Source organism: Leptospira fluminis (assembly GCF_004771275.1).
GTDB classification, from domain to species: Bacteria; Spirochaetota; Leptospiria; order Leptospirales; family Leptospiraceae; genus Leptospira_B; species Leptospira_B fluminis.
Genome location: NZ_RQEV01000015.1, coordinates 57,672 through 171,390, shown reverse-complemented (window position 1 = coordinate 171,390; position 113,719 = coordinate 57,672). Strand labels below are relative to the sequence as shown.

Annotated in this window: 111 protein-coding genes, 2 tRNA genes and 1 riboswitch (1 of these 114 running past the window's edge); of the genes, 49 read left to right on the top strand and 64 right to left on the bottom strand. The window is 48.8% G+C overall.

What is annotated here, in order from left to right:
* From EHO61_RS15150 to EHO61_RS15050, 21 genes are all read right to left on the bottom strand, one after another.
* Nucleotides 1–834, bottom strand: the 5' portion of a protein-coding gene (locus tag EHO61_RS15150; RefSeq protein ID WP_167884887.1) for an ATP-grasp domain-containing protein. 306 nt of this gene lie to the left of the window's left edge; 834 of the gene's 1,140 nt are visible here — the first part of the coding sequence; it begins with the start codon at nt 832–834; its stop codon lies beyond the left edge, outside the window.
* 28 nt (nt 835–862) lie between these two features.
* Nucleotides 863–1,819 carry a threonine ammonia-lyase gene (locus EHO61_RS15145; protein ID WP_135814404.1) on the bottom strand — a complete coding sequence of 319 codons (957 nt, stop codon included), beginning with the start codon at nt 1,817–1,819 and terminating at the stop codon, nt 863–865.
* On the bottom strand, nt 1,819–2,742 hold the full coding sequence (locus EHO61_RS15140) for an alpha/beta hydrolase family protein (RefSeq protein WP_135814403.1): 924 nt from the start codon (nt 2,740–2,742) through the stop codon (nt 1,819–1,821). Before EHO61_RS15140 ends, EHO61_RS15145 begins: the two co-directional genes overlap by 1 nt.
* Before the next feature lie 21 nt (nt 2,743–2,763).
* On the bottom strand, nt 2,764–3,954 hold the full coding sequence (locus EHO61_RS15135; protein WP_135814402.1) for a LuxE/PaaK family acyltransferase: 1,191 nt from the start codon (nt 3,952–3,954) through the stop codon (nt 2,764–2,766).
* A gap of 8 nt (nt 3,955–3,962) precedes the next feature.
* Nucleotides 3,963–5,021: an LLM class flavin-dependent oxidoreductase gene (locus tag EHO61_RS15130; RefSeq protein ID WP_135814401.1), complete on the bottom strand. Its 1,059-nt coding sequence runs from the start codon at nt 5,019–5,021 to the stop codon at nt 3,963–3,965.
* A gap of 29 nt (nt 5,022–5,050) precedes the next feature.
* The gene (locus tag EHO61_RS15125) at nt 5,051–6,529 is read right to left on the bottom strand and encodes an acyl-CoA reductase (RefSeq protein WP_135814400.1); all 1,479 of its coding nucleotides are present in this window, start codon (nt 6,527–6,529) and stop codon (nt 5,051–5,053) included.
* Entirely contained in the window at nt 6,526–8,616 is a 2,091-nt protein-coding gene (gene gntD, locus EHO61_RS15120; RefSeq protein ID WP_246032161.1) for a guanitoxin biosynthesis L-enduracididine beta-hydroxylase GntD, read from the bottom strand. Before gntD ends, EHO61_RS15125 begins: the two co-directional genes overlap by 4 nt.
* Before the next feature lie 106 nt (nt 8,617–8,722).
* Complete coding sequence (locus EHO61_RS15115; RefSeq protein ID WP_135814398.1) at nt 8,723–9,031, bottom strand: phosphopantetheine-binding protein; 309 nt, start codon at nt 9,029–9,031, stop codon at nt 8,723–8,725.
* On the bottom strand, nt 9,028–10,524 hold the full coding sequence (locus EHO61_RS15110; RefSeq protein ID WP_135814397.1) for a class I adenylate-forming enzyme family protein: 1,497 nt from the start codon (nt 10,522–10,524) through the stop codon (nt 9,028–9,030). The genes EHO61_RS15115 and EHO61_RS15110 overlap by 4 nt, the downstream gene beginning before the upstream one ends.
* Nucleotides 10,524–11,858, bottom strand: a complete 1,335-nt coding sequence (locus tag EHO61_RS15105) for a type III PLP-dependent enzyme domain-containing protein (protein WP_135814396.1) — start codon at nt 11,856–11,858, stop codon at nt 10,524–10,526. Before EHO61_RS15105 ends, EHO61_RS15110 begins: the two co-directional genes overlap by 1 nt.
* 4 nt (nt 11,859–11,862) lie before the next feature.
* The gene (gene speB, locus EHO61_RS15100) at nt 11,863–12,891 is read right to left on the bottom strand and encodes an agmatinase (protein ID WP_135814395.1); all 1,029 of its coding nucleotides are present in this window, start codon (nt 12,889–12,891) and stop codon (nt 11,863–11,865) included.
* A 28-nt stretch (nt 12,892–12,919) separates the two neighbouring features.
* Nucleotides 12,920–14,374 carry a 4-hydroxyphenylacetate 3-hydroxylase family protein gene (locus EHO61_RS15095; protein WP_135814394.1) on the bottom strand — a complete coding sequence of 485 codons (1,455 nt, stop codon included), beginning with the start codon at nt 14,372–14,374 and terminating at the stop codon, nt 12,920–12,922.
* Nucleotides 14,358–15,272 carry an alpha/beta fold hydrolase gene (locus tag EHO61_RS15090; RefSeq protein ID WP_167884886.1) on the bottom strand — a complete coding sequence of 305 codons (915 nt, stop codon included), beginning with the start codon at nt 15,270–15,272 and terminating at the stop codon, nt 14,358–14,360. Before EHO61_RS15090 ends, EHO61_RS15095 begins: the two co-directional genes overlap by 17 nt.
* A gap of 7 nt (nt 15,273–15,279) precedes the next feature.
* Nucleotides 15,280–16,632, bottom strand: coding sequence for a protoporphyrinogen/coproporphyrinogen oxidase (locus tag EHO61_RS15085; protein WP_135814392.1), 1,353 nt, complete (start codon nt 16,630–16,632; stop codon nt 15,280–15,282).
* A gap of 5 nt (nt 16,633–16,637) precedes the next feature.
* Nucleotides 16,638–17,435 (bottom strand): fatty acid desaturase family protein, encoded by a 798-nt coding sequence (locus EHO61_RS15080; RefSeq protein WP_135814391.1) that lies wholly within the window; start codon nt 17,433–17,435, stop codon nt 16,638–16,640.
* Nucleotides 17,436–17,465: 30 nt separating this feature from the next.
* Nucleotides 17,466–18,023, bottom strand: coding sequence for an AfsA-related hotdog domain-containing protein (locus EHO61_RS15075; RefSeq protein ID WP_135814390.1), 558 nt, complete (start codon nt 18,021–18,023; stop codon nt 17,466–17,468).
* A 686-nt stretch (nt 18,024–18,709) separates the two neighbouring features.
* Entirely contained in the window at nt 18,710–19,048 is a 339-nt protein-coding gene (locus EHO61_RS15070; RefSeq protein ID WP_135814389.1) for a hypothetical protein, read from the bottom strand.
* Complete coding sequence (locus EHO61_RS15065; RefSeq protein WP_135814388.1) at nt 19,045–19,389, bottom strand: hypothetical protein; 345 nt, start codon at nt 19,387–19,389, stop codon at nt 19,045–19,047. The genes EHO61_RS15070 and EHO61_RS15065 overlap by 4 nt, the downstream gene beginning before the upstream one ends.
* Nucleotides 19,390–19,478: 89 nt before the next feature.
* Entirely contained in the window at nt 19,479–20,651 is a 1,173-nt protein-coding gene (locus EHO61_RS15060; protein WP_135814387.1) for a CaiB/BaiF CoA transferase family protein, read from the bottom strand.
* Between the two features lie 78 nt (nt 20,652–20,729).
* Nucleotides 20,730–21,608 (bottom strand): polysaccharide deacetylase family protein, encoded by an 879-nt coding sequence (locus tag EHO61_RS15055; protein ID WP_135814386.1) that lies wholly within the window; start codon nt 21,606–21,608, stop codon nt 20,730–20,732.
* A 27-nt stretch (nt 21,609–21,635) separates the two neighbouring features.
* A complete protein-coding gene (locus tag EHO61_RS15050) occupies nt 21,636–22,013 on the bottom strand; it encodes a DMT family transporter (protein ID WP_135814385.1) in 378 nt (125 codons plus the stop codon).
* Nucleotides 22,014–22,160: 147 nt separating this feature from the next.
* Between EHO61_RS15050 and EHO61_RS15045 the strand changes: the two genes are divergently transcribed.
* Both EHO61_RS15045 and EHO61_RS15040 read left to right on the top strand, forming a co-directional pair.
* Nucleotides 22,161–23,000, top strand: coding sequence for an alpha/beta fold hydrolase (locus EHO61_RS15045; protein ID WP_135814384.1), 840 nt, complete (start codon nt 22,161–22,163; stop codon nt 22,998–23,000).
* Nucleotides 22,997–23,779, top strand: a complete 783-nt coding sequence (locus tag EHO61_RS15040; RefSeq protein ID WP_135814383.1) for a helix-turn-helix transcriptional regulator — start codon at nt 22,997–22,999, stop codon at nt 23,777–23,779. The genes EHO61_RS15045 and EHO61_RS15040 overlap by 4 nt, the downstream gene beginning before the upstream one ends.
* Nucleotides 23,780–23,815: 36 nt before the next feature.
* Here the strand turns inward: EHO61_RS15040 and EHO61_RS15035 are convergent, their stop codons facing one another.
* Nucleotides 23,816–24,352: an Mpo1 family 2-hydroxy fatty acid dioxygenase gene (locus EHO61_RS15035; protein ID WP_135814382.1), complete on the bottom strand. Its 537-nt coding sequence runs from the start codon at nt 24,350–24,352 to the stop codon at nt 23,816–23,818.
* Between the two features lie 127 nt (nt 24,353–24,479).
* Between EHO61_RS15035 and EHO61_RS15030 the strand changes: the two genes are divergently transcribed.
* The 5 genes from EHO61_RS15030 to EHO61_RS15010 are packed head-to-tail and all read left to right on the top strand — an operon-like array spanning nt 24,480 to nt 28,875.
* The gene (locus EHO61_RS15030) at nt 24,480–25,298 is read left to right on the top strand and encodes a YdcF family protein (RefSeq protein ID WP_135814381.1); all 819 of its coding nucleotides are present in this window, start codon (nt 24,480–24,482) and stop codon (nt 25,296–25,298) included.
* A 12-nt stretch (nt 25,299–25,310) separates the two neighbouring features.
* The gene (locus EHO61_RS15025) at nt 25,311–25,739 is read left to right on the top strand and encodes a cytochrome c maturation protein CcmE domain-containing protein (RefSeq protein ID WP_135769107.1); all 429 of its coding nucleotides are present in this window, start codon (nt 25,311–25,313) and stop codon (nt 25,737–25,739) included.
* On the top strand, nt 25,736–27,919 hold the full coding sequence (locus tag EHO61_RS15020; RefSeq protein WP_135814380.1) for a heme lyase CcmF/NrfE family subunit: 2,184 nt from the start codon (nt 25,736–25,738) through the stop codon (nt 27,917–27,919). The genes EHO61_RS15025 and EHO61_RS15020 overlap by 4 nt, the downstream gene beginning before the upstream one ends.
* On the top strand, nt 27,916–28,467 hold the full coding sequence (locus EHO61_RS15015) for a cytochrome c-type biogenesis protein CcmH (protein ID WP_135814379.1): 552 nt from the start codon (nt 27,916–27,918) through the stop codon (nt 28,465–28,467). Before EHO61_RS15020 ends, EHO61_RS15015 begins: the two co-directional genes overlap by 4 nt.
* Entirely contained in the window at nt 28,468–28,875 is a 408-nt protein-coding gene (locus tag EHO61_RS15010) for a zinc ribbon domain-containing protein (RefSeq protein WP_135814378.1), read from the top strand.
* A gap of 2 nt (nt 28,876–28,877) precedes the next feature.
* Here the strand turns inward: EHO61_RS15010 and EHO61_RS15005 are convergent, their stop codons facing one another.
* From EHO61_RS15005 to EHO61_RS14990, 4 genes are all read right to left on the bottom strand, one after another.
* Nucleotides 28,878–29,546 carry an LIC11874 family lipoprotein gene (locus EHO61_RS15005; RefSeq protein ID WP_135814377.1) on the bottom strand — a complete coding sequence of 223 codons (669 nt, stop codon included), beginning with the start codon at nt 29,544–29,546 and terminating at the stop codon, nt 28,878–28,880.
* Nucleotides 29,547–29,633: 87 nt separating this feature from the next.
* The gene (locus EHO61_RS15000; protein ID WP_135814376.1) at nt 29,634–31,001 is read right to left on the bottom strand and encodes an ammonium transporter; all 1,368 of its coding nucleotides are present in this window, start codon (nt 30,999–31,001) and stop codon (nt 29,634–29,636) included.
* A 53-nt stretch (nt 31,002–31,054) separates the two neighbouring features.
* On the bottom strand, nt 31,055–32,902 hold the full coding sequence (locus EHO61_RS14995; protein ID WP_135814375.1) for a SpoIIE family protein phosphatase: 1,848 nt from the start codon (nt 32,900–32,902) through the stop codon (nt 31,055–31,057).
* A gap of 215 nt (nt 32,903–33,117) precedes the next feature.
* Nucleotides 33,118–34,353: an alpha/beta fold hydrolase gene (locus tag EHO61_RS14990; RefSeq protein WP_135814374.1), complete on the bottom strand. Its 1,236-nt coding sequence runs from the start codon at nt 34,351–34,353 to the stop codon at nt 33,118–33,120.
* A 106-nt stretch (nt 34,354–34,459) separates the two neighbouring features.
* On the opposite strand from EHO61_RS14990, the gene EHO61_RS14985 reads away from it, so the two are divergent.
* Nucleotides 34,460–34,891 carry a hypothetical protein gene (locus EHO61_RS14985; RefSeq protein ID WP_135814373.1) on the top strand — a complete coding sequence of 144 codons (432 nt, stop codon included), beginning with the start codon at nt 34,460–34,462 and terminating at the stop codon, nt 34,889–34,891.
* Here EHO61_RS14985 and EHO61_RS14980 read toward each other — a convergent pair whose 3' ends face one another.
* The 5 genes from EHO61_RS14980 to EHO61_RS14960 form a co-directional block, all read right to left on the bottom strand.
* Nucleotides 34,892–36,442, bottom strand: coding sequence for a glycerol kinase 5 (locus EHO61_RS14980; protein WP_135814372.1), 1,551 nt, complete (start codon nt 36,440–36,442; stop codon nt 34,892–34,894).
* 184 nt (nt 36,443–36,626) lie between these two features.
* The gene (locus tag EHO61_RS14975; RefSeq protein WP_135814371.1) at nt 36,627–37,052 is read right to left on the bottom strand and encodes a host attachment protein; all 426 of its coding nucleotides are present in this window, start codon (nt 37,050–37,052) and stop codon (nt 36,627–36,629) included.
* 166 nt (nt 37,053–37,218) lie between these two features.
* Nucleotides 37,219–37,647, bottom strand: a complete 429-nt coding sequence (locus tag EHO61_RS14970) for a DoxX family protein (RefSeq protein WP_135814370.1) — start codon at nt 37,645–37,647, stop codon at nt 37,219–37,221.
* A gap of 126 nt (nt 37,648–37,773) precedes the next feature.
* Nucleotides 37,774–38,418 carry an MORN repeat-containing protein gene (locus EHO61_RS14965; protein ID WP_135814369.1) on the bottom strand — a complete coding sequence of 215 codons (645 nt, stop codon included), beginning with the start codon at nt 38,416–38,418 and terminating at the stop codon, nt 37,774–37,776.
* A gap of 64 nt (nt 38,419–38,482) precedes the next feature.
* Nucleotides 38,483–39,697: a metallophosphoesterase gene (locus tag EHO61_RS14960; RefSeq protein ID WP_135814368.1), complete on the bottom strand. Its 1,215-nt coding sequence runs from the start codon at nt 39,695–39,697 to the stop codon at nt 38,483–38,485.
* Between the two features lie 148 nt (nt 39,698–39,845).
* Here EHO61_RS14960 and EHO61_RS14955 point away from each other — a divergent pair, with 148 nt between their 5' ends.
* On the top strand, nt 39,846–41,609 hold the full coding sequence (locus EHO61_RS14955; protein WP_135814434.1) for a GAF domain-containing SpoIIE family protein phosphatase: 1,764 nt from the start codon (nt 39,846–39,848) through the stop codon (nt 41,607–41,609).
* Here the strand turns inward: EHO61_RS14955 and EHO61_RS14950 are convergent.
* A complete protein-coding gene (locus EHO61_RS14950) occupies nt 41,606–42,751 on the bottom strand; it encodes a M14 family metallopeptidase (protein ID WP_135814367.1) in 1,146 nt (381 codons plus the stop codon). The genes EHO61_RS14955 and EHO61_RS14950 overlap by 4 nt on opposite strands.
* Nucleotides 42,752–43,122: 371 nt before the next feature.
* Between EHO61_RS14950 and EHO61_RS14945 the strand changes: the two genes are divergently transcribed.
* Together EHO61_RS14945 and EHO61_RS14940 are read left to right on the top strand one after the other, a co-directional pair.
* Entirely contained in the window at nt 43,123–43,407 is a 285-nt protein-coding gene (locus tag EHO61_RS14945; RefSeq protein ID WP_010414189.1) for an LIC10816 family protein, read from the top strand.
* A gap of 136 nt (nt 43,408–43,543) precedes the next feature.
* Nucleotides 43,544–44,206, top strand: a complete 663-nt coding sequence (locus EHO61_RS14940; RefSeq protein WP_135814366.1) for a DsbA family protein — start codon at nt 43,544–43,546, stop codon at nt 44,204–44,206.
* Between the two features lie 13 nt (nt 44,207–44,219).
* Here EHO61_RS14940 and EHO61_RS14935 read toward each other — a convergent pair whose 3' ends face one another.
* From EHO61_RS14935 to EHO61_RS14925, 3 genes are all read right to left on the bottom strand, one after another.
* Nucleotides 44,220–45,086, bottom strand: coding sequence for a hypothetical protein (locus tag EHO61_RS14935; RefSeq protein ID WP_135814365.1), 867 nt, complete (start codon nt 45,084–45,086; stop codon nt 44,220–44,222).
* Nucleotides 45,087–45,104: 18 nt separating this feature from the next.
* Nucleotides 45,105–45,479 (bottom strand): hypothetical protein, encoded by a 375-nt coding sequence (locus EHO61_RS14930; RefSeq protein ID WP_135814364.1) that lies wholly within the window; start codon nt 45,477–45,479, stop codon nt 45,105–45,107.
* 70 nt (nt 45,480–45,549) lie between these two features.
* A complete protein-coding gene (locus EHO61_RS14925) occupies nt 45,550–46,572 on the bottom strand; it encodes a zinc-dependent alcohol dehydrogenase (protein ID WP_135814363.1) in 1,023 nt (340 codons plus the stop codon).
* Nucleotides 46,573–46,659: 87 nt separating this feature from the next.
* On the opposite strand from EHO61_RS14925, the gene EHO61_RS14920 reads away from it, so the two are divergent.
* Entirely contained in the window at nt 46,660–47,244 is a 585-nt protein-coding gene (locus tag EHO61_RS14920) for a TetR/AcrR family transcriptional regulator (protein ID WP_135814362.1), read from the top strand.
* A gap of 7 nt (nt 47,245–47,251) precedes the next feature.
* Here EHO61_RS14920 and EHO61_RS14915 read toward each other — a convergent pair whose 3' ends face one another.
* From EHO61_RS14915 to EHO61_RS14905, 3 genes are read right to left on the bottom strand one after another with little or no spacing between them, the layout of a single operon-like run.
* On the bottom strand, nt 47,252–47,638 hold the full coding sequence (locus EHO61_RS14915) for a phage holin family protein (RefSeq protein WP_135814361.1): 387 nt from the start codon (nt 47,636–47,638) through the stop codon (nt 47,252–47,254).
* An 8-nt stretch (nt 47,639–47,646) separates the two neighbouring features.
* On the bottom strand, nt 47,647–47,835 hold the full coding sequence (locus tag EHO61_RS14910; protein ID WP_135814360.1) for a hypothetical protein: 189 nt from the start codon (nt 47,833–47,835) through the stop codon (nt 47,647–47,649).
* Between the two features lie 7 nt (nt 47,836–47,842).
* Nucleotides 47,843–48,442, bottom strand: a complete 600-nt coding sequence (locus EHO61_RS14905; protein WP_135814359.1) for a hypothetical protein — start codon at nt 48,440–48,442, stop codon at nt 47,843–47,845.
* A gap of 163 nt (nt 48,443–48,605) precedes the next feature.
* On the opposite strand from EHO61_RS14905, the gene EHO61_RS14900 reads away from it, so the two are divergent.
* The 4 genes from EHO61_RS14900 (at nt 48,606) to leuA2 (ending at nt 52,436) form a co-directional block, all read left to right on the top strand.
* Nucleotides 48,606–49,400 (top strand): crotonase/enoyl-CoA hydratase family protein, encoded by a 795-nt coding sequence (locus EHO61_RS14900; protein WP_135814358.1) that lies wholly within the window; start codon nt 48,606–48,608, stop codon nt 49,398–49,400.
* 80 nt (nt 49,401–49,480) lie between these two features.
* The gene (locus tag EHO61_RS14895) at nt 49,481–50,272 is read left to right on the top strand and encodes a hypothetical protein (protein WP_246032160.1); all 792 of its coding nucleotides are present in this window, start codon (nt 49,481–49,483) and stop codon (nt 50,270–50,272) included.
* Between the two features lie 47 nt (nt 50,273–50,319).
* A complete protein-coding gene (locus tag EHO61_RS14890; RefSeq protein ID WP_210415351.1) occupies nt 50,320–50,931 on the top strand; it encodes a tetratricopeptide repeat protein in 612 nt (203 codons plus the stop codon).
* A gap of 230 nt (nt 50,932–51,161) precedes the next feature.
* Nucleotides 51,162–52,436 carry a 2-isopropylmalate synthase LeuA2 gene (gene leuA2, locus EHO61_RS14885; protein WP_135814357.1) on the top strand — a complete coding sequence of 425 codons (1,275 nt, stop codon included), beginning with the start codon at nt 51,162–51,164 and terminating at the stop codon, nt 52,434–52,436.
* A 67-nt stretch (nt 52,437–52,503) separates the two neighbouring features.
* Here leuA2 and EHO61_RS14880 read toward each other — a convergent pair whose 3' ends face one another.
* The 3 genes from EHO61_RS14880 to EHO61_RS17255 form a co-directional block, all read right to left on the bottom strand.
* The gene (locus tag EHO61_RS14880; RefSeq protein ID WP_135814356.1) at nt 52,504–53,118 is read right to left on the bottom strand and encodes a TetR/AcrR family transcriptional regulator; all 615 of its coding nucleotides are present in this window, start codon (nt 53,116–53,118) and stop codon (nt 52,504–52,506) included.
* A 77-nt stretch (nt 53,119–53,195) separates the two neighbouring features.
* Nucleotides 53,196–56,462 (bottom strand): efflux RND transporter permease subunit, encoded by a 3,267-nt coding sequence (locus EHO61_RS14875; protein WP_135814355.1) that lies wholly within the window; start codon nt 56,460–56,462, stop codon nt 53,196–53,198.
* Between the two features lie 4 nt (nt 56,463–56,466).
* Nucleotides 56,467–56,640 (bottom strand): hypothetical protein, encoded by a 174-nt coding sequence (locus tag EHO61_RS17255; RefSeq protein WP_167884885.1) that lies wholly within the window; start codon nt 56,638–56,640, stop codon nt 56,467–56,469.
* Between the two features lie 393 nt (nt 56,641–57,033).
* Between EHO61_RS17255 and EHO61_RS14870 the strand changes: the two genes are divergently transcribed.
* The 6 genes from EHO61_RS14870 to EHO61_RS14845 all read left to right on the top strand — a co-directional run bounded on the left by EHO61_RS14870 (nt 57,034) and on the right by EHO61_RS14845 (nt 65,430).
* The gene (locus tag EHO61_RS14870) at nt 57,034–58,005 is read left to right on the top strand and encodes a YheT family hydrolase (protein WP_135814354.1); all 972 of its coding nucleotides are present in this window, start codon (nt 57,034–57,036) and stop codon (nt 58,003–58,005) included.
* 152 nt (nt 58,006–58,157) lie between these two features.
* Nucleotides 58,158–59,369, top strand: a complete 1,212-nt coding sequence (locus tag EHO61_RS14865) for an acetyl-CoA C-acetyltransferase (protein ID WP_135814353.1) — start codon at nt 58,158–58,160, stop codon at nt 59,367–59,369.
* 82 nt (nt 59,370–59,451) lie between these two features.
* Nucleotides 59,452–59,823 carry a hypothetical protein gene (locus tag EHO61_RS14860; RefSeq protein ID WP_135814352.1) on the top strand — a complete coding sequence of 124 codons (372 nt, stop codon included), beginning with the start codon at nt 59,452–59,454 and terminating at the stop codon, nt 59,821–59,823.
* 63 nt (nt 59,824–59,886) lie between these two features.
* Entirely contained in the window at nt 59,887–61,245 is a 1,359-nt protein-coding gene (locus EHO61_RS14855; RefSeq protein ID WP_246032159.1) for a TolC family protein, read from the top strand.
* A complete protein-coding gene (locus tag EHO61_RS14850; RefSeq protein ID WP_135814351.1) occupies nt 61,242–62,264 on the top strand; it encodes an efflux RND transporter periplasmic adaptor subunit in 1,023 nt (340 codons plus the stop codon). Before EHO61_RS14855 ends, EHO61_RS14850 begins: the two co-directional genes overlap by 4 nt.
* Before the next feature lies 1 nt (nt 62,265).
* A complete protein-coding gene (locus tag EHO61_RS14845) occupies nt 62,266–65,430 on the top strand; it encodes an efflux RND transporter permease subunit (protein WP_135814350.1) in 3,165 nt (1,054 codons plus the stop codon).
* On the opposite strand, the gene EHO61_RS14840 is transcribed toward EHO61_RS14845, so the two are convergent.
* Nucleotides 65,427–66,548, bottom strand: a complete 1,122-nt coding sequence (locus EHO61_RS14840) for an acyltransferase family protein (RefSeq protein ID WP_135814349.1) — start codon at nt 66,546–66,548, stop codon at nt 65,427–65,429. The two genes, EHO61_RS14845 and EHO61_RS14840, sit on opposite strands and share 4 nt — an antisense overlap.
* A 41-nt stretch (nt 66,549–66,589) precedes the next feature.
* Nucleotides 66,590–67,612, bottom strand: a complete 1,023-nt coding sequence (locus tag EHO61_RS14835; RefSeq protein WP_135814348.1) for a DUF2804 domain-containing protein — start codon at nt 67,610–67,612, stop codon at nt 66,590–66,592.
* A 133-nt stretch (nt 67,613–67,745) separates the two neighbouring features.
* On the opposite strand from EHO61_RS14835, the gene EHO61_RS14830 reads away from it, so the two are divergent.
* Complete coding sequence (locus EHO61_RS14830) at nt 67,746–68,633, top strand: LIC_13029 family protein (protein WP_135814347.1); 888 nt, start codon at nt 67,746–67,748, stop codon at nt 68,631–68,633.
* 10 nt (nt 68,634–68,643) lie between these two features.
* Here EHO61_RS14830 and EHO61_RS14825 read toward each other — a convergent pair whose 3' ends face one another.
* Nucleotides 68,644–69,225 (bottom strand): DUF6962 family protein, encoded by a 582-nt coding sequence (locus EHO61_RS14825; protein WP_135814346.1) that lies wholly within the window; start codon nt 69,223–69,225, stop codon nt 68,644–68,646.
* A gap of 69 nt (nt 69,226–69,294) precedes the next feature.
* On the opposite strand from EHO61_RS14825, the gene EHO61_RS14820 reads away from it, so the two are divergent.
* The 5 genes from EHO61_RS14820 (at nt 69,295) to EHO61_RS14800 (ending at nt 72,924) form a co-directional block, all read left to right on the top strand.
* Nucleotides 69,295–70,116: an aldo/keto reductase gene (locus EHO61_RS14820; RefSeq protein ID WP_135814345.1), complete on the top strand. Its 822-nt coding sequence runs from the start codon at nt 69,295–69,297 to the stop codon at nt 70,114–70,116.
* Nucleotides 70,117–70,208: 92 nt separating this feature from the next.
* The gene (locus tag EHO61_RS14815; RefSeq protein WP_135814344.1) at nt 70,209–70,658 is read left to right on the top strand and encodes a MarR family winged helix-turn-helix transcriptional regulator; all 450 of its coding nucleotides are present in this window, start codon (nt 70,209–70,211) and stop codon (nt 70,656–70,658) included.
* Between the two features lie 164 nt (nt 70,659–70,822).
* Nucleotides 70,823–72,208: a sensor histidine kinase gene (locus tag EHO61_RS14810; RefSeq protein ID WP_246032158.1), complete on the top strand. Its 1,386-nt coding sequence runs from the start codon at nt 70,823–70,825 to the stop codon at nt 72,206–72,208.
* Between the two features lie 69 nt (nt 72,209–72,277).
* Nucleotides 72,278–72,562, top strand: coding sequence for a GNAT family N-acetyltransferase (locus tag EHO61_RS14805; RefSeq protein WP_135814343.1), 285 nt, complete (start codon nt 72,278–72,280; stop codon nt 72,560–72,562).
* On the top strand, nt 72,559–72,924 hold the full coding sequence (locus EHO61_RS14800; RefSeq protein WP_135814342.1) for a VOC family protein: 366 nt from the start codon (nt 72,559–72,561) through the stop codon (nt 72,922–72,924). The genes EHO61_RS14805 and EHO61_RS14800 overlap by 4 nt, the downstream gene beginning before the upstream one ends.
* On the opposite strand, the gene EHO61_RS14795 is transcribed toward EHO61_RS14800, so the two are convergent.
* Together EHO61_RS14795 and EHO61_RS14790 are read right to left on the bottom strand one after the other, a co-directional pair.
* Nucleotides 72,921–74,171, bottom strand: a complete 1,251-nt coding sequence (locus EHO61_RS14795; protein WP_135814341.1) for a BaiN/RdsA family NAD(P)/FAD-dependent oxidoreductase — start codon at nt 74,169–74,171, stop codon at nt 72,921–72,923. The two genes, EHO61_RS14800 and EHO61_RS14795, sit on opposite strands and share 4 nt — an antisense overlap.
* Nucleotides 74,172–74,191: 20 nt before the next feature.
* Nucleotides 74,192–75,061, bottom strand: a complete 870-nt coding sequence (locus EHO61_RS14790; protein WP_135814340.1) for a pirin family protein — start codon at nt 75,059–75,061, stop codon at nt 74,192–74,194.
* Nucleotides 75,062–75,198: 137 nt separating this feature from the next.
* Between EHO61_RS14790 and EHO61_RS14785 the strand changes: the two genes are divergently transcribed.
* Nucleotides 75,199–76,908 (top strand): response regulator, encoded by a 1,710-nt coding sequence (locus EHO61_RS14785; RefSeq protein WP_135814339.1) that lies wholly within the window; start codon nt 75,199–75,201, stop codon nt 76,906–76,908.
* A gap of 27 nt (nt 76,909–76,935) precedes the next feature.
* Here the strand turns inward: EHO61_RS14785 and EHO61_RS14780 are convergent, their stop codons facing one another.
* The 3 genes from EHO61_RS14780 to ilvB form a co-directional block, all read right to left on the bottom strand.
* Nucleotides 76,936–77,532 (bottom strand): anthranilate synthase component II, encoded by a 597-nt coding sequence (locus EHO61_RS14780; RefSeq protein ID WP_135814338.1) that lies wholly within the window; start codon nt 77,530–77,532, stop codon nt 76,936–76,938.
* Entirely contained in the window at nt 77,529–78,956 is a 1,428-nt protein-coding gene (locus EHO61_RS14775; RefSeq protein ID WP_135814337.1) for an anthranilate synthase component I family protein, read from the bottom strand. The genes EHO61_RS14780 and EHO61_RS14775 overlap by 4 nt, the downstream gene beginning before the upstream one ends.
* Nucleotides 78,957–79,123: 167 nt before the next feature.
* Entirely contained in the window at nt 79,124–80,857 is a 1,734-nt protein-coding gene (ilvB, locus tag EHO61_RS14770; protein ID WP_135814336.1) for a biosynthetic-type acetolactate synthase large subunit, read from the bottom strand.
* A gap of 351 nt (nt 80,858–81,208) precedes the next feature.
* Between ilvB and tpx the strand changes: the two genes are divergently transcribed.
* On the top strand, nt 81,209–81,724 hold the full coding sequence (tpx, locus tag EHO61_RS14765) for a thiol peroxidase (RefSeq protein ID WP_135814335.1): 516 nt from the start codon (nt 81,209–81,211) through the stop codon (nt 81,722–81,724).
* Between the two features lie 92 nt (nt 81,725–81,816).
* Here the strand turns inward: tpx and EHO61_RS14760 are convergent, their stop codons facing one another.
* Nucleotides 81,817–83,298, bottom strand: a complete 1,482-nt coding sequence (locus EHO61_RS14760; protein WP_135814334.1) for an aldehyde dehydrogenase family protein — start codon at nt 83,296–83,298, stop codon at nt 81,817–81,819.
* A 387-nt stretch (nt 83,299–83,685) separates the two neighbouring features.
* Between EHO61_RS14760 and EHO61_RS14755 the strand changes: the two genes are divergently transcribed.
* The 4 genes from EHO61_RS14755 (at nt 83,686) to EHO61_RS14740 (ending at nt 88,533) form a co-directional block, all read left to right on the top strand.
* On the top strand, nt 83,686–85,209 hold the full coding sequence (locus EHO61_RS14755) for an HDOD domain-containing protein (RefSeq protein WP_135814333.1): 1,524 nt from the start codon (nt 83,686–83,688) through the stop codon (nt 85,207–85,209).
* 190 nt (nt 85,210–85,399) lie between these two features.
* Nucleotides 85,400–86,701 carry an LruC domain-containing protein gene (locus EHO61_RS14750; protein ID WP_135814332.1) on the top strand — a complete coding sequence of 434 codons (1,302 nt, stop codon included), beginning with the start codon at nt 85,400–85,402 and terminating at the stop codon, nt 86,699–86,701.
* Between the two features lie 111 nt (nt 86,702–86,812).
* Nucleotides 86,813–87,862 carry a sensor histidine kinase gene (locus tag EHO61_RS14745; protein WP_342776072.1) on the top strand — a complete coding sequence of 350 codons (1,050 nt, stop codon included), beginning with the start codon at nt 86,813–86,815 and terminating at the stop codon, nt 87,860–87,862.
* Nucleotides 87,859–88,533 carry a response regulator gene (locus EHO61_RS14740; RefSeq protein ID WP_135769159.1) on the top strand — a complete coding sequence of 225 codons (675 nt, stop codon included), beginning with the start codon at nt 87,859–87,861 and terminating at the stop codon, nt 88,531–88,533. Before EHO61_RS14745 ends, EHO61_RS14740 begins: the two co-directional genes overlap by 4 nt.
* On the opposite strand, the gene EHO61_RS14735 is transcribed toward EHO61_RS14740, so the two are convergent.
* The 4 genes from EHO61_RS14735 to EHO61_RS14720 are packed head-to-tail and all read right to left on the bottom strand — an operon-like array spanning nt 88,530 to nt 93,858.
* Nucleotides 88,530–89,165, bottom strand: coding sequence for a DUF1554 domain-containing protein (locus EHO61_RS14735; protein ID WP_135814330.1), 636 nt, complete (start codon nt 89,163–89,165; stop codon nt 88,530–88,532). The two genes, EHO61_RS14740 and EHO61_RS14735, sit on opposite strands and share 4 nt — an antisense overlap.
* 9 nt (nt 89,166–89,174) lie before the next feature.
* A complete protein-coding gene (locus tag EHO61_RS14730) occupies nt 89,175–90,008 on the bottom strand; it encodes a fibronectin type III domain-containing protein (protein ID WP_135814329.1) in 834 nt (277 codons plus the stop codon).
* A gap of 9 nt (nt 90,009–90,017) precedes the next feature.
* Nucleotides 90,018–91,532 carry a FecR domain-containing protein gene (locus EHO61_RS14725; protein ID WP_135814328.1) on the bottom strand — a complete coding sequence of 505 codons (1,515 nt, stop codon included), beginning with the start codon at nt 91,530–91,532 and terminating at the stop codon, nt 90,018–90,020.
* Nucleotides 91,533–91,536: 4 nt separating this feature from the next.
* Nucleotides 91,537–93,858 carry an adenylate/guanylate cyclase domain-containing protein gene (locus EHO61_RS14720; RefSeq protein ID WP_135814327.1) on the bottom strand — a complete coding sequence of 774 codons (2,322 nt, stop codon included), beginning with the start codon at nt 93,856–93,858 and terminating at the stop codon, nt 91,537–91,539.
* Nucleotides 93,859–94,070: 212 nt separating this feature from the next.
* Between EHO61_RS14720 and EHO61_RS14715 the strand changes: the two genes are divergently transcribed.
* Both EHO61_RS14715 and EHO61_RS14710 read left to right on the top strand, forming a co-directional pair.
* Nucleotides 94,071–95,105, top strand: coding sequence for a mechanosensitive ion channel family protein (locus EHO61_RS14715; RefSeq protein ID WP_135814326.1), 1,035 nt, complete (start codon nt 94,071–94,073; stop codon nt 95,103–95,105).
* A gap of 36 nt (nt 95,106–95,141) precedes the next feature.
* Nucleotides 95,142–95,996 (top strand): LA_0991 family prenyltransferase-like protein, encoded by an 855-nt coding sequence (locus EHO61_RS14710; protein ID WP_135814325.1) that lies wholly within the window; start codon nt 95,142–95,144, stop codon nt 95,994–95,996.
* A 34-nt stretch (nt 95,997–96,030) separates the two neighbouring features.
* On the opposite strand, the gene thiC is transcribed toward EHO61_RS14710, so the two are convergent.
* On the bottom strand, nt 96,031–97,611 hold the full coding sequence (gene thiC, locus EHO61_RS14705) for a phosphomethylpyrimidine synthase ThiC (protein ID WP_135814429.1): 1,581 nt from the start codon (nt 97,609–97,611) through the stop codon (nt 96,031–96,033).
* Between the two features lie 123 nt (nt 97,612–97,734).
* Nucleotides 97,735–97,831: riboswitch (TPP riboswitch) on the bottom strand.
* A 321-nt stretch (nt 97,832–98,152) separates the two neighbouring features.
* Between thiC and EHO61_RS14700 the strand changes: the two genes are divergently transcribed.
* A complete protein-coding gene (locus tag EHO61_RS14700) occupies nt 98,153–99,100 on the top strand; it encodes a porin OmpL1 (protein ID WP_425460359.1) in 948 nt (315 codons plus the stop codon).
* Nucleotides 99,101–99,147: 47 nt separating this feature from the next.
* Here EHO61_RS14700 and EHO61_RS14695 read toward each other — a convergent pair whose 3' ends face one another.
* Nucleotides 99,148–99,861, bottom strand: a complete 714-nt coding sequence (locus EHO61_RS14695; RefSeq protein WP_135814324.1) for a protein-L-isoaspartate O-methyltransferase family protein — start codon at nt 99,859–99,861, stop codon at nt 99,148–99,150.
* 39 nt (nt 99,862–99,900) lie between these two features.
* On the opposite strand from EHO61_RS14695, the gene EHO61_RS14690 reads away from it, so the two are divergent.
* Nucleotides 99,901–99,973 (top strand) — tRNA-Phe (locus EHO61_RS14690).
* 4 nt (nt 99,974–99,977) lie between these two features.
* Here EHO61_RS14690 and EHO61_RS14685 read toward each other — a convergent pair.
* A complete protein-coding gene (locus EHO61_RS14685; protein ID WP_135769167.1) occupies nt 99,978–100,223 on the bottom strand; it encodes a hypothetical protein in 246 nt (81 codons plus the stop codon).
* A 216-nt stretch (nt 100,224–100,439) separates the two neighbouring features.
* On the opposite strand from EHO61_RS14685, the gene coaE reads away from it, so the two are divergent.
* From coaE to EHO61_RS14650, 7 genes are all read left to right on the top strand, one after another.
* Nucleotides 100,440–101,066 carry a dephospho-CoA kinase gene (gene coaE, locus EHO61_RS14680; RefSeq protein WP_135814323.1) on the top strand — a complete coding sequence of 209 codons (627 nt, stop codon included), beginning with the start codon at nt 100,440–100,442 and terminating at the stop codon, nt 101,064–101,066.
* Nucleotides 101,063–101,731 carry an SPOR domain-containing protein gene (locus EHO61_RS14675; RefSeq protein WP_135814322.1) on the top strand — a complete coding sequence of 223 codons (669 nt, stop codon included), beginning with the start codon at nt 101,063–101,065 and terminating at the stop codon, nt 101,729–101,731. The genes coaE and EHO61_RS14675 overlap by 4 nt, the downstream gene beginning before the upstream one ends.
* Nucleotides 101,732–101,813: 82 nt before the next feature.
* Nucleotides 101,814–102,467: an FFLEELY motif protein gene (locus tag EHO61_RS14670; protein WP_135814428.1), complete on the top strand. Its 654-nt coding sequence runs from the start codon at nt 101,814–101,816 to the stop codon at nt 102,465–102,467.
* Nucleotides 102,468–102,590: 123 nt separating this feature from the next.
* The gene (locus tag EHO61_RS14665) at nt 102,591–103,283 is read left to right on the top strand and encodes a hypothetical protein (protein ID WP_135814321.1); all 693 of its coding nucleotides are present in this window, start codon (nt 102,591–102,593) and stop codon (nt 103,281–103,283) included.
* Nucleotides 103,284–103,296: 13 nt separating this feature from the next.
* Nucleotides 103,297–103,725, top strand: coding sequence for a VOC family protein (locus EHO61_RS14660; protein ID WP_135814320.1), 429 nt, complete (start codon nt 103,297–103,299; stop codon nt 103,723–103,725).
* A gap of 38 nt (nt 103,726–103,763) precedes the next feature.
* Nucleotides 103,764–104,606: a CPBP family intramembrane glutamic endopeptidase gene (locus tag EHO61_RS14655; RefSeq protein WP_135814319.1), complete on the top strand. Its 843-nt coding sequence runs from the start codon at nt 103,764–103,766 to the stop codon at nt 104,604–104,606.
* A gap of 52 nt (nt 104,607–104,658) precedes the next feature.
* Nucleotides 104,659–105,075, top strand: a complete 417-nt coding sequence (locus EHO61_RS14650; RefSeq protein WP_135814318.1) for an SRPBCC family protein — start codon at nt 104,659–104,661, stop codon at nt 105,073–105,075.
* A gap of 25 nt (nt 105,076–105,100) precedes the next feature.
* On the opposite strand, the gene EHO61_RS14645 is transcribed toward EHO61_RS14650, so the two are convergent.
* The 7 genes from EHO61_RS14645 to EHO61_RS14620 all read right to left on the bottom strand — a co-directional run bounded on the left by EHO61_RS14645 (nt 105,101) and on the right by EHO61_RS14620 (nt 108,310).
* Complete coding sequence (locus tag EHO61_RS14645) at nt 105,101–105,499, bottom strand: type II toxin-antitoxin system VapC family toxin (protein WP_135814317.1); 399 nt, start codon at nt 105,497–105,499, stop codon at nt 105,101–105,103.
* Entirely contained in the window at nt 105,499–105,741 is a 243-nt protein-coding gene (locus EHO61_RS14640) for a hypothetical protein (protein WP_246032157.1), read from the bottom strand. Before EHO61_RS14640 ends, EHO61_RS14645 begins: the two co-directional genes overlap by 1 nt.
* Nucleotides 105,680–105,961 (bottom strand): BrnT family toxin, encoded by a 282-nt coding sequence (locus EHO61_RS14635; RefSeq protein WP_135814315.1) that lies wholly within the window; start codon nt 105,959–105,961, stop codon nt 105,680–105,682. The genes EHO61_RS14640 and EHO61_RS14635 overlap by 62 nt, the downstream gene beginning before the upstream one ends.
* Before the next feature lie 54 nt (nt 105,962–106,015).
* Nucleotides 106,016–106,186 carry a hypothetical protein gene (locus tag EHO61_RS17250; protein ID WP_167884883.1) on the bottom strand — a complete coding sequence of 57 codons (171 nt, stop codon included), beginning with the start codon at nt 106,184–106,186 and terminating at the stop codon, nt 106,016–106,018.
* Nucleotides 106,187–106,207: 21 nt separating this feature from the next.
* Nucleotides 106,208–106,289, bottom strand: a tRNA-Leu gene (locus tag EHO61_RS14630).
* Nucleotides 106,290–106,359: 70 nt separating this feature from the next.
* The gene (locus tag EHO61_RS14625) at nt 106,360–107,064 is read right to left on the bottom strand and encodes an IspD/TarI family cytidylyltransferase (protein WP_135814314.1); all 705 of its coding nucleotides are present in this window, start codon (nt 107,062–107,064) and stop codon (nt 106,360–106,362) included.
* A complete protein-coding gene (locus tag EHO61_RS14620; RefSeq protein ID WP_135814313.1) occupies nt 107,042–108,310 on the bottom strand; it encodes a diaminopimelate decarboxylase in 1,269 nt (422 codons plus the stop codon). Before EHO61_RS14620 ends, EHO61_RS14625 begins: the two co-directional genes overlap by 23 nt.
* Before the next feature lie 78 nt (nt 108,311–108,388).
* Here EHO61_RS14620 and EHO61_RS14615 point away from each other — a divergent pair, with 78 nt between their 5' ends.
* The 4 genes from EHO61_RS14615 (at nt 108,389) to EHO61_RS14600 (ending at nt 113,670) form a co-directional block, all read left to right on the top strand.
* Entirely contained in the window at nt 108,389–109,459 is a 1,071-nt protein-coding gene (locus EHO61_RS14615; RefSeq protein WP_135814312.1) for a zinc dependent phospholipase C family protein, read from the top strand.
* A 19-nt stretch (nt 109,460–109,478) separates the two neighbouring features.
* Nucleotides 109,479–111,944 carry a penicillin-binding protein 1A gene (locus EHO61_RS14610; RefSeq protein ID WP_135814311.1) on the top strand — a complete coding sequence of 822 codons (2,466 nt, stop codon included), beginning with the start codon at nt 109,479–109,481 and terminating at the stop codon, nt 111,942–111,944.
* A 103-nt stretch (nt 111,945–112,047) separates the two neighbouring features.
* Nucleotides 112,048–112,458, top strand: a complete 411-nt coding sequence (locus tag EHO61_RS14605; RefSeq protein WP_135769178.1) for a bactofilin family protein — start codon at nt 112,048–112,050, stop codon at nt 112,456–112,458.
* 90 nt (nt 112,459–112,548) lie between these two features.
* Nucleotides 112,549–113,670, top strand: a complete 1,122-nt coding sequence (locus tag EHO61_RS14600) for a peptidoglycan DD-metalloendopeptidase family protein (protein WP_135814310.1) — start codon at nt 112,549–112,551, stop codon at nt 113,668–113,670.
* Nucleotides 113,671–113,719 lie beyond the last annotated feature (49 nt).

The following is a 113,719-nucleotide window of genomic DNA, read 5'->3' as shown; positions in this document are numbered from 1 at the left end:
CGCGTTTTGATCTCGATCCACAAAGAATTCGGTATGAAGAATGAAGCGGCCTTCCTTTCCTAGAACTTCCGCGATCTTCGCGTTCAGTTCCGTACCGATCGCATGAATTCTATGTTCTTTCGGAAGCGTAACACTTCCGAATCCGCGTCCGAAGTTGGCCCCTAGAGGCGGACTCGTATATGCCCCCACTTGGACGGGAAAGGTCTTTCCGTCCAGAATGATGGAGTTCGCATGAAATAGACTTCCGGAAACGAACGCTTCCAATTGCCATCCCGGCTCTCCGAAATGCAATTCCGCCCAATGACTTAATTCATGCTTATCTTTGAATATCTCTACTCCCTCGTTATAGCCTCCTTCCTCCGGTTTTACCACGAGCGGAAAGGAAAACTCCTTTGCCACCTCCAGGGGAAGCGTACGGGAGTCATAAAGATCCCAATCGATTCGTTTGAAAGTCGGTACTGAAATCCCGGCTTTCGAAAGGTAGGATTTCATAACGATCTTGTTGGAATAAGCGATCTGGTTGGAAGGGGATCTTACCGGTAATCCGAAAAACCGCCTGAGACGGGAGCAAGCGAATAGGCAAGCTTCGTCGTTCGTAACGATTTCCGTTTCCCTTTCCCGGAACAGATCCTCTTCCGGAACGAAATCCTTTCCCCAATCCGTCTTGATCTTGCGGACTCTGGCCGCGTCGGACGGCAAATCCGAACGGAATACTCCTGCGGGAGATCCGGAAGTCAGGACGGAAACTTCGTATTGATCTTTCGGGAACGCCGAAATCATCCCCTTTCCGATCTTTTGGTAATCGTGTAGAATTAAAATTTTCTTATAGGACATTTACGTTAACGATTTAGAATATTCGAATTTATGATTCAAGGAATCCCTTCCAGGTATCCAGATCTATATTCCTCCCCGACACGAGAGCGATCAACGGTTGTCCTTTCGGAAAGGGAAATTCTCCCGCCAAAATCGCGGCCATCGCGACCGAGCCGGCGCCTTCCGTCACGATCCCGTGATGCAAGGCCAAATATTTCATTCCGTCCCTGATCTGGGACTCGGTAACGGCGAGTGTGGATTCCGAGTACTTGGATAATAAGCCCACAGTGATGCTTCCTCTTTCCAGATTCCCCGCTAGGCCCTCGGCGATGGTCGGGAATATGTCGATCGGAACGGTCTCTCCCCTATCCAAGGCCAACTTCATCGGCGCGGAGTTGGCGGCCTCCACTCCGATCAATCTGCTTCCCGGTCTGAAAGAAAGAGCCATGCCGATTCCGGCGGCGAGTCCTCCTCCTCCGATCGGACACACGACGGTGATCGGCCCGGAAAAGGAGGAAAGTAATTCCACTCCCACGCTCGCCTGCCCGAGGATCACATCGGGATCGTTGTAGGGAGAAAGGTATCTGACATTCCTGCTTTCCGCGAGTTCCCGGGCAAAGTCCTCCGCTTCGTCGTAGTCTATGCCGTGAACGATCAGATCCTCCGTCTCTTTGCGTAGTAACTCTATCTTTTTGGGGGAAGCCTTTTGGGAGACTACGATCGTAGCCTTGATTCCCAACTCTTTCGCGACTACGGCAACGGCTAGACCGTGATTCCCGGCGGAACAAGTCACGATGTTCTCCCCTTGCGGAATCTTTGTCAAAGCGGCGGTCGCGCCCCTGATTTTAAAGGAACCTGTACGTTGTAAGGATTCCAGCTTCAACCAACAATCCTTTCCCGCAAAAGGAGACGCTAAGAGAGGAGAGGAAGGAACGAATTTCTCCACGCGCAAAAACGTGTCCGCAATGTCGGCCGCGTCCGGAAGATCTAAAGTGCGTCTTCCCATCAACTTTTACCGAAGGCCAAGGATTCCTTTTCGTTCCGACTCAGATCGTAAAAGCGGAGTTCCTTTCCGCGGGAACGATTCCTATCCGCTACCCGAAAGTCGGCGATCTCCTCGAAACTAGGATCCGAAACGCGACTCGTATCCCCGTCGTAAAAAAATCCGGCGATGATATGTTTCATTGCTAAGCGAAGCGCCAGGGGATTTCTGGCCAATTCATGTCCGCCGTACGGAAGCTCCACGATTTTCCGTTCTCCTCCTCCGGGAACGGAGAAGGCCTCGTTCACTTCCTCCAACGTTAGCCATTGGTCTTCGGAAGCCACCAGATTCATTACCGGAATGGACAACTTAGATAACGCGTCTTTCATGGCGGGAAAATCCGCCACTCCGGTTCTTAGATTTTCCTGCCAGAGTCCGCGAGGATTTAATTTGTGCCCTTCGAAGACGATCGTATCCGGCAATGTATCGTGTTCCCAGGAATAATAGTCGGTTCCGAAAACCCGTTCGAACGTACTTCTCGCATGAACGACTCCGACAAGACAACCTAACGCCGCGATATTGGGATTTTTGACCGCCTGAAAAACGGCAGGTACGGCGCCTAGGCTGATCGCTAAGAGATTGATTTTCGTTTCCCCTTCCAACGAGGAGACCCAAGGGAGAACGCTTTCCAAACTTTTTTCCATGCTCGCAATGGTAAAGTCCAGAATTTCCCCTTCGCTCAGACCCACATGATCTAGATAATCGAACCTGTATACGTTCGCACCGTTTTTCAGGAGATAGCAGGCCAATGCGCTAAGGGTACTCATCCTTCTGGAAAACCCTCCGCAAATGAGGACCGGAGGATTTGTCGGCTCGGATAGGGAATCCTGCCAGGCGATTAGATTCCGGCCTTCCCGGTTTTTGATCAAAAAATCCATCGAATTCATTCTTTTCAGATTCCTTTAAAGCTAAAGATTCACCGACGCAAATTGCTTTTCCAATTGGAGTGCGCATCCTTGGTGTTCGGAAACCTTCAGTCTCCGATCTACGCGTATGCTAGAAGAATGGCGGCCGCAGGGGCAGGGACCTTCCTCTTTGATTCCTAAATCCTCTCCGATAATGAATGCGGGATAGCTTCGTGCCGTAGGATCCAGATAAGTCAATATTCCCGGCGCTCCGGAAGCCGACGGTTCCAGTGTAAAGGGATCTCTTACGATGACTTCCACCCAAGGAGGAGCGTGCAATCTTCCTTCGCAGCATTGAATGAAAGCGCTGTTCAACTCGACCTGATTGAATACGTCCCGAACCTGTTTAGGGGAATCCAAGCCCAGCGTGGAACGAGCGAACTCTGCCAATTCGATCTGAGAAATCGCCTTTCCCCCTTGCTTTTTCCATCCGCCGCCCGTAATCAAATACAGATTCGAACCGAAGCGTACGGACCGATCCGAAGCTTGCGCGCAGAACTCCCGTACCAAAAAGGGGGCACCTACGACGAGAATCCTCTTCCCTTCCGTCAACGCGTTAGTCGCCATTTCTATCGCTTCACGGATATTCACGTTCCCGTCCTTCATCAGATGTTTCGTATCCGCTTCGAGTTCGATCAGACTCATTACGTATCCGAACCATACGGATCCCGCCTCTCTCCTGGACGGTCCGAGATGGATCACAAAGACATCCTCCTCGATGTCCACGTCTCCGACCAGATCGGACCAGACATTGGCGGAACTCCGCAGAGAACCTGACAATCTGGCTAGAGTGATTTCGTCGCGAAAAATCCTACTTTTCATTCCCATAGTTCCGCTGCTCTCGAAGCACCGTACGATTTCGTCTTTCGGTACGCTCATCAGTTCCCGAGCCTTAAAGACGGACGTGGGAATTTGCGGAACCGAGGAAAGATTTTCCTTGGTCAAAGGAACTTCTGGATCGAAGTTCCTCCTTTCGCAATAAGCTTCGTATTCCCGGCAGTTTTTGGAATGGAAACGGACCGCTTCTCCGATCGCCTCCATCCTCAGTTCGGAAGCCTCTTCGGCATCCATCCTGTCCCAATCTTCCCGATTGAATATCACGGAATCCAAAGCCGTTAACCCTTCGGCTCTCGAAATCCCAACGGATCGGAGGCTCGGTTTTTCCATAATGATATCTGAATATGTAGAACCCATGCTCTCTCCTAAAATTTAGGCATCACTTCTTCCGCGAAACGTCGCATACTCGATAGAATTTTCTTACGATCGAGAGTTCCTTCGAATCCGCAGATAAAATGGCTGACTCCCGTTTTTTCTTTCAGGTAATGGAACGCCTCCGCACAGTCTTCCGGAGTGCCGACCGGGCTGATCTCCAGAGCTTTTCTTACCACGACGCTCGCGTCGGATTCCCCTTTCAGAATCGCGTCCTGCAATTGCGACCAATGGAATCTGTAGTTCGGCAGATTTCTCAATTGGTCGCTCGAAAAAGCCACTCTCATCGCGTCTTCGTGCCATTCCTCGATGTTATGAACGATATCGTTGTACGCCTCCTCACGACTATCGGCCACATGAACGACTGCGGATATCACGTGATCGATTTTACTAGGATCGTGATCGTTCGTTTCCGCGATCTCGCCGTACAGATCCAACTTCGCTCTTACCTGTTCGGTGGATTGGGGAACGTTCATGATCAGCGGGATGCCCAAAGTCGCCGCCCATTCTATCGTGGAAGGGGATTCTCCTACCACATAGACCGGAGGATGCGGAACGGTGGAACAGCTAGGATAAACCGCAATCTCCGGGAATCGGATTAGGTCGGTATCCCAGGAGATCTTCCCTTTATTCTTCCATGCAGAAAACATGATATCAATCCATTCCTGCAGCATCTTATGGTTTTGGGAAGGGTTGATGCCGAATACCTCGAAATCCGCCGGAAAAAAACCTCTTCCGAAACCCGCGATGAATCTCCCGTCGCTCAATTGGTCCAACAGAGAAACCTGTTCCAAAAGGCGTACGGGATGATTCAACGGAGCCACTATAATTGCGGTCCCGACTTTTATTCTCTGCGTCATACCTAAAAGAAATCCTGCCATCATCATCGCGTCCGGACATAGACCGTACTCGGTAAAATGATGTTCTAGCACCCAAAGATCGTCGAAGCCTAGTTCTTCCGCTTCCGTGGCAAAATCCCGGGAATTCTTGAAAACCGTCGACTGGTCCCAGTGCGGCGGTTTATATGTCGTTAAAGCGACTCCCCATTTCATTTTATAATCTCCTAATAAATCTACGATTTCTAAACGAACAAATCCCTGAACTGACGGTGCTCAATGATCTTTGACATGTCCAAAGGGATCGTCATCCCTTTCGGATGAAAGGAAGACGGAAACTCCGTGCTTACGAACCTTACGAATCTCGTCATGGGATACATCCCGTCGTGCGTGGCTCCTAACCGATAAATTCCGCTCGAACCCGCTTCCACGATCCTCGATATTCCGGATCTTCCGATCTCGTCCCTTTCGTTATCCAAAATTCCCGACGGATAAACGGCGATCGTCTGTATGGAAGAATCGATCATCGGAAGCAATTGGTCCGGAGATGCGATCTTAAAGACGAAGGCGGTTCTACAGCCGGGATGACGGAGGTTATTCCGAGGCTCGGAAACGATCACCTGCCAAGAGTCGGAATTTCCGAAAGAAACGGTCGCCCCTAAAAATTCATGGTGAACTCTTGAGAGAACGACCCCCGCTCTCTGATCCATACTTCTTTCCGGAGGGGAAAGAACCCGGTCGTAGCGTTCCAACTCCGTCGACAACGCCTTAGCGAACGAAAGATGGTCTCCGAGTACGAAAACGTTCTGTGTGGAAAAGCAGGCCTGCTGGTCGTACATCGATATATCGTGAGCGACCAAGCGGGCAGCGGTTCCCAAATCGATGCCGTCCGTTTTCACAACGCAAAAACTCTGTTTGGGCCCGAAAGAAACGATCTCTATACCTGGCGGGGTATTTCTGTGCGTCCAAGCCAGCGCCTCATTTCCGCCCCAAACGCAGACGGTATCCGCTTTTTGCAGGATCGAAGCGCCGAAAGTAGAATCGGAAGGCCAATAGACGGTTTGGAAGGACCGACTCACAGGATGGTTCGGGTCCAGATCCAGAAAGCTCAATCCGAGTTGCGTGGCGGTAATCGGATCTCCGGAAGCGGTCTTTGCGAGAGTTCGGTTTTTCGTAAGGATCGATCTCAAAATCGAAAGGACTCCCGCGATGGGAGCGTTGCCCGCAAGAATATGAACGACCAATCCTTTCGGAAAAGCCCTCACTTCACAGTCTTCCTTTCGAATCCAGGAATCGAGTACGAACCTATCCCCTAACTCGATCTGAAGAGTATCCCACAAGCGGGTGCTGCCGCGCAAAGTCGCGGCGATCAGATCCGCCTCCGCCACCGCCATCTGCTCCGAATAACCCGCAAACTCACGGATTTGGCGGATGAAGATCCTTCTACGGACGTACTCGTCGTTTTCCCACATCCGGCCTACCCGGTGCAGAAAGCCGATGATCTCCTGGGTCGGAGTTCTTTCCAGTTCCCCTTTGGAAGAGTCGAAATTCGTTTCGAACTGCGTTCGACTCGGAAACACGACAGTTCCTCCCGGCACTTCGACGCGAAGCTCGGAATCTTCCTCCGGCTTGATCGCCTTCCCGTTCAGGATAAAGGGAAGGGAAAGTTTCTTCCCTTTGGCCGCCTTTTCCGAAGAGATTTCTTCTAAAACTTGGGAGCTCATGCTTTCCGTTTTAAGAGCCATCCGATCTCTATATTCGTGGAGTCTATGGATTGATCCGTGGTCCGTTTCGCTTCGATTTCGAATCCGCATTTCTCGAAGAGGCGATCCCAATATGTTTCACTTTCCAGTTTCTGACTGGTAAAGGGATGAACCAGAAAATACGCGTTGTAGTATCCTTCGGCCAGTTTGTGGTTCATGGTGGAAGGTTCGTCGATTCGATAATCGATATCGATGATGATCAACCGTTGGTCCGGTCCTCCATTCATCGCGGATTGGAGCATCTCCATCACACGCTCCTCTCCCGATTGTCCAAGAACCTCGTGGATCACGAAGCAGAGAAGGATCACGTCCGGAGGAGTTTCCATTTTCTTGATATACTCGATCGCGTCTGCCTGCACGATCCGGATCTTTTCGGTCATCCCGGATTCGGAGACGTGCTTTTCCGCGGCTATGCACCCGCCCAGGTCCGGCTCTATCCCTATCGCTTTTGTATCCGGATACTTCTTACAGATTTCCGTAAGGTAGGAACCGCTTCCGCATCCCAGATCGATGACGAGCTCGGGTTTCTTTTTCAAAGTCGCCAAAAGACGCATCACGATGGGAATGGAATCGTGCATACTGATTCCGCAACTCCCGATCCCCACCAATTCGGCGTTACGCGGAGCGGGAGGACTTCCTTTCGGTAGCGCATCGTCGATAGAAAGGAAAGTCTGCGCGTATCCCCCGACCATCATCTCGTACCAGGAACGAAACATGGACCACTTATGGGCCTTGGGAGTAAGTCTGATTTTCGCTTCTAATCCCTCGATAAAACCTTCGTTCCTCAGGAATCGGAGTAAACCCTCCAGCCTATCCCTCTCGAAACCGAGTTCGGAAGCGAGTTCGTCCAGATCGAATTTCTTTTCGGGAGAATTTGCCAGTAGGTCGAAAATCCCGCAAAAAAAGAAATGCTGCAAACAAGCCGCCAAAGCCAATCCGCGTATCGGCTGGACGGCCTCGATCAGGTCGATTTCTCTCGCGACGGCCTTTTTCTTTTCTAACTTTTGCGGAAGGGTCTGCATCAATCGCAAACCTTCGTCAAAGGATTCCGCGGATTGTCTGAGGTCCCGCTTTACGTTGACCCTCTTTAGCCATCTGTCCTGACCGTCGAATCTCGGGACAAAGGACCTTCTCCCGTGAACGACCTGAAGGTTATCGATGATGCAAAGATCTCCTTCGTGTAGCACCAAATCGGCGATATGCGAATTGATGTTTTCGATGACGGTAGCCAACGCATGCGCCGCCTCCTCGTCCCCGGGCATCGCTTCCATATAATCCGGATCGATCCGAAGATACGGCTTCTTAGGATTTCCGAAAAGAAGCGAGACCGGTTTCGGATTCCTGGACATTTCTTCGATTTTTTTGAAAGCCCCGGCTCCCAGAGAATTATGCTTGGCGGTATGGGATTGGTCGGGTCGGATCACGAACCTTTCCTGCCACAAAATCGTTTCGATCTCCGGCGGCAGATCCAGATCGGTCACGGAACAAAGCATGGTAGCGACTTTGTCCACGTTCCTAAGACAAAGCAATGCGAGATAATCCGCTCTTTCTTCGTGAAACGCGTCTTCCGTATGCCAGCTCAATTGGGTCAGACTGCTCCAACCTACCTGCTCGTTTTCCAGACCTTTCATCGGGAGAACGTCGTGGACGAATCTACCGTCTTGCTGAGTCGTCCAACCGAAGACGTCTCCCAGCAAGGACGCGACTAAGGCCAAGAATATCTCCGCCTTGTGAGTCGAGGAAGGATGAGTAACGTCTTTCCAGTCTCTCGGAGTCGGGACGGACGTTTTTCCGATGACTTTGAGAGCTCGGATCACGAAAGCGGCCGGCTTCTCCTTCAATCGGACTTCGTGAATATAATTACGAAGCGAATGCGGCAATTCCTGTGCGAGCAAAGGAGCCGCCTTCAGAAATTCCAAGGACTGGGCGTTCGGATATTTTTTCGCCACCTTTTCGATCAAAGCCACGGTCTGTTCCACTTCCGAGTCCTCCAAATCGGGGACGTAGGAAATCGAATTAGGCCGGGGGGTTATTTCGATTAAATTCATCGATGTCTTTTCTAACGTATTGTCCATAAATCATCCTCAAACTCATTTCAAGGACCGCATCTTTTCGAAGCCGGTCCGGATTTTAAAATCTTTAAAAAAACTTCCCTTAGTTCTCTCCGAACCGGTCTTTGCCTGTCGGGTCTTCCTGCGATCTTTTGGACATAAGGACGAAATTCGAAATTTCCGATACGGACCCGAAATTATCCTCCTGCAAATCGGATATATCTATAGATATATTATACTTCTCTTGTATAATTAAAATTAAATTCACAAAAGATATGGAATCCAAATATCCCTGCTGGACCAGACGGACATCCTGAGGCACTAAAACCTCTCGCCCGTTTCCCTCGCGGATCACCCGGCTTACGAGTTCTCCTATCTCCTGCCTTAAATCCATTAAGCTCGTTTCGTTCATCCGTTCACCTCTAGATAGATTCTTTCTCGATCCGGTTTTCCAGCGCTCGTTCTCGGAAGATTTTCGTACATTACGAATCTCTTCGGGATTTTGTAAGAGGACATTTCCGACCTGCACAAACGATCGAACTCGGCCGAATCGGGCAGCAAGCTGCCCGGAATCGGTTCTATACAGGCCACGATAGATTGGCCGCTTTGATCATCCGCGACTCCGACTACTACCGCTTCCTGAACTCCGGGAATGGATTTCAGGATCAATTCGATCTCCAAAGAGCTGACCCGATAGCCGTTGACTTTTAAAAAGGAATTCTTTCTGCCGAGGATCCGTAGATTTCCGTTCGCATCTAGAAATCCCGTATCTCCCGTATGCAAAAACCCTAGGTCATCGGTGATGGCGAAACACTCTCCCGAGTCCGATAGCTGTCCCATTGCGACACAACCGGACCGAACGATAATCTCCGTCTCTTTTTGCCCGGCCAGATCGGAAGAGAATTCCACTCCTGAAACGGGGACTCCAACCGAGCCCGGAACGTACGTGTCCCCAAAATTCAATTCCAGACGGGTCAATGCACCGACGGATTCGCTTAACCCGTATCTGCAATAGATCTTGGATTCCGGATAAACTTCCAGGATCCGCCTCATCAATTTTCCGTCTAGGGCGGCCGTTCCTATCGTAAACGATTCCAGAGGAAGGAATCCCTCCCGATTTAACCCGCCTATATCCAATAAAAGTTTCATATAGTTGGGGGTGGTAGAAATGGAAGCGCAGCCGAATTTCCTTATCCTGGCCAGATGTTCTCCCGGCATGAATCGATTGGAGAAATGAACCCCGCACCCGACCCACAAAAGTTCCTGTAGAACGGCGGACCCCATTGCGTGGTATTGAGGCACGGAACAAAAGGCGTCCTTTCCGGCGAATTGCGATAAATGATCTCGGTTTGCATCCAGATTGGAGATCAAGTTCCGCTCGGAAAGAAGGATGGCCTTAGGGCGGCCGGTGGATCCCGATGAAAATTGGACCAACATTACTCCCTCGGGAATGAAAACGGAAAGTTTATGTAAAGTTTTAGAATATTCTAATTTGCATACCGATAACACATTACGATCGGAACAATCCTCTTCTTTGGTTCGAAAAGATAGGATGGGGATCTCGGATTCGATCCCTTTTAGAATTTCCTTTTGCTCGGACAAGGAATGAACCGCGACGAGATCCGGTCTGATTTGCTCCGAGAAGATTTTCGCTTCCCGTTCCGTACATTTTTCCGGAATCGGAGCGAGAACTCCGCCCGCTTTCCACACGGCAAGCTGGAGAAGGGTCAACTCCGGACCACCCGGCAAAGCGGGCATGACCACAGGACGATTTACTGCGGAAAGGAGGGGAACCAAACGGTCCGCCTCTTCGTTTAATCTCGAAAACGTCATGGCTCCGAACTCGTTGCTGACCGCGATTTTGTCCGGATATCGTTCGAGGATCTGCTCGAATCTGGAAAGCATCAAGAAATGCCCTCCTGTCCTAAAACCGAAAATACCTGTCCTGATAATGCGTCCTCGATTTTGCCGCGCTCTCGGATCAATCTTGCATCCTCTCCGTCCACCAGAACTTCCGCCGGAGAAGGGTGGCTCAGAAATAGTATATTACTAAAAGTTAATCCATACGCGCCTGATCCCAAAATTCCGATAACATCCCCTTCTTCGCATTCCGGAAGGGACAGACCGGAAGCGAATTCGTCGGCAGGCGTACACAATACCCCGCCTAACGTCACTTCCTCGGATACGAGGGAACTGCATGCCTTGGCGGAGACGATCGGAAACGGTCTTCTGAGGATCGCCCCGATTCCTGCGGCGGCGGAATGATGATGCATTCCTCCGTCCAAAATGAGATGGTTCCGATCAAAGGACTTTTTTTTGTACAGAATTCGGGAGAGATACACTCCCGAATTCGCGACCAGATATCGTCCGAGTTCGATGAAATATTTTCTCTCCGGCTTACCGTCCTCCGCAATCATCGCCTGGAGACCTTTTCCGGCGGAATCCAAATCGAACTCGGGATCACCGTCGAACAAAGCCACGCCGAATCCTCCGCCGAAATTCAAGGTTCGGATCGGAACGAATCTCTCCAGTTCGTTCGCGAGACCCAGGAGGTCTCTTGCGTTTTTCAACCAAGCGAAATGATCGAAACATTGGGTGCCCGCATAGATATGCAGCCCTTCCAACTCGCAGACATTCTCGGTCGAAATTCTTCGGGCCAACTCTAGAATTCGATCCTGATCGATTCCGAATTTCTTGGACTTCCCCGCCATGGACATTCTGGACCCGGAAGATCCGCCTTTAGGATTTACCCGAAGCGTAAGAACGGGCTTATAATCCGAAAAACGGGCCAGCTCGCAAATTTTTTCGTATTCCCGTTCCGATTCTATATTGATCGCTCCGATCCGATTCTCCAGAGCGAATATTAAATCTTCGTTTCTTTTTCCCGGACCGCTGAAGCGGATCGAAGACCTGGAAAAGCCCGCTTTTAGCGCGATTAAAATCTCTCCTGCCGAAGCCACTTCCGCTCCGACATTTAAAGAACGGAATATTCTTCCGATCGATACGTTCGGATTCGCCTTTAGAGCGTATAAAATCCCCACATTGTCCCCGAACGATTTTGAGACTCTAACCAGGTTGGTACGGGCGGACTCCGCGTTAAACGCGTACAAAGGAGTTCCGAATCGATTTGCGAGATCGTCCGCGGAATGCCTTCCTAACGTTAGCCCTTCCCCCCAAACGGAACCTATTTGGCGTATTAAGTTTTTATGAATCTCTATTTTCGAATTTTCTAAAATCATGATATCACCGAAAATGCGGATATTTTAATTCCGAGATCCCGTCGCTTTCTTCGGTCGATCGGAATTTCCGAGCCTCCGAGTCGGCTCGCCTTAATGCTAAAAGGGAAAGCAGTTCGAAACATACCGCCGAGGCGTTGATTGCAGTGATTCCGGTAGGATCATAAGGAGGAGACACTTCCACGCAGTCGAAACTACAGTAATTCAGAGGCCCGAGGGCTCGCAAAAATTGGAATGCTTGGTATGTACTGGGTCCACCAGGTTCCGGAGTTCCGGTCCCGGGTGCGAATGCAGGATCCAGGAAATCTATATCGAAGGAAAGAGCCACCGGATGATCCCCCACCCTCTCCTTGACTATATTTCCCAACTCGGCAGGAGACAAAAGGTTCAACTCCTCCCAGGAAATCACTCGATAACCCAAGCCTTCGCCCGAGCCCAGATCGTTGGGATGCAAGGTTCCCCTCATTCCGATCTGTACCGATCTGGACGGATCCACGAGTCCTTCTTCTACCGCTCTCCTGAAAACGGTCCCGTGAAAATGTCGGACTCCATAATAATTATCTAAAACGTCTCCGTGAGCGTCGATATGAACGACGGAGACGGGCCCTCGAACGGCCGCCAAAGCCCGTAATTCCGCCATCGTAAGAGAATGGTCTCCGCCGAGAATCAAGGGAACCACTCCTGCCTCGTAAATCGGTTCCAAGAAATTCTGTACCCTGTACAGGCTTTCTTCGTGATAACCGGGAACTACCGGCGCGTCGCCGTAGTCCACCATGGAGAGAACTTCCGGAACGTTTACTTTCAAGACCGGATTGTAATCCCGAAGAAGAACGGACGCGCTCCGTATCGCCTCCGGTCCGAATCTAGCCCCGGAACGAAAAGAGACGGCGGAATCCATAGGAACTCCCACCACCGCGACGTCCACATCTTCCAAAACGGCAAGATTCGGAAGCCGCATAAAAGTGCGAACCCCGGTAAAGCGAGGCGCTTTCATCGAGTTTAAGGGCAGATAGTGTTTTTTTTCTTTTTCGCTCATTCATTTTCACCTAATTATAAAAGCCTTCCTAAAAACTTGGGACTCGGGGTGGAACGAAGATCCTTTCCACCAACAGCTCCGCATCCTTCAACCTTGGATAACTGTGGAAAAAGCGGGTCTGAACCGCCTGAGGAGCTCCGAGGTAGAATTGTTCGTACAGAAGCTGCCTTCCGCCGAAGGAACTGACGACCAGATCGCTGGCGATCTTCAATATCTTGATATGCGTAAAGGCGTCTTCGCCGGACATCCCGAAGTATTTTAGAATTTCCTGATCCATTTTCTCCGAAAGATCCGACTCCGTAGGATGCATGATAAGTCCGCTCGCACCTATGGATCTTAGGATCTCGACGGAACGGGAGTAAAATTGCGAGGCGACCGCATTTGAGGCGCCTAAAGCGGTCTGACCAGGAATGAAATTACCGAAGCGATCCGCTTCTCCCTCGGATTCTGCGGCAACCAGAAGGCATCTCAAGATTTCCGCGTTAGCCGCCATTTCTCCCAAGATCTGCTGGATCGCGCTCTGCTGACCTCTGCCGCTGAAGCGTGCCAAAAGACTGGCGAGACCCAACATGAATTCCCCTTTGATCGCAGTCCTGGAACAGGTTTGGTGGGAAACGTATGAGACCATTCCCGTCTCCGAACGCAATTCGTTGGCGAATGGAACGTCGCCGTCGATAAAGACTCTCTCATGCGGAACCAGGACGTCCTCGAATATGCAAAGAGAGTCCATTTCGTCGAATCTTTCGGAAAGAGGACGATCGAATGCCTTGTCTCCCGTAGCGATGCCGCTTCTGCAAAGCAATTTCAAGCCCTCAGTTCCGATCGGAATCGCGAATGCAAGGGCTTCGCTTATATCCGAGGCTTTCAGCGGTCGGAACGGATAGATGATGAGTTCGTCGGAAATGGGCGCCAATGTGGCGAGCATCTTGATACCACTGACTATGATTCCGTCTTTCGTTTCTCCCACTTTTCTTAAGGTCAGTTTCTTATCGCCCGATAGGTCGAAAAACCGATCCATAGGAGGATCACTGATGGCATGGGAGTGCACTAGGTTCCTTTCCAGGGAAAGAGAATAATATCGCTTTATATTTTCCGCATATTCTCCGTTTTTACGCCCGAACACTGCGCTCGCGGCGTTCCAACTCGCCAATAGAGTCGCAAGAAAATCCGGGGTCCGAGCCATCATACCTCCGGTCACTTTTGCGATTTCGCGAAAGCAGCTCCCCTTTTTCCGTAATTCCTCCAAACTTTTAGGGATCAGATAGGAAGATGAAAATTCCCGTCCATCATCTTCGCAATAGGAAAGCATCCGATCTTCCAAATCTTCCCGATGGTGCAGATCGATCAGAGAGGCGATGGTGCCAGCCCCCCCTCGAAACGCGGGATGCTCCGCCACGTTTTCCACACGTACTCCTTCGAACAAAACGTTGCGACCGTCGCGTAGGTCTTCCAGATAATCCGAACCTTTACGAAATCGTTTCATATTTCCTCTTCCCTTGATTCTCTTCTCCGGAAAGGAATCTGGTTATATGATTCGAGACCCAACTCGGATCTTCCATGGGAAAGAAATGGGACCCATCGGAATGGCGAAAATATGCGGATTCCAGATTGTTCCTCGTGAGTTTCCTACAGGCGGAAGGCGGAGTGACGTCGGAACGCGTAGCGGATAAAACGAGGATTTGCTGTCGTAGTATTCTATAATTCTTCCAATGGCCCGGTCTCAGTCCTCTGAAGATCTGGGCTTCGATTTTCGGCGGCAAACAAAGTTCGAACTGCCCGTCCGAACGGATACGAAACGCGCTTTTTAAGTATGCTTGAAAACTTTTAGGCTGCCAACGTTTGTACATAGGCATCATCCTATAACTTCTTTCCACTACTTGCAGATTTTTGAATACTGCTCTCCGTTTATCCGCGAGTTTCGCCAGCGGATTCGGGACGAAGTATAAAAGATTAGAAGTCAGAGGAGTCAGTACGGTCGGATCCAGAACCGCAAGTTTACGAAAACGTTGTTTTATATCGTTGGAAGCCGCTAAAAGAACCGACGCACCTCCGAGCGAATGACCGACCCCGAAAACGGACTCCAGACCCAGATGATCCAAAAAGGCAAGTACCTGGTCGCGAAAAAAATACCAATCGCGGAATTCGTCCGTAGCTTCGGACAATCCGTGTCCCATAAAATCCAGGGCATACACGGGATATCCTGCCTTACTCAGATCCTCGTATATGGGAGAATAGGTTAATGCCGAAAACCCGTTCGCATGGAAGAACAGGATCGGCTCCTTCTCGGCCTTCAAGGCGGAAGGAACCGAATAATAGGCTAGTTTAATTTTCCGAAATCGAAAGAATTCGGGAGAAAGAATTTCGCTTTGTCTTTTTCGCATAGGATTTCTAATAACTCGCCGCCAAGGCTTTTTCTTCCTCTTTGCCGTTTTGAATCCGCGCATCCGAAATCTGTAGTCCGTCCACGCATTCTTTTGCGGCTCTAAAACAGGCTTCGATGGAAGCGCCTCGAAGATAATCTCCGGTCAGTTCCAGCCCTTGGATTGCGGAAGATTGAAAGTCGAAGTCCCTTCTGAATCTCTCGTAATCGAACGCATAAGCGCACAACCCGAGTTTCATGACTTTTCCGGTAAAGGAAACCCGAGGGTTCTCCCGAAACGGGATGAATTCCGACAAAGTTCTTTCTCCGAGTGCGACCAGATCCTCCAAGGAAGGTTGACCCGAAAGAATATCCCTAGCCGACTTTCCGCTGAACGTATATCGTACGATATGTCTGTCGTTCACACCGTAAACGCCCGCGTTACTCAAAGGTTTGTCCGAAGGGAAAACTAAAGCCCGAACTTTCTCGTTAAACACCGGTTTGGCGTATTCCGCTACGACGACCGCAACCGGAAAATACCTGACCTGCTCGAGAGTTCCGCTCAATTCCGGAAAATGGTTCCGCAAGAGAGAGGCCGAGACGGAAGCGGGAGTCGTCAATACGACATGATCGAAATAAAGGTCCTCCAATCTCTTTTCCTGGAGCACCTTGATTCCCACGACTCTTCCCTCGCGGACGATCAGAGATTCCAAGCTCGTGTTAAGTCTCACAGGAACCAGAGAGGAGAAACGCTCGAATAAAGGATCCAATCCGTTCGATAACTGTTCGTAGGTATCGAACGCTACGCTCAGATTGCTCCCGAAATTCCCTACGCTGGCCTCTGCCGGCTCGGCTCCGTTCATCCGAACCGTCATCGGGCGGATGAACTGCTCTACAAGATTCTTGCGGAACACTGAGGCAAGCTTTGCATCCTTGGTTTTTCTTTGCCAACTTTGAAAGAAAGGACTTCCCAGATAACCGTCCTTGATCCGATCGGCCTTGACGGCACGGATCATAGGAATCATCCGAACTAGGTCGCGGAGAGAAAAGGACTTGGCGAATTCCAACATTCCTCTCCATCTCTTCTTTTCATCGAACGTGACGATTTTTCCATTCCGGATCCGAGAGGAGTTCAAGCCGAAGTATTCGAAAGGGTGATCTCCCATGGACTTCGTAAATTCCCGAAAAAGGGAATATTTCACTCCGATGTTTTTTCCTCCCAAGGCAATACCTCGACCGCGAAGAGACGCGGTTGCCATCCTTCCTCCGAGTCTGTCCTCGGCCTCAATGATCTGAACGCGAATCCCTTTTTCCCTTAGGTAATGGGCGACTGCGATCCCGGAGATCCCGCCGCCTATGACTGCTACCGATTTCTGCTTCATATCGATCACCTTACGATCACGGGACGCAAATGTTCCGGAATCCTGTGTTCGATGGATTTGTGAAATTCGGGAAGCTCCGACCAATGGAGACCCTGCTTGATATGGTGAGCCAAGTGGTATCCGTTATTGAATATCATAAAATTAATAAGCGGATTCGTATTGGTCATCGAGGCCTCGTAATCGTCCTTAGAATGTAGGTCGATATGGTTGTCGTACGTGAAATTGATGAACACCAACCAGGAGAGAAGCATCGGAACCAGATATAGGATCAACGCGTTCAGCGGATTCAGGTAAACCAGAATACCGATCGCAGCGGTCGCGAAGAATTGCTGCCAGTAGAATTGGCGCAAAAGAGCCGGATGCGATTTTCCCACCTGAACGGTTCTATACGTATAGGTCGCGAAATACATAAAGATGTATTCCAGACGATTCATGGAAGACCCGTTCGAACGGACCCAAGTGGAAGTGTCCTTTTTGGGATCCGTATAATGCAGGTGGTGGCCGAAGTTGTGATGGAGACGGAACTTACTCGCCATCTGACCGGACTCCAAATACATAAGCACTTCCAAAACCTTGTTCATCCATTTCGGCTTCAACATGGAATAGTGGGCGTGGTTATGGCTGATCGGGCCGACCAACGCCTGCGGGATGAATAGAGCTAGTGCGGAATAAATCGCGGATTCGACCGAATCGCAAAAATAAAACGCACAAAACTGCAGAGAGCCGACCCCTAACACCCAAAAAAAGGGGCGTAGATCGGCTCTATGCCTGATAATACCCAATTGTTTTTTCTTAGTTTCCATTTCTGTATTTTCCCTTTTCGTCTTTCGCCTTTAGGCTTTCGACTCCGGTTCCAATTTGGAAAACGATCGCTCGAGCTTTTCCATAATGTTCTTACCCATTACGGTTAAAATTCCGCAGATCGCCGCGATCTCCTTCGAATTTTGCAGGAAGGTTCCCTTTAAATTGTAACTGACGAGCTGTCCTTTTCTCCAAGTCACGTCCTTCGCCTCGATCAAGATCTGTAAAGGTTGCCAGATATTCGCGAAGCTAAAGAACTCGGCGGTCAATTGATTCAGTATGAACTCGCTTTCGAAGGAAACTGAATAAAACTTGTGGGCGATCGCGAGCCCCGCCTGACGTCCGGCTTCGATGATGTACATTCCCGGCACGTGATTCCTCGGGTGTTCGAAGAAGAAAGAATGATCCATCTTTACCCTTACGGTAATCAGATACTTTTCATGCTCTCCATCGCTTTTCAATTTATCGAGGCCGGACAAAAGAACATTCTCTTCGTTGTATTTGTGAACGAGCTTCCTATCGAAACTTTCCACCAATTCCATTCCGGAATGTTCCTTAACGATTTGCGGTTTTTCTTCTATCAGAGACATTTTTTACATCCTTTTTCATTTGTTAGGCGAAATGCCTTTTCTTACTGAGACACTTTTCGTCTTTATTTTTTGCCAACTTTTCTCGATCGGCTTCCACTTTGTAAATAAATTTTTGTACGGAGCCAAAAACAAAATGAAATCGTAACTTTAAGATTTTATAATGAATGTTACTTTGATTATTACATCCCATCGTACAGATAATAAGCAAAATGGCCCTCTAATTTTATATAACAACGAATGTAATATAAAATTCAGAATCCGAATAACGACGATTATCCGTTGTACATTCGATAGAATCGCCAAAGTGAGCATAACCTTAATATGAAAAGAGAATTAAAAACGAAAAAGATGCGGGAGAAAAATAAAGACACAAAGGAGCAAACAACTCGAAAAGGAGACAAATCTACATTCCAATTCGAATTTTCCTTTTTAGAATAACGAAAATAAAAACATCCTTGTAGTTAAACGAATTACATCTTTATTTTTTATTAATATACTAATTCGAATTCCAAAAAGGGGAACTAGAGAATACAAACCAACTCGAATTTATTTCACCAAAAAATGGAAAAAATGCCTCAATGTGGCGTAGAGTTGATTACAATTGAAGAAAAAAAGAGGGAGGAGAATTCTATCGAAGGAGGAAATAACCCTGCCGGAAATGATCCGGCAGAATTTCTTTTTACTTTTTAATTTGCTCTAGATAACAACGCGGAGAAACGGGTGCAATATCCGGTCCCTACAAGTCCGTAGTACCAGGATTCCTCCATCTTGAGATCGGAAATCCTTCCTCCGATAGATTGGGAAATCAATTTGCTATAAGCTTCCACTTGTCTGGAATTGACTCCGATCGGAATAAACAGAAGCAATTGGAATCCGCAAGACTCGGCCGAAATCGGATAAGAAGTTATGGATTGTCCTTTTTCCGTTTTCAACGGAGCGTTAGCGGGCATGTTCAACGGAACGGAATTACATCCGACCGTGAGTACGGTCGCCGCAGTGAGGAAAAGTGATAGGATGGTTCTCATTGCACCGCATCTCCCGAAATTTTCAAACAACGTAAGGTCCCGAGCACTACCCAGGTCCAACTCTCTTCTATTGTCATATTCGTCAATGCGACAGCGCCGGGAGCTTGCATCAGTGCGTTCGCATACGCCCTTTCCACCCTGGAGTTTTGCTGGATCGGAACAAAATAGTAACCCGGCAGCGCCAGCCCCATAAAACCGCAGGCCTCACCACTTACTCTACGAATGATCTTCTCGTTTCCTGTCAATTTCGGCTGGATCAGCACTTCTCCGGAAGAGCAAGACGCGAACCCAGAAATCGAAGAAAAGAGAATTAGACCGAACATCAAAATTTTCTTTGCCATTAATTCAGTAAATAATTATATAAACTGATTTATGAAAAGAAAATTTCTTATTGAAAGAGAATTATTTAATCATTTTACATTTGAACGACTCAAACGACCTTCTCTTTCCGAAACTCCTCGATATCGGCATCGCTGTATCCCAAGGATTTCAGGATTTCCGTCGTATGTTCCCCGTGTTCCGGAGGATCGGACCGATAAGATACCTTTGTCTCGGAGAAGGGAAACGGGGAACCGAACTGGATATAATCCCCGAATTTGGGATGCTTCCGGTCTAGAATCATTCCTTTTTCCCGCAAAACCGGATCGATGGCTACCTCGTCCATGGTTTTAACGGGGGTCAGGCAGGAATCCGGGTTTTCGAAGATCGGCTGCAATTCCGCTAAGGTCTTCGAGGAAAAATATTCCGTCAGGATCTTTTTCCAGGAGTCAAAGTGCCCCTCGTCCAAAGGAGTCGTTTCCAAATGGGTGTCCAAACCGGCTTGGCGCAGAAAGGTTTTGAAGAACATTTCCTCCAAGGCTCCTAGCGCAACCCATCTACCTTCCTTTGTCTTGTAGGTATTGTAATTCGGGAGCTTTCCGGATAGAAGTTCGTTTCCCCCTTCCGGGTTTGTTCCCGTCGCGGAGTAGATTCCCGCATATAGAGAGACGAATTGAAGAGAAGCTTCCATCATGGAAACCGCGATCTTTTGCCCTTTACCGGTTTTTTCCCGAAAATACAGCGCCGCTAAAATCGAGGAGAGGGCAGTCAAGGTTCCTCCGCCTATGTCGGCCAACTGAAAACCTGGTGCCTGCGGATTCTTCCCGGTTTGGGCCAGCACTCCGGACAAGGACAAATAATTCAGGTCGTGTCCGGCAAAATCCCGATACGCACCCGAATCTCCGTAACCATAAATCCCGCAGTAAATCAAGCGAGGAAATCGGTCTTTCAAGTCCTGGTATCCGAGCCCCATTTTTGCCAAACCGTCTGGTCGGAATCCTTCTAATAGGATGTCCGCGTCCTCCAACAATTTAAACAGGATTTCTTTGGAAGCTTCCCGTTTTAAATTCAGAGTGATGGCTTTCTTGTTCCGATTCAGCATCAGAAACAGTGAAGGAGCTCCTTTTTCGTTTTTGAACATCACTCTCGTGGCGTCCATTGCCCTTGGATTCTCGATTTTAATCACCTCCGCTCCCATGTCCCCGAGGTACATGGAGCAAAGAGGTCCGGGCAACAAAAGACTGAGATCGATGACTTTTACGCCGGAAAGTGGACCTTTGTTCATTTTCTTGCGGCTCCCTGATTGGATTCAGGCAGGTATTGCGCTAAGCAGAGATGTGAAAAGACTTTTTCGAAGAAGAACTTATTCCGAATTCCGTTCGGTAACCAAAAGCTCCGAGCTGGACTTCCCCCAACGCCAGAGGGAGTATTCCTCCATCGTCGCGAATCGGTATCCTTCGGCGTGTAACTTTCGGATCACGGAGGTCAGGATTTCCTTGGTTGTCGGATGGGTGTCGTGAAAGAGAACCACGATCCCCTTTCCGTTAGCACCACTCACGAGTCTGGAATAGATCCTCTCCATCTTCGCTTTGAATCTTTCGTCGTCCAGATTGACTCGGGGGCCTTTTTCGTACCATTCTCCACGGACCCAATCCTTGGAATCCGAGGAGTCGAAATGTTTGGACCACATTGCCACGATTCCCTCGCGTCTCAATGCCAGCCCCACTCTTCTCTTGGATTCTTCGGAAACGGAACGATTGAACGGGGAACCGAAAGGAGGACGCAAAAGAGTCATCGGCGCGGATTCTTTTCCGAGTTCGCGATCGTACATTTCCTGGTTTTCCCGGAATTGGTTGCGGATTTTTTCCTCGGACAAGGGCATGAGATTCCTATGACCGATCGTATGATTTCCCACGGCATGACCTTCTCTTCTCATCCGAACCAGTACGTCCCGGAATTTTCGAAAGCTATTGTTCGTGCGATTCACGTTCGGAGCCCAAATCCCGCAGATGAAAAACGTCGCAGGAATTTTCTCGGATCTCAAAACGTCCAGAATTTCGGAGGTCCAGTCCGAAGGTCCGTCGTCGAAGGTCAAATAGGCCACCTTGTCCGGGACCGGATCTCCGTCGTAAAATCCGACGGCCCCGTACCTCGCGGAACTACCCGTAGGATCCCTGCGGTCCGGAGATGTAGCGCAAGAGAAGACGAGGGTATAGAATAAAATGAGCGCGGAAAAACGCATGAAACGGTTCGAAAAAAGGAAGAGAACTCAGTCGAACATTTCGCCGGCCGTCAGCCAAACTCCGGCCACGATCAGAAGGATTCCGGCCCACTGGGACCAATTTAATTTTTCTTTAAATAGAAAGGTAGAGGCGAGCAGAACGATAATGAAACCGGCCGAGGTAAAAACGGGATACGCTAAGGAAAGCTTCAACCCTTTTCCCAACACCCATCTGTATCCGAGCAGGGCGATCCCGAACGAAGCGATTCCCGCAAAGAATACGGGGTGAAGGAAACTCCGGACCAGACCTTCGATTCCCGGCACTGTATCCGTTTTATCTCCTAAGGAACTTGCTTTGATCAGAATGTTCGCTAAAGCGTTGAAGAATAATGCCACTACGAATACTGCCACGACAGTTGCTTTCATTCTAATCGGCCCCCCGGGTCCAATTTTTCTTTCCTTAGAACTCCACCGAGAGAAAGTTTGAAGAATTTTCCCGGAAGAGAAGCCGGACTTCCGACTTTTTTAATCCATCGAAAGAAAATTACGGGAAAGATCAAGGGCAAATCTCCGATGCAGAGAAAAACATTCCAGTTCCGAGGGCTTAGTCTTTCCTATATCGACGCCGGACGAAAAAAAGCTCCTCCCGTTTTGATCGCGCATGCCAACGGTTATAGCGCCGGTTGCTATCGTTATTATACGGAAAAACTTTCCAAGAAGTTTCGCGTTCTTGCCTTGGACTTCTGCGGTCATGGGGAATCGCAGCCCAGTTTGGAATGGAAAAATTGGTCTTTCTTTCGGGATCAAATTTTAGCTCTCGTTGAATCGGAAAATCTGGAAAATTGCATCGGAATCGGCCACTCCATGGGAGGAGCAAGCCTTCTCCTTTCCTCCTATGTACGTCCGGAAAAATTCCGAAAAATCATAGCGCTGGATCCGGTCGTTCTCGACATCAAGTCCGTCCTGTATGCGTATTTCTTTCGAACCGCTATGGCAAAGGGAGCGCTATCCCGTCGTCGCGAGTTCTCCGATCTGAACTTGATCCGGAGGGCTTACCGCAAACGCAGCGCTTTCGCAAACTGGGACGACGGAATCTTCGAAGATTATCTTAAAAGCTGTTTCCGAAAAGAAAAAGACAAAGTAGTACTCCGTTGCCCTCCGGAACTAGAGGCGAAAATATTCAATTCCGCGAATCTACTCAGCCTATTCCAGTACCCTAAAATCAAGGTCGAAGCGCATATCACCATTCCGGAAAAATACGAAGTTTGTTCCCCCAAGGCCGCGGGAGAAATCGTGAAAGGAAATCGAAACTCCACTCTGGAAATCTGGCCGAATGCCACTCATTTTTTCCCTTTCGAGGAACCGGAACGCACTTGGAATCGGATCCGGAACGTCTTAGGAATAGAGAAATGAAGGAATCCAAAACGGGAGCCCTTTTTTATTTCGAAGGAAGGATCCTATTCGCAAATCGTGGATTAGTAACCGAAGCGCATTCCCATTATGCGGCTTCGATTCTCATTTCGATTTCTTCTCCCTTTCAAATCGAGACGGAAGAAGGCATTCGGACCTCGTACCAAGCCGTAATCCTTTCTCCGAATTTCCATCACTCTTTATTGGCGGAAGAATCCGAAATCGTCGTACTCCAATTCGATCCGCATAGCGGCGATTACTCCTCGATCGCGGCCAAGTACGGTCGTAAGGGAATCCACGAAATTCCGGCCAACGACTTGGAACCGATCCGCAAGGATTGCAAGGATCTTTTGGAAGGAAGGTTGGAATGCGACTCCGCAAAACTCTTATTCGAAGACATACTCTCCGCGATCGGTGCGGAAACGCCCGCTAAAGGGATTCTGGATCCGAGAATCCGGGCGGCCACGGAAAGAATGAAACGTTCTCTTCCGAATTCCGTTTCCGTTCCGGAACTGGCGGAGGAATCCGGTTTTTCCGAAACGAGGTTCATGCATTTGTTCAAGGAACAACTCGGACTGCCCGTTCGCCAGTACCAACTTTGGCTACGATTACAGGAAGCCGCCACCTTGTTAAAAGACGGAGGAAATCTTACGGACGCAGCCTATGCCGCCGGGTTCGCGGACCAGGCACATCTCAGCAGGACGTTCAAGAAAATGTTCGGCGTACAGCCCTCCCGTTTTTTAGGCCCGAACAGTTCCGTCCGGGTCGTATTCTGCACATAGGGCTCAGAAGGGAAATCGACGGGGCCCTTCCTTCTCTCAGTGCGCCGGTCGAAAGTCTTTCAATTTCCCTTGGGCGGCGAGTTCCTTCCGGACCGCTTCCTGAACGTCTTTTCTGAGACCCAATTCGAAAAATACGTCCGCCACCACGAAGATAGGCGCGGATACGATCGCTTGAAACAGGTTATCGAACAAGGCCGGTCTACTTTTTTCGAAGATGAAGTGTCCGTAAAACTGTGCTCCCCAGCCTACCAACTGTGCCACTCCGAAGACCGTCCAAGCAGTGGATGCTTCCAGAGAAGCCGTTAGATAATGGGCAAGAGACAAAAGGGAACCGAAGACGAGAGCCGTGGTAAAGGCGAAAATAAAGTCTAGGGTGAAATAATAAGCCAACACTACCGCAGCAAAGATCGTCGCCGCAGTGATTTCGAAACCTGCCACCGAAAACAAAGTAAACCGGCTCAATACGAGGAACAAAGTAAACGTGATGGTGGGAACCCCCAAAACGTGGATCCAGATGTTCCTTTTTTCCTGGTGATACGCCGAGTAAAAGACCATCTCTTTTGCAAATCTCATGGTTGCACTCCCTAACGAAGATGTCTCCAGTATAAATCCATTCGGTTCGATTTCGCTTGAACGAATCTGCCTTTTTCCCAAAAAAATCCATTGCAGAATACTTGTTCGAAATAAAAGAGAGTAACGAATGGAAACTGTTTTTTTCGTACTTTCCAAGATTGCGGGGATCTTCCTATTTCCTTTGCCGATTTGTTTGATTTTGGCTTTCTGGGCCGGACTCAAGCTTCCGCAAAAGAAGCAAAGAATCGCAGTTTGCCTCCCTTTGCTACTTCTCTGGATCTGTTCTACGGATTCGTTTTCCCAATGGCTGGTTCAGGGATTAGAAGAGAAATATCCGCCGGTTTCCTCCAAAGAGCTCCCCAAAGCGGACGCGATCGTCGTACTGGGAGGAGCCGTGGACAATATGAACCTTTATTCGGACAGGCCTCAGTTGGGTCCTTCCGCGGAACGGATGACGGATGCGATTTTGTTATACAAAGAAGGAAAGGCGCCCCGCATCGTTTTTACCGGCGGCTCCGGAAATCTGCTCTTCCAAACCAAAAAAGAAGCGGAGTTCGCGGAGATTTTTTTCCTATCTTTCGGAATCCCTAAAACCGCGATTCTTTTGGAAAGCCAAAGCCGGAATACCAAGGAAAACGCGGAATATACCGCCGAGATCTTCCGCAAAAAGGGGTGGAAATCCCTGATTTTAATCACTTCCGCTTTTCACATGGAAAGGTCTTTGAGAGTGTTTCGTAAGACCGGGCTGAAAATTCATCCTTGGCCTACGGATTACAATTCCCAGATCAAAGTCCTAACTTTGGATTCCTTCATTCCCTCGGCCCACACCCTCGCGCTCACCAGCACTGTTTGGAAGGAGAGGATCGGACTCCTGGTTTACGACGCCCGCGAACGTATTTCCACTTTTCTTCCCCTTAGGCTCCGGTTTCCTTGGTCTAAGGACTAGCCAGTAAAAACGATGAACGTTAAATTCGCAATCCTCGCCGGTACAATCGCTCTCTCCTTGGGAGCCATCGCCTTTTTTTCCTCCAAAGAAACCTCTTATATCCTTTTGGATGCTTCGGAACTCGCCGCTCACCCCGCAAAGTACGACGGGGATGAATTGCTCCGAGTGCGAGGATTCGTAAAACTAGGGACCGTTGTCCGCGAGGGAAAAACCGCCAAATTCGTTCTGCAACTGAACGATCGGGAAGTCCCCGTGTATTTCACGGGAGCGACACTTCTCCCGGATGCGTTCAAGGAAGGCACTCGCGCCAGAGTGGACGGAGTCTGGAAAAACGGAACTCTCGTCGCGGATAGAGTAGAGGCAAAATGCGCTTCCAAATACGAAGCGGGTTATTCCGATCAGGAAGCCTCTGCAGAAGAATATGAAAGCGGGTCCCGATGAACGATTTCGGAGCGCTCTGCCTCATCACTTCTTTTTCCCTTCTTCTCTTTTCCATCGTTCAGACCTCTTACGGAATTTTCCGAAACGATCCGCAAGGAATCGAACTGGGACGATATACACTGATGACCAACTTCGGGGTGGTCTTGCTCGCCTTTGCGGTTTTGGTGGTCCAATTGGTCCGCACGGATCTCAGTAATTACTATGTGGCAATGCATTCGAGCGAGCACCTTCCCCTATTCTATAAGATGACTTCCGTATGGTCCGGTTCTTCGGGATCCCTTCTCTTCTGGAATCTTCTTCTCTCCTTTTTTACGTTTTTGGTCCTATGGCAGACCAGACAACTGGTCAACGATCGGGTTCCCATTATGAACCTGAGCCTAGCGGTGCTTGCCTGCTTTTTCTCTTTCTTGGCCATCTTCTTTCCGGACGCACAGCCTTTCCGGGAATTCCAACCCGCAGCGGCGGCCGGAAGAGGACTGAACCCTCTCCTACAGCACTGGGCCATGATCATCCATCCGCCCATACTGTACGTGGGCTACGTCAGCTTTGCGATTCCGTTTTCGATCGCTACTTCCGCTCTGATCACCGGACAACTCTCCGAAAACTGGTTCCGGTTCGTCCGTAGGTGGAGCATCTTTTCCTGGTTCTTTTTGGGAACGGGGATCCTATTAGGATCCAAATGGGCCTACGAAGAATTGGGCTGGGGAGGATATTGGGCCTGGGATCCGGTGGAGAACGCGAGTCTCATGCCCTGGCTTTTATCCACCGCATTCCTACATTCCATGATCATTCAGGAAAGAAGAGGAATGCTGAAATTCTGGAATATGCTCCTGATCATCCTGGCCTTCCATTTTTGTCTGCTCGGAACCTGGATCACAAGAAGCGGAGTTCTGGAAGGACCGCACTCCTTTTCCAAATCCACGATAGGCACCCCTTTCATCATATACATAGGGATCAGCTTTTTCGTATATTGCGGTTTTTTAATCTATAGAAGAAAGGAACTTTCCCCGGAAAGAAATCTGGAAGCAATGACTTCCAAGGAGGGAAGTTTCCTTCTGAACAACTTCCTACTGGTGATCGCCACTCTGTCCATTTTGTTGGGAGTGTTCTCGCCGCTTTTGTACGGCAGAGAATTCAAGGCGCCTTGGTTCAATTCTTGGGGAGTTCCTTCCGGAATTCTGCTGCTACTTTTGATGGGTTCCGCGCCTCTCTTAGCTTGGAGAAAAGGGGCGGATAAGATTTTCTTCGCCACGCTTTTCAAACCGCTGATCGCCGGAGTTCTCGGGGCTGCCGCTTATATCTTTTACTATTCTCGCAATTATTCCATTAGCGATTACAGCTTAGGCGACGTATTGGGAGAAGTCTACAGCGTGCTAACGGTGGGTCTGGCGGTCTTTACTCTAGCGGGCATCGCCCAGGAATACCATCGCGGAATCGCGGCCCGAAGGATCTCCTATCCGAAGGAAGGATATTTCACAGCCGGAATTCGGATGTTATTGAAGAATAAACGAAGATACGGCGGGTATCTGGTCCACCTCTCCATGGTGATTTTATTCGTCGGCTTGGCGGGAAACGCTTTCAAGCAGAATACCTCCGTCAAATTTTTCTACTTTTTGGAACTCCCGAGAGCAAACGAAGTCGTATATACCAGTCAGGATACCGCGGTGCTCGGGGATTACGTTATTGCCGCGAGCAGCCTAAAGATCAAACCCATCGTCAACGGGGATCCCAACGAAGGCGTCAATCACCGGAACGTGATCGTCACTCACGAGGCGACCTTCGAGGTAAAACGTCAATTGAAGGATTTCGCGACGATGGTCACCGAAAGAAGGTTTTATCCTCAGATTTCCCATTTGAGCGGAGATTTCGAAACTCATATCCCTACGAGCGAACCGGCAATAGCTTCCACTCCCAAGGAGGATCTGTACGTCCAACTAGGAGCGATCGAACACGCGGATCTATCCGACGAAAACCCGGATCTTCCCAGATTGTTCATGAGCTATTTCTTCACCCGAGATCCCGATCTCAAATCGGAACAATACCTGCGCTTTCCTAGACAGATCGTCGCGAATCTGGAGGTTTGGATCAACCCCATGGTCAAATTCATTTGGGCGGGTTCGCTTCTCTTTTTCCTTTCCGGTTTATTGATCCTGCTTCCGATCGGAGAGAATAGGCCGTGAAACTTTCGTTCATCCCAATAATTCTCTTTTTCGTATCTTCGCTTTCCGCCGAGTCCACGTTCACGAATCTGACCGATCCGCAGGAGATTCGAGCCTTTCACGACGTGACCGGAAGGATACGATGTATTTGCATTCCCTCCATCGCCATCAAGAGTTGTTCGTTTAACAACTGCACGGTCTCGGCCAAACTGAAAGTGTTCATCGAAAATCGGATCCGATCCGGAGAATCTGCGGATACGATCGTGGAAAAGATGGTAAAAGGATTCGGGCCCGACGCCGTCAAAGATCCGGTGATCGCGAAATTCATAGAATCCGGAAACACCGGAATGGCGGAAAGCGTGGTCTACGGATTCGGGCCCGATATTCTCGCCAAACCCGATTCAACTTGGATAGACGCGAGCTTATTTATGGCGGGAGCGTTGGGAATTCTACTGATGTTTCTCTATCTGAAAAAACGCACGGCCGCAAAAGCCTCGAATGCGAATCCGAGCCAGGAAAACGAAGCCTTTAGAAAATATCTTTCCGAAATAGAGGAGAAGCAGAAATAAATGGACTTTCTTTTGATATTCTTCTACCTCCTGCTCGCCGCACTGGTAGTGACTCCCTTTGCGTACGTGAGGTTCGTAAAGAGAGAGAACGGTTCGGAGCTGGAAACCGAAAAAAAGGAACTGGTCAATCGAAGGGAAGTTTTATTAGAAAATCTGAAAGATCTAAAAATCGAATTCGACACCGGAAAACTGACGGATCCCGAGTTCAAGTCCATCTCGGCGGGAATCGTACAGGAGTTGGAGGAACAGGATCGGAAAATCAAGACCTGGTCGGAAAAGAGCCCGCAACAATCCTCGGAGGAAAAGAATCCCGTTCCGAGACAAAAATATTGCCACCAATGCGGCTTCAAGATCGAATTAGTAGGCGCCAAATTCTGCCCCGAATGCGGCACCAAACTTCTATCCTAAAATCAATACACCAGAGTGATCCGGTAATCCCAGGACTTATTCCCGGCCTTCTCTATGGTATCCGATAAAGGCAATCGATAACTCAGTCGTCCCAGATTTACTTCCCCGCGATTGGAAGTACAGATCGAAGTGATCGGAAAGTTCACGCGAAAATTCATGGAATTCGTCCGAATCAAGCGTAAGGTTTCTCCGAAGACTTTCTTTTCTCCGTCCATCTGCATGGAATCCGCCGCGCGAGTGGCGGAAGGAAATTCCCTCTTGATATAGATCGTCCTCGCCTTCTCCTTTTTGATCTGCACGCTGCCGATCAAAATCCCTTCTATCTGGGTGATATCCGCGAATTCCACCTTATAATTCACCTTTGCCTTTTCCCGAAACGCTCCGGGCTCCGCTTCGGGACTTTCTAGTTTTTGAAAACTATAATCCTTCAAAACCACGCTTTTGGAAAAAAAACCCTTGTTTAGTCGGCTGAGGATCTCGTCCCTTCGCGTAGGCAAAAATTTGATTAGGGACTCGTCGGACTTTTTCTTTGTGGGGACGATGTAAGTCACCTCAAGCACCCCGGAAAGGTCAGGATTGATGGTCAGCACTTCTTCGTAATCGAAGCAACCGAGCAGCAAAAAGAAAAACGTCAAAAAGGAAATTCTACAGGCAAGTCTCCCCAAGGTCATACCTTCATTCGGGGGGACGGGGCGGAATTCGTCAATGGGAAAAGACGACCCCCGCAGGGCAAATGCGAGGGTCTCTTATTTTTAGAATTACTTGGAAACCGGGTAAGCTTCGTTTCCGTGTTCTAAAATATCCAATCCTTGGATTTCTTCGTCTTCGGAGACTCTTAAACCGATCGTATATTTTAGCGCAAGAAACAGAAGTGTGGAAGCTCCGAACGACCATACGAAGGCGAAAAGGATTCCGGTAATCTGAGTCACGACCGGACCGAAACCTCCTCCGAAAAAGAAGCCGTTGATTCCACCGTAAGCTTCTTCCGCAAATAAACCTGCGGCAAGAGTTCCCCAGGCGCCGCAGACTCCGTGTACGGAAACCGCTCCTACCGGGTCGTCTAACCGGATTCTATCGAAAAAGAGCACGCTGAATACCACGAGAACACCTGCCACCAAACCGATCACGACGGCGGAAGAAATGCTTACGTTCGCGCAAGGAGAAGTGATCGCCACCAATCCCGCCAGAGCTCCGTTCAAAGTCAGACCTATATCCGGTTTTTTGAATAGAATCCAGGTCGTCATCATCGCTGCAACCGCACCAGCGGCCGCGGCAAAGTTCGTAGTGACCGCGATGATCGCAAAAAGACCGCCGGTAACCGAAGTGGTGGAACCCGGATTGAATCCGAACCAACCCAACCAAAGTATGAACACTCCAAGGGCCGCGATCGTCATGTTGTGGCCTAGAATCGGAACCACTTTCCCGTCCTGGTATTTTCCGATTCTTGGTCCGAGAACCAGGGCACCGGCCAAGCCGGCCCATCCACCCACGGAGTGAACCACGGTGGAACCCGCAAAATCGATAAAGCCTTTCGTTTCCAGAAAACCCTTATTGAGACCGAACAAACCTGCCCACGCGGTGGAACCAAAGACAGGATAAATCAATGCGGAAATCACAACGGAGAAAATCACGTATGCGATGAATTTCGTGCGTTCCGCCATGGCTCCGGAAACGATCGTAGCGGCCGTTCCGGCAAACACGAGCTGGAAGATAAAAAACGTGAATCCGCCCGCGTCCGGCTTACCACCCTTAACGATCAAGCCGTCCGCTAGTCCCGGAATTCCGATGCCGAAGCCCGAAAGCAATTGCGGACCGAACATGATGGAGAATCCGATGAGCCAATATGCGAGCGAACCGATGGCAAAATCCATGAAGTTCTTCATCAGGATATTGACCGTGTTTTTTGCACGAGTAAATCCCGCTTCAACCAGCGCAAAACCCGCCTGCATGAAATACACTAGAAAAGCCGCAATCGCGGTCCACAACCAGTTCGTTTCGCTCCTAAGCGTCGTGATCATGGTGTTGAGCGTCGCGTTATCCGGCGTCGGAGCCGCCGCCGGTGTGGTTCCCTCCGCCCAAAGTCCACTCGCGGCGAGCGCGAGCATTAGTATTGCCAGTATGCGCATATTGTTTTAAGTCTCCTTTTCTCTCTAAAAATCATTCCTGACGGTTCCGTTTTTTACACTGCAGCTCTCTCCGCCGCATCTTCCGCCCCTTTCTTGCGGACCAATTCCTCCAACTTCTTCAAGGAGATCTTAAGATACTCGTTCGTAGGGGCGCTTTTCACTCCCTGCTGGAGAACTTTGATCGCCTTAGCGGTTTCGTTTTCCTTTAAGTAACATCTAGCCAAGCGTAGGCTAGACTTGGCATAGGTGTGGTCGATCGCTAAAGATCTCTTGAGCGCTTTCTTAGCTTCCGAAATGTTACCCAATTCGTAATATGCGCGACCCAGCAGATATTGGATATGCTCGGATTCCTCCCCGCTTGTCCGGACGTATTTCTCTATGAACTGAACGCCTTTTTCGAAGTTACGATCCCTGTAATACATCTTGCCGAGGAGGAGAAGACTGTCCTTCAGGGACTCGTCCATGGAAAAGACTTCGAGAGCCTTTTCGTACGCCATCTGATCTTTCTTACTCTTTGCGGCCGCTTTGGCTAAAGAAAGCACAGATCTTGCCTTTCCTAATTCCGGATTGCACTGCAACGCCAAGAGGGAAACGTCGTCCCCCGTTCTCATATCCCCTTTGAATCGTTTAAACCTACCGATTAAGGAACCTACTAGGTCCTCGATGAAAATCTTATCCCTCTGTTCCTCTATGGTCGCTTTTTCCTGGCGGATCCATTCTATGAATCGCTGGTTTCCGAGTTCCTGGCGGGCTTCGTTCTTCTGCTCCACGATTCCGTCGGTAGGAAGAAAGAGGATATCTCCGGGAAGAATCCTTCCGTGTTTTTCCTCGAAATTGTTGCGTTCCACTTCGAAGATACCGAGCGGGACTCCGGCAGTGTCCAGTTCCTCCACCCTACCGGTCATGGAATGGAAATGGAGCATCTTTTGGTGGGCGGCGTTCACGTAAGAGTACGTGTAATCGCTGTAAACCTTCAACACGAAAGCGGTAAAATAAGTTCCGTCCGGAAGTTGGGGACGGATCGATTCTCCGAGTTCGGCCAACATTTCGCCGAGACCCATACCCAAGGAAGTACATCTCTGGAACTGGTAGTGAATGGACATGGTTACCAAGGCGGCCGGGATTCCATGTCCGGAAACGTCCACGATAATCGCGGTGATGGAGTTCCCTTGACGGACAACGTTAAAATAATCACCGGACACTTCCGTCATAGGTTCGTAGTGGGTCCCGAAATGAAGACCGTTCCAAGCGAGAATGCGGGTCTCCACGATTTGACTCTGGACGTTGCGTCCCATACGCATGTCCCATTCGAGTTGTTTTAGGATTTGCGCCTCTCTTTCGTTCGCCAGGACCAAACCTTGGATCAGACGCACGCTCGTGATGGCCAAGGCGAGTTGGGATCCTAGGGCTTCCAGGATTTCCAGATCGTCTTCCCGGTAAAAAAATTCCGTATCGGATTCCACCGCGATCGTGCCGAGGCATTCCTCTTTGTACATGATCGGAACGCACATGATCGCACGGGTACTTTCCCCTTCGTCAATGTATTCGGGATGGTGGCTTAAGTCCTGGATGAGCAAAGGCATCCTCGTCTTAAAGGTGAATCCGGAATACCCTTCGTCCTGGCCGAGTTTCCTTCTAGGCGGATCCGTCTCCTTGAAGAATCGAACCGGATCCAGAAACTTTTCCCTCCACATTCGTAGCGTCGTATTGTCGCACTCGAAGATGTCTTTGCATAAACTGATGACGATATCGTAAAGGTCCTCTTCCTTATCCGCATTCGCGAATTCCTTGCTGATGTACAAAAGGATATCGATCTTATTCTTTTCCGTTAATCCTCCGACGACCTTTCTCGCACCGCGAAACGTGACGACCTTTCTTTGCCCAAATTTGAGTTCTATCATATCGGAATCCTACGAATCGGTATTTTGAAGATTCGCTTGGTTCTTTTTTAACGATATGCAATTAGCGTACCAAGAGACCAACCTACCAGATAATGCTCATAAAAAGGCTATTTAAGCAGATATTGCTTATTTAATGAGCATTATCTGCTTAGAAAAAGAAATGGAAATGGTTATTAAAGAGATAGGATGTATATATTTAAGGAAGAAATCTAGAATTATCTACGCAGTTTTTTCCATTTGGTCTGGAGGTTTCGGCGAATTTTTCCCATCCAGCCGATTTTTTTTCGAGTTCCGTTCTGCCTCAAAAAGATTTCGATTTTCGGAAAAAGCTCGTCCTCGGCCTTTTCCGCGAGAAGCAGACAGCCGTGCCCGTAATCCTCCGAAGCCCCGTTTTCCTTAGAAAGGACCAAAAAATCCTTGGTCTTAGCGCGAGCACGATCATAGACGAATTTCACCGAATCCGGCGTGGCAATTGCATCCCGAGCTCCGGCGACGAATAGGCTCGGAACCGTGATCTCCTTTTGCAGATCGATATAATCATAAAAGCCGTTGAGGGAGATCATTTTCTTGGTCTCGATCCAAGACATGAGTTGTTCGATCACGCCTTCGCTGATGTTCTCGATCGCGTTTTTCATGACCTTCTTCACCGTCTTGGCCTTCGTAGCTTTCGGATTGTAGAGTATTTCGTCCACCGGAGTAAAGATTTCCCCGGCAATGGGAGCGAGCATGGAAGCGCCGAATTTCAAATCCAGAACCTTCCGAGCCCTCGGAAATCTGGAAAGCAGACCGATCAAACTGAGTCCAAGGTGGTTCAGGTTTCCGGGACCTCCTAGGGAAACGAAGGCGGCCACCTTTTCCTTTTCCGCTTTGTCGCAGATCCCGAAAAAAGCGTACAAAATCATCGCCCCCATGGAGTGTCCGATCCAACTCACTCTCGGACTTCCGGTGAGTCTGGTCACTTTCTGGATGATCGCGGGAACGTCGTATTTGGCCATATCGTCGAAAGTAAAATCCTCATAACCGCTTCCACTTTCGTGGTAGGACGATCCGGCTCCTCTCAAGGAAACGGAATACACCTCGTATCCTCTCAGCTTCAGAAAAAAAGGAAGGGAATGTCTTTTGTCCAGATCGATCACGAATTTATTCGTCGCAATTCCGTGCACAACGATAACCGGAGCCAATTCGAGATTCGGTTGAGGAGGAATATGCCTGTGCAGCGCAATATTCCAACCGTCCTTAGTGCGTGCAAAATGAACTTCGTCCGCGATATCCTCCTGTCCGTATAGTCTGGAAATCCAGTCCAGCAGTATCGGATAAGAGAGCAATATCGCGATTAAAAAAACGGAAAACAGGATCGCAAGCGAGGAAGCGAAAATCGCGAACGCTACGATCGCCAGAAAAGTGGTGATAAGATAAAAAGGGCCTCTACGGTTCTTAAGGATTGCGATCACGATCCGAAATCATCCGAGGTCGAAAAGACGGTGTCAAGTCTTCCCGAACGTGCTTGCCCTGAATTTTCTCGGGATTAGAATGGCATCGGAACCTATTTTTCGAATCATGAATCGCAAGGTCGAATACAGAATTTATCGCTCCCCTTCCGGTTGGTACACGATGGTCATTCCCGCTCATTGGCAACACATCGTGATCGAAGGAATCCCGGCTTTCTTCGAAGAGGACGGCCCGGGGGCAATGCAGGTGTACGCGTTTGAAAACAAGGAAGGAAGTTTTGACGGAGAGGAGGAGATGGAGCGCTATTTAGTCACCCACGGAATCGTCTACGAGTCGGACAAAGCCGCCTTTTTCGAAAACAATGAAGGAGGCAAAATCATAGCCTGCGAATTTTTAAAGGAGGACGGAAGACATTGGATGGTCTATCTGGTCGCTTCCCGAAAAAAAATGATCCTGGTGACTTATAACGGGGACGAGGCTCCTTCCGAGGAATTGGCGGAAGACCTGACCGCGGTCGTCAGCTCCATCCGCATCCTATAATTATTCGATCTCCAAGGTGGAAGCGACCGCCTTCTTCCATCTTTCCAATTTCGCCTTCCTGACGGATTCCTCCATTTTCGGGCTAAAGACTTTATAACCTTTTTGTAAAGTCTTTAATTCCGCTTCGTCTTTCCAAAAACCGCAGGCCAGTCCGGCGAGATAAGCGGCTCCCGTCGCCGTCATATCCGGTTCGGGCGCTCTTTTTACATCCACTCGGCAAAAATCGGCCAGACATTGTAGTAAAATATCGGACTGGGAAACCCCTCCGTCCACCATGATCTCTTTTACCGGAACCTTGGTATCGTCCTTGATCCCTTCCAGGATTTCGTACAGTGAAAGGGAAATTCCCTCCAAGACCGCTCTCGCGACATGGCGTCTGTGAGTGGCCAATGATAATCCGAAAACGGAAGCCTTAGCTCTAGGATTGAAATACGGAAAGCGAATCCCGGAAGGCGTAGGAACGAATACGACCCCTTCCGTATCCTCTGTTTGGGCCGCAAGTTCGTTTAACACTTTAGGAGTGTCGGAAAGACCGATACCCTTTCCCAACCAGTCGATGAGAGTCCCGGCGGTTCCTATATAACCTTCCAACATATATTTGGGCTTTCCGGAAAGTCTCCACGCGACCATCGGGAAGAGTCCTCTTTTGGAAAGCTTGGGAGAATCGCCCATGTTCATGTCCACGAAGGCTCCCGAACCCTGGGAGATCTTTACTCCTCCTTTTTCGAAACAGCAATGACCGAATAAGGCCGCCATCTGATCGCCCACCACAGCACGAATCGGGACGGAAACCCCTCCGAACAGGGAAGGATCGGTCGTGCCGAAATCCGCACCAGTATCCTTTACGGTCGGAAAGATTCGTATGGGGATTCCGAAGATCGAACAAAGAGGAGCATTCCATTGAAGTTGAAACGGATTGAACATACCCGTCACGGTCGCGTTCGACGGATCGGTAACATGCTCTTTTCCATTCGTCAATCTGTACACGAACCAAGTATCCAGCGTGCCGAAGAGGATCTCCCCCCGCTTCGCTCTTTCTCTCAGTTCGGGCTGTTTATCGAAAACCCATTTCAAGCGGACTGAGGCGTGGTCCGTCGTGAATTTCAGCATGTATGTAGCGATCAACATCGGTTGACGAGTCAACCAGCTCGCGATTCTGGAAACGAATTGTATCGTTTTCCAAATTCCGTTTGCGTTCATTTCTTCCGCCGTATGCCCCGCGCGCACATCGGCCCAACTGATCAATCGGGTAAGAGGCTTTCCGCTCCGCTTGTCCCAGAGAAGAAACGATCCCCTTTGGTTGCAGATTCCGATCGCGGCGATACTGGAGGCGGAAATTCTTTTTTTGCGTAACGCTTTTCCCACTACGGATCGTAGCGCCTTCCATAGGACTTCCGGGTCGTGCTCGAGTTGGCCGGGTTCTTTGAGTATGGGTGGAGTTTTTTCGTACTGGCGTTCCGCAATCCTACCTTTTTTATCGTAAAGGATCGCGCGGATTCCGCTACCGCCGCTATCTATAGAGAGTATGAACTTTTCCTTAACGGATGCCATAGTCGAAATTTTCCTTTTCTTTCTGCAGGAAGAATTTAGAAGAACGGCATCTCGTCAATGAAGGTTTTGTTCCTTTACCAGGAAAATGAAAAGCCTGAGCGCTCGGATCGCGTCCATGAGTTCCGAATTCCGAAAATCCTTACGACGACGGTCCGAACGTTTCGGCAAGAAAAGTCCTAAGACTTTATACGAGTACCTCCCTCAAATGTCCGAGTAGGCCTGATTCCTTTATATGAACGATATCCTTGGGCATTTTGTGGTAGATCCTTTCCCTAGATTTTTCGTCCAACTTGCCTAGGATCATTCCCATAAAACCGGGTTCCGACACTAGGATAAAATTCGAAAAGGAATCCTTCTTTCTTTCTAAATTTACGAAATCGGAAAGTTTTCCCGCGAACGCTTCCGCAACTTTCTTTTTCGGTTCATGTTCCGAAGAAAAATCGAAATCCGAACGGGAACCGTGGCCGGATCCGGTAACCAATTCAGAATTACGTAATCGACCGTCCGGATTTTCCATGGATTGAACGAGTTTAAGCCCCTGCGCCGGTCCTTGGTATTCGAAAATTTTAGCCTCGCTTCGATTCGCAACCACCACCCACTTTTTTTTCATACAAGCTATCCTCCTGTTTACGAACCGATTCGCCTTCCGGAGAAGGACGGAAACGGTCCCATAGTTTTATACGAAGGAAAGTCTTCGTTCAATGATTTTTCCCGCTCTCCGCGGAATTCGAATCGGTTTTTATTCGAGCGATGCAAAAAGGGCTGAGATTCGAAATCTATACGCTCCTGTGCGTATCTATATAGAAATCGGCGGAGATTCTTCCCGATCCGTACAGGGAAAAATGTAATAACAGCAACAGGATCATACTTGCGTACGGTAGATTCGAACCGGCAGACATGAACCCTTCCTTGGAGTGAATAAACAGGACGGCGCCGATCAAAACGGGAAGCTGCAAAACGGCGGAGAAACGCGTCAATAATCCCGCGAAGAGCAAAACCCCTCCGCATATATGCGCGATGACTATATAATGGGCCATCAAGGCGGAAGCAAAAGGCGCATTATGCATTTCCATTAAACGAATCAACGCATCCGTATCCGACAAGAACTCCAATCCTTTATAAAGTAGAACTCCTCCGAGATACATCCGAATGATATCGATCCACCAATCCCGATGTTCGTCCAACCAGTGATTGACTCTATCCATGAGAACCTCCTCTGGAACGGGAAAAATTGTATTCCCGAACGAAAGAAAAGCAAGGGGGAAGAGAAAAAAAAGGATTCTATAACGAACGATCGATTAACCCAGGGGTTTCTAAACGCCAAAAGGAGACTATTTGCAGAGTATCTTACGACTTTCTAATCTACATTGGTAGGATTTTCCGTTTTTACTGAATTTTCCCCTACCCGCCCCGCCTCCGGAAAATTCGCCGCGAAACACCGAACCGTCCCGAAAAAAATAGGTTCCGAATCCGGATTTTTCGTCGGTAGACCAATTCCCTTCGTATTTATCTCCATCAGAATATACTAATATTCCTCTTCCCTGACGTTTTTCGTTCGAAAAATTTCCGAGGTACACGTCCCGGGTTTCGTACACGTAGATTCCTTCCCCGTTTTTGCAATTTCCCTTTTTGCAACCTAGTCCTTTTTTGGAATAACCTCTCAATTCCGAATCCCGATCCTCGGAAGGTCTTTTCTTTTCCACAGGTTTGCCTTGAGCGTCTTCGTCGAAATATTCACGAGCGGAAAGGTCGGGATCCATTTCCCGATCGTCTTTTTTCTTTTTCGGTTTGAGTCGTTCCAGTTCCGAATTGGTTTTCGGTTTCGGCTTTCCGCAACCCGACAAGAGAGGAAAGGAGAAAAATACCAAGGTGAAAAAACAAAGTAGCGCTAAAAGAAAGCGTTTCTTCCAAAAACGGTTTCCGGGTTTCGAGAACCGATTTTTATGCGCTGCAATTAGGGATCTTCGCTCCTGCATCTCCTCTCCTTCGGATTTCTTCGAAAGGAACACGAAGCGGAGGAGATTGTCAAACGCAAATCGTTCAGGCTTTTTCCAGAACGAGCAGCGTGATTTCGGAAGGGGCTCCGATCCGCAAAGGCGGCCCCCAATATCCGGTTCCGCGGCTGACGTAAAGTTGCGTATCTTCCCAGCGGGAAAGACCTGCTACGAATTTCTGGAAAATGTGAATCAAAAGATTTCCGGGAAAGTACTGACCTCCGTGGGTGTGGCCGGATAATTGCAAATGGAATCCTGCCTTGGCCGCTTCGAAAACCGAGTTGGGTTGGTGCGCCAACAAAAGTTTAAAATCCGCAGCTTCCGTACCGAAAGCCGCCTTTTGGGGATCTGTCTTGTGATTCGGAAGGACGGAATGGGCCTTGTAGTCCGTCACCCCCGCAACTGCGATTCTGGATCCGTTGTGGGAAATGAGCTTATTCTGATTCAGTAGAACCTGTATTCCCATGGATTCCAATTCTCTGATCCAGGCGAGAGCACCAGAATAATACTCATGGTTTCCCGTAACGAAATACGTTCCGTATTCGGAAAGAAGGTTGCGGAGCGGAAGAGTGTGTTCCTTGAGAAGACTCACCGGTCCATCCACCAGATCCCCGGTAATCGCGACCAAATGCGCGTTCAGGGCGTTCGTTCTTTCCACCACGTCCTGCAAAAATCCGCCTTTAATCGTCGGACCGATATGTATGTCCGAGAGCTGCGCGATCCGGAAACCTTCCAATCCCTCCGGCAATCCTTGCACCTTGATTTTGACTTCTTTGATGGAAGGCTTTTTATGCGCTTGGTAAAAGCCGAAAGCGGTCAACCCGCCGGTGAATCCCAGGACCGCCAAGGAAGTCAGCTGCGCCAGAAAATCGGAGCGGCTCATATCGGAGGAATTTCCTTGCGCGAATTCGCTCGGGCCCGGAGAAAAATACCCGGAGATGTATACCCATCCTTTCCATACCAACTTGCTTAAATCGTGAAAGATCACGAAGGAAAAGAGAAGGGTAAAAAATCCCAAACTAGTAAACGCCGCGTAAGCCCAAAGTTTTTGCCACTGGGTTTCCCGATAGAAGAGACTGAAAAAATACGCCGTCGGCGTAAGTAGAACGAAGAAAACAACCGAACCCAACAGAACCGCTTGTTGCCAGGAATTCAGCCGAAAGGGTTCGCTCAGACGAAACAGCGAATAACCGTACGCCAGCGATAAAATCGCCGTAAAGATTCCGAGGAAAATAAAAAATCTCTGCAATTCAAACTCCATGCCTACGATATCCGACCTGGGGATTCCGTTTTCTGTTCGGGAAAAACCTGGGACGCAGGGGAAACTAGGGCCTTTCCGCCGTTTTTAGGGTCCGGAAAAACGACAATCGTTGACTTTGCATCGGATCCGTGCCAGTCTGGGCGCATCTATGACTCCAGTCGATTCAGTGTCTCGCAAATATCGTAGCTTGCTCAACACGAGCACGATTCTGAATGCCAACCTAGACCTGTATCAACTTCTCCCTCTGATCATGCTATATTCGAAAGATCTTTTGGAAGCGGAGGCCAGTTCCCTTTTTCTATTGGACGAGAAAGACGGCTTTTTGTACTGCGAAGTCGCCTTGGGAGAAAAAGGGGAGATCATACAAAAATACGCTCGGCTGGAACCCGGCCAGGGAATCGCGGGCTGGGTGGCTCAGGAAAAAAAAGCCATCCTGCTGGAAGACGCCTACACCGACAAAAGATTCAATCCGTCCTTGGACCAAAAAACCGGATTCCGGACCCGTTCCTTAGCATGCGTCCCTCTTTTCGTGCAGGACCAGGTCATCGGCACTCTCGAAATCCTGAATAAATCCGGAAACCGCAGTTTTGATTCGTCGGATCTGGAGGTCCTTGCCTCCCTTTCCGAAATTGCGGCGATCGCGATCAAGAACGCGAAGACTCACGAGTCTTTGAAGAAGCGTGTCCTAGAATTATCCCTATTATACGAATTCGAAAAACTTACCGTAGCCGAAAAAAGCATCCAGGAATTGGGAAATTGGCTGATCGATAAGGTTTTGGAATTTTTGGAGGCGAAGGCCGGAACGATTTACCTGGCGGATCCCACTCTAGAAGTCTTACGGATCCTAGCCGCAAGAGGAATTCCGGAAGAGGCCATCCATGCGATCCAAGTTCCCTATGGAGAAGGCGTATCCGGATGGGTCGCCAAAGAAAAACAAAGCCTCCTCATCCAGAATCTGGAGGAAGATCCGCGCTACGACAAAAACGCAAAATACAAATTCGAAGCCAGCTCTCTCATTTCCGCTCCGTTGCTGTATAGAGGAAATCTTTTGGGAGTGATCAGCGTAAACAATAAGTATTCGGGTTACGCGTTCACGCATGCGGACTTAGAGATGCTCGGCGCGATCGCGAACCGACTCAGTGTCACGATCCAGAACGCGAATCTCTTCCACAAAGTGATGGATTCGGAAAGGGAGCTTCGGCGGGCCAGAGAAGTCATGACACGCATCCTTCCTTCCGTGCTTCCGTATGTTCCAGGATTGGATTTCGGCGTGCAACACATTCCCTTCGATAACGTAGGCGGGGATTTTTATAACGTAATCAAATTGGACGAGCACAGGACCGCAGTGTTGATCGCGGACGTCTCGGGCCACGGACTCTCGGCTTCGGTGGTCGCCGCGGTGATTCATACCGTAATGGAGACATTCGAAGAGGAAACCTTGTCCAGTCCTTCCAAATTTTTTACCGCGCTGAACCACGCTCTTTATAATAAGCTCGCCGGAAATTTCCTTACCTCCTTCTACGGAGTAATACATACCGGAACCAACACTCTGGTGTATTCCAACGCGGGGCACAATCCTCCGATATTGTTTCGCAGAGCGGAAGGAACTTCGTTGCCGCTGGAAACCAAGGGGAAATTGGTCGGGGTCATTCCGGATCTGTTCTTCGAGGAATTCGTGACGTCCTTCCAACCGATGGACCGTCTCGTATTGTACACGGACGGAATTACGGAACATTCCAACGAGGATAGAAGCAGAAGGTACAGCGACGATTTACTTTCTCTTGCGGTTCGGTCCTTTTCCCAAAGTCAGGCCGGCGAAACTTCGCTCGGACTCATCAAAGAATGTCGCAACTACTGTAGGCGGTCGGATTTCGAGGACGATGTGACCTTACTCATAGTGGATCGGATCTAGATTTTCGAGAACCGGACGATCGCTTCGGGAACTACGCCGAAAACCTGGTCCATAGCCGCAAGTCTCCAGTCCTCTCTGGTCGGAAAAAACATCTCCCGAAAATCCTCTCGGACTCTTTCCGCTGCGGTTTCGGACTTGGATCCGAAAAAATGAATCCGATTTTCGCTGATCATCAGAAAACTTCCCCTTAGAGCGCCGCGAAGATTCAGGTTTCCGAAAGTTCCCATCTCTACGGTGATCGGAAAGAGATCCTTGTCCTTTCCGAATAGCTTTCCGAAAAAGTCCGTAAAATCGCCCGACGTCCTATAAAAGTCCTCTTCACCTTCGTTTAACAAAAGCCCGAAATCTCCGAATACCTTTTTTAGGTTTCGATCTTCCCGAGACCCCGGAGGCGCGTTCTGCATGAGACTAAGAGCGTTCCTTGCACCGTAACCCGTGTGAAAGTCCAGGATCAGGATTTGTTCGTACTTCTTCAACGTCTTACGGAAGAATTTGCGCAACTGCCGTACTACCGGCTCGGGTTTTCTCCCACCATAGTAGATTCCGCCCGGAAATTCGTACTGACCGTTGACCGCCGCGTCCATAACGTATTTAGCTCCGAAGCGGGTGACGATCCCGAAGAAACGGAGTACGAAAAGGAAATATTCCCAAGCGATGTAGCTGAACTTTCTGGGAGGATTGAGAAAGGATTGGATTTTGCGATAACCTTTGTTTTTGGCTTTCTTGTGGAGTTTCTCCCGCTTTAAGGCGAAGTTCCGATTCAGATCCACGTTTCTTTCGTTTACCCTTCTCATACTTTTGAAGCCTTCCACGTTGATCCCGTGCAAAAAGAGAAAATCCACGTTTTTAGGAAGGGAATAGGAAGGATGGTCGTTCAAAAGATATTCCTCGATCCATCTGCGCTGAAAGGCCGATCCTGCGAATCCTTCCACACCGTGTATGCCGGAACTCATAATCACGATCTTTTTAGGGACCTTTTTTTTGTTCCCGATCAGGTATGTGTCGATCTCTCCCCCGCCTTTCGGGATCTCCAGGACTTCGTGATGAAAACGGAGGAAGTTCTTTTTCAAACTTCTGCGATAGGAAAGAAAGGCTCTACGACAAGCGTCGTACGTCTCTAGGTAGAACGAAAGCAGATCCACGTTAAGGAAATTCTTTAAAACCGACGACAGGGGTCGAAAAGAATTTGTACCGAAATGATTACGATTTGATTAAGGTTTTTTCCCGCGAGCGGAGCGGAACCCGGATTTTTCCGGGAGAAGCAAGGATCAAAACGGATTTTTTTTCGTTTTTTCTCGCTCAAAGCGATTATCCCTTGTTGGATATTTTAATCGGAATAGGGATCCGGATTAATCCGGATCGGAAGCGGTATTAATCCTAACGATATAAAAAAAGTATCTTAATCGATCGGTCGTTATATTACATTCAATTTTTATAAAATATTTTTCCGTTTTTTCAGTAAGAACCTCGAACTACCAGATGTCTAACTTAGTACCTTAAGGAGGTATGAACCATGGATGCAGTCACCATTTTCGCATTAGCGCTTTTGGCTGTTCCTGTGTTTGCCCGGTTCGCCCGAGTATCAAAGGACGCGATGAATCGTTATCACCTGATAGGATTGGGAGGTCTATTCCTAATTCTTGGTGAAGCTACGAAGATTACGGCTGTTAAGGTAACCCCTATAGCAACCGTTCTTCCTATGATCGACATCGCGACCGCGATCCTAGCGTACGCGGGGGTACTTTTCGGGGTAGTGTGGCTATCACTATACTACGTCAAACACCCGAACGAAATTTAGAAAATCCTCCGAAACGAAAAAGAGATGGAGGCGGGACTTTTGTCCCGCCTTTTTTATTTTCCGGCGCAATTCCCCTCCTTTCCTTAAAAGAAAAGAATGGTCCTAAAACGAAACCTATTCTATCCATGTATTAAGAATGGAAGCGGAACTTTTTCAGACCCAAGGGAAACATTCACTTCTGTATGTGGCGGACCCTCTGTGTACCTGGTCCTACGCCTTCGGGCCCTCTATCGCCGCATTGAGGGAAAAATATTCCGACAAAATCGAATTTTCTCTCGTGTTGGGAGGGTACCGCTTCGGTTCGAATGTGGAGCCGTTCACACAGGAAAGCACGGATCGTCTGAGGTACGTGTGGAAGGAGGCGGAACGAATCTCAAAAAGAAAGTTCGATTACGAAATCCTAAAGCGCAGGGATTTGGTCTTGGATTCGGAACCTTCTTGCAGGGCGGTGATCGCCGCTCAGAGACTCGCCCCCGGAACGGCCTTCGAATTTATGGACTCTCTTTCTTACGGATTCCATGCCTTAGGAAAGGATCCGACCGATCCGGAAGTCTTTATCGGGATCGCAAGAGACTTCGGAATGAAGGAATCCGAATTTCGGGAACTATACTCGGCAAAAGAAACCGTTTTGGAAACGGAGACGGACTTCAACTACGGCTTTCAACTTGGTGTCACCGGTTTTCCGACTCTCGTTTTTTCCGACGGTATCGAAAGGGGAATTTTGACCAAAGGATATCTTTCCTTCGAAGAAGTGGATTCCATTTTAGCCGACTATTTTCGATCCATCGGACGGTTTTAAGACCCGGTTCGAATCAGCGTCCGTCTTTTATCTTATCCGACCGAATACGGTCCAGGATATACTGGAGCTCTTTTTCATTGCCTATATATATGACAGTGATCATATAATCCTTTGCAAGAGCTTCCGGAACGGAACCTATCCGCAAAATACGTAATATTTCCGCACTTGCTTTTTTGGAGGAAAGTCGACGGAATACACCTAGTAGCATCCGATCGATCCGGGCATCCTTGTTCAACTGACTTAAAAGAAAATCCTCGAATTGGGGAAAGGTTTGAGCGTTCAAAGCGGAAACGAGTTTGACGAATGCCAACTGCCGAATCTCCTCATCGGACGGATAAGCTTCCAATACGGCATAAAGAATGCCCGGCTCGTAGTAAGTGTACGAGTTCAGAGATTTGACGATCGTCGCACGATCGCCTTCCGACAAAGCTTGCTGCAGAGATTTGACCTTTTTTTCGGGAACTACCTCGATACGGGCACGATCAACATTACCGTTCACATCGAAAGCGCTACGAAAGAAAAGATCCCCGGCAAAAAATAAGGGTGTAAGCAAAACCGAAAAAGGGAGGAAGGCCATCCGGGTCATATATCCGTTTTCCGGGTGCGGAGTCCAAAGGGCGCTTATCGTATCCCGGTACGCGTCGGGAATCCGTATGATGGGATGGACGATGAATAGATCCAATAGGCCGGCAGCCAATCCTACCGGTAGATAAAAAGGAGCCGCGAGGACTTTCGGAACCGGCTCTTCCGGAACCAGATGTTTTTCCACCCGTACGACCAAAGGAGTGTTGTTCCGGTTGAAGATGGCGCAATTCCAGTTAGAGACACAAAGACAGATGAGAATCGTGAGAAGAATTCCTTTCCGGTATTTTAGAGTCATTTCGCCTTTCCCGATCCTTTAAAAAGCGATTCCGCTTCGCCCCAAAAAATCGACCAAAAAGAAGAGCGGAGTCACAGCCAATTTAGGAAAGAAAACTATGGTTTGAAAAACCACCCCTCCCGTCGGATCCATCCAGATGACTTTGTAAGTATCCTCCAACGCATCGGGGATCACACTAATCGGATGCAGGACAAGGCCGTCTAAAAACAGCGAAACGACTCCGACAGGAATCGCGACGGGAGAAAGCGCGACCTGGGCGACGGCGCTTTCCGGACGTATTTTTTCGTCCAGATAACTCGTGAGGATTCGGTTCTTTCTCTGAAATACAGCGCAGTTCTCCAGGAAGGAAAACACGAGAAAGATCGGGAGAGAGACAATAAAAATCCGTTTCATGAAAAAAGGGCCTTTATTGTGATCATGCAAAAGCCCTTTGTCCACAAATTTTTTCCCGAATTCCGTACTCCTATCTAACGATCACAAGCTTGGTCTCTTCCTCCAGAAAGGCTTCCGCAGCTTCGGACCATTTCGCTTTCCGCGTCGTTACTCTAGAAGGATCGAACCCCTCCTCTTCAACCAATCGCAACATTTCCGGAATCCATTCTCGGGACTTAACTCGGCCGATCTTCAAATTTGCTCCAGTATTATAAAGTTCTAAATAAGGAATCGGCAATGCATTTGTCCAAAAAATGGAGCAGGAACCGAAAATCCCGTCCACACCCAGGGAGCGAAGCCCGCATTCCCAACCTTCCTCGCTACCGCTGGCATCGGCCACGATATCGAACTTTCCGAAATTTTTCGGGAACCCCGAGATTTTTTCAGCCTTTACCCCGAAAGAGTCCGCCAAGTCCAGACGCTTCTTGTCCGTATCCACGTAGACGACTTCGGCAGCGCCCATGTGCTTGGACAAGGCCGCCGTATAGAGACCGATACTGGCCGCCCATCCTCCAAGTATTAGAATTTTTTGATCTTTTCTTTCCTGCAAAAATATTCCGGCGAGTTTCCACGCTTCTATAAGATTGTCGTTAATGCTTGCGATCGCGGCCGGATCCGTATTAGCGGAAAAGGGAACGAGCATCTCTTTTGCGTAAGGAACGAGAACCGAATCCGCAAGCGCGCCTCCGTATTCCTTACCTCCTTTTCCCATTCCGTAGGCGCTGGTATGAGGAACCGTACTGCAACTCTTGGATTGTCCCGTTTCGCAATTATGGCAATGTCCGCAGGAAATCTGGAAAGGAACCGCCACTCTGGTACCGAGAGGAAAAACATTCTCTAGCTCGGGACTCACTTCCCGGATCTCGCCCACAAATTCATGCCCGACGGGAAAAGGCGCGCGGAACAAAGTCTCTCCCCGTAGAATCGGTAGGTCTAAATCGCACCTGGAAACCGCGAGGGGTCGCACCAAAGCCTGATTCGGACCTGTGATTTTAGGATCCTCCGTCTCCATCCACTGCAAGGTATTTTTCTTTACGAACATCAATCGTTGCATGAAAACTCCCGATAGACCGGAAAGTCTATCCATAAGCCAACTCTGAATCACGATAGACTAATTAGTCTATCCTTTTATTATAGGCCCATGAAAAAATCGGAAAATTCCGCTCCGGGCCCTTATGATCGCTTGGTGCAAACCGCGATTCGCTTAATCTATACGCAAGGATATGCGACAACCTCGGTCAATCAGGTGATAGAAGAGTCCGAATCCCATAAGGCCAGCTTTTACCGGTATTTTCAGACTAAGGAGGATTTGGGAAAAAAGTATCTGGAGGTTCAAGCTGCGGAATTTCAAAACGGTTGGGAAAGGCTGATGGACCGCTCTTCGGGACCGATAGAATTCGTAGAACGCTGGATGGCCTTACTCGGAAAACAGGTCCGGGCCAAAAAATATTTCGGCTGCCCGCTGGCCAGATTCATGGGGAGCGTGGAAGGACAAAATCCCGAATGGTCCAAACAAGCCAGTGCAGTATTGGAAAGTTGGATCCATTGTCTGGAACTATATTTCGAGAATTGTAAAACGAAAGGATCGCTCTCTAAGGATTTTTCCTCCCGGAAAAAGGCGGAACGCTTTATGAAGCTTTTCCAAGGAAACTCCCAATTCTACATGATGACGGGAGATCCGAAATTCTTCCGGGAACTAAGGGAGGAAATGCTTTCCGAACTCTGAAAAAGGATCAGTCTCCGTTCTTATTGGAATCCTCGTCCCCTGCCTCCCGCTTAGCCACATAGTTTGCGAGAGCAAGTACTGCGCCGCCGAGAAATGCGGAGAAAAAACCGGGCACGAATATTTTACCCGGAAAAATATCCCCGATGATGAGTAATACGATCGCGTTAACGACGAGCCCTGCCAAGCCCAAGGTGAGAATATAGACGAGGTAGCCGAGACCTAGTGTTATGATCACGAGCAGCCATCGAAGAACGAAATTCAGAAATCCGAAAAATAAAACAAGAACGAGTACATCCCACCAGCTCCCTGAAACCCGGAACAACGGATCGATAAGCGGAAATACGTAGATCACTACGAGCGATTGAAGAGCGATCGAAAGAAGTAATTTGGCCATAAACCTTCCTAAACGGTAGAATCCAAAAATTGTCCTAAATGCGGAGGGAGCCCTTCGGGAGGAATCACGACGGTTTGCGGTTGTACCACACGGTTATCCGAAACGGTTGAAATTTCCCGAGTCTGGTCTCCCACGGAGGCTGGTGCGATCGAGTCCGAAAAAAGGATCTGACGAGAGCCGACGGCCATGTAAGGCATAAATCCCTCAACTCCCCTCGAGGATTAATCCGCAATCCATCTTTTCCATTCGAAAGCCTGTGCCCAATATATTAGATAAAAAATACGTGACTAAACCGAGCGCAAAGGATGCATACGTGCGTCTTTCGTCCACGATTCCGGTTCCGCGAAAATAAAGTTTTACCGAACGGAACGATCTTTTGCTGGTATTCGGATGGTTCGCCGTGACGTCCTCAACTCCTAGATTGCAATTGTGGGAGAGGTGATTACCGTCCAAATAAAGATAAAAATCCATCCTTTCCGAAACCAGAAACGAACTCCTTCTGAACAAGGAACCTTCCAACTCGAGCTCCTTCGAACGTGCTCCCGCTCCGACCAGAATCGGAAACTTGGCGTACTCCCTGTCCGTTCTTCTATCCTTTCCTTCGGTTCCCGTATAAAACGTGGCCCTGATACTGGCCGGGTCGTATTTATCGGCATCGTCGAACTGGATCAGAACCGGCACGGATTCTCTCGCAGGCTCCAAGACCGGTAGAGTCATGGACTTGTTCTGTACTGTGGAACAGCCTATAACCGAAACCAAAAGCGCCAGAACAGAATCGAAATATTTTTTCGGAACGATCTTCATCGAGGATTTCGATCAATTTTCCATGCAAATCCGCTTTTGTCCAGCCAAAAGCCCGGCATCGTTTTTCGCGGAGACTCCCGAAACGAATTTGACTTTTTTGACGGAAAGTATTGTGACTGAATCGGGACCTCATTGTCTTTGTTTTGTTCCCAAAGGAATGGATATGAATAAAAGCGACTCGATTTTGATCGAAAAAAGGAATCATGTTTTTCTGATCTGCTTAAACAGACCGGATCACAGAAACGCGATGAATACGGAGATGCTGAATCGTTTAAGCGAAGCGTATACCGAATTCGAGAACGACCCGAACGCGAGGTGCGCCGTAGTTTACGCAAACGGAATGCATTTTACCCTAGGATTGGAACTGAAGGACGTCGCCGATACCCTCAAAAAAAGGAGGACTTATACATATTCCGAAAATCAGATCGATCCATGGGAAAACGGAGCGACGAAAAGAAAAAGGACTAAGCCGGTAGTTTGCGCCGTTCACGGTTTTTGTTTTACCTTGGGAATAGAATTACTCTTGGCATCGGACGTCCGCATCGCGGCGGAAAAGACAAGATTCGCACAAGTGGAAGTCCAAAGGGGTATTATGCCTTTCGGAGGCGCCACTTTCCGCTTCGTGCAGAGCGCAGGTTGGGGAAATGCGATGCGCTACATATTGACCGGGGACGATTTCGATGCGGAGGAAGCCTACCGAATGGGATTGGTTCAGGAAATCGTTCCCAAAAAAGCGTTGCTCGAACGCGCGATCGCCTTAGCCGAAAAGATCGCTGAGCAAGCTCCGTTAGCAGTGCAAGCCGCCATTTCTTCAGCCAGAAAAGCCCTCCTGGAAGGGGAAAAGGAAGCGGCAAAAGACCTGCTACCGATCACTCTGGGCCTGATGGACACCGAAGACGGAGAAGAAGGAGTGCAGTCCTTTTTGGAAAAACGAAAGGGGAATTTTCAAGGAAAATAAGCCGAGCAGACGCAACTCAAGAGAGCCGGAAATAGGTTTGTAATTTACAAATATCTGCATTTCTAAAACGATTCCAACTTATGGTAAAAGAAGGAATCGTTAAAATTCGCTTAACGTGCCTGATTCTCGCCTTTTCCTTTTCCCAAATAACCTGTTCCTCTTTTCCCCGCTCTCAAAAATCGAGGATCTCGAAAGACAATAGATACTTCCTTTTGTACCAAAACGACGAAGGAAAATTATTCATAACCGATCTAAGCGTACAATCCAGATATTCGGATGCGATCGCCGATCTAAGAAAATTCCACGAGGAAATTATAAAACCTCTGGAAAGGCGTTTCGATCTTAGGTTGCACGACATCGATAGAGATACCACCGAACTTAAAAAAGACAGTACTTCCATCGTTCGACGATTGGGAGCCGCATTAGCGATCGCTTTGGTCGTTCCGGTTCCGGGGGCTTTCGAGACGACCTTAACAGTCGGTCTGATCTACGTGACCTATAAGAAGATCACGGAAAAACCGGAAGATGTGCTTAGAAAAAAACACGTAGAGGATCTGATCGGCGAATGCCAAAAAACGGAAAAAAGCCTGAAGAATTTCCGGGACGATCATCTGACTCGATTCGTTTCGAAATGGGAGAATTTGTTTCGAGAGGAAACGAATCATTTCGTGAATTCGGACGATGAAGCCGACATCCGACTTTTGGATTCCCTCCGGGAAAAATACCAATTGGATAAGGATTTGCTGAAAAAGAGCGCCGAATTCGAATTAAAATCCTCCGCGTATCATTGTAACAGGGGACTCCTCCCGTCGGAAGAAAAATCCAAACCCGAAAAAAGCGGTTCTATTTCCGAAAAGCCGGTAAAGAAATAAAGGAAAAATGAATGGCAATTCGTACGTGTTCGGCCCGACTATAAGGTATGGATCCAAGATTAAAAAACGCACTGGAACGCCTGAAGTCCGGAGATGAATCTGGAGCCAAAGAAATCCTATCGGCCTGGACGGAAGAAGAGCCCGAAAACGCTGCGGCGAAATTCCATTACGGCATGTGCCTTTCCCAACTCGGAGAATTGTCTTTGGCGGAATTTCAACTTCAAGAATGTTTAAAATTGAATCCGGGCCATGTTCAGGCCTGGGTCGGACTCGGCGTACTATATGCGAAAAAGAAGGATAAGCCCAAGGCGGAATTCCATCTTTCCAAAGCTCTGGAGTTGGACGATTCCGACTTATACGCGAGGAAAAACCTTGCCGCCGTATACACGGGAGCTTCTAAGTTCGAACAAGCCTTAGATCTTCTGAAAGGATTCAACGAACTCGAGCTGAACGATTCCCCCACCTTGTACGCTCTTGCCATTTGCTATGTCCGTACGAATCGATTCGCCCAAGCAGAAGAGACGTTTCGTAAATTGGAGTCCGTAGGAGTTCCCGACTCCGTCAAAAAGGAATATGTCCAATTGAAGCAACTTCTGGAAGAGAAGCGTTTCGAACAGGGGGGAATCTGGAGCTTTTTAAAGAACGACGGAGAAACCTGAAATTTTCCTTGACGGGCAATAGAACCCATTTACCTGTTAGGTAGAAACGTATGGTACAGCCTTCCTTCCAAGCGAATTTGCTCGGACTCCTCCTTCTCCTACTCGGAGACTAAGAGGGGCAAGGATCGCTGCGCGTGCAAAAAACCCGCCCCTCTTTGGGCGGGTTTTTTTGTTTCCGAAGACTCCGGAACCAGAAAGGGCCTCCCCGAAGGGCGAAACGGAGAAGAACTATGGAAACAAATGCAACCCCCGAAACGGACCGACGACCGACCTTTCCCTCTTTTCAGGAAATCTTCCAGACGAATTCCGCTCTGGCGATTCCGCGCTCTACCCCTTTTTTCATGGATGTGACCCTCAGGGACGGAAACCAAGCGCTTCGTAAACCTTGGAATCTGCGGGAAAAGGAAATCATATTTCAACAATTGTTAAAATTGAACGTGCAAGGAATCGAAGTCGGTTTTGCATCCGCCGGCAGTCAGGATTTCGAGGCGTGTTCCCATTTATCGCGACTGGCGCCTGACCGGGTGGTGATTTCGAGCCTTTCGAGAGCGGTAGAAGAGGAAATCGAACTCTCCTGGAAAGCGATTCATAAGGCTGCCCGTCCTAGAATCCATATCGTCTATCCTGTGAGCGATTTTACGATCCGAAACGTATTGAGAATTTCGGAGAAACAGGTAAAAGAAAATATAATGCGATCGGTCTCTTATGCGAGAAAATTCGCAGGAAACAGAGGAGAAGTCCAATTTTCCGGAGAACATTTCGGAGACGCATTAGAAAATATTGAATTTACGATCGAGGCTTTCCGAGCCGCTCTGGACGCAGGGGCAGACGTGATCAATTTACCGAACACGGTGGAACGATACAGGCCCTTTCTGTTCGTCGCGATGATACGCAAAGTAGCGGAATCCTTGCCGCAAGGTTCCCGAATTTCCGTCCATACGCATAACGACTTAGGTATGGCAACGGCCACGACAGTGGAAAGTTTCTTTGCGGGAGCCACTCAGTTGGAAACGGCTTTGAACGGATTGGGGGAAAGGGCCGGAAACACGAACACATACGAAGTCGCAGTGGCCTTACACAATTGCGGGGTCAATTTGGATCTGAACCTACAAGCGATCTACGAGACGTCCAGAATCGTTGCCCACATGTCCGGAGTCCCCATCCCGGAAAAAGCGCCTTTGATCGGAGAAGACGTGGTCGCTCACCGCAGCGGGATCCACCAAGACGGCGTTTCCAAAACCCAGAATTTGAAAAAAGGAGCCTATCGCGCCTTCGACGCGGATTTGATCGGGCGACCGGAAGGCGACAGAATCGCTTTTACAAGCCAATCGGGAAAGTCCGCTATATTCGAAATTCTGAATACTGCCGGAATAAGAGTTTCTAAGGAGGAAGCTTTACGCTTGCAGCCGGCGCTGAAATCCCGGTCCGAAAAGGAAGGAGGCGGAGAACTCTCTTTGGAACAAATGGCGGAGGAACTGCAGAGATTGAGAAGTATAGAATCGTAAAGAAACGGATAACGAAGGAGCTCTGCGGACCGAAATTCCTTTTCTAAAAGGAAGCGGTGTCGCGGGCTTAATTCTCCCGTTTTACGATTCCGTAAAATATGATATTGTCCAATTCTCTGACAAGATCCCGGATCGTGTAGGGAGTGTGGGCCAAAAAGCCCGGATCGAACATAGCTTCCGTGGATGCAGCGTGGATCAATAGAACGATATCGGGATTCACGTCGGGACGGATGTCTCCGTTTTTGATCCCGGTTTCGATCATTTTGCGCATCGTTCTGTTGATGTTCTTTTCCTTCTGTTCCGCGAAGATTTTCCAAAGATCCGGAACCTGATTCCGGATATCCCTGAGAAACTCGTTCATTCCTTGGGGAATTTCCCCGCTTAGACATTCCTGCATTGCCTGCAGTTTTTCCTTAATGCTTTTGTCCGGATCAGCATGGATCTTTTCTATCTTTCCGTGGATGCGAAGATGCTTGTGAGTCATCAGCTCCATCAAAAGGTCATGTTTGTTCGCGAAATACTTGTACAGAGTTTTGCGGCTGATCCGAAGCGTTCTCGCGATCTCTTCCATACGGGTTTTAGCGAATCCGTAACGAAGAAATAACTCGAACGCTTTATCGAAAATCCGAAGCTTAACTTCGTCCGGTTCCGTAACGATTTGCTGTTCCACGACGGTTTGCATTCTAACTCACCCCCTGCTCCCGAGGAAACGCTTTTTTACGGTATTTCCGATCGGGAGTGATTGACTTTCCTTTGCTCTTAGGCGTCCGGATTAGGAGCGTTTCTCCTAACTAATTCGTTTAACTTTTCTATATAAGAGAATGCGGCGGGAACCACCACCAAGGTCAGAATCGTCGAGGAAATCAGACCTCCGATAATGGCGACCCCCATACTCGTCCTTTGTCTCGACGCTTCGTTCAGACCGATCGCGATGGGAAGCATTCCGGCGATCAAAGCGAAGGAAGTCATCAGAATCGGCCTGAGCCTTTCTCTGCCCGCTTCCACGATCGCCGCCTTCATTTCCATTCCCTGATGGATCAACTGGTTCGTAAAATCCACCAGAAGGATGGAGTTTTTCGTCGCGACTCCGATCAACATGATGAGACCGATCATGGAGAAGATGTCCAAGGACTTTTGAGTCAAAAAGAGCGCGATGAATGCGCCGCAAAGAGCCAAAGGAAGCACCAGCATGATCGCGATCGGAGTGATGAAACTTTCATACAAGGAGGCAAGAACCATATATATGAATAGAACACCTAAGCCCATCGCGATTCCCATGGAAGTTCCCATTTCCTTGAAATTTTCCGCCTGGCCCGTGTATCCGATCCGGATTCCGGGGGGAAGAGGAAGCTCGCTTTGGGTGATCACGGCGACTTCCTGCATGGCTCCTCCCATTCCCGGACCTTCGGGGTTGACGTCTCCGTAAATCTCCACGGATTTATTCCTGTTCATCCGGTTGATCGTTGCCAGCCCCGTGGTTTCCTCCGCACGAGCCACGTTTTGAATCGGGATCATCCGATTATTGAAATTCGGCACAAAGGAATTGTAGAAGTTGTCCTTCAAGTCCCTCTGTCCTTCCTTTAACCTTACGCGGATATCGTATTCCACGCCGTTTTCCCGATACACTGCGGGAGTAGTTCCTTCCACCAGAGTTCTCAGCTCGCTTCCGATCACCGTTCCGGGAATTCCTAACAGGACTTCCTTATCCCGATCCGGGACGACGCGAAATTCAGGAGCTCCCGAGCGATAGCTGGTGTCCACATCCAAAAGAGCTTTGGATTCCCGCAGACGTTGGAACAATTTGCCCGCGTAATTTTCCACGAGTTGACCGTTTTGTCCGCTGACTACGAGGGTAAAAGGCCTTTGGCCTCCCCCTACGTTATCGATGTCCTTTACGATCGGATTCGCATAGGAGAAGGATTCCAGTTCCTTTCGGAGCAGATCCTTGAATTCGGAAGTGTTCATTTTTCTCTGTTTGGATGGAATCATCTCCACGAACATAGTGGTGGTACGATTCGTATTGAACATAGCGACTAGGAGTATTTCCCTATGTTCCGCCATCTTCCGATACACTTGCTGGGCGACGGTAGCCATCTTTTCCACGGAAGTACCCGGAGGCATATCCAAAGTGACTTGGAACTTTCCGTTGTCCTGCGCGGGAAGGAAGGTTTTAGGAATGTATTTCGTCAGACCCAAACTGGCGATGAAGATGAGAACGGCGCCTACGAGTATGAGATTCGGCCGTTTCAGCGTAAACTTCAGTATGGATGCGTAACGATCTTCCAGCCAGGATTGGAATACGTTGAACCAGGAAAGAACCCCATCTAGACCTTTTTCCAGACCTCCGAAAAATCCTCCGATCCAACCGAGTATTTTCCGAACTGGCCCCTTGCGTGAGGACTCCGGACGGATTTTGGAAAGAGCCAATTCTTCCAGCGGAGTGTGGTCCGACTTTCCTTTCTTCTTCTTTGTCGTTTCGGAATGGGTCGTAAATTCCGGAACGGCGGAGGAATGTCCGGAAGCACCGTGACCGTGATTGGCGATCTTTCCTCCGAAATAACTGGAAAGCATAGGCGCGATGGTAAGAGCATCGTACAAGGAAATCAACAGAGCGAAACACACCGTCAGTCCGAATTCCCTGAGGAACTGTCCCACTACCCCGCTCACGAACGCGATCGGCAAAAACACCGCTATCACTGTCATGGTAGTGGCAACGACTGCTAACGTGACTTCCTTGGTCCCCTCTATGGAAGCGACACGGGCGGTCTTACCCATCTCCCTGTGCCGGAAGATGTTTTCCCTTACCACGATCGCATCGTCGATCAATAATCCCACCGCCAAACTTAGGGCCAACAGAGTCATGACGTTTACGGTGAAGCCCGCCACTGCCATCAAAATAAAGGCGCCTAAGAGAGAGTTCGGCAAGGCCAATCCGGTAATGATGGTGGATCTCACGCTGCCCAAAAACAATAGCACAACCACGATGGTCAGAGCGATCCCGATCAGAATGGTCTCCTTGACGTCGTAGATATTGTCGTCGATCATGATCGAATTGTCGTTCGCCATGGACAGTTTGGGACTGCCTTCCCGTTTCGAGAGTTCCTTGTTCAACTCCCCTACGCGCCGTTTGACTTCTTGCGCGACCGCGACCGTATTCGCTCCGGACTGTTTGTACACCAGGAGAAAGATCGCCTTTTTACCGTTAAAGTATGCTCGAGAAGTTTCGTCCTCGAGGGTATCCTTGACTTCTCCCAATTGCCCGATCTTAACGGGAATCTCGTTCCCGAACAGGGAAATCGGAGTGTCCCGGATTTCCTGAGGGGATTGGAATTCGTTGATGGTACGGTACACCAGCTCCTTGTCGGACTTACTCACCTTTCCGGCCGGAATATTCGTCCCACCGGAAGCCAATCGATTGGAAACCACGGAGGCGGGAATCATGTGCGCCTTTAATTTTTGGCGGTCCAATTCCACATGGATTTCCCTCTTCCGTCCTCCATAGATCGTGATATTTCCCACGTCTTTAGCGGTAAGCAGGCTTTGTTTGATCTCTTCACTGGCGATATCGAAAAGAACCGCTTCGGAAAGTTCCGCTTGGAGAGCTAGGATGAGGATGGGCTGGTCCGCCGGATCGATCCTACGGATAATCGGTTCCTTTGCGTCGCTCGGCAACTTCGGTTTCACCGCGGAAACCTTGTCCCGGACCTGCTGCTCTGCGTACTTCACGTCCGTTTCCAAAGTGAATTCCACCACCACGGTTCCGGAACCTTCGCTACAGGCGGATTTGATTCTCTTAACGCCCGATATCGTGGACAATTCGTCTTCTACGGGCTTTGCGATCAAGGTCTCAATCTCGTTCGGCGCGGCGCCCGGATAGGGAACCGTCACAGTCACGACCGGTATGGTCACATTCGGAAATAAATCCACCCCTAGTTTGTTTAGGGAAAGGTAGCCCGTGACCAAGATGATCAGAACTGTGCAAGTGATAAAAATAGGACGCTTGATCGAAAGTTCCGCGAAATTCATACTCTCATTCTCCGTTGATTGCGGCCCGATCTAAGGAACCCGAAATCGAAGAAGAAGGATTCTTGCTCGATTTTCGATCTTCCAAAGATTCCGGGAAAAGGGAAAATCCCCAAAAAAGAATTCCTAGAGATGCCAAACCCAGAACGAACCGTTTGCTTGTGTTTCGATATTCTTTCATATAAACCACCAAGAAACAAAATTTGACTCTTTTGTTTCCATTGCAAGCAAAAAAAAGAAAAGGGGATTTCTTATTTGATCTTAGGTCTCATTATCATAAAATGGGGCAATGAGTATCCGAGGAATCCACTTCCCCAGCCAAGAATTTTTAAAATTTTGCCGAAATGCAGGAGCAAACCCGGAATGTTCTGCTACGTTTCCGGAAAGACGGGGAGAAGCAAACCTGCAAGCAGAGAAAACGACCTCCCCGCAAGCCGAAAGAAAGAACACCGACTCAACCGCAAACTTGCACTCGGTTTGACGACCAAACCTTCCACCTCCCGAGTATTCCATTTTGGAAAGAACCGAAAGAGGATTGCTTGCGGAGGCAGGGCAAAGCGGCTAAGCTGGAATTATGAAGAAGCTTACTTCCTTCAAGCCGCCGTTTCATTTGCGGCATCCTTTCGTGCAAACCATTCTCGCTTCCTTGCTCAGGCAAAACAGGCCGGACCATCCTATGGACGCGAATGCGAAACCGGTGGTCTTGAATGCGGGAAAAGGGGTCAAACTCATAGGCCATTATTCCAGAGCTCCCGAAAACAAGGCGTTGCTCATTTTAATCCACGGCTGGGAAGGTAGCATCAACTCCAATTATATCCAAAGGACCGGAAGAAGGTTTTTCGAGAAAGGCGTCTCCATCTTTCGATTGAACTTGCGGGATCACGGAGAAACCCACCATCTCAATCCGGAACCCTTTAACGGAAGTTTACTTAAGGAAACGTACGAAGCGGTCCGAAAGGCGGCCTCGGAATTCGGCAAAAAGGTTCCGGTCTACATAGCGGGATTCTCCTTGGGGGGAAATTTTACCCTTCGGATCGCGAGGGAACATTCCAAAGGAAAGGCCAAAATCCCGAATCTCAAACATTGCGTCGCAGTCAGCCCCGCCCTGCATCCGCAGAGCGCTACGGAGATGATGGATTCCAAATGGATCATCGGAAAATATTTCCGGGAGAAATGGCGGGAATCCTTACATAAAAAAAACGTGCACTATCCGGAACTCCATCCTTATCCGGAGATCATCAAAGGAAAATCCGTGATGGAGATGACGGACAGAATCGTCGCGAGTACGAGCCAATTCAAAGATACGAACGAATATTTCCTTTCCTATACTTTAGGATCCAAAGATTTCAAAGGATTGAAGGTGCAGGTTTCCATCGTGACTTCGGAAGACGATCCCATCATCCGACCGGACGAATTCAAAGTCATACCTCCGCATTCGAAATTGAACGTTCTCATCCAAAAATACGGCGGACACAACGGGTTTTACGAAAACCTAAAAGGGGATTGTTGGTACTTCAAAGTATTGGAAACGGCGATCGGGGTCTGAATCCGAATCGCCGGTAGCGGATCCGCTCAGAAAGAATTCCTCCAAAAGAACTTGCTTTTCCCTCCTTCGTCGTAAATTGGAACCAGAATGCTTCTCGTTCTTGAACGATAGTTCAAAATAAGACGAACGCCTTTCGTTATAGGAGAAACTCCATGCCAAACGCATATGTTATAGATGCCGTACGCACCCCCCGCGGAAAAGGAAAGAAAAGAGGGAGCCTGGCTTCCGTCCACCCGCAGGAATTATCCGCTTCCACTCTGAAAGCGATCCAGGAAAGAAACGGCTTAAAGCCGGAGATCGTAGAGGAAGTCGTATTAGGCTGCGTTTCCCAAGTCGAAGACCAGGCCGCATGCATCGCACGTTATGCTGTCATGGCGGCGGAATGGCCGAATTCCGTTCCGGGATATACCGTGAACCGTTTTTGCGGCTCCGGCCTGCAAGCCGTCAATAACGTTGCCAACCACGTCCAAGCAGGTAGTATGGATGTTGCCTTGGGAGGCGGAATCGAATCCATGAGCCGGGTCAAAATGGGCGCGGATATGGGTGACCGGGATTTCAATGTAGGAAATCCGAATATAGCGAAACATTACAATCTAGTTCCGCAAGGAATTTCGGCCGACTTGATCGCGACGAAATTCAATATCTCTCGGGAAGATGCGGATCGTTTTGCGGAGTCCTCCCAGATCAAAGCGGCCAAAGCGGTCAAGGAAGGAGTCTTCAAAAAATCCATCGTGCCGGTGAAATTGGAGGACGGAACGATCGTGGATACCGATGAAAATCCTCGCATCGAATCCGATTACGCTTTCCTTTCCGGATTGGGCGCCGTTTTTAAAACCATCGGAGAAAAGGAACTGGACGCGATCGCTCTACGCTCCTATCCGGAAATCCAAAAAATCAATCATATACACACCCTAGGAAATTCCTCCGGAATCGTGGACGGTGCAGCTTCCGTACTGATCGCAAACGACGACGGAATCAAGAAATTCGGACTGAAACCGAGAGCGAAAATCTTAGCGATGGCTTCCACCGGAGAAGATCCGACGATCATGTTGACCGGACCGGTTTCCGCTTCCAGAAAGGCTCTCCAACTCGCCGGATTAAAGGTAGAAGATATCGATCTTTGGGAAATCAACGAGGCCTTTGCTTCCGTGGTCCTTTATACCCAACGGACTTTGGGAATCCCCTTGGAAAAAATCAACGTTAACGGCGGATCTATCTCTCTGGGACACCCGTTAGGCGCCACCGGAGCTATCCTTTTGGGTACCGCGTTGGACGAATTAGAGAGACGACAACAACGTTACGCTCTAATTACTCTTTGCATCGGCGGAGGAATGGGAATCGCAACCGTTATAGAACGCATTTAAGTTCCCGAAAAAAGCGTCGATTTCCGTCCGGATCGACGCTTTTTTTCTTTTAACGCGAAGTAGCCGCCGGAGATTCGTTTTTATGGAAGGAATTCGAAAAATCCGCGGGACCTTGCTTTGGTTCGTACCGGTTTTAGCGCTTCAGTTTTCCCTTCCGATATTCCAGCAATTCAGAGTCTCCTCTTATCAGTTTCATCCCAACGGACAATACAAATCCGCATCCAAAAAGACTGCGCCCTTAAAAAGGGGTCTCCGACCCTACCAAGAGGAAGAAGACGACGGAATCGATTCCGTTTGGGTTCCGGATAGCACGGAATACGATCCGGAAGACCGGGTTTCCCTTTCCCTCTTTAGAACTCTTATTTCCCAAACCGAATTGGACTCCGGAGAAACCGGAACCTCCTATCTTTTATCCCCTCTCCTACTCAATCTCCCTCCTCCACGTTTCACCTAACCTGTTTTAGACGATGATCCGTCCGTTACCTAAATGGAATCGCGGACGGAAAAGGAGTGAAAATTGCATTTATCGGAATGCGTCTTCGGGACGCGCGCTCGTACGGGCGTATTCATCTTTCATTTTACGGTTTTCTTAACGTTTCCGATCTCGGACGGGTTCGCGGACACCAGCCTGGCACATGCCGGCATGGGGAATATCGTACCTCCTAAGCGAAACCTGAACCTTCGGGAGGCGGAAGAGACGTTTTTGAGGAATAACCTGGCTCTTTTATCCTCGAAATTCGAAATCGAATCCAAGAAAGGAGAGGTTCTCCAAGCCGGTCTTTGGGACAATCCTACGCTCTCTCTGGACCAGAACATATATAACAAAATCACGAAAAAGTATTTCGATACCACAAAGAACGGAGAGACCTCCTTTCAATTGCAACAGCTCTTTGTTCTGGCCGGAAAACGGGACAAGAGAATTCGTTTGGCCCAATGGAACCGGGAAATCGCGGAACAGACGTTTTACGACACTTTACGCGGACTGAAATTGGAACTTAGGACGTCCTTTTTCCAATTGTATTACGCGAGAAAATCCCTGGACTTTTTCGACGAAAGCGTTTCTTCCCTTAAAAAAACCGTCTCCTCCGCGGAGATCGTACACGCGAACCGGAACATCCTTCTTTCCGAATTACTCCGGTTGAGATCCATCCTATTCCGATTGGAAACGGACCGACTGGAAGTGGCCAAAATCGTAAGGGAAAAGGAAGCCGTCCTGAAGGTTCTGTTAAACGAACCTTCGATTTCCGAACGGGAGATCCTGCCGGAATTTCTGGCAAACGAAGAATCCGGCCGGTCCGTATCCGTTTTGGAACCGGAGGAACTTTTGAAACTAGCCCTAGAATCTAGACCGGATCTAAGAAGCTTGGAATTGGCGATCAAAGCGGAACAAACCAACCTTTCCCTGCAAAAAGCGATGAGAATTCCGGACGTCGCTCTGGGAGGAAGCTACGATCGGGCGGGGAATTACGTTCAGGATTACTACGGCGTTACCGTCTCCGTTCCTCTTCCCGTATTCGATCGAAACCAGGGAAATATCAGATCCTCGGAAATGAATCTGAATGCGAAGAAAGCCTCCTACGAAGAGCAGATTCTGAAGGTATCCGCCGAAGTGCGGGCCGCGCTCGGAACGGCGAAAGATAAGGAAGATCTCGTCCGAAGATACGGTACTCCGTTTACCGAGGACTACCGTAAATTGGCGGGCCTGATGACGGAGAACTACAAAAAGAAGTATATCACAATATTAGAATTTTCAGATTTTTTCGAGGCTTATAGCGACAGCATGCTCAAAATGATCCGGCTCCAATCCGAAAGAGTGGAAACCTTGGAAGCTCTCAATTATGCGATCGGAAAAACAGTTGCGGAGATCGGAAGATGAATTTCTCATTCGAAAAAATCAAGGAAAGAATTTCCGACAGGGGCGCAAAAACGATTCTGGTATTTTCCGCTCTCGCATCATCCACTATTATCTATCTTATAGTAGGAACCAAAACATCGCCTATTCAAAAATCGGAGTCTTTCCGGAACCCTCAAGTCTTCGAGCAAGGGAATCTCGTTTCTTTTCCCTCCGATTCCGGAGGACTTTCCCGTTTTTCGTATTGGACGGTTCGTGTGGGAAATGCGGACTTTGCCGTTCTTGCTCCCGCAAAAGTGATCGCGAGCATAAAGACTTCAGTGCATTCGGGCGAAAAAATCATTCTCTTCGATTCGGCCGATACGACCCAGACTTATGCGGAATACAAGAGAAGTAGAGCCGTGACTTTGAAAGCCTTCAAAGACCTACAAAGAGTCAGGGACATGTACGCAAACCAAGCAGCCACGGGAAGGGACGTGGCGGAGGCGGAATCCAATTTGGCCGTGGCCAAGGCGGAAAGTTCGGAAACGGAATCCAAACTGCGGACCATCGGTTTCAATCCCAAGGAATTAGATGCGGTAAAAGGACCTTCTCTTTGGCTGATCTGCGACGTTCCGGAATCCCAACTGAACGACGTACAAAAGGGAGAAGAAGTACTGATCCGATTTTCCTCTTTTCCCGGAAAGGACTTCCAAGGCAGAGCGGAAGCGATCGGAGACGTGGTGGATCCGGCGCTTAGAACCGTAAAGGTTCGCGTGAGCCTCAGGAATCCGAAAGAAAAAATTCTTCCGGGAATGTACGCAAAAGTGGATTTCGGAGACCCTCGGACTTCCGTAATCGTCGTTCCGAATCTCTCCATCGTCACCGTAGACGAAAAGAATTACGTATTCATAAAGGAATCCCCGGGAGTTTTTCGGAGGCGCAGAGTCGAACTCGGAACTTCCGGAGATTCGAAAACGATCGTCACGGACGGACTTTCGGAACGGGAAGAAATCCTAATGGAAGGCACGATTCTTCTGAAAAGTTTGAGCTTCGGATTTTGATATGATTTCAAGGATCATAGACGTTTCCCTATCGAATCGGATTCCTACCTTAAGTGTCGTGTGCGCGATCTTAGGATTCGGAATCTGGTCCTGGTCGAATCTGAAAAAAGAAGCGTATCCGGACGTAGGAGATACTCAGGTCATCGTTATCGCGCAGTTTCCGGGAAAAGCGGCCTCCGAAGTGGAGGAAAAAGTCACCCTACCGCTGGAGAGAGGATTGAATTCCGTTCCTTACGTTTTGACTCGTAGATCCAAAACCATCTTCGGACTTTCCGTTCTACAATACGTCTTCGAGGAAAGGATAGGAGACCTAACCGCGAGACAGCTTGTGATGGAAAGATTGAAGAGCATAGATCTACCGGAGGAGGCGCACGTTTCTTTGGGGCCGATGACGAGTCCGGTTTCGGAAATCTATAGATACGTTATCGAAGCGCCCGAGGATTGGAGCCCTATGGAACTCAGGACCTTACAGGATTGGGTGATCGTCCCTTCCCTACTCCAGGTTCCCGGGGTAGTGGATGTGGTCAATTTCGGAGGTCTGGAGAAGCAATACCACGTAATCACTTCCCCGAACCGCTTGAACAGATATCAGCTGACGTTATCCGACGTAATCGAGGCCCTCAAGTCCAATAACCGAAATACCGGCGGTAACGTATTTACCCGCGGCGACCAAGGCTTTCCCGTACGAGGATTGGGAGCGATCCGGAATAAGGAAGATATCCGAAACATCGTAGTCACCGCGATTTCCGGAACTCCCGTATATGTCGGAAACCTCGCATCCGTAGAGGAATATCCCAGGAGGCCGGACGGAATTTTCCATTACGCTCTCCGTGACTCCGTTACGGGAGAGTTCAAATCCAAAGATTCGGGGATTCAGGGATTGGTCGCGATCCGACGCGGAGAAAATCCTTCCGAAGTCATAGAGAGATTACGGGAAAAAATCCGCCAGATCAATTCCGACATGCTTCCCGAGGGCATAAAACTGACCGCAACGTACGACCGTAGCGAGTTGGTGAATTATACCGTCCGTACCGTTCGCACGACTCTTTTCGAAGGTGTGAGTATCGTAATCCTAGTGTTGGTATTTTTTCTCGGGAACGTACGCACGGCGATCGTGGTTGCCTGTACGATTCCGATTTCCCTGCTCTTCGGATTCGGCATGATGAGACTCACCGGTATTCCGGCAAACCTACTCTCTCTCGGGGCGATAGATTTCGGAATCATCGTGGATGGGGCCGTAGTGATGGCGGAAAACATCTATCGAAAGTATTCTTCCGTTAAAAAGGAACAGGGACTTGTTCCTTTTCCCGAATTGCTACGGATCACTCGCTCGTCGGCAAAAGAAGTCGGAAACGAGATCTTTTTCGCGATCGCGATCATCATCTTCGCATACCTTCCCATTTTCACGTTCCAAAGGATAGAAGGAAGACTTTTTTCTCCGATGGCATTCACTCTTTCCTTTTCCCTTTTAGGGAGCTTACTGCTTACGATCACGCTGATTCCCGTGATCATGTGCTTTCTTTTCCGTTCCAGAATGGAGGACGGATCCGATTCCGAGATGCATTGGAAAAATCCCGTTTTGGAAAAAATGAAATCCGGCTATGAGTTCCTGGTAAGAAAAGGGCTGTCGGATACGAAGAGGACCGTATATTTCATCGCTATTTCCGTAGGAATAATTAGTACTATAGGATATTCTAAATTAGGAACGGATTTTCTTCCGGAACTTGACGAAGGTTCCATCACGATACGGTGTTTTCTTCCTACCGGAATCGGTTTAAGAAGCGCGGAAAAACAACTTTCCGTCGTGCGGAACACGCTGCTCAAGCATGATCCTGTGGTTTCCGTTCTGAACCAACTAGGCAGAAACGACGAAGGAACGGATCCTTACGGACCGAACCGTTTGGAAATCCTAGTGGGTCTCAAAGACTACTCCTTATGGAAGGAGAAGATCACGAAAAAGGAACTGGTGCAAAGGATCAAGAACGATCTGCAGGAAAATCTTCCCGGAACGCTTTTCGTCTTTTCCCAACCTATTTTGGATAACGTCACCGAAGCGATGACCGGGAGCGTCTCCGATCTTGCGATACTGATCGATGGAGAGGATTTGACGGTCTTAAGATCCGTCGCGAAACGGATCCTTTCGGTAATCCAAGAGATTCCCGGTGCGACGGAATCCGGAATCGAACAGGAAGGGAACCAAGCCCAACTTACCGTTATCGTGGACCGAAGAAATTCCGCGCGTTACGGAATCAATGCGGCGGACATCTTAAATACGGTAGAAGCCGCGGTCGGAGGCACCGAAGCGGGAATTCTATACCAGGGGTCCAGGAGGTTCGATATCGTCGTTCGGTATCCGATCGAGTACCGTTCCTCCTTCGAGTCCTTGAGAAACCTGACCGTTTTCAGTCCGACAGGAGGAAGGATTCCTTTACACGAAGTGGCCTCTCTCGAACTAAAAGACGGCCCCACAGTCATCCAAAGACAGGACGGAAAGCGTCAAATTTCGGTACGAACCAACATCCGAGGGAGAGACCAAGGAGGATTCGTACAGGAAGCCAAGAAGAGAGTCGCCGAAACAGTATCCGTTCCGGAAAAAGTCTCGCTCCGCTGGGGAGGACAATTCGAAAACCTGACCCGTGCGGGAGAAAGGCTGAGCATCGTCATTCCTGCCACCCTTTTAGGGATCTATCTATTCCTTTTGGGAATTTACGGAAAAATACGTTACGCGCTTCTTGCTCTTTCCGGAGTTCCTCTCTCCGTAGCCGGAGGGATCCTGGCTTTGGTTTTTACCGGTACGAATTTTTCCGTCTCCGCCGGGGTAGGATTCGTATCTCTGTTCGGAATCTCCACGATGACCTGCGTTCTGTTCGTATCCAGGACCCTTCGCTTCCAAGAAGAATCGAACGGATCCGATCTCAAAACTTCCGTTTTAGCCGCGGCGAATTTACAGTTTTCTCCGAGACTGATGACCATCCTTCTCGCCATGTTCGGTTTACTACCGGCGGCTCTCGCTACCGGAATCGGATCCGACGTGCAAAGACCGCTGGCTACCGTGATCGTAGGAGGACTCGCGATGGAATTGCTTTCCCTGGTTTTCCTTCCTTGTCTCTTTTGTCTCACCGATCGGGAAGGATTAAAAAAGGAAGTATCCGAAGTTCGACTTTAGATCTTCCAGTACAACTTTTTCCGATCGAGCCAATACAGGATCGCAAACCAAAACAGCAGATTCGCCAAAGCATAGGAGAAGGATGCGAATTCCGGCGTCGATGCCCAACCTGCAAATCCTTTCTGAAAGAGAAAATGTTTCAGAGAAGCGGATTTGCCGGTTTCCCCAGGTATCGTAATCAAATTCAAGGATCTAGCCAGAATTCCGGAACCGAAAAAAACCAATATGGCGTTTCTCCCGAAGGACAACCAAGGAAAGAAAATCGCGTTCTTAATCGCTCCGGATCGGGACTCCAAAAACAAAAAAAATCCGAATAGTAAAGCGGCCCATCCTGCCGTCCAGACCACGTAACTGGAAGTCCAAAGGCTCTTGTTGATCGGAAAAATCGGATTCCACAATCCTCCTAAAACCAAGAGCAAGAGGCCCGCGGCCCCGCAATAAAATGCGGTTTTGGAAATCGGAACGTTCTTTCTCTCTCCGGAGCGAACCGCGTCTCCGAACATTGTGCCGAGCAAGGAGGTGGAAACCGCACTGATAGAACCGAGCAATCCTTCCGGATCCCAAGTTCGTGAGGACTTCCACAAATGGGCTTCTCCGAAAATCATCCGATCCAGCCACGCTCCCCAATTCGAACTCGGTTCCAGATTCGGGACCGCGGAATCCGGAGGAGCGATAAAACTTAACAGGATCCAATAACCGAACAGCAAAGCCCCGAGAATCGAAACTCGAATCTTCCGATCCAGCGGATACAGGAGTGCGGTAAAAAGATACACGAAGGAGATTCTCTGCAATACTCCCGGGATCCTCAATCCGGAAAGGTCCCATTCTCCGAACCAATGCAGAAACAATCCTATCCCGAAAAGCGTCAGGGAACGCCTCCAGATTTTCGGAACGTTCTTTCCTTCCGGAGCGGAAGAAAGAGCGACGGATACGCCCACGGAAAAAAGGAAAAAAGGAAAGACCAAATCGGTAGGAGTGCAACCGTTCCACTTCGCATGACGCAAAGGAGAATACATCGCCGACCAAGATCCCGGATTATTGACGAGAATCATTCCGGCGACGGTGAACCCTCTCAGCGCATCCAGAGAAAGGAGTCTTTTGCGAGTTGAATTTTCCAAATCCGATCCTGTTGAACGAGCTTCAGTTCCTTCGGAAAATTCTACCAAAGGGACCGGTGGAACTCGGTAAATCCCCAGACGTTTTTAAAAGAGACTTCCTTGCCCTGGTCCGGTCGAAACGTCCCCGAGAATTTTCCCACGAACTGTCTGAAATACAGTTTTGCGAGAAGCAGATTCGTTTTTTCCTTTCTTTCCCCTTCCGGTCGGAATTCCAAACGCAGCCTACCTGCTTCGTCCCAAAGACGCCAGGCCTTGTAGGGATCCTCTTGGGAAAAATCGAAGATGCAGCGATCCACTCTTTGTCTTTTGGAGTTGATCCAAAAAGCGTTTTCCGAAAAGAAACTTTCGTTTACGAGTGCGGCAAAGTTGGCTCCGATTTTGGTCTTATTCGGAAGAACGGAAGAAAAAGCCGCCCAATACCAGTTCGTCTCCCTTCTCAGATATCCGCCGGACCAGTCGTATACCAGGGTGACTTTGTTCGGATCGCGAACCAACTCTCTGCCTTCGTACCGGACGGAAAGTCTTTGAGGAACTAGAGGAGAACATTTTTCGGTAAAGGTCCAACGGGTAGGCTCGGACGGATTCAACACACGCAAAGGATGATGAGTTTCCATCGAGTACGGAAACTCACCGAAAACCCGGAGTTTTCCCCCGAAATCCCCGTCCAAAACGAGAGTTCCGTCGGAATGGGATTTTCGGATTTCCAAAAAAGATCCCCCTTTTTTGAATCGAATCTCATACTCGTCCGGATTCGCGGGAAATTTCAAAGCATGCCCGATATCCGGCCCCTTGGTATCGAATTCGTATACTTTCCCCTCATCGAATTTGTACAGATACGCGAAAACATTGTAAGCGTACCCTAAGCTGACGGTCGCAATTCCGAGAATGGAATCCTCCATCAGCAAGCCGAGATAATTGAATGTGTGAAAAGAGAACCTCTTTCTCAGACCCTTGATCTCCTTTCCGAAGAAATCCAAAAGCCGAAAGTCTTTATGATTAAAATCGATCGGAGAATCCCACACTCCGTACCTGACTTGGTTGTCCGATCCAATGATCTTGTTCATACGTCCGATCGATTCTTTTCTCGGAGGTGGAAAAATCAATGGATTTCCTGAGTGTTCGGCAAATCTGCTTTACTTTTCGTTTTTTCTTCGGAGTATAGACATACCAAGCGTTAGGAAAAAGCAAAACCGACTTATGGGAGAAGTCCAGAGCAAGCACCCGGGGAAAAGCGATCTGCTCGAGCCTTCCGATCTTAAAACCCTCAAAGAAAAAAAGACCTCCCGCGAAATTTCGCTTCTTTTGTACCGGGTTCTTTTCCGTTCCGAAGAAGCTCGGAACGGCGCCATTAAGATCGTAAAGGAAACGTTTCTCCGAACCTACTCCAATCACCCGGAGCAGTTCCCTATTTTGGACAGAACCAAGTTCGTCCGAGACATGATCTCCTACTTCAAAGCTTCTACGGTGCTCCCTCCGGAAAAGCTGGAGATTTTTTTCGTGGCTATCCACGCCGCGTTTCAAAACGAAATCCGTTATTTCCTAGGAAAGACCACCCAGTTCACGTTCGATATCATGTTCCAAGTCATCGAATCCATCCTCCAAGAGATGAGTCACCCGGAGGAACAAAGAACCGTGGACGTGAAGGATAGGGAGATCATCCTAAAGCACTTTCGCGCGTACAACGACCTTTCCAAAGTCTTCAATAAGATGGGGACTTCCAAAGCGGTCATGGATAAGAAGGACGAGATCATCACGGACATTTCGATTGCTCACCGGGAAATCACCGTCGTCGCGATAGAGAATATGTTTCGGAATATTCTGGCGCAGATCCTTCTTTCCAGAAAGTACACCTGCGGAACCTTGATCGACAAATGGTCGACGGAATACGGTTTCGGGCCCGATCAGGCCCAATCCATGAGACGCTATATCTCCGAATCCGCTACGTTGACGGATTTCCGTACCCAATACGCGAATGCGCTCAGAGCGATCAAACCGGAAAACGAAATGGATTTGATGTTTCTGAGAACGCTTTCCAACTATTACTCCTCTTGGGTAACCCAAGTCTCCGAGCAAATCCCGGCATAATTCTCGGCGTTTAACCGATCCGCTTTAGCGAATAGCCGAGACAATAACAAGCGCCGGCCAAGACGAAATGGTAAATATCCACTTTTAGGATTCCGGCTGCCGTACCCGAGGTTCCGATCGCCAAGCCCGCAAAAATAAAAAGCAACCCTCCCAAAATCCCGTACAGGGCGGCAGGTTTGTGGGCCCCTTGGTACTTTCTCACACAAGAAGCCAAAATGGAAAGTATGGCAACCGCTCCGATCCCGGTGGAATAAAAACCCATTCGCAAGACCGTATCTAAAGAACAAAGGAGTAACAACACGATGGAGATCGTCACCCAGCCTCTGCGGGAAAAGCCGCCGAATGTTCCGCTCCAAAACGCCAGGCCGATCCAAGGAACCCCCACTTCGGCCGCGAACCGGATCACGATCCGGTACATCGGTTCTATCCAAACGGCCCCTGCAAAGAACAGACTCCCCATTGCGGCGCCTACTGCGATGGAATAAAATCCCCAGGCTCCGCTGCGCTGGTTCCAGTTCGCGTGCAGACGAAAGCCCGACCAAGCGGCAAAGACTGCCAGTACGAAATCGGATACGACTGTGGTGACTTGCATGCACGGTATTGAAAGGAATACGACGAAAAATGCAAGCCGGAATCCGGGGACGGAGTCTAATGCTTACTTATGAATGCTTCTCCATTAACGCAATCGATCCGACTGAACAACGGCGTTCCGATGCCCGTACTCGGTCTAGGTGTTTGGAAAACCAAATCAGGAAAGGAATGCAAAGATGCTCTTCACTGGGCTTTCGAAGCGGGAATCCGTCATGTGGACACTGCGAGAATCTACGGCAACGAAGAAGACGTGGGTACAGCAGTCCGAGAGAGCGCCATTCCCAGAAAAGACCTTTTCATTACCACTAAACTTTGGAACGGAGATCAAAAGGAAGCTCGCAAACATCTGGAACTCTCTTTACGAAATTTAGGAATGGATTATGTGGATTTGTATCTGATTCATTTCCCGATCGCAAGCACGCGAAAGCAAGCCTGGAAGGAATTGGAGAAAGCATATAAGGACGGACTCGCAAAATCCATAGGCGTCAGCAATTATACCGTCCCCCACTTGGAGGAAATCCTCTCCCACGCGGAAATCGTTCCGGCAATCAACCAGGTGGAGTTCCATCCGTTTTTAAATCAGACGGAACTGTCCCGAAAATGCTCGGAGCACGGAATCGTTTTGGAAGCCTACAGTCCCCTCGCTCACGGAAAAAGAATTTCCGACCCGAAGTTGGTTCGGCTCGCGGAAAAATACCGTAAGACTCCCGCACAGATCCTAATCCGCTGGGCAATCGACAAGGGATTCGTAGTGATTCCGAAATCGGTGCGTAAGGAAAGGATTCGTGAGAATTCGGAAGTGTTCGATTTTGCCCTTACTTCGGAGGATCTCGCCGAAATGGAAACATGGAACGAAAACTTTCGTACCTGTTGGGATCCTACCGGGGCTTAAATTCGCATCTGCCCGAAGCCCAACTGCAGGAAAAAAGATTGACTTACTCTTAAAATTCCTGTCTAACTATCAATAGTTCATTCTTAAACTATATGGGAAGTCACTTCAAAGGAAAACCGAGAGAAATAAAGATCCTGGACGCGTACATCAAATTGGGCCGTTGTACGGATTCGATCCGATCGATGGAAGATAAGATTCTAAACCAATTCGGTCTCACGAGCGGACAATTCGGTTGCCTGGAAACGTTGCACCATTTGGGTCCCATGTGTCAAAAGGAGATCGGTCAGAAGATCTTTTCCTGCGAAGGAAACATCACTCAGATCGTAGACAATCTCGAAAAAAGAGGATTGGTGCAAAGGGTTCGTAGCGAGGAAGATAGAAGGTATTTCATCGTTAATCTAACGGAATCGGGAAAGGAACTGATCTGCAAAGTCTTTCCGACCTATTTGGAGCATCTCAAGGAATGGATGTCTCCTCTTTCGGACGAGGATTTAAAACAACTGGGAAATATCTGCAAAACTGTCGGTATTCGAGAAGCGTAAAAAAAGCGCACGCATAACTACTACCTATTCAGGAGGCCGTAAGGCCTCTTTTTTTATTTTCTAACAAACGCCCAATCTTTTTTTCACAAATACAAACACGCGTTCCGAATAAAAACGGAAATGAGAAGCGTAAAAAGGATTATTTTAAAATCTAGAGATAGTCTATGATTCAGGACATGGTACCGGGCTCGAGATCAGGACTTTTCCGAAGAATTCGTTACGCAGTTTCGGATTACGTTCTTCCGGATAGGTCGATCTCCCAAGGGCTTCCGTTTTGGCGGGAATTGGTGCTTTCTTCCCTGATCTTAGCGATGACCGTACTCGGCTCCTTGGCCTACCTTCCTAGCGTACTCTTGGCCCTACGAGAAAAGATCTTTTCGGTCGCAATTATAGATACTCTAGCATTGGTCCTGGTATTCGTGCTGTTCTTCGGAAAAAAACTGCCCTTTTCCCTACGCTCCTCCGGGGTGCTCGTACTGAATTATTTTTTGGGGACTTCCCTGCTCGTCATTTTAGGTCCGGCGGGAGGCGGAATGATCTGGCTCTTTCCCTTTCCGGTTTTTACCGGAATCCTATTCGGGATCGTTCCTTGTCTTTGGGCTTTGCTTGGAAATTTCTTTTCCATAGTGATCACCTCGATTCTGATGAGTCGATTTCCGCTCGCATGGAGTATGCCCGTGGAAGTATTGTATGTGGTAGGTTTCAATTTCATCGTCGCCGACGCGATCGTATGCGTTTCCTTAACGGTGTTGATGTTGGGACTGCAAAAGAACATAGAAAGAAAGAATCATTTTCTGGAATATCTAAAGAGACGCCGTTACCAAATTTCCCGCTCCAAACGGAATCTAGAATCGGAGATTTTGAGACGTGCGGAAATGGAAGCGAGGCTTGAGGAAAATCTGAAGGAAAAAGAGGTTCTTTTGCAGGAGATCCATCACCGTGTAAAAAACAATCTTCAGATCGTTTCCGGAATGCTCAACCTACAGAATATGTACGCCCAGGACGGTGTGGCTGCGGAAGCGTTGGAAAAAGCGCAGGATAGAATTCGGGCAATGGCCTTGATCCACGACCATCTTTACCAACAGGGAAATTTTTCCACGGTGGCGATGAATCAATATCTGGAATCCCTCCTAAATCATCTGATTCTTTCCCAAGCCCCTCCCGGAAACAGGATCGAATTCGAAACGGAATGGAATCATATTCCCATTCCGATGGAAAAAGCGATTCCTTGCGGTCTGATCGTGACGGAACTTATTTCCAACGCATTGAAGCACGCGTTTCCGAACGGAAGAAAGGGAAAGATCTTCGTCCGTCTCGAGGAGACCGAAGACGGATTGACTCTCTGCGTAAAGGACGATGGAATCGGGTTGCCGAAAGATTCAGCGGCCTTTCATTTTTTGAGTACGGGAAAAATGCCGAACAAGGACGGGGAGCAGTACGACTCTTTGGGTCTGATGATCATACGATCCTTGGCCGGTCAGTTGAAGGCGAAATTGATTTTGGAACCTTGTGCAGGCACTACCGTCCGCTTGATCTTTTCCAAATTCTGAGCGGAATGCGTTTCCGAAAAAGAAAAGGAATCGAAAAAATGAATTCGTTTCGGATACAATGTCCTAACAATGAATAGAGTGACCCATGACACGAATTCCCGAAAATTCTCTCTGACAGAAGAGGACCGGGAAGCGTTTTTATCATATTCCGAAATAGGTTCGGAAATCTGGAATCTCACTCATACTTTCGTTCCGGCTCATTTGCGTGGAAAAGGTTTGGCGGAAGTATTGACCAGAGCTGCCTTGGAAGCAGCCAAGGCCGAAGGGAAAAAAATCGTTCCTTCCTGCTCTTACGTGGAAAGTTTCTTAAAACGGAAAGGGAAAGAATACTCAGGTTTGGTCGCCCACCCTTGATCCATCATATCGCGATAGCCACGGAAGACCCCGTTCTGCTAAAGAATTTTTACGAGCGACTTCCGAACCTTCGATTCGAAAAGGATCATTTTTATCCGGACGGAAAATTGAGATCCAGTTGGTTTCTGGCAGGGCATACGAGATTGATGATCGAGCGGGAAAACAGGAAACTCGGACCTCACGCGTTGGTTTTTTCCGCGGAAACTCCTGAGATACGCAAAAGAGTGGAATCTCTATTGGAGTCGAAGATCGAAGACCGTACCGAATTTACGGTGTATTTTCGCGACCCGGATGGAAATCGTCTGGGCTATAGTTCCTATCCGAATTCCTGGAAGGAAGAAGAATATTCCAAAAACGTTTAAGACCGTGCGGAAACGTCCCGCGTGATTCCCTTCGCGGCGAGAAAAGAAGTCGTCCACGCGTTTTGAAAATTGAAACCTCCGGTGATTCCGTCTATGTCCAAAATTTCGCCGGCAAAATGCAATCCGGGAACGATGCGGCTCTCCATGGTTTTGAAATCCACTTCCTTTCGCTTGATTCCGCCGCAGGTAACGAACTCCTCCTTAAAGACTCCTTTTCCTTGAATCTGAAATACGGTTCTTTTCAACGCATCTTCCGCTTCGCGGAGTTGTTTCGAGGAAAGTTCCGACCAGCGCTTTTCTTCCGATCCGTCCCAGATTCTTTCCCAGAGCCTGGCGGGTAAACGGAACTCGGGTGTCGCAGCGGGTCTCTTAGAAGGAATCCTTTCTCTTGCGAAACGAAATTTCTCGCGAATTTCTTCCCTAGTTACTCCTGGAATCCAATCCACATGCAGAGAAGTTTTATATTCGCAAGAGGCAAGTTCTCTAGCTCCCCAAGCGGACAATTTCAGTACGCCGGGTCCGCTGAGACCCCAATGGGTAACCAAAATCGGACCGGACTGTTCCAATTTAAAATCGGGAAGGGAAACCTCCGCTTCCGGTACGCTTAAGCCCTGAAGGCCTTCGATGAACGGATCCGAGATCTCGAACGTAAACAAGGAAGGGGCCGGAGTCTCTATGCTGTGCCCCATGTTTTTTGCCCAATCCCAAACCTTCCTGGAAGAACCTGAGGCCAAGAGCACCCGATGAAAATCCTGCTGGCCTCCTTCCCATTTCACGGTGAATCCGCCTTCTTCCTCCGCATTTCTAGGAAAAATACCCAGCACGGGAACCTTGGTGCGGATCGAAACGCCGCATTCTTTGGCTTCCCGCAAAAGACATTCCACGATCGTATTCGAATCGTCCGTTACCGGGAACATTCGCCCGTCGGCTTCCGCCTTCAGCCGAACTCCGTGCTCTTCGAACCACCGGATCGTATCCTTGGGCTGGAAACTTTCGAACGCGTACTTAAGTTCCCGTCCTCCTCTAGGATAACGCTTGGACAATTCCTCCGGGTCGAAGCATGCATGGGTAACGTTGCATCTTCCTCCTCCGGAAATGCGGACCTTGGACAGAACGTTAGGCGATTTTTCCAAAAGCACCACTTTGTAGGTTCCGCCGGAAAGCCTACGGGTCTGGATGGCCCCGAAAAAACCGGCTGCCCCTCCTCCGATCACTGCGACGCTTTTTTCTTTTTCCTCTTTAGGCAATCGATCCACCTTCCGAGCCGTTACAGAATCTCACCCATTTTTCCGGCGGAATAATCTTCGAATGCCTGCTGGATTTCCTGGGGAGTATTCATGACGAAAGGACCGTACCTTGCCACGGGTTCCTGCAACGGAACCCCTCCTAAAATTAAAAGCTCCCATTCGAAATCCTCGGGAGCCCGCAAGGTGATCGCTCCTTCTTCCGCTCCGAAGTAGAGTGTTTCGCCCTCTTCCACTTCGATTTCTCCCTCCGCATCCACGGCGGTTCCCCCGCCGACAAAAGGATAGGCGAGCGCAGTACATTCTTTCGGAACCGGAATCTCCGCCCAAGATCCGGGAGATAACTTCACGTGAAAAAATACGATGGGAGTCTGTGTCTGTATGATCGCGGAAGTTCCCCAGCATTCTCCCGCCACGACCTTTACCCAAGCCCCGTCTTTTTCCACGACGGGAAGCTGAGAGGAGTCCACTTCTTGGTATCTGGGAGAAATGAGTTTTTTCTCCTGAGGAAGGTTGACCCAGATTTGAAATCCGTGCATGCGTCCTCCCGAATTTTGAAACTCTCGGGAAGGCATCTCGGAATGTACCAAACCGGAACCTGCGGTCATCCATTGGATTCCTCCCGATCTTAATCTTCCGGCATGTCCCCAGGAATCCTTATGTTCCATTTCACCGGAGAGAAGATAAGTTACCGTTTCGAATCCTCTATGCGGATGATCGGGAGCTCCGATCGCTTCTCCAGGAGAATAAATCACCGGGCCCATTTCGTCCAAAAGTAAAAACGGATCCCAATAGGAGAAGCCCTGTACCGGGAAGGGACGCCGGACCGGAAACCCTCCTCCTTCCAACGTTTTCTCCGCAACTCTCGTACCGATAATTCTTCTAAATCCCATTGATCCCCGAACCTACACTGATTGGACTATTTCCGGAAAAACTTCCGTCTTAAAAACTTGGAGGGCCGGGCAAAACCCTTGTTTTTTTCCCAGCCTCTCCCAGAATCTGTGGATATTCTCCGATTCCAAACCTTTTTATGGATTCCTCTCGCCCTTATTCCGTCGCACCTTTCCCTGCAAACGAACTTTCTCGACTTCGGGAATTAAAAAAATACGATATTCTAGATACTCCGCCGGAAAAAAAATACGACGGAATCACGAAGGCCGCTTCCTTGATCTGCGGCACTCCCATCGCCTTGATTTCCCTGATCGACGAAAAGAGGCAGTGGTTCAAGTCTAGAGTGGGATTGGACACGGAGGAAACCGAGCGGGAAGCTTCTTTCTGCCAATTCGCATTACTCGGCTCGGATATTTATATCGTGAATGATGCGGCCCTGGATCCTAAATTCGAAAAAAATCCGTCCGTACTCGGCCCGCCTTACGTTCGATTCTATGCGGGAGCTCCTCTGGTGACTCCGTCCGGTTCGGTGATCGGGACGCTCTGCGTGATAGATACCGTACCGAAAAATCTGGATCCTAGGCAATTAGAAGCCTTACGAGCGTTAGCCGATTCCGTGATCGCGTATATGGAACTGGAGGCCAATTCGAGAGAACTCATCCGAGCCCAAGCCGTCAGTTTGGATCTGCAAAAGGCAAGAGAACAGTTTTTCGTGAATATGAATCACGAGTTCCGGACTCCCGTACACGGAATTCTGGGAATGGTGGATCTGATCAGACAAACGGATATTAGTCGCATGCAGTCGGAATATCTGGACTCCGTCCAGGAAAGCGGAGAACACCTCATTCATTTGATAAACGACGCGATCGATTTCAGCAAAGCGGAATCCGGCACCTTGGTTTTGAGCTCGTTGGAATTCGATCTGATTTCTTTAATCAGGGAGATCGCAATCCCGGCGGAAAAAGAAGCGAAGCAGAACGGATTGAAGTTCGTTTTAAATCTTCCGCAGGAAACTCCCGAATTGATCGTAAGATCGGATCCCCGTAGAATCCAGCAGGTATTCTCCAACCTTCTTTCCAACGCGTTGAAGTTCACGGAACAAGGCCGGATCGAATTCTATCTTAAAGATGTGGTCGCCTCCGAAAAGAACGTGAAAGGAAGGATCGGGGTCGTCGATACGGGAATCGGAATCGCGGAGAAAAGAATCCCGGGACTCTTCGAAGCGTTTTCCCAAATCGACGCATCCATTTCCAGGAAGTACGGCGGAACCGGGTTGGGTTTAGCCTTGTGCAAAAAAATCTGCGATACCCTAGGCTGGAAGATCGAAGCCAAAAGCGTTTTATGGCAAGGAAGCGAATTCATCCTCGAAATCGATCTTCCGAAGGCAACATTCCCCCCTCGTTCGGGAAACCGAGCCGAAGGACCCGTCTCGAAAATAACGGATTTTTCCGGCTATTCCACGACCAGTATCCTGGTCGCGGAAGACAATCCGGTGAATCAGAAATTGATACGGAGAATGCTCGAACGCATGGGTCTAAGCTGCGAGATCGTCTCCAACGGATTGGAAGTACTCGCTTTTTGGGAAAAATGGGAAATCGATCTCTTACTACTGGACATCCAGATGCCGGAACTCAGCGGAATCGACACGGCGAGAATCCTCAAGATGAAACCGTCGTCCCGCAAAATTCCCTGGATCATAGCGGTTACCGCGCACGATAGCCCGGAGGACAGAGTCGAATGTGCTCAGGCGGGAATAGACGATTACCTGGGAAAACCGTTTCGAATCGAAGAACTCGCGGAAAAAATCCGCGAGTATCTACGTAAAGCGGATTTATCGCTTCCCAAGTAATCGTAACGTTCGCTTATTCGGAAGAAATCAATCCCTAAAAAGAAAATTCGAAATCATCCGTTTCCCTCCTTCCGTTGCGAAAGATTCCGGGTGGAATTGTATCCCTTCCGAAGGTTTCGTCTTGTGGCGTATGCCCATCAATTCGTCTCCCGCAAACGAGGTCCGAACCCATTCCTCCGAAAGTCCCTCCGGATCCACCACTAGGGAATGATAACGCATAACGTTCAATCCGTCCGGTAATCCGTGAAACACCCCCTTGCCATCGTGCAAGATCTCAGATAATTTTCCGTGCATCGGAAGCCGAGCCGGGACGATCTTAGCGCCGGCCATAAAGGCCATACCTTGCATGCCCAAACAGACCCCTAAAATCGGAACTCTTCCGCTCAATTCCCGGAGAACGAAGGAAGAAACTCCGAAATATTCGTGATTTTCCGGAGTCCCGGGTCCGGGTGAAAGAACGATCCTGTCGTACTTAGCGGATTCTATTTCGGAGAATCCGATTTCGTCGTGGCGGAACACGTCGAGCTTGAATCTGGAAGCGTATTCCTCCTCTAGAATTTCTCCCAAAAATTGAAAGAGATTGTATGTAAAAGAATCGTAATGATCGATCAACAGAACCTTCATCGGCTCACCTCCCGGATCGCACTCAGAACCGATCCCATTTTATGTTTGATTTCCTCGTACTCGTCGTCCGCATCGGAATCGAATACGATTCCGCTGGAAGCCCGCAGGAACCCTTCGGTTTCGACACGGAAGAAGCTTCGGATCGGAATGCAGAAAGAACAGTTTCCGTCGAATCCGAATCGACCCACCGCACCGCCGTAAGGCCCCCGAGGATCGTTTTCTATCCTATCTATGATCCGCATCGATTCCACTTTCGGAGCGCCGCTTAACGTTCCCGTAGGAAACGACGAAGCTAAACCGTCGAAAGCGTCCCTCCCCGATCGTAGAATCCCGGAAATCTCCGTGGACAGATGCTGCACGTGACTGAACCTCTTCAAGGAAAAGGAGTTCCTTACTTTTACGGTACCGAACTTCGCGATTCTACCTAGGTCGTTCCGATGGAGATCCACCAACATATTGTGTTCCGCGATTTCTTTCGGATCCGAAAGTATGCGTTCCGCCAGAATCCTATCCTCCTCCTCGTCCTTTCCTCTCCGGATCGTCCCCGCGAGAGGAAAGGATTCCACGACGCCGTCCTTCAATCGGAACAATAACTCGGGACTAGCTCCGAGAAGGGACCGATCTCCGAAAGAGAGATAAAACATATAAGGAGAAGGGTTCAAAGTCCGTAATGCCTCGTATAAGCGAAGATCCTCTCCTTGGATCTCGTAAGAACGTTTGAATCCGATCTGACACTGGAACGTATTTCCCGCACGGATTTCCGACATGGCTTCCGAGACCATCTTACGGTGTTCTTCCCGAGTCCTGGAATCCCCTAAATCCTTTAGAGACAAAGCGGATCCCGGCGAATTCCCTTTTTTGAAAATCGATTCGAAGAGAGAGTAACGGTCGGTACCGTAATGAAAATAACTGGACCTTCCCGTTCTGCGATCGATCAGGATCCCGTCTTCCATCCAAGCGAATTGAAACTTGGGAAACCGAGGGTGCTCCTTCAAACGGATCCCGGGCTCCATATCGTTTACGCTCTCATAGGACAAAGTACCGTAGAGTCCTCCTCCTCCCGCCTCCGTACACTCCATAAAGGATCTGTAAAAAGATCCGCCTTTGTCCTCCGAGTTCCGTCTCGGGGAAAGGATTTCCGACAAAGCTTGGTACGGGTTTCCTTCCGCTAACACCTTACCGTCCATCTCCAGCTTGTTTCCCCGTGCGGTAAAGATCCGCTTCGGAAAAGCGGATAAGAACGTATAACGGGAATTATCCGACTCCGGCCCCAAACTCTCCAAGAGTACGGCGCAGGAAGATTCTGCAAGCAGGTTCCTGAAAAACGGAATCGTTTCGTGTTCGGTTAACGGAAATGGTTTTAAGAACGGGCGAGGAGATAACGATTCCACCTCGCTTCTTAAATCGTATAATTCTAAAGGCATAAATTGCTCCTTGATTTTTATTTCGGGTCGCTAAAAAGACCCGATCCGACTTCGAAGGGGAGAAAAAGAAAGATCAGGCCCCTACAGGGGCCAATAAAAGGGAAGAAAAGAGGGGACTTCGGTAGATTTCACGGGATATATTTTAATTTTAGGATATTCTAAATTTTTCATTCTAACACCATTTCCAGATTTCCTTTTCCCGCCGGAACGATCGGCAGAACGTGTAATTTCGGATCTATCGGAACTACGACAAGTCCCGGACCCGGCTCCTTTAAGAACCGACCTAAATCGGAGAGGGTACGACCCTCTTCCCCCAAATCCAAACTCGGAATTCCCAGAGATTCGGCGACTCTCGCGGATTTCGACGGTCCCGAGTAGGAACTCCCGTAGAATCTTCCTTGGAAAAAAAGTTCCTGCTGTTGCCGAACAAGTCCGAGATGTCTGTTGTCGAAAACGAGAATTTTGACGTTCAGATCAGTCCCTGCCAGAGTATCCAGCTCCTGGACGTTCATCCAAAAGGATCCGTCTCCGGAAATGCAGAGCACATCGCGTTCCGGAAACTCCAAAGCGACGCCGATGGCCGCAGGCAAACCGAATCCCATAGTGCCCAACCCACCCGAAGTGATCCAAGTCTTGGGCTTTTCGAAAGGATAAAACTGAGCTGCCCACATTTGGTGCTGTCCCACGTCCGTCGTCAGTATGGCCGTCGGTCCCAATGCATCCGCACAAGTCTTCAAAACGACATCAGGCAAATAACCGGACCCCTTCGAGAACGAAGGAAGAGGAAAGAGTCTCTTCCACGAAGCGACCAAGCTATTCCAAGAATCCCGTTTCCGCTCCGGCAATTCCGCCGCCGACACCAGGAAATTCCGAAGGTCCTCCAAAAAGAACAGATCCGGTTCTCTTAATTTCCCGATCTCTCTAGGATCGATGTCCACATGTACCACCTTCGCATTCGGACAGAAAGTTTCCAATTTTCCGGTAGCGCGATCGTCGAATCTCACCCCGAAAGCCAAAAGCAGATCCGACTCTTCCAGGGCGATGTTCGTATACGGAGCCCCGTGCATGCCCAGCATCCCTAAAGAAAGACGGTGTTTTCGAGGAAAGCAATCCATCCCCATAAGAGTTGTAGCGACAGGAATGTCCTGCCTTTCCGCAAATCTGCCCAAGAGGTCTTCGGCTCCCGAAAGTCTTACACCTCCGCCCGCGTACAGAATAGGTCGTTTCGCATTCTCCAATAAGCGACAAAAGGATTCGAATTTCTCCTCCGAAGCGGACGAAAGCCTCGGACTCTCGGGTTCTCTACGGGAATTCCATAGTTCCTCGGTTTCCGTCCAGTCTCCGTGAAACGTGGAAAGCTGTACGTCTTTGGGAATATCGATCCAAACCGGTCCGGGCCTCCCGTGTTCCGCGATACGAAACGCTTCGTCCAAAACTAGAGCCAGTTCGCTCGTGGAACGCACCAGATAGGTCTTTTTGGTGATAGGCTTGGACAAGGAGTACGTATCTATTTCCTGAAAGGCGTCGGTTCCCATCAAAGACTGAGGGACCTGCCCCGTGATCGCAATCAAAGGAACCGAATCGCATTTGGCATCCGCTACGGCAGTCAACAAATTCGTGACTCCCGGCCCCGAGGAAGCGATGCATACCGCGGCTTTTCCTGTGATTCTTGCGCTCCCTAACGCGACAAAGCCGGCTCCTTGCTCGTGCCTAGCCAATACGTGTTCGATTCCGCTCTCGTACAGCGCGTCGTAAATCGGAAGATTGGCCCCTCCCGGAATCCCGACCACACGCTTTACGTTTTTGTGTAATAGAAAGCGGACGAGCAGTTCTGCACCGTTCGCAGGTCGGTCGGAGGTTCTGAATTCTTCTCGTTTCGTTTCGGTCGTCCTTGTTTTCATCGTGTCCTCAAATCCTGGAATAAAATAAAAAAGCCCCCCAGGGCTTTAGCCGAGGGGGGCTTTTTCGAAGATTACTGCTTGCGAATGGATCCCTACGGCGTAAAGCCCTGCCCTGGTAGCATTTCCACTACCACCGTCCAGAGGACCACCCAAAGGGTTAAGCTAGACTGTTGTCCGAAGTTCATCATCTTTCGTTGATATGGTCGTACTTTCGACCTGGACCTATTCCAATCAATTGATTCTAAAAATGCAAGAACTTTTTGCTGCAAGAACCTTACTATTTAAAATATGTCCTCAGACACCGGCACTTCTTCCCGAGTACCGAAGTCTAATCAGCTAAGGAAAAAACTTATGGCAAACGTCACACTGAAAGGAAACCCGGTCCCGCTGGAAGGATCTTTGGCAAAGGTAGGAGATAAGGCTCCGGATTTCGTCGGAATCGGAAAGGACTTAAGTCCGAAAAGCCTCAAGGATTTCGGCAAAAAAGTGAAAATCCTGGTAGGCGTTCCTAGCCTCGATACTTCCGTCTGCGCTCTGGAAACGAAAAAGTTCCACGAAAGGGCTGCAAAAATGGACGGGATCGTTACGGTCGTCGTTTCGGGAGATCTTCCCTTTGCGATGAATCGATTCTGCACTACGGAGGGAATCGAATCCCCGAATTTGGTCACTCTTTCCCAATTCCGAGACTTTTCCTTTTCTAAGGCCTACGGGACGCATATCGCCGACGGCGGCCTGAAAGGTCTTTCGGCCCGGGCAGTCTTCGTAGTGGATCAGAACGACACTGTCCGTTATGCGGAATTGGTTCCCGAAATAGCAAGCGAACCCAATTATGAGGCGGCAATTTCGGAAGCTAAGAAGCTACTGTAAATTCCCTTTCCCGTCGCCCTTAGCGTACGGAAAATAAAAAAGCCCGCCTTCCGTTTCCGGAAGGGGGCCGTTTCTTCGATGAACGTTTCCGCTTAAACGAAGAATTTTTTGGTGAGCTGGATCATTCTATCCACGAAGCCGGTATAGGGCGGATAGAGCATTTCTATGGAAGCGAGAGGAGCCTGTTTGAATACGGACTTCTCGTGGGAGAACGTCTTAAATCCCCACCATCCGTGATAACTCCCGTGTCCCGAATGGTTGATTCCGCCGAAAGGAAGGTGCGGATTGACGAGGTGAACGATCACTTCGTTGATCGCAGCTCCCCCGGAAGAGGTCTCCTTGAGCACTTTGGAAATCGCTTTATTATTTTTTCCGAATACGTACAGAGCCAAGGGCTTCGGCCTGGAAATCACTTTTCCGATAGCGTCGTCCAAAGTCTTGTATGTGAGGATTGGCATGACCGGCCCGAAAATTTCGTCCTCCATGATACGGGAGTTCTCGGGAACATCCGTGAGCAAGGTCGGAGAAATATAATTCTGAGCGGAATCCGTTTCTCCTCCCATGGCCAATTTCGCCCCTTTTTCCACCGCTTCATGAATGTATCCGGATACCCTTTGGAAATTCCGTTGGTTCACTAGGCGGCAATAGTCCTGGTTCTGTTTGATGGAATCTTCGCCCTTGCCGTAAAAATCCGAGACGATCTCCTTCGCATATTTTACGAATTCGTCCGCCTTACCTTCCGGAAGAAGAAGATAATCCGGTGCAACGCAAGTCTGCCCGGCGTTCATGATCTTTCCCCACATGAGTTTCTTGGCGGCTTTCTTTAAATCCGCTCCCGGCACGATGATCGCCGGAGATTTGCCGCCGAGTTCTAAGGTGACGGTGGAAAGGTGTTTTGCGGCCGCAGCCATCACGATCTTACCCACGTGAGTACTACCCGTAAAGAAGATATGATCGAAAGGGAGATCCATCAGAGCGGTAGAAACGGTGTGGTCACCTTCGAAAACCGCAACTTCGGTTTCAGGAAAGGTTTCCTTTACGAGCCTTACCAGCACTTTAGAGGTTTCAGGAGTGAATTCGGAAGGTTTTAGGATCGCCGTGTTTCCGGCCGCAATGGCCGCTACCAAGGGAGCGAGAGCCAAATAAAAAGGATAATTCCAAGGAGAGATGACCAAGGTCACTCCTTTCGGCTCATAGATCACTTTGCTAGTGGCTCCGAAAAGGGATACGGGAGTTTTTACACGAATCGGTCTCATCCAAGTTTTTACGTTTCGGATCGCATCATTCAACTCGCCGATGGTGGGCATAATTTCCGTAAGGTCCGTCTCGTGCGGAGCTTTTCGGAAATCCTTCTGCAGGGCTTCTTTGATTTCCGGAGTCAATCTTTCCACGGAAGCCTTCAACTTCTTCAGCCTTTGGATTCTGTCCTTCGGCTTGGTCAGCTTCAGAACCTGGTGAAAATGCTTCTTTTGAAGTTGGAAAATTCTTTCCATTTCCTTCGGATCGGAGGTGGGAAACGATGCGGTACCGGTTACCGGCGGCGCAGTGGCTGGGCGGGTTGCTGTGGTCGACATGAAAAGCGCTCCTTGGGTCAGGGTGGTCCCGTCTATTTTGGGTACGAGTCGAGGGACCAGGGTATTATAGAACCAAATTCCGGAAGAAGAAGCAACCTTTTTATTGAATGATCATTCCGTAAGGAAAAATCAGAAGATTCCACATACCAAACATCGTTCGATATGGTTTCTGAAAAAAATGTCCTAAATTCAGGTCGGAGATTCCCCGAAGGCAAAGGGAAATGAGGAATCGGAATTTTCTTGTGCAAGGCACTAATATTTTGTCTCAAAACCCGTGGAATACGAGTATTTTCTTCGTATAATTCGCTTAGCAACGAATTACTTTTAACATAATCCGTGACGCTAAATCTTGACAAAGAACGAAACCGTTTTCCAGAGTTATAATATATGAGCCAGGGAAAAACCCTAGAATTATTTCATCACACCGATTACGGCATCTTCAGCAATCTCAAGGATTTAAATCAGCCGATCGAGGAAAATCTTCCGTTTCATTTTAAGTTCCACAATTTAACAGAAAACGTAAATAACGTTCTTTCCCGCACCTTGGACAGATACCTATTGCACCTGGACATCATATATGTACGGGACTCCGTGTTGGCGGCCCTAAAGGAGACCGTCACGAATACGATCAAAGCGAACGTCAAAAGAATCTACTTCCGCGAACTACAAGCGGACATCCAAAATCCGCTGGTTTACAAAAATAAAATTACCGGATTCAAAAAATCCTATCTGGACAACAAGGAAAAGTACGAGGACCTACTCTTCAAAAACAACTATGTGGTGTTGGTTTCCTTCATCCATAACAAAGACGCCATCCGTATCCGCGTTATGAACAACGTGAAATTGAGCCCCGAAGAGGTGGACAGGATCAACCAAAGGATAGAAAAGGCGAAGTCTTATAACGATCTCGCGGAAGCTTTTATGGAAAAGGGGGACGAGACTGAGGGAGCAGGATTGGGTTTGATCATGACCCTCATGATGTTGAAGAACGACGGATTGGGCGGCAGTTCGTATCGTGTGGAAAGTCAGGGCAACAATACTTCCGTAATCATAGATATTCCGATCCGGATCCAAAAGGAAAACATCCAGCTCCAAAAAACGGAAGAAATCATCGGACAAGTGGACCAACTTCCGACATTTCCGAAGGCGATCCAAGACATCCAAACCACGATCGATAAGCCGAATTCCAGCATCGCTCAAATTGCGGAGATGATTAAGAGGGACGTGGCGCTTTCGGCAAACATACTCAAGCTCGCAAATTCCGCCGCCTTCCGTAGAGGTGGAAAGGTGGAGTCCTTGGATAGAGCCATCCAGTTGATCGGCCTGAAGGAATTGCAGGCGCTCCTGTATTCCTTGGGAACGAAACAGATTCTGGAGGAGAAATTTCCCGCTTTCCTCGCTATCTGGGAGAAATCCAACCAATGCGCTTATTACTGTAAATTAATTGCGCAACGTATGGGCATGCAGAAAGACACGGTCAGCAATCTGATGTCGGCCGCATTGCTGCACGATATCGGAGAGATCATTCTGCTTTCCCTCGAATCAGGAAAGATGAGTAAAATCCAGAACTATTCCGCATCCAAAGAGATCGCATCGGCGATTTCGTTGGAGGAAGCCGCCTTCGGAATCACCCACACGAAGATCGGCGCCTTGATCGCCGAAAAATGGAATTTCCCCGAATTGTATTCCAAGACCATGGAATACCACCACCGTCCTTTGTTGGTGGATGAACAGTACAAAGAAATCATATTCCCGATTTATCTCGCGGACACGATGATCAAGATCAATAACGAAGAGGCAAAGTATTCCGAAATCCCGGAAGAAGTCCTTAAGTTCTGTAAATTCTTTACGTCGGGAGACTTCCATTCCTTCCGAACCAAGTCCTTGGAAAGTTTTGAAGCGTCGTCATAAATCGTACGACGGATCCCTTAGAGATATTCTAATCTATAAAATATTTCCAATCGGTGCCATTAAGTCGGCACTTATGTGAGAGAGAATTCGGATTCGTCTTGGTCCGAAAGAATCGGAAAATTATACCTTCTGGCATATTGTCAGTCCGCACTCCAATAACGATAATGAAGTCGTTTTGGGATTTCATTCAATGGCCGACTTCAAAAATACATCTGCCCTCGTCTGGTTGCTTTCGGGGATTCTATCTCTCGCGGGATGTACTTCTTCTCAGGATCCGAATTACGCTTGGCTTGCAAGTCTTGCGCAAGGCGGAACTCCAGCTCCGGCACCTACCGGTACGACCGATTTCAATGTGTCGGTCCAGGATACCTCCGCTCCCGTCGATTTCGCATTCGACACGACTCGAACTTTGAACGTTAACGTTCAAGTGATAGACCCGGTAGCGCCGGTCAACGGAAGTCTAGTACAGCTCACGATTCCTTCCGCTACTCCCGGTGCGGCGAATTATCGATCCGTGTTTACTGCGTACACGAATACAAGCGGACAAGTTACGGGGAGTTTTACCGTGGATGGGGACACGAAAACGGTTCACATGCAGGTGCAGGCTTACGGAAAATTTTACGATGTGGATATCAATATCGCCCAGGTGTCCGTCATAGATCGCAGGATTTCCATTTCCTTTACCGCGGTGGAAACCTTATTGATAGATACCGATGGAGACGGCGTACCCGACGTGAATGACGCTTATCCCACCGACCCGACACGTGCTTTTATCGTGCGAATTCCCGCCGAAAACTACTATTCGATCGCTTTCGAGGATTTGTTTCCAAAAGAAGGGGATTCGGATTTCAACGATTATGTGGTCCGAGCCCATTTTGAAGAGGACCTGAACGCGCACGGTGGAGTCGCCAGAGTGCGCGGATATTTTACGCATGTGGCTAAAGGCGCGAGTTATAGCCATACGCTTCATTTCGGTCTACCTACTGCGGCAAACGTCGGCTCTTATACCCTGACTCAGCTCGGCTACGACGGCACTACAGTGGAACAGACGTTGACCGGAACCGGACCGACTCTGACGAATTTGCAGCTATTGGGAAACAGTTCCACCACCATACCCTCCTGGAATTCCAGAAAAACCGACACGTTCCAAATCGGAAAGACCGCCAATTTGGAAGTGATTTTGACTTCTCCGATTTCCACAACGGACTTGGGGGCGCCGCCTTTCGATACCTATCTGCATGTAATCAATACGAATAAGGAAATTCATGCTGCGGGAAAATATTTCGACGCGAACGGTGCCGATTTGTATAGGGATGGGACAGGATTCCCATGGTTTCTGCTCGTTCCGGGCAATTTCAAATGGCCCTACGAAACCGTAAATATCAGGATTTCCTATCCGCAATTCCAACCATGGTACCAATCTTTGGGTACCGCCGATCTGGACTGGTACAGAACTCCGAACACATCGGAAGTGTATCCTGTTCCCCAATAAAAAGGACTCCTAAAAGAGTATTAAGCATCCTTCGCCCCTTCCCTCATTTCGGCCGGGGGGAGGGATTTTTTTTCCTTTCCCACGGATCGGAGTAGCTTTAACGTGATCTACGTGACGAAGGGACTCCTCAAACCCAAAGATCTAAAGCGTCTCTCCATAGATCCGGACACAGAGCAGGCTTTAGTATACTTTCTTTCTCTAGTGGAAGAAATCTCCCCTATCGTCGCCTTGGATAAACATAATACCGTACGTTTTGCGAACGCATCGTTCCAAAAGGAATTCCGCATTCGACCCGTGATGATAGGCGCCGATCTATTTTCCATCCTGAAGCTGGATTCCAAAGAAGAAGAGAATCTGAAGGAAAACCTGAACAAATCCAGGCATACCAAATTGCAGAACCAGGAGTTTCGAAAGGGGAATAAATTCTACGGTTATACGGCGTTTCCGTTCGGCAATAGCATAGGGATGATCCTGAAGGACATCAGCCAGAACAAGAAACTGCAAAAGAAAGTCGCCAATCTGCATACGAAGGTTCTCGCCTCCCAGGAAGAGGAACGATCTCGATTGGCCAGGGAACTTCACGACGGAGTAGGACAATTGATCCTCGCCGCCAAACTTCATTTTCAAGCGTACCAAAAATCCGCAAAGGACCATGCCGACTCCTTCAAATCCGGTTTGAGCCTGATCGACAGGGCAAGTCAGGAATTGAGGGAAATTTATACCAACCTGCAACCGTCGGCGTTAAAAGAATTGGGTTTGGAGGCGGCTCTGACTTCCTTGACCACCGGAATCTTTCCTCTTCAGAAAATTAAAGTAAAGACCGAATTCAAAGTACCGGAAAAGATTCCGCAAATCGTTCAAAACCAGATATTCAGGATATTGCAGGAAATCTGCGCGAATATTTTAAAGCACGCCCAGGCCGATAAGGTGGAACTCCGTATCGTATCCGATAAGAATACTCTGGTGGTCACGACGAAGGACAACGGAAAAGGTTTCCGGGAGAAAGAGGCTCGTATCAAACCGACAGGTTTCGGACTGGAGAATATCCGACGCAGGGTGGAAGATCTGAACGGAACCTTGTTTCTGGAGTCGGCACCCGGTATAGGTACGACTTATGTGCTTCGAATTCCTCTAAAGCAACGTTCAAAGGAGAAAATATGAACTCTCAACCATCCACTTGCAGACTTTATCTCGTGGACGATCACGCGATACTCCGGGAAGGGCTCCGTCTGATCGTTTCCGGACAGGCGGATCTGGAGATCGTCGGCGAAAACGGAAGCGCAGAACAGGCGTTAGACGAGATCGGAAAACTGGAACCCGATATCGTGATTACGGACATTTCCATGCCCGGGGTGAGCGGGATAGATCTCGTAAAAGGAATCAAGCGCTATTATCCCAAAATTCAAGTCATCATTCTCTCCAGGCACGATAACGAGGAATACATCCAAAAATTGGTCGACCTGGGCATCAACGGTTACGTCTTAAAAGACGACGCCGGCGAGGACCTCCTAAGAGCCATCGACGCGGTAAGACGCAAAGAGACCTATCTCAGCCCTAGGATCGCGACTAGAGTAATCTCCGGATTGAACAAAAAGAAAAGCGGGGAACAATCGGAGGAAGGACCTTCCATATTCTCCGTACTTTCGGACCGGGAACGCCAAATCCTAAAACTGATTTCGGAAGGGAACTCCAACGAAAAAATCGGCAAGTTACTGCATATTTCCCCGGCCACAGTCAAAGTTCACCGGGCAAACATCATGAAAAAATTGGACCTGCACAAGGTCGCGGACCTCGTGGTTTACGCCATCCGGGCCGGAATCGTGGAGAGCTAAAGCCTCACGCAGAGCAAAGCCTGGGCAGTGTTGCAGTTGTTTGCGAACGTATTGTTAAACGCATTCATACTCGTCACCCCCGGGCTTCCGTAATCGCCCGTGTTCGCAAACGTTCCGTCCGTCCAGTTCAGGCAAGTGCTTCCCGTAGTCCACGTTGCGGAAAGCCCCGTCCAATATGCGGTGGATCCTGGCAATGCCTGAGCCAACGGAATGCCAGGAAGAGCGCCGGCAGTGGTGGTAAAAACGGGACTAGGATTCGGATAATTCAGATAATAGGTTGTCGAGGACTTTAAGGGCCACCCTGCCCCTCCGGCAACCCTCCCCGTTCCCACCAAGAGAGCATTGTATTCCGAACCCAAACCGGGCAGACTCGCAGCGCTAGCGCTCTTGGCCGTTGAGCAAATCGAATCCGCTCCGGCGACTCCGCCCAAACTCCCGAGCGATGTGGAAGAGGTCACGAATACGTACTTGTAGGAAAGCTGGGGATTCGAGGAACCGCTCTGCAACAAACTTAAGAGCAAATAGGATTCCCCCTCCGGAAACGGTTTGGAGCAGAAGGTAAACGCACTTGTAATAGCGCATGCTAAAATGAAAAGACGAAGTTTTGCGAAAGTTTTTCCGATTCCGTTCATGGGACTACTTTAGAACCTCCAAGTATAATCTAACTCCCATTTGGTTGCAATTCCTTCTCTTACGACGGAGGTTAACGCGAAAGGAGTATCGGGTCGGACTTTTAGGGTTACCGTCTGATTCGGAGGAAGGCGGTTTTCGAACCAAAGGGAAAAGCTCACCGTCACGAGTGCCAATCCTCCTAAAACGAATTGGTTTCTCTGGTGCATATCGTATTGGGATTTGTGATGGGACCTTTCCTCCCAAAGATACGTTGCGACTAACGGAGAAGCCTGCATTCCCAGTATGCCGATGATCTTCGGATCGTTTTTCGGGTCGGAAGCAAGGCGATTTCCGGCTTCTCTTTCCGCGTTTCCTAGGAATGCCAGTGCCGCTAACCCTCCCCAGACGGACATCGCTTTCAACTTCTCCCCGTTTCGGTAAAACCCCCATCCCGGTATGAAGACCCGAGAGGAAACCTTGGGCTTGGAAGCCGCTTCTTTTTCCGCCAAAGCGATCTCCTTAGGTCTATCCTGTTCCACTTTAAATCCCGTCCAGGGAGTAAAAGCGGAGGGTTTTCCGAAACGATTCAAAGCGGCTATCCTATACTCGTAGGATCCGGATTCCAATCTGAATTCGATCTCGTTTTCCTGGACTTTCTTTTCGAGAATCGTGGTTTGCGGAGGTGCGGCGCCTCGGACTTCCACGATGTATCCCCGACTTCCTTTCACTTCCTTCCATTCTATGTAATAAATAAAACTCCGACCTTCCGCAAAAACTCCGAAAAAAGGAACGATAAATATTAGAATATACTGAAATACTTTCAGATGGCTTCGAAGAATCGATTTGACGGCCGGACTTTGCATTCGTTCTCTTTAAGGACGGGCGCCGCTTGCTTTGGTTTCCGGAGCTTCCAAATTTTCGCGGAGTTGTATTTTAAATTCCGCTTCCGATCCGAAGGTAGGATCGCTTTCGGATCGCACGGACCAGAAAAAGGTTCCGATATCCAATTTTTCTAGATCGCGGAAGGAAAAACGGTCCCCTTTTACGCTTCGCTCATAAACCAATTCTTCTTTCCCGGACTTGCGTACATATAGACGAAATTTCCATTCCGGATGTTTTGCCGAATCCTTGCTCTTCCATCGGAAAAGAAGACTTTCCCTTCCTGTCATGTCCACCACGGAACCGTTTTTAGGAAATTCGAGGGAGACGGAATCCGCCTCCAGCACTTTGGGCCGGACCTCCGAAATCTCGACCGACTTTGCGGATTTGGGTTCCACAGGTCCGACTACGGAAAATCTACGCACTTCCGAAAACGCATCCGTACCCGGTAGGTTCGTATAAGAAACCACTCTCCAATAGTATGTGCCTGGTTCCAGAGTCAGGGAGAAATTCGTCCGAAATACCTGGGATTCCAGCGCATCCGAAAAATTCGATTCCTTGGAAATTTGGAGTTTGTAAGCGCTGGCGATTTTCTGCTTCACCCAAGTAAAGGATACCGTCCGATCCTCCTGCATACTTTCCTTCTTCGGATAGGAAAGTTCCGGAGGAGGATTGGAAACGACTCGGAACTTGCGAACTTCGGAAGTCCGCTGACTGTCGCCAGAACGGATCCTCCAAAAATAAATCCCTTCCCGAAACTTACGACGATAGATTTTATCGGAAACGGGAACCGATTCCAGCGTTTTGTGAAAATCCCGGGTGGAAGAAAGTTCCCATACCCCGTCGGTCCCTCCGTCCCAACGGAATTCTACGGATTGCTCGTTTTCCTGCGGAAAGAAGCGATAGGATTCCTCCGGTAATGAGAGGATCCAATTCTTATTCGTCTTGGATCCGTTCAACGCCTCCTCTCCCTCGGAAACGGTGGTTTTGGAAACTCCCCCCTCTCTCCAAGCGACTTCTCCTTTTCTTACATTCAAGGAAAATCCATCCGGCGATTTACTGATCTGAAATTCGGAATCCGCTTTGGCTTCGAAATCCTCTTTTCCCGAAACTACGGAGAGGATTTTTCTACTTTGGATGAACAGCGTGCCTTCCCCCAATTCGAGGGTCTCCCGATTTTCCTTTAACTGCAATACCACCATGGATTGGGGGTCCAGTTCGATCTGAGTACCCGAATTCAGAAACACTACGGCTTCGGAAGCCTCGTCCGTTCGGACGGAATCCCTATCGAATACGGACATTCCTTGGTCCAGATCCTCCCATAGCATTCGGTCGGGAAATTTCCGTTGCGCCGTCCTATAACGAAAGGATACGTTCCCCAAGGCCTCCTTTTGTGAACCGCTCCGAATCTTGGATTCGCGGTACAGCAAGAACAACGAACCGGTAAAAACGAAGATGCAAAGGACACCGACCTGGATTTCGCGGACATAGGATCTCCAAGAAACCATCGGATTACGCCAAAGCCTTGGATGGTCCCTTCGGTGCGGGAATTCCGCAGAGCCTGCGGACCTCTTCCAAACTCTTGGGGCAATCCGGATCCTCTTTCCAACCGAGAACCGCGTACAGATACTGGGGTTCCTCTTTTCCTCGGATCCATACCGGAGGAAGAGTTTCGAAATGATAATGGTCTTTTACCTGTTCGTACGAGGACGCGGAAATCAGTATGTCCGTACCGAAATCCTTGGTCAGGTATTCGATCCTCGAGGCGAGATTCACGGCGTCTCCGATGACGGTAAATTCGAATTTCTTTTCGGAACCGATCTGACCGACGACCACCGGGCCGGTGTTGATTCCGCAACCGAATCTAGCCTTGGGACGTCCTATTTTTTCCCCGACTCTGTTGAATTCCAGAAGCGCATTACGCATCAGCAGGCCGGTGTTCACGGCGTTTCGGGTGTCGTGACCGTCCGAATACAGGGCTCCCCAATGCGCCATGATCGCGTCGCCGATGAACTTATCCACGATTCCTTCCGTGAGATAGATACATTCCACCATTTCGGTGAAGTACGCGTTCAGAAATTCCACCACCTCGCTCGGCTTCATTTTTTCGGACATACCCGTAAAATTGCGAAGATCGGAAAAGAAGACGGCGACTTCTTTGGTTTCTCCTCCCAAGGAGACTTCTCCCGCGAGGGCCCGTTCCGCGATCGCTTCATTTACGAACTTACCGAAGGTATCCTTGATTTTTTCCCTTTCCTCCAATCCGCGGGCCATCCTAAGGAAGGAATTCGTCAATACCCCGACCTCGTCTCTGGTAACGGGGCTGATCGTAACCCTATAATTCCCTCTCTCGATCTGCCTAGTTGCGCTTAATAGATTTATAATGGGTACGGTCAGGGTTCTGGAAAAAAGAAATACCACCAGGAACGCCAAAGATAGGACGCATAACAGAATGTACAAGTTTTGTCTCCGGATCTTGTATACCGCTTCGAAGGCTTTCTCCGCCTCGATCGAGGAGACTACAGCCAGGTTTCCCTCCTCCAACTGTTGGAAGGAACCTAGAATTTCCTTACCGTCGAAATTAACGGTTCTCGAACCGTTATCCGTAGGATTGCGTAAAAGAAATTGCACGAGAGGATTTTTGGAGTAGTCCCTGGAAGACATCGCTTCCGTCTCGTCGGTATGCGCCACCAATTTTCCCTGCGAATCGACGATCCAAATATTGAAAAGATCCGTCTGCAAAGCGGACCGGGCGGACTCCCACAAGTCGTTCGGAGAAAGCAGAAAAAAACTGGCTTCCTTACCTCCTTTTTTGCCCTCCGAAAAAAGAGCGAGGGGAAATCCGAATCTCGGACTCAGGTTCGAGACTTGCAGAATTCCGGATTCGGACAAGACCAATCTCGTTCTTTCCTCTTTGCTAAGAGAATTCCATTTTTCTAAAATGATCGACTCGTCCAACCTGAATTCCTTCAGGAATCTCGGATTCAGAAACAGTCGAACATCTTCTCCGGACATTCTTCCCCACGCGAGAACCCGAGGGGAAGAATTGAAATAAGCCTCCAAAAACCCCGGCCCTTGGGAATTTTTTACGGGTCCGGCCGACGGGTGCGAAATCGGAACTCTTTCATAAAATTCCGCCGTCTTACTGGAGAGTTCCCGGATTCGTAAGCCCACCTGTAAACCCGTCAATCTAGCCAAACTCAGGTTATATTCCTGGATCAGAGAAACCGTATAATTCCGAAAAAGGGAGGTCGCCAAGTAGATCATCAGACCCATGCTGAATACCACGATGACGGATACGATGGAGAGAAGTTTGACTCGGATCGTAATCCGAGAAGGACGGAAGGCCTCCCGCTCGGAGGCGTCTTTTCCTGATTTTCCGTAGCCGCCTCCGGAACTCGGTTTTATAACCCGCGGCTTCTTTGGCACGGGAGAAAACGGTTGAGTACGACGGTGCTCCTTCGGTTGGAAGCGGTCTTTTAAAACTCCCAGGATTTTTTCGGCCTCATCTAGGGAATACCAGACGAGAACCGAATTCTTCTTTCCCAAACCTCTCAGGTAGTGTTCCAGCTTTTCTTCGGAAGCGGTGCCGGATCTGAATTTGGATCCGTCCAAGGTCGTCAGAGAGACCCCTTCCGATCTTAGCGTCTGGAGCAACTTACGAAAAGCCGCGTTTTTTTTCCAAGAGGCAGCCTCGTTAGGGCTTCCCCAGAGTATGACTTCCCGGATCCCGTAGGAATGCACTTCCTCCAACCAAGGTTCTATCTCTTCCGATTCGGGAGTAAACCTTTGGGCGTAAAGGGAAAGTCCAGAATCCAAAGCATATTCAAGCACTTTCTTTTCTGCCTCCCCATCCTTGGGGTGGTGAGTTTCCCATACGGATTCCGTTTGTCATTCGAAAATCCTGTTTTTAAGAAAGGCAAAGAAGGTTTGCATCCTTCTAGTCCTGCCAAAAATGCCGTGGCTATGCCACATAATAGCATCCAGACGAGCCTTGCTTCCAATAAAACCCTTTCCGATATTCCGAGCGACCGCAGAATTCGTTTATGAAAGAAATTGAATGGCCTATCTTCCTGGAGTCTCACTGGATGATCGGATTGTCCGTCGCGATCATAGGAATCCTGTTCGGGTATATTTTCGGAGGCTTTCTCGTCCCAAAACTCCTGCAAGCTCTGACCGAAGTCAAGTTGGACAAAAAACACCCTTTATATCTGGCTTTACGTTCACTGATTCGTTATTCTTTCTTTTTTATCGGGCTGTACGTCGCCTTACACGCACTTTCCGTTCCTCCCCAATTCAAGCAGCACGCATTTCTGTACATGAAAGTCTTCGCGATCGTGGTTCTCAGCTTTTCTTTGGCCGAAGTGGCCGCAGGTTTCTTCGAACTTTTCTCCTCCAGAAACGGCGGATTACTTTCATCCGCCTCCATTTTGAGCAATATCCTTCGTGCGGCGATCCTATTACTGGGATGTCTGGCGATCTTACAAGCGTTCGGAATTTCCGTTGCTCCCGCCTTAACAGCGTTAGGTGTTGGAGGGTTGGCGGTTGCCCTGGGATTACAGGAAACTCTATCGAATCTTTTTGCAGGACTGGAAATACTTTTAGGAAAGAAAGTAAAAGTCGGGGATTTTATTTCCCTCGAAACGGGCGAAGAAGGATACATAGAGGATATCAATTGGAGAAGTACGTCCCTCCGCAAATTGAACGGAAGCACGGTCATAGTTCCGAATTCGAAGATGTCCAAGACGACGTTTACCAATTACAAACTTCCCTCTTCCGTCATTTACGTGAACGTTCCTGTTTCCGTTTCCTATTCCAACGACTTGCCCAAAGTGGAAAAAATCTGCATAGAAACCGCGGAATCCGCCCTTCAGGCCGTCTACGGAAGCGCTCCCAAAAAGAAACCGTCGGTTCAATTCCAATCCCTTGGATCATCTAATATCGATTTGGCGGTGACCTTCGAATTGAAAGAGATCACCGACCAATATTTATTGAAATCGGAATTCATAAAATCCTTGCACGCAAGATTCAAATCGGAAGGAATCGAATTTCCGACGGCGTCCCAGAACAAGCCTAAGTAAGACTTAGCCAGAGGGAACCGAAGAGAAAAACGAAAGATGTTTCCCTCGGATAAAAAAGACCTCTGGTTTTATACCCATGTGCTGAGCCTGGATATTTGCCTGGGAGTGGCGGGCTCTGGCGCTTACGCCGCGGCAGTGACCGGCGCAAAGATGAAATGGGCCTGGTGGCTTTTACTACCTTTAAGCGTCTGGGTGGTCTATACGGCGGACCACCTACTCGACGGTTGGAAGATAGGGACCGATTCGATCAATCCCAGACATTCCTTTCATCATAAACATGCAAAAATATTAATGTTTTTCGCCGGATTAGGAGTCGCCGTTTGCGGAACGGTTTCCCTTCTTTTTTTGAGAGAAATCGTTTTTATAGGCGGCCTAGTTTTGGCTCTCGCGGCATTAGGGCACCTTCTCCTTGCCGCCTGGGGCGGGATACGTATGGGCAAGGAATTTTCCGTGGCTTTTATCTACACCTTAGGAGTCTGGTTCGGGCCGATTGCGGTGGTAGGATTCCGCTCCTGGACTGTCCCTCTTCTGCTTTCGCTTTTTTTCGGCGGAACGGTCCTGAATCTGATCATGAATTCGTTGATGGAAGCGGAACTCGACGAGAAAGAAGGCCAATCCTATTTGTTGCGGATCTTTTCCCGGGAAAAAATCAGAGATTGGGTCCTTAGATTTTCCTTATTGGGAACGGTGTCTTCCGTTCTACTCGCAGGATGGACCAAGAGATTCGAGCCGAAAGAATCCGCAATCGCGTGTTTATTTGCGGCGGCACTCTGCGCGGTACCCGGAATCATTCTGCGCTTCTCCGATTTTTTTTCGGGCTCGCAAAGATACAGATTATTGGGGGAAGGAATCTATGTCTTGGGATTTCTTCCTTGGTTGATTCGCTGGTGATCCTCCGCTCTATGCGAAGGATCACCTTCTCGTCTTAAGGAGCGATATAAACGCTCGCGCCTTTTTCCAGAAATTCCTCCGACTTTTCCTTCATGCCCGCGGTGATCGCGGCTTCTTCGGAAATACCTTTTTCCTCGGCATATTTTCTGAGCTCCTGAGTCAGATGCATGGAGCAGAAATGCGGACCGCACATGGAACAGAAATGCGCCGTCTTCATCCGATCTTGAGGCAGGGTTTCGTCGTGGAACGACTGCGCCGTCTCCGGATCCAACGAAAGTGCAAACTGGTCCTCCCAGCGGAATTCAAAGCGCGCCTTACTTAACAAATCGTCTCTCTGCTTTGCACCAGGATGTCCCTTGGCGAGATCGGCCGCGTGAGCTGCGATTTTGTACGCGATCACCCCTTGTTTTACGTCCTCCTTGTCCGGAAGACCGAGGTGCTCTTTCGGAGTCACATAACATAACATAGCCGTTCCGTGCCAGCCAATGATCGCGGCGCCGATCGCGGACGTAATATGATCGTAGCCCGGCGCGATGTCCGTCACTAGAGGGCCTAAGGTGTAGAAAGGCGCTTCCTTGCAGATCTCCATCTGAAGGTCCACATTTTCCTTAATGAGATGCATCGGCACGTGTCCCGGCCCTTCTATCATCACTTGGATATCCTCTTCCCAAGCTTTTTGGGTCAATTCGCCTAACGTTCTCAATTCTCCGAATTGCGCCTCGTCGTTAGCGTCGGCTATGCTACCGGGACGCAACCCGTCACCCAGCGAAAAGGAGACCCCGTATTTTTTCATGACCTTGCAGATATCGTCGAATCTTTCGTACAGGAAATTCTCCTTATGGTGAGAAAGGCACCATTTGGCGATGATGGATCCTCCCCTAGAAACGATTCCCGTCGTTCTTTTCGCCGTCAAAGGAATGTATCTTAACAAGACTCCGGAATGGATCGTGAAATAATCCACTCCTTGCTCGGCCTGTTCCTCTAAGGTTTCCAAAAAGACCCCGATGTCGAGATTCTCAGCTTTACCCTTCACTTTCTCCAGAGCCTGGTAAATCGGCACGGTCCCTATGGGAACGGGAGAATTGCGCAGGATCCATTCCCTAGTTTCATGGATGTTTTTTCCCGTGGAAAGATCCATAACCGTATCCGCTCCCCAACGGACCGCCCATCTCAACTTTTCCACTTCTTCTTCGATAGAGGAGGACAACGCGGAATTTCCGATGTTCGCGTTGATTTTGACCAGAAAATTCCGGCCGATAATCATCGGTTCCAACTCGGGGTGTTTTTTATTGGAAGGTAGAATGGCCCGACCTCTTGCGATTTCGGAACGTACGAATTCGGGATCGAATCCTTCCCGAAGACCTACATATCTCATTTCTTCCGTAATCATTCCTCTTTTCGCATAGTACATTTGGGAATGGTTCGTGTCTTTCTCCCGGTTTCGAATCCAGGCTTCCCGTAATTTCGGAATGCCCGCATGAAATTCTCTGGGTTCTCTGGGATTGCCCCAAGGTCCTTCCGTCGTATATGCCTGGTATTTTGTTCCATCCGTTAAACGGATTTCCTTTCGGGGGATCTCGTATTTAGATGCGAATTCGTTTTGGATCGGGTCCATCATTGTCTCTCCGACCGATGGGGAAACGTGGATTCCGGTAGGAAAATCGGAGAAGGCGGCAAGAGTTTCCCGGGTTGACCCCGATCGAAACAGAAAAATGGAATATACCTATCGACGAAAACTTGCTGCTGCCGTCCGTTTTCCTTCGCAGGCATTATCCTGATCAGGTTCCGGGGACTCTCTCAGAGCCGCTAAAAGCGTCCCACCCCCAACGGTACCCTCCATGATGCGATTTTTTCACCCTCAGGCAAGGCTTTTTCCTTCGAAAAATAGAGCCAAACCTCAGGTAAAAGACAGAACCTGTTATGATCTTAAGCGAACGATCATTCAGTACCAAGAAGAAGAAAAGATTCCGGAATCATGTTTACCGAGCCGAGCCTTGTTGCGTCGCTCAAAAGCAGAGCGATAAGATTACCTAACCTATGTTCGAAATAAAGAAAATGAAAATAGGACTTTTTTACTCCCTTCAGATTATCTGTTTGACAGCCAGTCTAGCGCCCTTAGAGTCCTGTCCTATGTCTGGGCAAACAATAGACATAAAATGCCCAGACTTTACGACACTTCACGATACGAAAAGTTTAAGGAGCTATATAAAATGGTTCGTAACATTAGTAAAGCTATGCTTGTCTTTGCCGTACTTTTTTCGGCAGCTAGCGTAAGCGCAAAATCATATGTTTTCGGGAGCCTTGGTACTCAATTCGACCTAGGCCAACTCGGAGGCACAATCACAAAAGACGGTCTGGATGCATCTAGCTATTATGACGTTCAGTCTTCAACTGGAACGACTGGGGTTGCTCCTCGCCGGGCAATTATCCCTGAAAACCGCCTGATCACTCTGCAGCATACTACGAACGGACTCATCAGTGCGAAAACCGGAGGGGCCATGACCGGTGGCGTGATCTCTTTCGGATATGAAAAAGACTTTGGAAAAGCCTTTTTCTGGAGAGTTTCGGGTAACTATACCAGAAAGATAATGGGTGGGGATACGACTGCAAAATTTGCTGGATATGAATACTATAACATTCATTGGGATTATAATGCGGTTCAAATTCCCGTGAACGTTGGTATCAAACTTTCCGTTTCGGAAGACGCTTCCATCTACATCGGAGCGGGGATCCACTATTTCAAAGGTGGATGGAGCCTTGCGGGTAGTAACCACGCGGAAGATGTACACCAATACTTAGCGGCAACTCTCGGTCCGACGAACACGATTACCAATTTAGTAGCGGACGGAACCAGCCCGCAAGCGAACTGGGAAAACACTCGTTTCAGCGTAGCCGGATTTGCTCCGAACTGGTTGATTGGAGCGCAAGCGAGACTTACGGACAAAGGGCACTTCTTTATGGAAGCTGAAACCCTTTACTCCTTCCAATACGGAGTAGGACATACTCGTTCCTTGGGCGGTATCATCAGCTTAGCTCCGACTCCGGCCTATCCGATCGTATTGGGCGGAACGCAATACCGCTTTGGATACAAAGTCGAGCTGTAATCTCCTAGCTTCGATCGTTTTTAAAAAGGCTCCTCAGGGAGCCTTTTTTATTCCTCGTCGCCGAAATTTTTTCCTTTTCCGGTCAAGGGCACGAACTGCACCGGAATTCGATGGGATTCCTTCCATAAATCATTCCGTTTTTTTAATGTAATCAGGAACTGAATTCCCTTTTTTTGCAATATGGGAAGCACTGCTATCCCCTCTTCCGCCAAACAAAGAAAGAAAGGATGCTCTCTTCCCGGGACTGCCGGCAGACAGGCGGAAGATACGAGACGAACATATCGATTTTTCCTTCCCGCAAATTCGAAAGCGTCTCCGCAAAAAAGGATCCGATTTTTCGTCCGATTCGATTTCCAAATTTCCAAGGTTTCTCTTGCACGACGATGCAATTCGGGCACGATCTCGACGGAGACGAGATCCGCTCCCAACTCCAACAGGAGAGCCGTAAGGTACCCCGAACCGGTTCCCACTTCCAGCACGCGATCTCCGCGTGACAAGGAAAGTTGTTCCAGAATATAGGCCACGATATAAGGCTGTGAGATGGTCTGACCGAAGCCGATCGGAACGGCTTTATCCAGATAGGAGAGAGTCCTTTTTTCCGGAGGTAGAAAAAGATGACGAGGAACGGATCGCATCACTCGAAGTACCTCCTCATCCGAGATTCCTCTGGAAAGAATTTGGTTTCGGACCATTTCTTCCCTTGCAGCGATCGTACCGGGAGACTCGAAGAGAGGCGGTGGTCCGAAACTTGGATTTTCCATTGACAGCTAGCCTCTATTTCTTACCTTGGCAGTGGGTTCGGCTCTGTAGCTCAGTCGGTAGAGCAGAGGACTGAAAATCCTTGTGTCGGCAGTTCGATTCTGCCCGGAGCCAAAACCTAATGCTGTTCCTTTTTCCGTTCCTCTCCCAATTTCCATAATTCCGAAAATACGACTTCTTCCACCGACTTACAAAGCTCCGGTTTATAAAGCTTCTTTACGGGAGGCTTGGGATAGACGTGCACTTCGTCCGTATCCGGAATGTATGTTAACATTCTCTGGATCTGATCGTTTCCTTCTATTTCGTACATCGTGTACGACATCCCTTTGGAAGGGATGATCTGGGAAGTTTCCAAATATTTCATCTTTGTCCTCGAATCGTTTCTTCTGTCGGTCGCTCCGACTTCGGGAGGAAACTCGGGAACACCGCCGTAAGATCGGAATCGCAGCTTGTTTTCCGGTTTCGCTAACAAGAATACCGAACGCTACCCTGCATTCTACAATATTCCTTGCCTTTGGATCTCATAATTTCCCCCTCTTTTTTGCTTGTACTCCTTTGCTTCCTATGGATAAGGTCTTCTATGTCGCAAATTCAGGAAAGAGGAGATCACGCTTTCCTGGTAGGAATCACGGGGATGATCGGAGGGGGAAAGTCCACAGCGACGAAAATTCTCGAGGAATTGGGAGCCTTTCGGATCAGCGCGGACGAAATCGCGCGAAAATACACGGATCCGGACAGCCCCATTGCCGACCGTCTCGTGGAAGTGTTGGGAACGGAAATTTTAGGGGATTCGGGCAAACCGGACAGAAAAAAAATCGCGAACCTTGTATTCGGAAATCGAGAAAAACTAGAAGAGCTAAACCGACTCGTGCACCCTCTGATCCGGGAGGAGTTCCGTAAAATTCTGAAAGAAAAGGCGGGAGGAAGAATGGTGGCTTGGGAAGTACCTCTTTTGTTCGAAACCGACTCCTACCTCCTATGCGACTCGACCGTTTGCGTGATTTCCGACCCGACGACCTCTCTACTCCGGGCGGCTGCACGGGACGGAATCTCCCTCGAAGAGGCGGAAATGCGCGCAAAAAACCAACTGGCTCTCGAGGAAAAAGCGAAACGGGCCGATTATGTCATTAGGAATATAGGGAACCTCGAGGATCTACGACAGGAATGCGTTAAATTGTTCGCGGAATTAAAAGGCAGGATGAAATGAAGGAAAAAGTATTCTACGTAATCAATCTGGACAACAAGAGAATCGCACTCTTATCCATGTTCTTAATCGCACTTCTCTTTTCTTTTTTCTTCTTAGGAGTTTCTATCGGAAGAAAAAAAGGACATGTACAAGAAGATCTTTCTCTGAACCAGGGACTTGAACCTTCTTCTTCCGCAGTTCCGACCTCGGTACAACCGACGCCGGTTGCATCCAACTCTATTACCTCGGGAAATCCTCCTAAGGAAGAAGAGATCAAATTCCGAAATCTTCCTCCGGGAACGGAAGTCGTAGATCTACGCGCGGAGACCGCATCCAAAAAAGAAGATCCCGCAAAACTAGCTCCGGAAGCTCCCAGCGAACCTCACAAAGAGAAAAAAATCGTCAAAAGAGAAAAGGATTCCAAAAAAGGCGGCGCTTCTTCCGTCGCACATAAATCTCCCCGCAAACACGAGGCGGGATTTTACGTCCAGGTAGCCGCCTTCAAAGGGAAAGAAAAAGCCGACGAATTAAAATCCTCTTTGGGCGGAAAGTCTTACGTAAAAAAAACGAAGAATGGTTATTATACGGTTCGGATGGGAAACTTTTCTTCCCGCGAAGAAGCTGACGGTTCGATGAAAAAACTTCCGTCTAACTTAAGAGGAAACGCTCTAATCACAAAGGAGTAAAAGAAAGGTTCCGAAGAATCTTTCTCGGGTCTTTTTTCTAATTGACCCGCGTGCTACGGGGGCCCAAGTGTTGCTAACAGAAATGGATCTGAAGGAACTCGAACCAGTTCGTCTCGCCGTAGTCAGATCCACGATCGTCCGCTTACGCGGTACTTATTCCGATCTTCTCACGACGATCAAAGGCTACGACGGAATCCCGCATTTTTTCGAGAACAATCTCTATGCGCCCGCAAATAAGGAAGAGCGGGATAACGCGTTGGAGAATCTTTACGAAAAATTAAAGACGGTCGCCGGCAAGGCAATGACCGACAACATACATCAGATCATTCTCCTGAATAAAATCACGGATTCCTTGGATTTCGACACGGCACGAATCGTATTGGACAATCATTTGTTGGAAGACGGAACTATCCGACAGGAATGTCTATACGCGGCGATGGGTGAAGTCGGAAGATACGACGATAGACGGGAACAGATCCGAATGGTGGGAGAAACGCTTCGCTTCTTTTTTTCCCTTTCCAAACTTCCTATGGTAAAGCTGATCATGGCTCCGATCAAAGTGGCCGCTTCCATGGTCGGGGCCACTTCTCTTGTGGATACGATGGAAGCGGGTTATAATCTATCGAGCAAGATCAAAGATCTGAATCCGTTTATAGAGGCCTTTCAGGATCGGGAAAATAGGCTGATCGCGAAGCTGGAAGACGGACAAAAATATTCTTCTACGGAAGGAATTTAACTCTCTCACCGCCGAAAACCTGCCCCTCCGGAAATCCGACGAGAATCCCTGTTGCCAACTTTGGCGTAGTCGATAAATCTTTGCTTCTACGACGAAGACGATTTCCAAGTTGGAGAAGAGAAGATGTTCATCGGTCATTACAGCGTTTCTTTTGCATTAAAAAAAGCGGAACCCGAAACGCCACTCTGGACCACCTTGATCGGCGTCCAATTCGTCGATATATTGTTCATGACTTTCATCCTCTTCGGTTGGGAGAAAGTGAGGTTCATCCCCGGATTCACCGAAACGAATCCTTACGAACTCTATTTCATGCCTTACACCCATAGCCTAGCGGCTACAATCGGCTGGAGTATATTTGTTTTCTTTGCGCTTAAGTATGTGATCCTTCAAAAGAAACCGTACGAAGAGAAAACGAAAAACAGGATTTCCTTGATCGTCGGACTTTCCGTTTTTTCACATTACTTTGCGGACCTCGCGATGCACACCCCCGACCTTCCGATCTTTCTGGACTCCGGTCCCAAGATCGGTCTAGGACTTTGGCATTATAAATGGTTCTCCATTTTCTTGGAGTCGGTGCTTACGATCTTAGGGTTGATTCTATATTTTCGCGCTACTTCTCCCGGAACGGATTTTGCGGGAAAATACGGAATGCAGATCTTCGCCGTTTTCCTTATCGTCTTGGCCGTTCTTACACCGTTTTTACCTCCGCCTCAAAGCATACCCGAATTTTCGTTCGAGGCGCTTTTCGGGTATTTCCTGATCGCGATCTTAGGCGGATGGTTGGACACAAAACGCATTGCTAAAAAGAAAGTTTAGGAAAATTGAATCTATGGAACCCCGTATCAGCATCGTCACTCTCGGAGTCTCCGACCTGGAGAAATCCGTTCGATTTTATCAGGACGGTCTCCAATGGCCTTTATCTAGCGCTAGCGAAGCTGCTATAGCTTTCTTCCGTACGGGTGGAATCGTTCTGGCTCTGTTTCCGAAAGAGGAATTGGCAAAGGACGCCGAAGTCTCCTCTAAAGGAAGCGGTTTTCACGGATTCACCTTAGCCCATAACGTCAGAAAGAAGGAAGATGTGGATGAAACTTTGGAATTCGTCCGAAAAGCGGGCGGAAAGATTCTGAAACCCGCTCACGACGCTTTTTGGGGAGGGCGTTCCGGTTACTTTGCGGATCCGGACGATTTTCTGTGGGAGGTCGCTTGGAATCCTCACTTTCCGATGAGAAAAGACGGAAGCATAGAATTGCCCGTTTGAAAGAACCCGTACAAATCTTAAATATAAGAACATTCGTCATGACAAAAAAGTGGATTTTTCCCGCTCTTCCAGGAGCGATTTTCATCGTATTCGCTACGATCGTCGCCACGTTCTTGATCGGCTTTTTATTGCATAGGATCGGACCGATTATAGGCCTTCGCTTAAGCGAAACAAGTTTATTAGGAATTACGAATACTCTTTCGATCGGAGCCGTGGCACTCGCAGGTTGGTACTTTACGAAACGGCCTTTTCGGGAGGTGTTTTCCGTTCGGAAAGCTAGCGTTCCGGAATCTCTGACTGTCGTGTTGACGTGTATCGGATGGACTATTACGATTTCGGAAATCGACAACCTTTTTTCCCTGGTATTGCCCAAACCCGATTTTATCCTGGAAATGCTGAATCGTCTTTTTTCCGACGAGGACCTTTTGGGAACTTCCATCGCCCTTATGGTAGTCGCGCCGTTTACCGAGGAGTTTCTGTTTCGGGGATTGATCTGGAGCGGCCTTCGGGGGAATTATTCTTTTATAAAAGCCGCCCTTTGGACTTCCCTACTGTTCGGAATCCTGCATTTGAATCCTTGGCAATTCATAGGAGCGGGGATCGTAGGATTTTATTTTGCGTGGCTCTTGGAGAAAACCGGATCCTTGGCCCAACCGATTTTAGCCCATATGGTCTTTAACGGGTTTCCGATTTTCGTAAAATTCGGTTTAGGAATACAGATCGTCGGTTATACGGGGGAATCGATGCAGAACGGACTCCTACAACCGTTTTGGTTAGATTGCATGGGAATTACGATCACCATCGTCGGGATCGCAACCTCGATATTTCTGTTTCGAAAAAGAGAAAATCGAATTTCTCATTTTTCAACAAACGACCTTTAATTTTATAGAAAATGATTTCCCACCGGAAATGAAATCCGATAGATTTCTCAAAATGGACTCAAAACAAATCATCGTTCAATCTACGATTGCAGCAGATATTAAAAAAGTCTGGGATTACTATACCGATCCGCAACATATCACTAAATGGAATTTCGCTTCCGACGATTGGCAATGCCCTTGGGCTAAAAACGACATGAGGCCGGGCGGCAAGTATAGCGCGAGAATGGAAGCCAAAGACGGAAGTTTCGGCTTCGAGTTTGAAGCGACCTACGATGCGATCAGTCCTCAGAAGAATTTTAGCTACACGATGGCGGACGGCAGAAAGGCGACCGTAGACTTTGAAAATAAAGATCACAAAACCCATGTGACGGTTAGCTTCGATCCTGAAACGGAGAACCCGATCGAAATGCAGAAAGGCGGTTGGCAAGCTATACTCGACAATTTCCGAAAATACACTGAAGCCAACTGATTTAGAAGGGCAACGGCCGAAAGCCTTACCAGATCGCTTTTAAACCGGCGGTCTTATACTTTTTCATCATGGAATCTTTCGAGATCAAAATGTATTTTTTGGAAATGCACTGCCTGATAATCATTCTATCAAAAGGATCCCGATGAAAATTTTCCTTTAACTTATGATATGAGGAGGCTTCTTCAGGGCTAAGTTCGACGGAATGAATATTTAGTTTCCCAATGTAATTCAGGATATCTTCCGGTTTGATTCCGGAAAGATTTAACTTTCCTAACCTGAATTTTAACGATATTTCCCATAAAGAAATCGAACTAACAAAAATCTGATTGTCCTGATTTTCAATAATCTCGACCGCTTGTCTGCTTAATTGCTTGGAATCGCCGATAGTCCATAGTAAGGTATGAGTATCTAATAAATAACGCATTATAAATTAAGAAATTCCTCTTCGGATATGCCAAAATCCTTAGAAAAAGAAATACTCTTCTTGCTTAAGACTATAGTCATTTTAGAATTATCCTCTTTTAAAACAAGCTTGTTCGGAGGAGGAAGGAAATCTTCTAATACAGTAGAGGATTTGATTGAAGACGATATCAATGCCGGCACATCAATGTATTTTGTTTTCTTTTTCATAAATTTTCCGACCTTGTCTCCAATAGCCTGCCCCAAAGATTCGAATTTTATCGTTTCTAATTGTAAACCTTACGGTCGATACGTATGAATCAATAAGACCAAAACGGAAATATCTTTTTTCGGAATCTAAAGAATGAGAAACATCCAGAGTAATGACTCTATTGGGATCTAAAAATGCTCGCTGAGCTTCAGAGAAATCGATTCCATGTTCCCGTAAATTTTCTTCATTCTTTGCAGGATCCCGCTCAACCTCCATCCATATATAAGATACGTTATATTTAATCCCTATCAATACATATAATTATATGTATTATAGTATGTATTTTTCCTCTTCGATAAACGCGATTTTCTCCCCGTGAGAAATGTGCAGGGCCTGTTCAACACTGGATTTAGAGTGAGATTCAGGGAAGGAAAAAAGGATCGCGTTGGATGAGCGGGACTCCGCGAACCCGAAGCAGCCCGGGCTGCAAGCCGCGGCCATACGTACTTCCGACGGAAGCACTGCGAGTGGAGGGACTCGAACCCCCACACATTACTGCACCAGAACCTAAATCTGGCGTGTCTACCAATTTCACCACACTCGCGGGATCAAAGCCAGGATCCTTCGAGAATACTTGACGTCAAGCGATTCCAGAAACGGATTTTCGGAGGAAATTATTTCACTTTTCGAAACAGAGGATAAAGGGCCTCGGCAAGTTCCAAATCTTCCGGGCGGGTGATTTTGATATTGTACGGATGGGATTCCGTTAATTTCACCGGAATTCCCGATTTTTGCGCCCAAGTGCATAAATCGGTGGGCTCTTCCGCTTGCGATTCCCTTGGCAAACGCTTCAAAAGATCTCCGCGAATCGCTTGGGGAGTTTTCATGAACCAGATTTTGTTCCGATCCAAAAACCGAATTCCTTTCGTTTCCTCTTCCAAAACGGTTTCATAATTTCGATCCGCTAATGTGGAAACTCCGTAACTTTCCGCCGCAACGGAAAGCCTATCCAAGTCGGCGGCGGAAACGAAAGGACGAGCGGCGTCGTGAACCAAAACGATATCCGCGTCGGAAATTTGAAGGCAGTCCATACCGGCCAAAGTGGAACCGTGCCTCGTTGCTCCTCCTTCCACAATCCGATCCCGTTCCCGCAGGTACGGGGAACAGACCCTTTCCGTCCGCTCCATATAATCCGGATGAGAAACTAGGATGATGCTTTTGGACTTTCCCCAGTCTAGAAAGGATCTCAGGCTATGTAAGAGCAGCGATTCTCCTTCGAGCTCTAGGAATTGCTTCGGAACGCCGGAACCCATCCTAGTGCCTGTCCCGCCGGAAAGCAGTAGAATGTACAAATTCTCAGAGGGGAACCAGGATTTCATTTTGAACGATTTGTTCCGGATTCTGTTTTTTGCGGATCAATTTGAATTCGCCGTTCGTATCCAGCAATACCTCCGGAGTCTCCGGATAGGAATTGTAGTTCTTGACCGACATGGAGGAACAGTAAGCCCCCGCTCCCTCCATCACGACGAAATCTCCGATCCTAGGCTCTTGGGTGGTTCTAGATAGAGGTCCTCCGCCTTCTTCCTGGGTCAGCAAATCCCCGCTCTCGCAACAATGTCCTACGTAAACGAAGTCGCCGGTCTTTCTCTCCTCTTCCTCTCGAGCCGGAATCACGACCAAGGGATGCTTTGCCGCATAAAGCGCAGGTCTCGTATTTACGTCCATCCCCATGTCCAGCTTCACGAATGTAAATCCGCCTTTGCCCGTATCCACGATATCGTCCACTTTGGAAAGAATCGCTCCGTGATTCACCATCAGGAAGGAGCCCGGTTCGATTTCCATGCGGAGCTTGGTTCCTTTTTCGGCAGCAAAGGTCTCGAACAATTGCTTTACGGGGACGCCGATGACCTGAGGATCCGTCGTTTTTTCTTCCCTCATTCTTCCCACCTTAAATCCCCCGCCTAGATTCACGATCCGACAAGAAGGAAATTTGGAAGCGATGTCCAGAGTATGTTGTGCCACCGCCTTCCATACCTCCGGATCCGAACCGGAGCCGATATGGGTGTGTACGCGGTACAGCTTCAGATCATATCGAGAGACCAGAGACTGGACCTTTTCTAGCTCCTCGTGCCAGATTCCGAAAGAAGAAGTTCTTCCTCCCACATCCGTCTTTTTCGTCGCTCCCGAACCCAGCCCCGGATTGAAGCGCACGCTGACTTCCCTGCCTGGAAAGATTTTTCCGAATTCCTCCAGTTGGCGCAAGGAACAGGCGTTGAACTGCACGCCTTGTTCCACTAGGTCCTTTAAGGAAGCGGCAAGTTGTTGGGAGGTAAGCAGAATATCGGCGGGTAGAAAACCGGCGGCCAAGGCCCGCTTTACTTCGTGCTCGGAGGAGGCATCGATCTGGATTCCTTTTCTTTTCAGAATTTCCAGAATGGTCCGGTTCGGATTCGCTTTCATGGCAAAACGAACCGTCAACCCGAAGGCGTTCGGAAACGCGAGAGCCGCGTCACAGCTGGATTCGATTCCCGACCTTGTATAAACGAAGACGGGAGTGCCGAACGTTTCCGCGACTTTTCGAACTTCCGATCTTGTCAAAAATTTTAGATTTTCTATTGATTGCATACGTATGGAGGCTTTTCTAGATAGTTATAGGCCATCTTTCCGATCGGTCCGGGTTTTTTCAAAGGCAAAATTCCGATTATGGCAGGCAAAATCACCCATCTGGAAGCCCTCTCTCAAGTTTGCAAACACTTGGATCACGGGACCCAAGAGCAAAGGAAAATCGCGAAGTTGCTCCGAGAGGAAAGCACGCGCAAATACGCGAATATCGGAGCGATCGCTCCGGATATTTTTTATTTTTATCATATTCTTTCTCCGCGTCGGACGAAGAAAGCCACAGGTTGGGGAGATCTCAGCCATCACGAAAAAGTATTCGAACTGGTCTTAAGCTTCTTGGATCGGATCCTTTCCACGGAGGAAGGTCTGTACAGGGACAGATTCGTCGCGTTCACCTTGGGCTATATCATTCATTGCGCTGTGGACATCGTAACTCACCCATACATCTTTTTCATTTCCGGAGATTTTTACAGTGCGGACAAGGAGATAGGCAGCGTCGCCCAATACAACCATATGAGGGTGGAATTCGCTCTGGACTCCTGGTTGCTGGACTTTCGCTGGGGAATGACTCCTAAAGCCTACGATTTCGTACATCATGTGGACGTGATCCATAAAGCCAAGGACGGAAAAAGAAAAATGGATCCTATGCTTTGGCATTTCTGGCTGAACGGATTAAAAGAGACTTTCCCCGAGAAATTCCGATCCAGTTATCTCGGATCGGAAGACAAAATCATTCCCGGCGATATCCTGAACGAATCATTTTTGGGATACTTGCAATTCCACAGGTATCTGGATTCTCGCAATTCCTTCGTTCGGGCGGCCTTAAGTTTTTTAGATAAGATCTCTTTTCACAGGGTAAAATCATCCGTGCTCATGCTCCCCCTGAAAGAACATATAGACAAGAGAATCATGAACGAGGAAAAAAAGGAATGGTCCTATCCCGCCGACCCGTCCCTGGTTCGGAACGATTCCTTTATCGAATTGCTCAATCGGTCCTGCGACGCGGCCAAAGACGCGGTCACTGTCGCCTGGAATTATCTGCATGACAAAACGTCCCGCGCTGCGATTTTGAAGGAATACCAGGGGTACAATTTGGATACCGGTCTGCGTTATCATGGAATCGACACGATGAAACAATTCTCTCCCCTGTCATGAGCCGAGCCCCGCAGGAAATATGAAAAAAGAACCCGTAGATTTTTTGTCCCGTTATTTCGTGACGATCTTCCGGGAAAGAATCCGGACCGTTCTGGATTCCGATCGCCCCGTCAGAAAGTTGACCTATCTTTGCCTGGGACTCCTGTTTCTGAACGGGTTTTTATTCGTATTCTCCGTAAAGGATATTTGGAGGGTGCCTACCGCGGATCGGTACGAAAAACCTTCTCTCCTTTATGGAGTCGATTCCGACGGTAATTACGAACCTATCGCGGAGTTCTATCGGTTTTCGCGGATCGTGTTAACGGACGCGGACCTCCCCGGAGGCTGGGACAATAAGGTGATCCGCTGCTTCGAATCGACGGAAGACAATAATTTCCGTTCCCACCGAGGTTTGGACGTCAGAGGAATCCTAAGAGCCACCATGGTCAACCTGATCGCAGGTAGGGTAAAGGAAGGCGCTTCCACCATCACCCAGCAGGTGGCAAGATTAAAATTTTTGAATACGGAACGCTCTTTTCTCCGGAAAGCGAGAGAAGCCTGGCTTGCCATGTTATTGGAAGCGACGTTCGACAAGAAGACTCTGATGCAGATCTATCTGAACGAAATTCCGCTCGGACACGGGACGATCGGAGCCGGAGCCGCAGCACGTTTTTATTTTCGCAAGGACATCAAGGATCTCAGTTGGGGAGAAGCCGCGCTTTTGGCCAGCTTGACCACGCGCCCGAAGGAATTTTCGCCCTTGGCCAACCCGATCACCTCCGAGGGAAAGGTTCGGGTCGTCTTTAAAAAGCTGGTGGAAAACGGAATTCTGGACGTAAAAACCGCTGAAAAGGAATTCGACGCATTTTCGGAATATTACATTACTCTAAACCGTTCTCCCAACGATTCCGCTTTTTCCGACAGATTGAACCGTTTCCCTTACTTTACGGAATATGTCCGCAAAAACCTTTCCCGGATCATTCCGAAGACCCAGCTCTACGAAGGCGGACTTAAAATCTACACCACGCTGAACATACAGCACCAAACCCAGGCGGAAAAGGCCTTGGCCGCGGGACTCAAACAGCAGACCTTACTATCCAACCAGCGGGCTTTTACGAAAATCGACGCCTTCGAAGACGCTTACGGGGACATTTATGAAATGCTGGCAGGATTGCACGATATTCCTGAATTCAAGTTCAAGATTTCCAGATCCTTCCGAACCTTCAATCGCGCTTGGCAAGAAGACCTTAGGGACGAGCTTTCCGTCTTAAATCTGATTTCCGGAACGGAAGGCCTGGGCGAAGTCGTAGATTGGAGTTATAAAACCCAGGCCACCGAAGACCATTTACTTCCCGTGGAAGGTGCCTTGATTTCTCTCCGACCGGAAACGGGTTACATTACCTCGATGGTAGGGGGTTCCGGCTTCCGGTCAGACAACCAACAGATCCGAGCGTTCCAGGCGTATAGGCAGCCCGGCTCCGCCTTCAAACCGTTAGTTTACGCTTCCGCGATGGAATATTATCATGAAAATCCGGATCCGAAAAAGAACGTCACGGCCGCTTCTCTCTTCGACGATTCTCCGTTACAGTACGTCTTAGAGGACGGCGACGAATGGAATCCTACGAACTATTCCGGAGAATATTCCGGATTCATACGCCTGCGTCAGGCTCTGGAATTGTCCAGAAACAGCGTCGCAGTACGGTTATTGGAACATACGGGACTCAATAATCTTCTTCCGAATTTGGAAAGATTGCTTCAAGTGGAGAACCGGAATCTCCCCAGGGACTTTTCCATCGCATTAGGAAGTTTTGAAGTATCTCCCTACGAACTCGCAAGGGCTTATGCCGTATTCGCCTCCGGCGGAAGACGGGTGCTACCTTTGAGCGTTCTGTACGTTGAGGATGATAAGGGCAATCTGTTAAAAGACTTCCGCAAAGAGAACGAGAAAAAGGAAAGAAAACAGCTCGTCTCTCCCGAAGTCAGTTATGTCATCACTTCCATGATGGAGGACGTGATCAAAAAGGGAACAGGGACCGGTGCGAGGTCCTACGGACTGACGCGACCCGCCGCGGGCAAAACGGGTACGACGAACAATTTCCGGGACGCGTGGTTTGCGGGGTACACTCCGGAATTGGTCGGAGTGGTCTGGGTCGGTTACGACATCGGAACCCTTTCCTTGGGAAAAGGAATGTCGGGCGCAGTCGTTGCCGCTCCCATTTGGGGAAGATTCATGGCCAACGCTCTTTCCAAGGAAAAGTCCAAACCCTTCGATTTCGGAGATCCGAAAATCGTCAGGCGTACCATCTGCTCCATATCAGGAAAATTGCCCGGTAGCCATTGCCACCAAACGGAAGAGGAAGTATTCGATAAGGAAACCGTCCCCACGGAAGTCTGCGACGATCATAGAGGGTTGACGGAGCCTGCTCCTCTCCCGCAACCCAAGCCGACTTCCTCCAAAAAGAAAAAGCCGAATCTCTTCGAAGGGGATGAGGACGTGATCCGATAACTCTAAGGCCTCGGATCCAACTCTAAAAAGAGTTGTCGTTTTCCGGAGCCGTTGCCAAATAGATTTTATTCCCAGGTATTTTTAAATCATTCAGGAGTGACAGATGGCCATCGGTAAAGATAATAATAACAGCGTAATCGGCCCCGGTTCTATCTTCGAGGGTAAATTTTACATCGCTGGCTCTCTGCGTATCGACGGAAAGTTCGAGGGAGAAATCAAGACCGACGACGCCCTTTTCATCGGAGAAACCGGAAAAGTCCGGACCAACATCGCGGCTCGCGAGGTCATAGTGGCCGGAACCTTGATCGGGAATATCAAGGCCGAAGCCGAAGTCCGGTTGGAGGAGACAGGCCGTCTCTTAGGAGACATCATTGCCCCTGCCCTGACCTTGGCTAAAGGAGTGGTCGCCAAAGGAAACATTACGGTGACCGGAGGCCAAAAGAAAGACGTGAAAAAAATTGTGGAAGAGTCCTTCGGAGGCACGCGCACTCTGGACAACGGAAAGGAAGAATAAACCGGAAGGATTCCCTTTTTCCTTCCTAAGACCCTTTCCTAGGGAAAAACTCGGGCAGAGCCGGAGCTGCCCGACCGATAATTAGAACATATGATCTTCAAGAAGCCCAGACAGCTCTCCGCGGGAAAAGAACTTCTCCGGACGGATAATTTTACGCTGATCTATCTCGGCTCCTTTCATTTCCATTATTCCTTTTATTTTCGAGGCAACCTCCACCACGGGAGTGTGGATTTCCGGAGAAGAAAATTCCGGATGATCCCCGCCTTCGCCTCCGTCCTCTTTGTTCTTCTTTTTTTCGGAATCTGGATGAGTCCTTCCAACGCGTCCATGGATCCCAAGTTGGAGGAAATTTCCGAAAACGATTCGGAAGATCTAAAGGCCAAAAAGGGAGACGAGAAATTTCTGGAGGAATCCGAAAAGGCCAAGCTTACGATCCTGATGGCCAACGAAATCCGCAGTCCGGCCGACAAGAAAAAACAGCTCAAAGTAACCACTTATAAGGTGAAACGAAACGAATCCCTTTCGGAGATAGCGACGCGATTCAAGGTATCGATGGAATCCATCGCCGGTTCCTCCAATATTAACTTGGACGACACGCTTTATCCGGGTCAGATCCTGCAAATTCCGAACAAGCAAGGACTTCTATATAAAGTCAAGGCGGGAGACACGATCGCCCGAGTGGCATCCCTATACAAAGTGAACCTGGACGAGATCATGGAAGAAAACAAACTGGACGATTTGGATGTACTTCGTCCCGGACAAAAAGTTTTTTTACCCGGCGCAGTGATTCCCGATCCGGCTCCAAAATGGGTGATTCCGGTGACCTCGCGGATCGTCACTTCCAATTACGGCTGGAGAACCTTTCCGCAGCATAAATTCCACGAGGCTTTGGACCTGAAAGCGAATTATGAAATCGTAATGGCTGCCAGGAACGGGAAAGTCGTCTTTGCCGGCTGGATGGGCGGATACGGGAACGCGGTCGTACTAGAGCATAACGACGAATTCAAAACCTTATACGCTCATAACTCGCGCCTGAACGTAAAACGCGGAGACTATGTCGTCGCCGGAAAGAAAATCGCCACTTCGGGATGCACCGGATATTGTTTCGGCCCTCACTTACATTTCGAAGTCATCCATAAAGGCAAATCCGTAAACCCTAGCAAATATCTGAAAGGCCTCACGTTTAAAAGAGGCGGAAAACCGAATCACTAGAAGAAATTAATCCGTCCGTCGGCAGGGAACTAAGCACTAAGGATTAAAA

Excerpts from the sequence above, each read along its gene's own strand:
- EHO61_RS15145 (WP_135814404.1), bottom strand. The coding sequence starts at position 1,819 with ATGGGAAGACGCACTTTAGATCTTCCGGACGCGGCCGACATTGCGGAC.
- EHO61_RS14700 (WP_425460359.1), top strand. The coding sequence starts at position 98,153 with ATGCCCAGACTTTACGACACTTCACGATACGAAAAGTTTAAGGAGCTA.
- EHO61_RS14945 (WP_010414189.1), top strand. The coding sequence starts at position 43,123 with ATGGATGCAGTCACCATTTTCGCATTAGCGCTTTTGGCTGTTCCTGTG.
- EHO61_RS14710 (WP_135814325.1), top strand. The coding sequence starts at position 95,142 with ATGTTTCCCTCGGATAAAAAAGACCTCTGGTTTTATACCCATGTGCTG.
- EHO61_RS15070 (WP_135814389.1), bottom strand. The coding sequence starts at position 19,048 with ATGAGAACCATCCTATCACTTTTCCTCACTGCGGCGACCGTACTCACG.
- EHO61_RS14785 (WP_135814339.1), top strand. The coding sequence starts at position 75,199 with ATGGATTCCTCTCGCCCTTATTCCGTCGCACCTTTCCCTGCAAACGAA.
- EHO61_RS15040 (WP_135814383.1), top strand. The coding sequence starts at position 22,997 with ATGAAGGAATCCAAAACGGGAGCCCTTTTTTATTTCGAAGGAAGGATC.
- EHO61_RS14600 (WP_135814310.1), top strand. The coding sequence starts at position 112,549 with ATGATCTTCAAGAAGCCCAGACAGCTCTCCGCGGGAAAAGAACTTCTC.
- EHO61_RS14875 (WP_135814355.1), bottom strand. The coding sequence starts at position 56,462 with ATGAATTTCGCGGAACTTTCGATCAAGCGTCCTATTTTTATCACTTGC.
- EHO61_RS14880 (WP_135814356.1), bottom strand. The coding sequence starts at position 53,118 with ATGCAAACCGTCGTGGAACAGCAAATCGTTACGGAACCGGACGAAGTT.
- EHO61_RS14890 (WP_210415351.1), top strand. The coding sequence starts at position 50,320 with ATGGATCCAAGATTAAAAAACGCACTGGAACGCCTGAAGTCCGGAGAT.
- EHO61_RS14750 (WP_135814332.1), top strand. The coding sequence starts at position 85,400 with ATGGCCGACTTCAAAAATACATCTGCCCTCGTCTGGTTGCTTTCGGGG.
- EHO61_RS14845 (WP_135814350.1), top strand. The coding sequence starts at position 62,266 with ATGATTTCAAGGATCATAGACGTTTCCCTATCGAATCGGATTCCTACC.
- EHO61_RS14605 (WP_135769178.1), top strand. The coding sequence starts at position 112,048 with ATGGCCATCGGTAAAGATAATAATAACAGCGTAATCGGCCCCGGTTCT.
- EHO61_RS14655 (WP_135814319.1), top strand. The coding sequence starts at position 103,764 with ATGACAAAAAAGTGGATTTTTCCCGCTCTTCCAGGAGCGATTTTCATC.
- EHO61_RS15095 (WP_135814394.1), bottom strand. The coding sequence starts at position 14,374 with ATGAAACGATTTCGTAAAGGTTCGGATTATCTGGAAGACCTACGCGAC.
- EHO61_RS14910 (WP_135814360.1), bottom strand. The coding sequence starts at position 47,835 with ATGCCTTACATGGCCGTCGGCTCTCGTCAGATCCTTTTTTCGGACTCG.
- EHO61_RS14825 (WP_135814346.1), bottom strand. The coding sequence starts at position 69,225 with ATGCAAGTCACCACAGTCGTATCCGATTTCGTACTGGCAGTCTTTGCC.
- EHO61_RS14940 (WP_135814366.1), top strand. The coding sequence starts at position 43,544 with ATGGAAGCGGAACTTTTTCAGACCCAAGGGAAACATTCACTTCTGTAT.
- EHO61_RS14670 (WP_135814428.1), top strand. The coding sequence starts at position 101,814 with ATGGATCTGAAGGAACTCGAACCAGTTCGTCTCGCCGTAGTCAGATCC.
- EHO61_RS14865 (WP_135814353.1), top strand. The coding sequence starts at position 58,158 with ATGCCAAACGCATATGTTATAGATGCCGTACGCACCCCCCGCGGAAAA.
- EHO61_RS14735 (WP_135814330.1), bottom strand. The coding sequence starts at position 89,165 with ATGAACGGAATCGGAAAAACTTTCGCAAAACTTCGTCTTTTCATTTTA.
- EHO61_RS14805 (WP_135814343.1), top strand. The coding sequence starts at position 72,278 with ATGAATAGAGTGACCCATGACACGAATTCCCGAAAATTCTCTCTGACA.
- EHO61_RS14975 (WP_135814371.1), bottom strand. The coding sequence starts at position 37,052 with ATGAAAAAAAAGTGGGTGGTGGTTGCGAATCGAAGCGAGGCTAAAATT.
- EHO61_RS14790 (WP_135814340.1), bottom strand. The coding sequence starts at position 75,061 with ATGGGATTTAGAAGAATTATCGGTACGAGAGTTGCGGAGAAAACGTTG.
- EHO61_RS14920 (WP_135814362.1), top strand. The coding sequence starts at position 46,660 with ATGAAAAAATCGGAAAATTCCGCTCCGGGCCCTTATGATCGCTTGGTG.
- EHO61_RS14740 (WP_135769159.1), top strand. The coding sequence starts at position 87,859 with ATGAACTCTCAACCATCCACTTGCAGACTTTATCTCGTGGACGATCAC.
- EHO61_RS15020 (WP_135814380.1), top strand. The coding sequence starts at position 25,736 with ATGAACGATTTCGGAGCGCTCTGCCTCATCACTTCTTTTTCCCTTCTT.
- EHO61_RS14780 (WP_135814338.1), bottom strand. The coding sequence starts at position 77,532 with ATGAAGGTTCTGTTGATCGATCATTACGATTCTTTTACATACAATCTC.
- EHO61_RS14625 (WP_135814314.1), bottom strand. The coding sequence starts at position 107,064 with ATGAAATCCTGGTTCCCCTCTGAGAATTTGTACATTCTACTGCTTTCC.
- tpx (WP_135814335.1), top strand. The coding sequence starts at position 81,209 with ATGGCAAACGTCACACTGAAAGGAAACCCGGTCCCGCTGGAAGGATCT.
- EHO61_RS15010 (WP_135814378.1), top strand. The coding sequence starts at position 28,468 with ATGGACTTTCTTTTGATATTCTTCTACCTCCTGCTCGCCGCACTGGTA.
- EHO61_RS15025 (WP_135769107.1), top strand. The coding sequence starts at position 25,311 with ATGAACGTTAAATTCGCAATCCTCGCCGGTACAATCGCTCTCTCCTTG.
- EHO61_RS14895 (WP_246032160.1), top strand. The coding sequence starts at position 49,481 with ATGGTAAAAGAAGGAATCGTTAAAATTCGCTTAACGTGCCTGATTCTC.
- EHO61_RS14850 (WP_135814351.1), top strand. The coding sequence starts at position 61,242 with ATGAATTTCTCATTCGAAAAAATCAAGGAAAGAATTTCCGACAGGGGC.
- EHO61_RS14995 (WP_135814375.1), bottom strand. The coding sequence starts at position 32,902 with ATGATAGAACTCAAATTTGGGCAAAGAAAGGTCGTCACGTTTCGCGGT.
- EHO61_RS15135 (WP_135814402.1), bottom strand. The coding sequence starts at position 3,954 with ATGGGTTCTACATATTCAGATATCATTATGGAAAAACCGAGCCTCCGA.
- EHO61_RS15080 (WP_135814391.1), bottom strand. The coding sequence starts at position 17,435 with ATGGAAACTAAGAAAAAACAATTGGGTATTATCAGGCATAGAGCCGAT.
- EHO61_RS14730 (WP_135814329.1), bottom strand. The coding sequence starts at position 90,008 with ATGCAAAGTCCGGCCGTCAAATCGATTCTTCGAAGCCATCTGAAAGTA.
- EHO61_RS14650 (WP_135814318.1), top strand. The coding sequence starts at position 104,659 with ATGGACTCAAAACAAATCATCGTTCAATCTACGATTGCAGCAGATATT.
- EHO61_RS14820 (WP_135814345.1), top strand. The coding sequence starts at position 69,295 with ATGAATGCTTCTCCATTAACGCAATCGATCCGACTGAACAACGGCGTT.
- EHO61_RS14930 (WP_135814364.1), bottom strand. The coding sequence starts at position 45,479 with ATGAAACGGATTTTTATTGTCTCTCTCCCGATCTTTCTCGTGTTTTCC.
- EHO61_RS14685 (WP_135769167.1), bottom strand. The coding sequence starts at position 100,223 with ATGAAATATTTGGAAACTTCCCAGATCATCCCTTCCAAAGGGATGTCG.
- EHO61_RS14610 (WP_135814311.1), top strand. The coding sequence starts at position 109,479 with ATGAAAAAAGAACCCGTAGATTTTTTGTCCCGTTATTTCGTGACGATC.
- EHO61_RS15090 (WP_167884886.1), bottom strand. The coding sequence starts at position 15,272 with ATGCGAAAAAGACAAAGCGAAATTCTTTCTCCCGAATTCTTTCGATTT.
- EHO61_RS14665 (WP_135814321.1), top strand. The coding sequence starts at position 102,591 with ATGTTCATCGGTCATTACAGCGTTTCTTTTGCATTAAAAAAAGCGGAA.
- EHO61_RS14925 (WP_135814363.1), bottom strand. The coding sequence starts at position 46,572 with ATGCAACGATTGATGTTCGTAAAGAAAAATACCTTGCAGTGGATGGAG.
- EHO61_RS14955 (WP_135814434.1), top strand. The coding sequence starts at position 39,846 with ATGACTCCAGTCGATTCAGTGTCTCGCAAATATCGTAGCTTGCTCAAC.
- EHO61_RS14985 (WP_135814373.1), top strand. The coding sequence starts at position 34,460 with ATGAATCGCAAGGTCGAATACAGAATTTATCGCTCCCCTTCCGGTTGG.
- EHO61_RS14935 (WP_135814365.1), bottom strand. The coding sequence starts at position 45,086 with ATGACTCTAAAATACCGGAAAGGAATTCTTCTCACGATTCTCATCTGT.
- EHO61_RS14835 (WP_135814348.1), bottom strand. The coding sequence starts at position 67,612 with ATGAACAAGATCATTGGATCGGACAACCAAGTCAGGTACGGAGTGTGG.
- EHO61_RS14775 (WP_135814337.1), bottom strand. The coding sequence starts at position 78,956 with ATGCCTTTAGAATTATACGATTTAAGAAGCGAGGTGGAATCGTTATCT.
- EHO61_RS15105 (WP_135814396.1), bottom strand. The coding sequence starts at position 11,858 with ATGATTTTAGAAAATTCGAAAATAGAGATTCATAAAAACTTAATACGC.
- EHO61_RS15130 (WP_135814401.1), bottom strand. The coding sequence starts at position 5,021 with ATGAAATGGGGAGTCGCTTTAACGACATATAAACCGCCGCACTGGGAC.
- EHO61_RS14620 (WP_135814313.1), bottom strand. The coding sequence starts at position 108,310 with ATGCAATCAATAGAAAATCTAAAATTTTTGACAAGATCGGAAGTTCGA.
- EHO61_RS14815 (WP_135814344.1), top strand. The coding sequence starts at position 70,209 with ATGGGAAGTCACTTCAAAGGAAAACCGAGAGAAATAAAGATCCTGGAC.
- EHO61_RS15000 (WP_135814376.1), bottom strand. The coding sequence starts at position 31,001 with ATGCGCATACTGGCAATACTAATGCTCGCGCTCGCCGCGAGTGGACTT.
- EHO61_RS15050 (WP_135814385.1), bottom strand. The coding sequence starts at position 22,013 with ATGAAAGCAACTGTCGTGGCAGTATTCGTAGTGGCATTATTCTTCAAC.
- EHO61_RS15035 (WP_135814382.1), bottom strand. The coding sequence starts at position 24,352 with ATGAGATTTGCAAAAGAGATGGTCTTTTACTCGGCGTATCACCAGGAA.
- EHO61_RS15045 (WP_135814384.1), top strand. The coding sequence starts at position 22,161 with ATGCAGAGAAAAACATTCCAGTTCCGAGGGCTTAGTCTTTCCTATATC.
- EHO61_RS17255 (WP_167884885.1), bottom strand. The coding sequence starts at position 56,640 with ATGAAAGAATATCGAAACACAAGCAAACGGTTCGTTCTGGGTTTGGCA.
- ilvB (WP_135814336.1), bottom strand. The coding sequence starts at position 80,857 with ATGAAAACAAGGACGACCGAAACGAAACGAGAAGAATTCAGAACCTCC.
- EHO61_RS15030 (WP_135814381.1), top strand. The coding sequence starts at position 24,480 with ATGGAAACTGTTTTTTTCGTACTTTCCAAGATTGCGGGGATCTTCCTA.
- EHO61_RS14980 (WP_135814372.1), bottom strand. The coding sequence starts at position 36,442 with ATGGCATCCGTTAAGGAAAAGTTCATACTCTCTATAGATAGCGGCGGT.
- EHO61_RS14695 (WP_135814324.1), bottom strand. The coding sequence starts at position 99,861 with ATGGAAAATCCAAGTTTCGGACCACCGCCTCTCTTCGAGTCTCCCGGT.
- speB (WP_135814395.1), bottom strand. The coding sequence starts at position 12,891 with ATGAGCGAAAAAGAAAAAAAACACTATCTGCCCTTAAACTCGATGAAA.
- EHO61_RS14645 (WP_135814317.1), bottom strand. The coding sequence starts at position 105,499 with ATGCGTTATTTATTAGATACTCATACCTTACTATGGACTATCGGCGAT.
- EHO61_RS14965 (WP_135814369.1), bottom strand. The coding sequence starts at position 38,418 with ATGCAGGAGCGAAGATCCCTAATTGCAGCGCATAAAAATCGGTTCTCG.
- EHO61_RS14870 (WP_135814354.1), top strand. The coding sequence starts at position 57,034 with ATGAAGAAGCTTACTTCCTTCAAGCCGCCGTTTCATTTGCGGCATCCT.
- EHO61_RS17250 (WP_167884883.1), bottom strand. The coding sequence starts at position 106,186 with ATGGCCGCGGCTTGCAGCCCGGGCTGCTTCGGGTTCGCGGAGTCCCGC.
- EHO61_RS14810 (WP_246032158.1), top strand. The coding sequence starts at position 70,823 with ATGATTCAGGACATGGTACCGGGCTCGAGATCAGGACTTTTCCGAAGA.
- EHO61_RS14970 (WP_135814370.1), bottom strand. The coding sequence starts at position 37,647 with ATGGATAGAGTCAATCACTGGTTGGACGAACATCGGGATTGGTGGATC.
- EHO61_RS14760 (WP_135814334.1), bottom strand. The coding sequence starts at position 83,298 with ATGTCGACCACAGCAACCCGCCCAGCCACTGCGCCGCCGGTAACCGGT.
- thiC (WP_135814429.1), bottom strand. The coding sequence starts at position 97,611 with ATGGACCCGATCCAAAACGAATTCGCATCTAAATACGAGATCCCCCGA.
- leuA2 (WP_135814357.1), top strand. The coding sequence starts at position 51,162 with ATGGAAACAAATGCAACCCCCGAAACGGACCGACGACCGACCTTTCCC.
- EHO61_RS15075 (WP_135814390.1), bottom strand. The coding sequence starts at position 18,023 with ATGTCTCTGATAGAAGAAAAACCGCAAATCGTTAAGGAACATTCCGGA.
- EHO61_RS15140 (WP_135814403.1), bottom strand. The coding sequence starts at position 2,742 with ATGAATTCGATGGATTTTTTGATCAAAAACCGGGAAGGCCGGAATCTA.
- EHO61_RS15125 (WP_135814400.1), bottom strand. The coding sequence starts at position 6,529 with ATGAGCTCCCAAGTTTTAGAAGAAATCTCTTCGGAAAAGGCGGCCAAA.
- EHO61_RS15110 (WP_135814397.1), bottom strand. The coding sequence starts at position 10,524 with ATGCTTTCCAGATTCGAGCAGATCCTCGAACGATATCCGGACAAAATC.
- EHO61_RS14725 (WP_135814328.1), bottom strand. The coding sequence starts at position 91,532 with ATGGTTTCTTGGAGATCCTATGTCCGCGAAATCCAGGTCGGTGTCCTT.
- EHO61_RS14915 (WP_135814361.1), bottom strand. The coding sequence starts at position 47,638 with ATGGCCAAATTACTTCTTTCGATCGCTCTTCAATCGCTCGTAGTGATC.
- EHO61_RS14615 (WP_135814312.1), top strand. The coding sequence starts at position 108,389 with ATGGCAGGCAAAATCACCCATCTGGAAGCCCTCTCTCAAGTTTGCAAA.
- coaE (WP_135814323.1), top strand. The coding sequence starts at position 100,440 with ATGTCGCAAATTCAGGAAAGAGGAGATCACGCTTTCCTGGTAGGAATC.
- EHO61_RS15065 (WP_135814388.1), bottom strand. The coding sequence starts at position 19,389 with ATGGCAAAGAAAATTTTGATGTTCGGTCTAATTCTCTTTTCTTCGATT.
- EHO61_RS14860 (WP_135814352.1), top strand. The coding sequence starts at position 59,452 with ATGGAAGGAATTCGAAAAATCCGCGGGACCTTGCTTTGGTTCGTACCG.
- EHO61_RS14635 (WP_135814315.1), bottom strand. The coding sequence starts at position 105,961 with ATGGAGGTTGAGCGGGATCCTGCAAAGAATGAAGAAAATTTACGGGAA.
- EHO61_RS14715 (WP_135814326.1), top strand. The coding sequence starts at position 94,071 with ATGAAAGAAATTGAATGGCCTATCTTCCTGGAGTCTCACTGGATGATC.
- EHO61_RS14900 (WP_135814358.1), top strand. The coding sequence starts at position 48,606 with ATGAATAAAAGCGACTCGATTTTGATCGAAAAAAGGAATCATGTTTTT.
- EHO61_RS15060 (WP_135814387.1), bottom strand. The coding sequence starts at position 20,651 with ATGAACAAAGGTCCACTTTCCGGCGTAAAAGTCATCGATCTCAGTCTT.
- EHO61_RS15085 (WP_135814392.1), bottom strand. The coding sequence starts at position 16,632 with ATGAAGCAGAAATCGGTAGCAGTCATAGGCGGCGGGATCTCCGGGATC.
- EHO61_RS15115 (WP_135814398.1), bottom strand. The coding sequence starts at position 9,031 with ATGAACGAAACGAGCTTAATGGATTTAAGGCAGGAGATAGGAGAACTC.
- EHO61_RS14675 (WP_135814322.1), top strand. The coding sequence starts at position 101,063 with ATGAAGGAAAAAGTATTCTACGTAATCAATCTGGACAACAAGAGAATC.
- EHO61_RS15005 (WP_135814377.1), bottom strand. The coding sequence starts at position 29,546 with ATGACCTTGGGGAGACTTGCCTGTAGAATTTCCTTTTTGACGTTTTTC.
- gntD (WP_246032161.1), bottom strand. The coding sequence starts at position 8,616 with ATGAATTTAATCGAAATAACCCCCCGGCCTAATTCGATTTCCTACGTC.
- EHO61_RS14755 (WP_135814333.1), top strand. The coding sequence starts at position 83,686 with ATGAGCCAGGGAAAAACCCTAGAATTATTTCATCACACCGATTACGGC.
- EHO61_RS14660 (WP_135814320.1), top strand. The coding sequence starts at position 103,297 with ATGGAACCCCGTATCAGCATCGTCACTCTCGGAGTCTCCGACCTGGAG.
- EHO61_RS14960 (WP_135814368.1), bottom strand. The coding sequence starts at position 39,697 with ATGGAGTTTGAATTGCAGAGATTTTTTATTTTCCTCGGAATCTTTACG.
- EHO61_RS15055 (WP_135814386.1), bottom strand. The coding sequence starts at position 21,608 with ATGCGTTTTTCCGCGCTCATTTTATTCTATACCCTCGTCTTCTCTTGC.
- EHO61_RS14905 (WP_135814359.1), bottom strand. The coding sequence starts at position 48,442 with ATGAAGATCGTTCCGAAAAAATATTTCGATTCTGTTCTGGCGCTTTTG.
- EHO61_RS14830 (WP_135814347.1), top strand. The coding sequence starts at position 67,746 with ATGGGAGAAGTCCAGAGCAAGCACCCGGGGAAAAGCGATCTGCTCGAG.